This is a genomic window from Arthrobacter ginsengisoli (assembly GCF_031456935.1).
In the GTDB taxonomy this organism is placed as follows: Bacteria; Actinomycetota; Actinomycetes; order Actinomycetales; family Micrococcaceae; genus Arthrobacter; species Arthrobacter ginsengisoli.
In genome coordinates this window covers 1-115343 of the sequence record NZ_JAVDVQ010000002.1, presented here as the reverse complement: position 1 = coordinate 115343, position 115343 = coordinate 1, and the positions used below count along the sequence as shown (strand labels likewise).

Annotated in this window: 101 protein-coding genes, 1 tRNA gene, 1 pseudogene and 1 riboswitch (1 of these 104 running past the window's edge); of the genes and pseudogenes, 46 read left to right on the top strand and 57 right to left on the bottom strand. The window is 67.9% G+C overall.

Annotated features, from left to right (window positions below; genetic code table 11):
- From J2X01_RS02700 to J2X01_RS02690, 3 genes are all read left to right on the top strand, one after another.
- On the top strand, positions 1–1448 hold the 3' portion of the coding sequence (locus J2X01_RS02700; protein WP_310050377.1) for an LCP family protein. 187 nt of this gene lie to the left of the window's left edge; the window shows 1448 of its 1635 coding nt (coding positions 188–1635); its start codon lies beyond the left edge, outside the window; the stop codon is at positions 1446–1448.
- Between the two features lie 63 nt (positions 1449–1511).
- Positions 1512–2804, top strand: a complete 1293-nt coding sequence (gene manA / locus J2X01_RS02695; protein WP_310050376.1) for a mannose-6-phosphate isomerase, class I — start codon at positions 1512–1514, stop codon at positions 2802–2804.
- 3 nt (positions 2805–2807) lie between these two features.
- Complete coding sequence (locus J2X01_RS02690) at positions 2808–3800, top strand: lipid II:glycine glycyltransferase FemX (protein ID WP_310050375.1); 993 nt, start codon at positions 2808–2810, stop codon at positions 3798–3800.
- Positions 3801–4336: 536 nt separating this feature from the next.
- Here J2X01_RS02690 and galE read toward each other — a convergent pair.
- Together galE and glpX are read right to left on the bottom strand one after the other, a co-directional pair.
- The gene (gene galE / locus J2X01_RS02685) at positions 4337–5311 is read right to left on the bottom strand and encodes a UDP-glucose 4-epimerase GalE (RefSeq protein ID WP_310050374.1); all 975 of its coding nucleotides are present in this window, start codon (positions 5309–5311) and stop codon (positions 4337–4339) included.
- A gap of 113 nt (positions 5312–5424) precedes the next feature.
- On the bottom strand, positions 5425–6447 hold the full coding sequence (gene glpX, locus J2X01_RS02680) for a class II fructose-bisphosphatase (protein WP_310050903.1): 1023 nt from the start codon (positions 6445–6447) through the stop codon (positions 5425–5427).
- Between the two features lie 216 nt (positions 6448–6663).
- Here glpX and J2X01_RS02675 point away from each other — a divergent pair, with 216 nt between their 5' ends.
- The 3 genes from J2X01_RS02675 (at position 6664) to J2X01_RS02665 (ending at position 9544) form a co-directional block, all read left to right on the top strand.
- On the top strand, positions 6664–7410 hold the full coding sequence (locus J2X01_RS02675; protein ID WP_310050373.1) for a DUF4245 domain-containing protein: 747 nt from the start codon (positions 6664–6666) through the stop codon (positions 7408–7410).
- A gap of 10 nt (positions 7411–7420) precedes the next feature.
- Entirely contained in the window at positions 7421–8035 is a 615-nt protein-coding gene (locus J2X01_RS02670; RefSeq protein WP_310050372.1) for a carbonic anhydrase, read from the top strand.
- 72 nt (positions 8036–8107) lie between these two features.
- Positions 8108–9544 (top strand): class II fumarate hydratase, encoded by a 1437-nt coding sequence (locus J2X01_RS02665; protein ID WP_310050371.1) that lies wholly within the window; start codon positions 8108–8110, stop codon positions 9542–9544.
- A gap of 100 nt (positions 9545–9644) precedes the next feature.
- On the opposite strand, the gene J2X01_RS02660 is transcribed toward J2X01_RS02665, so the two are convergent.
- Both J2X01_RS02660 and J2X01_RS02655 read right to left on the bottom strand, forming a co-directional pair.
- Positions 9645–10313, bottom strand: coding sequence for a vWA domain-containing protein (locus J2X01_RS02660; RefSeq protein WP_310050370.1), 669 nt, complete (start codon positions 10311–10313; stop codon positions 9645–9647).
- 129 nt (positions 10314–10442) lie between these two features.
- Positions 10443–11003 (bottom strand): prepilin peptidase, encoded by a 561-nt coding sequence (locus J2X01_RS02655; RefSeq protein ID WP_310050369.1) that lies wholly within the window; start codon positions 11001–11003, stop codon positions 10443–10445.
- A gap of 59 nt (positions 11004–11062) precedes the next feature.
- Here J2X01_RS02655 and J2X01_RS02650 point away from each other — a divergent pair, with 59 nt between their 5' ends.
- Both J2X01_RS02650 and J2X01_RS02645 read left to right on the top strand, forming a co-directional pair.
- The gene (locus tag J2X01_RS02650; RefSeq protein WP_374724915.1) at positions 11063–11890 is read left to right on the top strand and encodes a hypothetical protein; all 828 of its coding nucleotides are present in this window, start codon (positions 11063–11065) and stop codon (positions 11888–11890) included.
- Between the two features lie 48 nt (positions 11891–11938).
- Positions 11939–12616, top strand: coding sequence for a GNAT family N-acetyltransferase (locus J2X01_RS02645; protein WP_310050368.1), 678 nt, complete (start codon positions 11939–11941; stop codon positions 12614–12616).
- 211 nt (positions 12617–12827) lie between these two features.
- Here the strand turns inward: J2X01_RS02645 and phoH2 are convergent, their stop codons facing one another.
- Positions 12828–14267 carry an RNA 5'-3' helicase PhoH2 gene (gene phoH2 / locus J2X01_RS02640; protein WP_310050367.1) on the bottom strand — a complete coding sequence of 480 codons (1440 nt, stop codon included), beginning with the start codon at positions 14265–14267 and terminating at the stop codon, positions 12828–12830.
- Between the two features lie 233 nt (positions 14268–14500).
- A complete protein-coding gene (locus J2X01_RS02635; protein ID WP_310050898.1) occupies positions 14501–15262 on the bottom strand; it encodes an isoprenyl transferase in 762 nt (253 codons plus the stop codon).
- 214 nt (positions 15263–15476) lie between these two features.
- Here J2X01_RS02635 and trhA point away from each other — a divergent pair, with 214 nt between their 5' ends.
- Together trhA and J2X01_RS02625 are read left to right on the top strand one after the other, a co-directional pair.
- On the top strand, positions 15477–16139 hold the full coding sequence (gene trhA, locus J2X01_RS02630; protein WP_310050896.1) for a PAQR family membrane homeostasis protein TrhA: 663 nt from the start codon (positions 15477–15479) through the stop codon (positions 16137–16139).
- Positions 16140–16416: 277 nt separating this feature from the next.
- Positions 16417–16959 carry a M15 family metallopeptidase gene (locus tag J2X01_RS02625; RefSeq protein WP_310050365.1) on the top strand — a complete coding sequence of 181 codons (543 nt, stop codon included), beginning with the start codon at positions 16417–16419 and terminating at the stop codon, positions 16957–16959.
- Positions 16960–17033: 74 nt separating this feature from the next.
- Here J2X01_RS02625 and J2X01_RS02620 read toward each other — a convergent pair whose 3' ends face one another.
- The 4 genes from J2X01_RS02620 to mca all read right to left on the bottom strand — a co-directional run bounded on the left by J2X01_RS02620 (position 17034) and on the right by mca (position 21309).
- On the bottom strand, positions 17034–17693 hold the full coding sequence (locus J2X01_RS02620; RefSeq protein WP_310050363.1) for an HAD family hydrolase: 660 nt from the start codon (positions 17691–17693) through the stop codon (positions 17034–17036).
- On the bottom strand, positions 17690–19975 hold the full coding sequence (locus J2X01_RS02615; RefSeq protein ID WP_310050361.1) for a thioredoxin domain-containing protein: 2286 nt from the start codon (positions 19973–19975) through the stop codon (positions 17690–17692). Before J2X01_RS02615 ends, J2X01_RS02620 begins: the two co-directional genes overlap by 4 nt.
- The gene (locus tag J2X01_RS02610) at positions 19953–20294 is read right to left on the bottom strand and encodes a hypothetical protein (RefSeq protein ID WP_310050359.1); all 342 of its coding nucleotides are present in this window, start codon (positions 20292–20294) and stop codon (positions 19953–19955) included. Before J2X01_RS02610 ends, J2X01_RS02615 begins: the two co-directional genes overlap by 23 nt.
- Positions 20295–20403: 109 nt before the next feature.
- On the bottom strand, positions 20404–21309 hold the full coding sequence (gene mca, locus J2X01_RS02605) for a mycothiol conjugate amidase Mca (RefSeq protein WP_310050358.1): 906 nt from the start codon (positions 21307–21309) through the stop codon (positions 20404–20406).
- Positions 21310–21415: 106 nt separating this feature from the next.
- Between mca and J2X01_RS02600 the strand changes: the two genes are divergently transcribed.
- Positions 21416–21874: a DUF4307 domain-containing protein gene (locus tag J2X01_RS02600; protein ID WP_310050357.1), complete on the top strand. Its 459-nt coding sequence runs from the start codon at positions 21416–21418 to the stop codon at positions 21872–21874.
- A 179-nt stretch (positions 21875–22053) separates the two neighbouring features.
- Positions 22054–22548, top strand: coding sequence for a transcription elongation factor GreA (gene greA / locus J2X01_RS02595; RefSeq protein ID WP_310050356.1), 495 nt, complete (start codon positions 22054–22056; stop codon positions 22546–22548).
- A 132-nt stretch (positions 22549–22680) separates the two neighbouring features.
- Here greA and J2X01_RS02590 read toward each other — a convergent pair whose 3' ends face one another.
- The 4 genes from J2X01_RS02590 to J2X01_RS02575 all read right to left on the bottom strand — a co-directional run bounded on the left by J2X01_RS02590 (position 22681) and on the right by J2X01_RS02575 (position 26990).
- On the bottom strand, positions 22681–23304 hold the full coding sequence (locus J2X01_RS02590) for a rhomboid family intramembrane serine protease (protein ID WP_374724929.1): 624 nt from the start codon (positions 23302–23304) through the stop codon (positions 22681–22683).
- Positions 23305–23311: 7 nt separating this feature from the next.
- Positions 23312–24550 (bottom strand): threonine ammonia-lyase, encoded by a 1239-nt coding sequence (gene ilvA, locus J2X01_RS02585; RefSeq protein WP_310050354.1) that lies wholly within the window; start codon positions 24548–24550, stop codon positions 23312–23314.
- A gap of 33 nt (positions 24551–24583) precedes the next feature.
- The gene (locus J2X01_RS02580; protein ID WP_310050353.1) at positions 24584–25912 is read right to left on the bottom strand and encodes an AI-2E family transporter; all 1329 of its coding nucleotides are present in this window, start codon (positions 25910–25912) and stop codon (positions 24584–24586) included.
- Between the two features lie 64 nt (positions 25913–25976).
- Positions 25977–26990, bottom strand: coding sequence for an aldose 1-epimerase family protein (locus J2X01_RS02575; RefSeq protein ID WP_310050352.1), 1014 nt, complete (start codon positions 26988–26990; stop codon positions 25977–25979).
- An 88-nt stretch (positions 26991–27078) separates the two neighbouring features.
- Here J2X01_RS02575 and galK point away from each other — a divergent pair, with 88 nt between their 5' ends.
- Positions 27079–28239, top strand: coding sequence for a galactokinase (gene galK / locus J2X01_RS02570; protein WP_310050350.1), 1161 nt, complete (start codon positions 27079–27081; stop codon positions 28237–28239).
- Positions 28240–28259: 20 nt separating this feature from the next.
- Positions 28260–29498, top strand: a complete 1239-nt coding sequence (locus J2X01_RS02565; protein ID WP_310050349.1) for an acetyl-CoA C-acetyltransferase — start codon at positions 28260–28262, stop codon at positions 29496–29498.
- A gap of 96 nt (positions 29499–29594) precedes the next feature.
- Here J2X01_RS02565 and J2X01_RS02560 read toward each other — a convergent pair whose 3' ends face one another.
- On the bottom strand, positions 29595–30503 hold the full coding sequence (locus J2X01_RS02560) for a Bax inhibitor-1/YccA family membrane protein (protein WP_310050348.1): 909 nt from the start codon (positions 30501–30503) through the stop codon (positions 29595–29597).
- 507 nt (positions 30504–31010) lie between these two features.
- Between J2X01_RS02560 and J2X01_RS02555 the strand changes: the two genes are divergently transcribed.
- The 4 genes from J2X01_RS02555 to J2X01_RS02540 are packed head-to-tail and all read left to right on the top strand — an operon-like array spanning position 31011 to position 35124.
- Entirely contained in the window at positions 31011–32294 is a 1284-nt protein-coding gene (locus J2X01_RS02555) for a branched-chain amino acid ABC transporter permease (protein WP_310050347.1), read from the top strand.
- A 9-nt stretch (positions 32295–32303) separates the two neighbouring features.
- Positions 32304–33272: a branched-chain amino acid ABC transporter permease gene (locus J2X01_RS02550; protein WP_310050346.1), complete on the top strand. Its 969-nt coding sequence runs from the start codon at positions 32304–32306 to the stop codon at positions 33270–33272.
- Positions 33269–34354 (top strand): ABC transporter ATP-binding protein, encoded by a 1086-nt coding sequence (locus tag J2X01_RS02545; RefSeq protein ID WP_310050344.1) that lies wholly within the window; start codon positions 33269–33271, stop codon positions 34352–34354. The genes J2X01_RS02550 and J2X01_RS02545 overlap by 4 nt, the downstream gene beginning before the upstream one ends.
- Entirely contained in the window at positions 34351–35124 is a 774-nt protein-coding gene (locus J2X01_RS02540; protein WP_310050343.1) for an ABC transporter ATP-binding protein, read from the top strand. The genes J2X01_RS02545 and J2X01_RS02540 overlap by 4 nt, the downstream gene beginning before the upstream one ends.
- Positions 35125–35448: 324 nt before the next feature.
- On the opposite strand, the gene J2X01_RS02535 is transcribed toward J2X01_RS02540, so the two are convergent.
- The 24 genes from J2X01_RS02535 to J2X01_RS02420 form a co-directional block, all read right to left on the bottom strand.
- On the bottom strand, positions 35449–36807 hold the full coding sequence (locus J2X01_RS02535) for an ABC transporter substrate-binding protein (protein ID WP_310050342.1): 1359 nt from the start codon (positions 36805–36807) through the stop codon (positions 35449–35451).
- Between the two features lie 177 nt (positions 36808–36984).
- Positions 36985–37058: transfer RNA gene (locus J2X01_RS02530), tRNA-Leu, on the bottom strand.
- 32 nt (positions 37059–37090) lie between these two features.
- Positions 37091–38038: an N-acetyltransferase gene (locus tag J2X01_RS02525; RefSeq protein WP_310050341.1), complete on the bottom strand. Its 948-nt coding sequence runs from the start codon at positions 38036–38038 to the stop codon at positions 37091–37093.
- Positions 38039–38123: 85 nt separating this feature from the next.
- The gene (locus J2X01_RS02520) at positions 38124–39608 is read right to left on the bottom strand and encodes an NAD(P)/FAD-dependent oxidoreductase (RefSeq protein ID WP_310050340.1); all 1485 of its coding nucleotides are present in this window, start codon (positions 39606–39608) and stop codon (positions 38124–38126) included.
- A 38-nt stretch (positions 39609–39646) separates the two neighbouring features.
- Positions 39647–41047: a S8 family serine peptidase gene (locus J2X01_RS02515; protein ID WP_310050339.1), complete on the bottom strand. Its 1401-nt coding sequence runs from the start codon at positions 41045–41047 to the stop codon at positions 39647–39649.
- A 137-nt stretch (positions 41048–41184) separates the two neighbouring features.
- Positions 41185–42132 (bottom strand): Ppx/GppA phosphatase family protein, encoded by a 948-nt coding sequence (locus J2X01_RS02510; RefSeq protein WP_310050337.1) that lies wholly within the window; start codon positions 42130–42132, stop codon positions 41185–41187.
- Positions 42129–42860, bottom strand: a complete 732-nt coding sequence (locus J2X01_RS02505) for a DUF501 domain-containing protein (RefSeq protein WP_374724914.1) — start codon at positions 42858–42860, stop codon at positions 42129–42131. Before J2X01_RS02505 ends, J2X01_RS02510 begins: the two co-directional genes overlap by 4 nt.
- Before the next feature lie 64 nt (positions 42861–42924).
- Complete coding sequence (locus J2X01_RS02500; RefSeq protein ID WP_310050335.1) at positions 42925–43608, bottom strand: FtsB family cell division protein; 684 nt, start codon at positions 43606–43608, stop codon at positions 42925–42927.
- A 190-nt stretch (positions 43609–43798) separates the two neighbouring features.
- Positions 43799–45079, bottom strand: a complete 1281-nt coding sequence (eno, locus tag J2X01_RS02495; protein ID WP_310050334.1) for a phosphopyruvate hydratase — start codon at positions 45077–45079, stop codon at positions 43799–43801.
- Between the two features lie 157 nt (positions 45080–45236).
- The gene (locus tag J2X01_RS02490) at positions 45237–45845 is read right to left on the bottom strand and encodes a MazG nucleotide pyrophosphohydrolase domain-containing protein (RefSeq protein WP_310050892.1); all 609 of its coding nucleotides are present in this window, start codon (positions 45843–45845) and stop codon (positions 45237–45239) included.
- A 76-nt stretch (positions 45846–45921) separates the two neighbouring features.
- The gene (locus J2X01_RS02485) at positions 45922–47073 is read right to left on the bottom strand and encodes an adenosine deaminase (protein ID WP_310050333.1); all 1152 of its coding nucleotides are present in this window, start codon (positions 47071–47073) and stop codon (positions 45922–45924) included.
- 40 nt (positions 47074–47113) lie between these two features.
- Positions 47114–47869, bottom strand: coding sequence for a DedA family protein (locus J2X01_RS02480; protein ID WP_310050331.1), 756 nt, complete (start codon positions 47867–47869; stop codon positions 47114–47116).
- Positions 47870–47979: 110 nt separating this feature from the next.
- Complete coding sequence (locus tag J2X01_RS02475; protein ID WP_310050329.1) at positions 47980–48615, bottom strand: DedA family protein; 636 nt, start codon at positions 48613–48615, stop codon at positions 47980–47982.
- Between the two features lie 137 nt (positions 48616–48752).
- Positions 48753–50075, bottom strand: a complete 1323-nt coding sequence (locus J2X01_RS02470; RefSeq protein ID WP_310050328.1) for a thymidine phosphorylase — start codon at positions 50073–50075, stop codon at positions 48753–48755.
- Complete coding sequence (locus J2X01_RS02465) at positions 50072–50476, bottom strand: cytidine deaminase (RefSeq protein ID WP_310050326.1); 405 nt, start codon at positions 50474–50476, stop codon at positions 50072–50074. Before J2X01_RS02465 ends, J2X01_RS02470 begins: the two co-directional genes overlap by 4 nt.
- Positions 50477–50478: 2 nt before the next feature.
- Entirely contained in the window at positions 50479–51795 is a 1317-nt protein-coding gene (locus tag J2X01_RS02460; RefSeq protein WP_310050324.1) for an ABC transporter permease, read from the bottom strand.
- Complete coding sequence (locus tag J2X01_RS02455; protein WP_310050323.1) at positions 51792–53192, bottom strand: ABC transporter permease; 1401 nt, start codon at positions 53190–53192, stop codon at positions 51792–51794. The genes J2X01_RS02460 and J2X01_RS02455 overlap by 4 nt, the downstream gene beginning before the upstream one ends.
- Positions 53185–54888: an ABC transporter ATP-binding protein gene (locus J2X01_RS02450; RefSeq protein ID WP_310050322.1), complete on the bottom strand. Its 1704-nt coding sequence runs from the start codon at positions 54886–54888 to the stop codon at positions 53185–53187. The genes J2X01_RS02455 and J2X01_RS02450 overlap by 8 nt, the downstream gene beginning before the upstream one ends.
- A gap of 160 nt (positions 54889–55048) precedes the next feature.
- Positions 55049–56155, bottom strand: a complete 1107-nt coding sequence (locus tag J2X01_RS02445; RefSeq protein ID WP_445344432.1) for a BMP family lipoprotein — start codon at positions 56153–56155, stop codon at positions 55049–55051.
- 270 nt (positions 56156–56425) lie between these two features.
- A complete protein-coding gene (locus J2X01_RS02440) occupies positions 56426–57457 on the bottom strand; it encodes an NADP-dependent oxidoreductase (protein WP_310050321.1) in 1032 nt (343 codons plus the stop codon).
- On the bottom strand, positions 57454–57885 hold the full coding sequence (locus tag J2X01_RS02435; protein WP_310050320.1) for an organic hydroperoxide resistance protein: 432 nt from the start codon (positions 57883–57885) through the stop codon (positions 57454–57456). The genes J2X01_RS02440 and J2X01_RS02435 overlap by 4 nt, the downstream gene beginning before the upstream one ends.
- Positions 57886–57945: 60 nt before the next feature.
- Entirely contained in the window at positions 57946–58380 is a 435-nt protein-coding gene (locus J2X01_RS02430; protein ID WP_310050319.1) for a MarR family winged helix-turn-helix transcriptional regulator, read from the bottom strand.
- Positions 58381–58470: 90 nt separating this feature from the next.
- Positions 58471–59670 (bottom strand): amidohydrolase, encoded by a 1200-nt coding sequence (locus J2X01_RS02425; protein WP_310050318.1) that lies wholly within the window; start codon positions 59668–59670, stop codon positions 58471–58473.
- Positions 59671–59762: 92 nt separating this feature from the next.
- The gene (locus tag J2X01_RS02420) at positions 59763–60908 is read right to left on the bottom strand and encodes a mannose-1-phosphate guanylyltransferase (RefSeq protein ID WP_310050317.1); all 1146 of its coding nucleotides are present in this window, start codon (positions 60906–60908) and stop codon (positions 59763–59765) included.
- Positions 60909–61219: 311 nt separating this feature from the next.
- Here J2X01_RS02420 and sdhC point away from each other — a divergent pair, with 311 nt between their 5' ends.
- The 5 genes from sdhC to J2X01_RS02395 all read left to right on the top strand — a co-directional run bounded on the left by sdhC (position 61220) and on the right by J2X01_RS02395 (position 65665).
- Entirely contained in the window at positions 61220–61600 is a 381-nt protein-coding gene (sdhC, locus tag J2X01_RS02415; protein ID WP_084507261.1) for a succinate dehydrogenase, cytochrome b556 subunit, read from the top strand.
- A 2-nt stretch (positions 61601–61602) separates the two neighbouring features.
- A complete protein-coding gene (locus tag J2X01_RS02410; protein WP_310050315.1) occupies positions 61603–62091 on the top strand; it encodes a succinate dehydrogenase hydrophobic membrane anchor subunit in 489 nt (162 codons plus the stop codon).
- A gap of 125 nt (positions 62092–62216) precedes the next feature.
- Positions 62217–64016 (top strand): succinate dehydrogenase flavoprotein subunit, encoded by a 1800-nt coding sequence (gene sdhA, locus J2X01_RS02405; protein ID WP_310050312.1) that lies wholly within the window; start codon positions 62217–62219, stop codon positions 64014–64016.
- A 1-nt stretch (position 64017) separates the two neighbouring features.
- A complete protein-coding gene (locus J2X01_RS02400; RefSeq protein WP_310050309.1) occupies positions 64018–64800 on the top strand; it encodes a succinate dehydrogenase iron-sulfur subunit in 783 nt (260 codons plus the stop codon).
- A gap of 100 nt (positions 64801–64900) precedes the next feature.
- Positions 64901–65665, top strand: coding sequence for an alpha/beta hydrolase family protein (locus J2X01_RS02395; RefSeq protein ID WP_310050306.1), 765 nt, complete (start codon positions 64901–64903; stop codon positions 65663–65665).
- On the opposite strand, the gene J2X01_RS02390 is transcribed toward J2X01_RS02395, so the two are convergent.
- From J2X01_RS02390 to glyA, 11 genes are all read right to left on the bottom strand, one after another.
- Entirely contained in the window at positions 65628–66794 is a 1167-nt protein-coding gene (locus J2X01_RS02390) for a YihY/virulence factor BrkB family protein (protein WP_310050888.1), read from the bottom strand. The genes J2X01_RS02395 and J2X01_RS02390 overlap by 38 nt on opposite strands.
- Positions 66739–67398 carry a 2'-5' RNA ligase family protein gene (locus J2X01_RS02385; RefSeq protein WP_310050304.1) on the bottom strand — a complete coding sequence of 220 codons (660 nt, stop codon included), beginning with the start codon at positions 67396–67398 and terminating at the stop codon, positions 66739–66741. The genes J2X01_RS02390 and J2X01_RS02385 overlap by 56 nt, the downstream gene beginning before the upstream one ends.
- Positions 67399–67402: 4 nt before the next feature.
- Positions 67403–68446: a tryptophan--tRNA ligase gene (gene trpS, locus J2X01_RS02380; RefSeq protein WP_310050302.1), complete on the bottom strand. Its 1044-nt coding sequence runs from the start codon at positions 68444–68446 to the stop codon at positions 67403–67405.
- A 19-nt stretch (positions 68447–68465) separates the two neighbouring features.
- Positions 68466–69299 carry an exodeoxyribonuclease III gene (locus tag J2X01_RS02375; protein WP_310050300.1) on the bottom strand — a complete coding sequence of 278 codons (834 nt, stop codon included), beginning with the start codon at positions 69297–69299 and terminating at the stop codon, positions 68466–68468.
- 10 nt (positions 69300–69309) lie between these two features.
- Entirely contained in the window at positions 69310–69885 is a 576-nt protein-coding gene (locus tag J2X01_RS02370) for a hypothetical protein (protein ID WP_310050298.1), read from the bottom strand.
- 147 nt (positions 69886–70032) lie between these two features.
- Positions 70033–70389 (bottom strand): VOC family protein, encoded by a 357-nt coding sequence (locus J2X01_RS02365; RefSeq protein WP_310050295.1) that lies wholly within the window; start codon positions 70387–70389, stop codon positions 70033–70035.
- 22 nt (positions 70390–70411) lie between these two features.
- On the bottom strand, positions 70412–71245 hold the full coding sequence (locus J2X01_RS02360) for an ABC transporter permease (RefSeq protein ID WP_310050293.1): 834 nt from the start codon (positions 71243–71245) through the stop codon (positions 70412–70414).
- Complete coding sequence (locus tag J2X01_RS02355) at positions 71242–72060, bottom strand: ABC transporter permease (RefSeq protein WP_310050885.1); 819 nt, start codon at positions 72058–72060, stop codon at positions 71242–71244. The genes J2X01_RS02360 and J2X01_RS02355 overlap by 4 nt, the downstream gene beginning before the upstream one ends.
- A gap of 88 nt (positions 72061–72148) precedes the next feature.
- The gene (locus tag J2X01_RS02350; RefSeq protein WP_310050882.1) at positions 72149–73099 is read right to left on the bottom strand and encodes an ABC transporter ATP-binding protein; all 951 of its coding nucleotides are present in this window, start codon (positions 73097–73099) and stop codon (positions 72149–72151) included.
- Positions 73100–73319: 220 nt separating this feature from the next.
- Positions 73320–74252 carry a bifunctional methylenetetrahydrofolate dehydrogenase/methenyltetrahydrofolate cyclohydrolase gene (locus J2X01_RS02345; RefSeq protein ID WP_310050291.1) on the bottom strand — a complete coding sequence of 311 codons (933 nt, stop codon included), beginning with the start codon at positions 74250–74252 and terminating at the stop codon, positions 73320–73322.
- Between the two features lie 3 nt (positions 74253–74255).
- Positions 74256–75557 carry a serine hydroxymethyltransferase gene (gene glyA / locus J2X01_RS02340; RefSeq protein WP_310050290.1) on the bottom strand — a complete coding sequence of 434 codons (1302 nt, stop codon included), beginning with the start codon at positions 75555–75557 and terminating at the stop codon, positions 74256–74258.
- A 170-nt stretch (positions 75558–75727) separates the two neighbouring features.
- Positions 75728–75813: riboswitch (ZMP/ZTP riboswitch) on the bottom strand.
- Between the two features lie 59 nt (positions 75814–75872).
- On the opposite strand from glyA, the gene purU reads away from it, so the two are divergent.
- From purU to J2X01_RS02280, 12 genes are all read left to right on the top strand, one after another.
- On the top strand, positions 75873–76733 hold the full coding sequence (gene purU / locus J2X01_RS02335) for a formyltetrahydrofolate deformylase (protein ID WP_310050287.1): 861 nt from the start codon (positions 75873–75875) through the stop codon (positions 76731–76733).
- A gap of 21 nt (positions 76734–76754) precedes the next feature.
- Positions 76755–77159, top strand: coding sequence for a class I SAM-dependent methyltransferase (locus J2X01_RS02330; RefSeq protein ID WP_310050284.1), 405 nt, complete (start codon positions 76755–76757; stop codon positions 77157–77159).
- 97 nt (positions 77160–77256) lie between these two features.
- Positions 77257–77775: a gamma carbonic anhydrase family protein gene (locus J2X01_RS02325; RefSeq protein WP_310050282.1), complete on the top strand. Its 519-nt coding sequence runs from the start codon at positions 77257–77259 to the stop codon at positions 77773–77775.
- 129 nt (positions 77776–77904) lie between these two features.
- Positions 77905–79095, top strand: a complete 1191-nt coding sequence (locus tag J2X01_RS02320) for an ROK family transcriptional regulator (RefSeq protein WP_310050279.1) — start codon at positions 77905–77907, stop codon at positions 79093–79095.
- Between the two features lie 130 nt (positions 79096–79225).
- A complete protein-coding gene (gene mmsA / locus J2X01_RS02315; protein WP_310050278.1) occupies positions 79226–80782 on the top strand; it encodes a multiple monosaccharide ABC transporter ATP-binding protein in 1557 nt (518 codons plus the stop codon).
- Positions 80783–80831: 49 nt separating this feature from the next.
- Positions 80832–82100: a multiple monosaccharide ABC transporter permease gene (gene mmsB / locus J2X01_RS02310; RefSeq protein WP_310050277.1), complete on the top strand. Its 1269-nt coding sequence runs from the start codon at positions 80832–80834 to the stop codon at positions 82098–82100.
- A gap of 64 nt (positions 82101–82164) precedes the next feature.
- The gene (locus J2X01_RS02305; protein ID WP_310050276.1) at positions 82165–83280 is read left to right on the top strand and encodes a substrate-binding domain-containing protein; all 1116 of its coding nucleotides are present in this window, start codon (positions 82165–82167) and stop codon (positions 83278–83280) included.
- Positions 83281–83473: 193 nt separating this feature from the next.
- The gene (locus J2X01_RS02300) at positions 83474–84883 is read left to right on the top strand and encodes an ABC transporter permease (protein WP_310050274.1); all 1410 of its coding nucleotides are present in this window, start codon (positions 83474–83476) and stop codon (positions 84881–84883) included.
- Between the two features lie 2 nt (positions 84884–84885).
- Positions 84886–85593 (top strand): ABC transporter ATP-binding protein, encoded by a 708-nt coding sequence (locus J2X01_RS02295; protein WP_310050270.1) that lies wholly within the window; start codon positions 84886–84888, stop codon positions 85591–85593.
- A gap of 136 nt (positions 85594–85729) precedes the next feature.
- Positions 85730–86800: a Gfo/Idh/MocA family protein gene (locus J2X01_RS02290; protein WP_310050266.1), complete on the top strand. Its 1071-nt coding sequence runs from the start codon at positions 85730–85732 to the stop codon at positions 86798–86800.
- A 2454-nt stretch (positions 86801–89254) separates the two neighbouring features.
- A complete protein-coding gene (locus tag J2X01_RS02285) occupies positions 89255–90436 on the top strand; it encodes a serine/threonine-protein kinase (protein WP_374724928.1) in 1182 nt (393 codons plus the stop codon).
- Positions 90433–90927, top strand: coding sequence for a mucin-associated surface protein (locus tag J2X01_RS02280; RefSeq protein ID WP_310050261.1), 495 nt, complete (start codon positions 90433–90435; stop codon positions 90925–90927). Before J2X01_RS02285 ends, J2X01_RS02280 begins: the two co-directional genes overlap by 4 nt.
- A 135-nt stretch (positions 90928–91062) precedes the next feature.
- On the opposite strand, the gene J2X01_RS02275 is transcribed toward J2X01_RS02280, so the two are convergent.
- Positions 91063–93282 carry an NADP-dependent isocitrate dehydrogenase gene (locus J2X01_RS02275; RefSeq protein WP_310050259.1) on the bottom strand — a complete coding sequence of 740 codons (2220 nt, stop codon included), beginning with the start codon at positions 93280–93282 and terminating at the stop codon, positions 91063–91065.
- A gap of 246 nt (positions 93283–93528) precedes the next feature.
- Here J2X01_RS02275 and J2X01_RS02270 point away from each other — a divergent pair, with 246 nt between their 5' ends.
- Positions 93529–94530, top strand: a complete 1002-nt coding sequence (locus tag J2X01_RS02270; protein WP_310050257.1) for a trypsin-like serine peptidase — start codon at positions 93529–93531, stop codon at positions 94528–94530.
- Between the two features lie 505 nt (positions 94531–95035).
- Here the strand turns inward: J2X01_RS02270 and purH are convergent.
- Complete coding sequence (gene purH / locus J2X01_RS02265; RefSeq protein ID WP_310050255.1) at positions 95036–96721, bottom strand: bifunctional phosphoribosylaminoimidazolecarboxamide formyltransferase/IMP cyclohydrolase; 1686 nt, start codon at positions 96719–96721, stop codon at positions 95036–95038.
- A gap of 151 nt (positions 96722–96872) precedes the next feature.
- On the opposite strand from purH, the gene J2X01_RS02260 reads away from it, so the two are divergent.
- Complete coding sequence (locus tag J2X01_RS02260; protein WP_310050252.1) at positions 96873–98225, top strand: MFS transporter; 1353 nt, start codon at positions 96873–96875, stop codon at positions 98223–98225.
- Between the two features lie 75 nt (positions 98226–98300).
- Here the strand turns inward: J2X01_RS02260 and J2X01_RS02255 are convergent, their stop codons facing one another.
- Together J2X01_RS02255 and purN are read right to left on the bottom strand one after the other, a co-directional pair.
- Entirely contained in the window at positions 98301–99047 is a 747-nt protein-coding gene (locus tag J2X01_RS02255; protein ID WP_310050249.1) for a hypothetical protein, read from the bottom strand.
- A 340-nt stretch (positions 99048–99387) separates the two neighbouring features.
- Positions 99388–99963 (bottom strand): phosphoribosylglycinamide formyltransferase, encoded by a 576-nt coding sequence (gene purN, locus J2X01_RS02250; protein ID WP_310050248.1) that lies wholly within the window; start codon positions 99961–99963, stop codon positions 99388–99390.
- 39 nt (positions 99964–100002) lie between these two features.
- Here purN and J2X01_RS02245 point away from each other — a divergent pair, with 39 nt between their 5' ends.
- Positions 100003–100440 (top strand): hypothetical protein, encoded by a 438-nt coding sequence (locus J2X01_RS02245; RefSeq protein ID WP_310050246.1) that lies wholly within the window; start codon positions 100003–100005, stop codon positions 100438–100440.
- A gap of 44 nt (positions 100441–100484) precedes the next feature.
- On the opposite strand, the gene J2X01_RS02240 is transcribed toward J2X01_RS02245, so the two are convergent.
- A complete protein-coding gene (locus J2X01_RS02240) occupies positions 100485–101801 on the bottom strand; it encodes a cell division protein PerM (protein WP_310050244.1) in 1317 nt (438 codons plus the stop codon).
- Between the two features lie 186 nt (positions 101802–101987).
- Here J2X01_RS02240 and J2X01_RS02235 point away from each other — a divergent pair, with 186 nt between their 5' ends.
- Positions 101988–102458: a DUF4383 domain-containing protein gene (locus J2X01_RS02235; RefSeq protein ID WP_310050242.1), complete on the top strand. Its 471-nt coding sequence runs from the start codon at positions 101988–101990 to the stop codon at positions 102456–102458.
- Between the two features lie 761 nt (positions 102459–103219).
- Positions 103220–103387, top strand: a pseudogene (locus J2X01_RS02230) (ferredoxin); the annotation flags it as partial.
- Positions 103388–103512: 125 nt separating this feature from the next.
- Here J2X01_RS02230 and J2X01_RS02225 read toward each other — a convergent pair.
- Complete coding sequence (locus J2X01_RS02225; protein ID WP_310050240.1) at positions 103513–103692, bottom strand: hypothetical protein; 180 nt, start codon at positions 103690–103692, stop codon at positions 103513–103515.
- Between J2X01_RS02225 and J2X01_RS02220 the strand changes: the two genes are divergently transcribed.
- The 6 genes from J2X01_RS02220 (at position 103691) to J2X01_RS02195 (ending at position 114284) form a co-directional block, all read left to right on the top strand.
- Positions 103691–104638, top strand: a complete 948-nt coding sequence (locus J2X01_RS02220) for an HNH endonuclease (RefSeq protein WP_310050238.1) — start codon at positions 103691–103693, stop codon at positions 104636–104638. The two genes, J2X01_RS02225 and J2X01_RS02220, sit on opposite strands and share 2 nt — an antisense overlap.
- A gap of 437 nt (positions 104639–105075) precedes the next feature.
- Positions 105076–106224 carry a glycosyltransferase family 4 protein gene (locus J2X01_RS02215; RefSeq protein ID WP_310050236.1) on the top strand — a complete coding sequence of 383 codons (1149 nt, stop codon included), beginning with the start codon at positions 105076–105078 and terminating at the stop codon, positions 106222–106224.
- Entirely contained in the window at positions 106221–107720 is a 1500-nt protein-coding gene (locus J2X01_RS02210; RefSeq protein WP_310050234.1) for a UDP-glucose dehydrogenase family protein, read from the top strand. Before J2X01_RS02215 ends, J2X01_RS02210 begins: the two co-directional genes overlap by 4 nt.
- 128 nt (positions 107721–107848) lie before the next feature.
- On the top strand, positions 107849–110044 hold the full coding sequence (locus J2X01_RS02205; RefSeq protein WP_374724927.1) for an EAL domain-containing protein: 2196 nt from the start codon (positions 107849–107851) through the stop codon (positions 110042–110044).
- A 48-nt stretch (positions 110045–110092) separates the two neighbouring features.
- A complete protein-coding gene (locus J2X01_RS02200; RefSeq protein ID WP_310050228.1) occupies positions 110093–112279 on the top strand; it encodes a putative bifunctional diguanylate cyclase/phosphodiesterase in 2187 nt (728 codons plus the stop codon).
- A gap of 157 nt (positions 112280–112436) precedes the next feature.
- Positions 112437–114284, top strand: coding sequence for a putative bifunctional diguanylate cyclase/phosphodiesterase (locus tag J2X01_RS02195; protein ID WP_310050227.1), 1848 nt, complete (start codon positions 112437–112439; stop codon positions 114282–114284).
- Positions 114285–114296: 12 nt separating this feature from the next.
- On the opposite strand, the gene J2X01_RS02190 is transcribed toward J2X01_RS02195, so the two are convergent.
- Positions 114297–115148 (bottom strand): SDR family NAD(P)-dependent oxidoreductase, encoded by an 852-nt coding sequence (locus J2X01_RS02190; RefSeq protein ID WP_310050225.1) that lies wholly within the window; start codon positions 115146–115148, stop codon positions 114297–114299.
- Positions 115149–115343 lie beyond the last annotated feature (195 nt).

Sequence of the window (115343 nt, the reverse complement as noted above, 5' to 3'; positions counted from 1 at the left end):
GGCTGGGACGGACCGCCCTGCGCGTCACCCTGACGGTCTGGGTCCTGGCGATCCTGGCCCTCGTGCTCCTCGTGGCATCCCGCTCGACGCTCATCAACCTGGCCACCGGCCCGGTGACCTCGCTGCTGCTGATCATCGGCCTGGCGGCGCTGGCCATCGGCTGGGCGGCACTCTTCATCAACACCCTGCGGCTGATCCGGCCGGTGCTACTGACGCCACGCGCGCGCCCCGCCGTCGTTGTCGCCCTGGTGCTGGCCATGGTCCTCAGCAGCGGGTCGCTCGGGTACGCCGCGTACGTGCTCAACGTCAGCCGCGACGCCATCGGCAACATCTTCTCCAACGGGCCCACGATTGAACCCTCGGAGGGCCGGTACAACTTCCTGATGATGGGCGGCGACGCGGGAGCGGACCGCACCGGCCGCCGCCCGGACAGCCTCTCCGTCATCAGCGTGGATGCCAAGACCGGGAAGACCGCCATCATCTCGGTACCCCGCAATCTGCAGAACGCGCAGTTCAGCGACGACTCCCCGATGCGCACGATCTACCCTGACGGCTACGACTGCGGCAACGAATGCCTCATCAACGCCATCAACACCGAGGTCACCAATGAACACCAGGACCTGTACCCCGGCGTCGCGGACCCGGGCGCGCAGGCCACCATGGAAGCCGTGTCCGGTACCTTGGGCATCAAAGTCCAGGCCTACGTCCTGGTGGACATGGAGGGCTTTTCCAAACTCATTGATGCCATGGGCGGCATCCGGATCAAGGCAGGCGGGTGGGTCCCGCTCAGCGGCGACATGGTGGACGAAGCCAATGGCATCCACGGCATGCCGATCGGCTGGATCCGCGCCGGCGAACAGACCCTCGACGGCTACCACGCGCTGTGGTACGGCCGCTCGCGCGAGTTCGTCGACGATTACGCCCGCATCCAGCGCCAGCAATGCGTCCAGCAGGCCATGCTGAAGCAACTGGATCCGGCCACCCTGCTGGCCAAGTTCGAGGACATCGCCAAGGCCGGCACCAAAGTCGTGGACTCCAATGTTTCCGCGGGCCAGCTCGGCAGCTTCGTGGATCTGGCGATGAAGGCGAAGGGCCAGGAAATGAGCCGGCTGACGATCGGGCCGCCCGACTTTGACGCATCCTTCTCGACGGTTCCGGACTTCGACCAGATCCACCAAAGGGTCGACGCCCTGCTGGGGCCCGCCCCCGCGGCCGGCGCCGCCGAGGACGGCATCCGGCAGCAGGCCGCGGCGCCCGGACCGCTCTCGGCGGCCGGCGGGCTGCCGCGCACCCAGCCGGCACCGCCGCCGTCGGACTTCACCCCGGTGACCACCACACCGGACGGCGAGCCGATCACGGTGGAGATGCTGAACCAGTTCAAGCGCAACGGCGATGAACAGTCCATCCGCGACCTGGTCGCCACCAACGGCCAGTGCGCGCCGCTGTAGCTCCAGAATCTTTCCGCACAGTTTCCGTAACAGGCTTCCGCAACAGACAGGGACACCCAGGCATTGTTTGAACTCGAGAACGTCCTCCGGCCGTATGCCTGGGGCTCCAGGACAGCCATCGCCGGGCTGCTCGGCAGGGCGGCTTCGGGCGGCCCCGAAGCGGAACTCTGGATCGGCGCGCACCCGGATTCCCCGTCGGTGGTGCCGGGCCGGGCCGGTGCCGGATCGACGGGCGCCCACGCGGCGGCCGCGGACGGCGGCGGCCGACGGGCCCTGGATGCGCTGATCGCGGAGGATCCCGAGCACCATCTGGGCAGTGACAGCGTGGCCGAATTCGGTCCCCGGCTGCCGTTCCTGCTCAAGGTCCTGGCCGCCGACAGCCCGCTGTCCCTCCAGGTGCATCCGACGCTTGAGCAGGCCCGGGCCGGATTCGCCCGCGAGGAGGCCGCCGGGGTCGACCGCGCGGCTGCGGAGCGGAACTACAAGGACGCCTTCCACAAGCCCGAGATGATCTTCGCGCTGACACCGTTCGAGGCGCTGTGCGGCTTCCGGCCCGCGGCGGACGCGCGTGCCGTCTTCCAGCTGCTGGTGGCGGATTTTGAGCTGGCCGGGCTGGAGCTCCCTCCGCTCGTTCCGCTGCTGCTGGAGGATCTGGCGCAGCCCGAGGAGCACACGGCCCTGCGCTCGGCCTTCGAGCGGCTGATCCTCGGCGGCGGGGACGTCGCCGAGGCGACCGCCGCGATTGTGGCTGCCCTGGTTTCCGGGGCACCGACGGCGCCGCACCAGGCGGAGCTCGCCACCGTCGTTACCCTCAACGCGCAGTACCCGGGCGATCCGGGCGTGCTGATTTCACTGCTGCTCAACCGGATTTCGCTCGCGCCCGGCGAGGCCGTGTACCTGCCGGCCGGCAATGTCCATGCCTATCTGCATGGCCTTGGCATCGAGGTGATGGCCTCCTCGGACAATGTGCTGCGCGGCGGCCTGACCCCGAAGTTCGTGGACGTGCCCGAACTGCTGCGAACCATCGCCTTTGAACCCGCGGACGTGCCGATGCTCCACCCCGAGACCACGATGCTGGGACAGGAGGTCTTCCGGCCCCCGTTCCGCGAATTCCAGCTGCAGCGCATCGAGCTTGCACCCGGCGCGGAGCCCGTCCCGGTGGCACAGTCGGGGGCCGCAGTCATCATCGTTGTGTCCGGATCCCTGCTCCTCGATTCGCCGAAGGGCGAGCTGCGGCTGGAGCGCGGTGCCAGCGCCTTCCTGCCCGCGGCCGATGCGCCGGTCAATGCCCACGCCCGCTCCGGTGCCACCGGGACAGCCCTGGCCTTTGCCGTTACCACCGCACTGAAAGCCTGACCCGTGGACCACTTCCTGCAGAGCCCCGCGTGGGCCACATTCCAGCGCAGCCTGGGCCGGACTGTCCACGAGCGCTCCGGCCCCGGCTGGAGTTTCCTGGCCATCGAGGAGAGCAACCCGGCCGGGAAACTGCTCTACGCACCCTACGGCCCGGTGGCCGCATCCCTCGCCGCGTTCGACGCCGCGCTGGCGGCTTTGACGGAACTGGCACGCAGCTGCGGGGCGGTGTTTGTCCGGATTGAACCCGTCGACGCCGGTTTCACGGCCGCGGACGCCAACGCGGTACTGCGCCCGCGCGGACTCCGGCCCGCCCCGGCCAACCAGCAGCCGGAACTGAGCTGGATCGTGGACCTGGACCGGGACTTCAAGGACGTCCTCGCGGACATGAAGCCGGTGAACCGGAACCTGTACCGGAACATCCACAAGAAGGGCGTGACGTTCCGCGCCAGCCAGGACCCGGCCGAGATCTCCGTGCTGCTGGGGTTCCTGCATCTGACAGCGGCGCGCAACGGGTTCAAACCGCAGAGCGACGAATACCTGACCCAGGTCGCCCGCTCGCTGATGCCCGCCGGTGCCGCGACGCTCTTCATCGCCGAGCTCGGCGGCGAGCCCATTGCCGCCGCCCTGGCCTACGACTCCGCCGACACCCGCACCTACGCCCACGCCGCGCTGGACGACGCGCACCGGAAACTCAGCGCCGGGATTCCGCTGCTGGTCACGCTGATGGCCGACGCCAGGGACAAGGGCCTGAAGCATGTGGACCTGTGGGGCGTGGCCCCCGCGGACCAGCCCGACCACAAGTGGGCAGGGTTTACGGCGTTCAAGAAGTCCTTCGGCGGCCGCGGGGTCTCCTACCCCGGAACCTGGGACCTGCCGGTGCGGACGGTGCGGTACGGCGCGTACCAGCTGGCCAGACAAGGCGCCCAGGCCGCCCGGCGCGGCGTCGTGACGGCCCGGAAGTTGCCCGTCCGGCTGCGGAGCGCCCTCCGGCGGTAGCCCTCCCCCGGCCGGACATGCCCCATCCTGGCACTGGCGGGTGGACATACCCCCACTATGTCCATCCGCTGGCCCGGCCACTGGACATGCCCTCCGGTGGCAGCACAATCCGCTGGCCCCGCCGCTGGGCATGTCCCACGGTCACGGCACATCCGCCGGGCGCCACTGGACATGCCCCGCCCCGGCACTGGCCGGTGGACATACCCTCACTATGTCCATCCGCTGACCCGGCCACTGGACATGCCCTCCGGTGGCAGGCACATCCGCCTGGCCCCGCCGCTGGGCATGTCCCACGGTCACGGCACATCCGCCGGGCGCCACTGGACATGCCCCGCCCCGGACCTGGGGATGGACATACCCCCAATATGTCCATCCCCAGGTCCGGCCACTGGGCATGTCCCCCGGTGGCAGGCACATCCGCCTGGCCCCGCCACTGGACATGCCCCGCTCCGGCACTGGCGGGTGGACATAAGCCCACCATGTCCATCCTTGGGCGCGGCCGCTGGGCATGTCCCTCGGGGGTGGCGGCGGGGCAGCTAGATCCGGGCGGCGGCTGCGCGCTTCTGTGCTTCGTAGGCGCTGGCGACCATGTCCTCGACGGAGTGCCGCATCTTCCAATCCAGGTCGCGGGCGGCGAGCGTGCCGTCGGCCACGATGCGGTCCGGGTCGCCCGCCCGGCGGGGTCCGATCTCCGGCTCGAAGTCGATGCCGGTGACCTTGGCCATGGCCGTCATGATCTGCCGGACCGAGAGCCCGTCGCCGGAGCCGAGGTTGTAGACGCGTTCCAGCGGCCGCCCGGCGGCGAGGGCGCGCGCCGCCGCGACATGCGAGGTGGCAAGGTCGGCCACATGCACGTAGTCGCGCACACAGGTGCCGTCGGCGGTGTTGTAGTCGGTACCGTTGATACGCGGGGTCTTGCCTGCGGTCAGGGCACGGAGCACAATCGGGAAGAGGTTGTGCGGGCTCGTGTCGTACAGCTCGGGCGAGCCGGAGCCGACGACGTTGAAATAGCGCAGCGAGGTGTGCTTCAGGCCCCGCGCCCGGCCCTGGTCCCGGATCAGCCATTCGCCAATCAGCTTGCTCTCCCCGTACGGGGATTCCGGCTGCGTCGGGGTGTCTTCCGTGACGATGTTCCCGGTGGGCGTGCCGTAGGTGGCGGCGGAGGAGGAGAAAACGAGATGGCCGACCTCGGCGAGCTCCATCGCCTTGAGCAGTTCCGCCGTGCCGGTGACGTTCTGCTGATAGGTGAGCAGCGGCTCCTGCACGGAAACGCCGGCGTATTTGAAGCCGGCGAGGTGGATCACCCCGGTGACGCCGTGGTCCAGCATGGTTCGCGCCACGAGCTCGGAGTCCAGGATCGTGCCGTGCACGAACGGCACGTCATCCGGGACGAACTCGCGGTGCCCGCTCGAGAGCGAGTCGATCACGACCGCCTGCATCCCGGCACCGCGCAAAGCGGAGACCACGTGAGAACCGATATATCCTGCGCCACCTGTTACGAGCCATGTCATGGTCCCACCCTACCCAATGCGGCCGCCCCGCAGCCTGCCCGGCCCGCCCGGAAACGACGGATCCCGGGGCGCGAAACGCGCCCCGGGATCCGGTTGTTCACTTTTGGCAGGTGCTAGCCCTTCCGGGCGTAGCCTTCCCACTTGCTGGCCTGGTGTTCGCCGTCGACGAACCGGATGGTTCCGGACTTGGAGCGCATCACGATGGACTGGGTGAGGACCTTGTCCTTGGAGTAGCGCACACCCTTGAGCAGGTCGCCGTCCGTGATGCCTGTGGCGGCGAAGTAGCAGTTGTCGCTGGAGACGAGGTCGTTGGTCGACAGCACCCGGTCCAGGTCGTGGCCGGCGTCGATGGCTTTCTGCTTCTCGTCGTCGCTGGTGGGCCACAGCCGGCCCTGGATCACGCCGCCGAGGGACTTGATGGCGCAGGCCGCGACGATGCCTTCCGGCGTCCCGCCGATGCCCATCAGGGCGTCCACGCCGGTACCGGAGCGGGCTGCGGCAATGGCGCCGGCAACGTCACCGTCCATGATGAACTTGGTCCGCGCACCGGCGTCGCGGATCTCCTGGACGAGCGGTCCGTGCCGGTCGCGGTCCAGGATCATCACGTTGAGCTGGTTGACCTTGACGCCCTTGGCCTTGGCGATCAGGTGCAGGTTCTGCTTGACGGGCAGGCGCAGGTCGACCATGTCGGCGGCTTCCGGGCCGGTGACGAGCTTTTCCATGTAGAACACGGCGGAAGGGTCGAACATGGTCCCGCGCTCGGCGACGGCCAGGACGGCCAGGGCGTTGTTGATACCCAGGGCGGTCAGCCGGGTTCCGTCGATCGGGTCGACGGCGACGTCACATTCGGGGCCGGTGCCGTCACCGACGCGCTCACCGTTGAAAAGCATCGGCGCTTCATCTTTTTCACCCTCGCCGATGACGACAACACCGTTGAAGTGGACCGTATGGAGGAAGGAACGCATGGCGTCGACGGCGGCGCCATCGGCCTTGTTCTTGTCCCCGAACCCGACCCAGTGGCCACCGGCGATGGCGGCTGCTTCGGTGACGCGGACCAGTTCCAGAGCAAGGTTGCGGTCCGGCTCGTCGACGCCGACGGCAAGCGACGGGGAAAGCGTGGAGTACTTCTGGGACATTGGCGCTGGTGTCACGTGAACCTCTTCTTCGAGTGGCGATCATTGAATCCGAACGGACAGGATAGATCCGCCGCGGTGATTCGTTGTTTGTGATCTCGTCTACAACTGATCATAGTCGCGGCGGAAAGCTGCGTCTTGAAATGACCAGTCCGTGAAACGAGCCGCCCCCGGCCGGGTCCCGCCGCCGGGCACCGCCGAATGTGAGATCGGCCCGGAATGGGCGACTATAGAGGGGTGAGTGAATTGCAGGAAACACCCCCCGCAGCCCCAGCATCCCCGGCCGGCGCCACCGGCCAGGAGGCGCCCGCCGCGGCCGGCCAGCCGCCCGTCAAGCCCGTCCTGACCGCCAAGGCAGCCAAGCGAGCCAACGCGTCCGTGATCGGCATGATCATCGCGCTGGTCGTCAGCATCGCCGCCTTCCTGCCGATCGTCCTAATGAACCCGGCGCCCAAGACGGATGGCTACCGGCCGGATATCAACGTCAGCGCCGTGGCGCAGAACGCCGCCGGTGTGGCGGGATTCACACCGGCGGCGCCTGATACCGGCGACACATTCCGCGCAAATTACGCCCGCTGGGAATCCGGAACCGGCAGCGGCGTACCGACCTGGGAGGTCGGCTACCTCACGCCCAGGGAATCCTTCATCGCCCTGTTGCAGACGCGGCAGTCCAATCCCACCTGGCTGCTGCAGCAGGTCAAGAGCGCGCCCGTCACCGGCACCCGCAGCGCCGGCGGACGGGACTGGGAACTGCGCGACACCGGCAAGGGCGAGAAAAGCATGGTGCTTCTGGACGCTGGCGGCTCCACGGTCATCCTGACCGGATCCGCGCAGCTGGACGAATTCACCGCGCTGGCGGCCGCTGTCGTCCGGGACCTCGAGAGCGGCGCTGGCGCCGCGGGCAGCGCGTCACCCGGGAGCACCGCCGAAGCAACAGTTTCACCCTCCCCCGCCCCGTCACCGTAAGGTAAAGGCCGTGGCCACCTATCTCACCCCCGCCCTTGCCTGGCGCCGACTGCGCGAAGGCAACGAACGCTTTGTCTCCGGCACCTCGTCCCATCCCAACCAGGACGCGTCCCGCCGCTCCTCCCTCGTGGAGAACCAGCACCCCTTTGCGGTGATCTTCGGCTGCTCGGATTCCCGGCTGGCCGCCGAAATCATCTTCGATCTCGGCCTCGGGGACGCCTTCGTGGTCCGCACCGCGGGCCAGGTGATCGACGACGCCGTGCTCGGCTCGCTCGAATACAGCGTCAGCATCCTCTCCGTGCCGCTGATAGTCGTCCTGGGGCACGACAGCTGCGGGGCCGTCACGGCCACCAAAAATGCGGTCGAGACCGGACAGATGCCCGTGGGCTTCATGCGCAGCCTCGTCGAGCGCATCACACCGTCCGTGTTGACCTCGCTGCGCAACAACCAGAATGATGTCAACGACATGGTGGTCGAAAACGTCAAACAGACGTCGCAGCGGCTCGTGGACAGCTCGCGGGTGATTTCCGACGCCGTCGGGAGCGGCCGCGCGGCAGTCATCGGTCTGGCCTACAGCCTGGCCGACGGCCGGGCGGACCTCGTTTCCGGAATCGGCGAGCTGTAGGTTCGCGCCGGGGCCGAGTAGCAAGCCCTTCACGGTTTTCGATGGAACGCCTCCGCCCAATAAGCTAGCCCCATGACCTCCACAGAAGAGTTGAACACCGAAGAGTTCCGCATTGAACACGACACGATGGGCGAAGTCCGCGTCCCCGTGAACGCCCTTTACCGTGCCCAGACGCAGCGCGCGGTCGAAAACTTCCCGATCTCAGGCAAAACCCTGGAACGCACGCACATCGAAGCCCTCGCCCGGGTCAAGAAGGCCGCAGCCCAGGCCAACGCAGAACTGGGAGTGCTCGACGGCGAGCTCGCCCAGGCGATTGCCGATGCCGCCGACGAGGTCGCCACCGGCAAGTACGACGGCGACTTCCCGATCGACGTCTTCCAGACCGGCTCGGGCACATCCTCCAACATGAACACCAACGAGGTCATTGCCGAGCTCGCCACCCGCGCCCTCAAAGCCGCCGGCAGCGACAAGGTGGTCCACCCGAACGACCACGTCAATGCCTCACAGTCCTCCAACGACGTCTTCCCGACCTCCGTCCACGTCGCCGCCACCTCCGCCCTGATCAACGACCTGATCCCCGCGCTGGGGTACCTTGCCGACTCGCTGGAACGCAAGGCAGTCGAGTTCAAGGACGTCGTGAAGTCCGGCCGCACCCACCTGATGGACGCCACACCGGTGACCCTGGGCCAGGAGTTCGGCGGCTACGCCGCCCAGGTCCGCTACGGCGTCGAGCGCATCAATGCCTCGCTCCCCCGCGTCGCCGAGGTTCCGCTCGGCGGCACCGCCGTGGGCACCGGCATCAACACCCCCGCCGGTTTCCCGGAACGGGTCATCGAACTGCTCGCCGCCGACACCGGGCTGCCGCTGACCGAGGCCCGCGACCACTTCGAGGCCCAGGCCAACCGTGACGGCCTGATCGAGGCCTCCAGCCAGCTGCGCAACATCGCGATCTCCTTCATGAAGATCAACAACGACCTGCGCTGGATGGGCTCCGGCCCCAACACCGGCCTCGGCGAAATCGCGATCCCCGACCTGCAGCCGGGCTCCTCGATCATGCCCGGCAAGGTCAACCCGGTGATCTGCGAAGCCTCGATCATGGTCTGCGCCCAGGTCATCGGCAACGACACGACCATCGCCTGGTCCGGCACCAACGGCGCGTTCGAACTCAACGTCGGCATCCCCGTCATGGCCGCCAACCTGCTCGAATCCGTGCGCCTGCTGGCCAACACCAGCCGCGTCATGGCCGACAAGATGATCGACGGCATCACGGCCAACGTCGAGCGTGCGCGCTTCCTCGCCGAGGCCTCGCCGTCGATTGTTACGCCCCTGAACAAGTTCATCGGCTACGAGAACGCCGCGAAGATCGCCAAGAAGGCCGTGGCCGAAGGCCTGACCATCCGCGAAACCGTCGTCGCCATGGGCTTCCTGGAGCGCGGGGAACTGACCGAGGAGCAGCTGGACACCGCCCTGGACGTTATGTCCATGACGCGTCCGCCGCACAAGGCCTAGCACCCGCACCGCGCCCAACCGGCACGGCAGCGTCCGACGGCGGCCGGCACCTTTCCAGCGAAAGGCGCCGGCCGCCGTTTTGTCTGCTGCCGGCGCCCGCTCAGCGCGGCGGCACGCCGCCCCCGGCGGCCCGGCGCTCCTCGGCGGTGTAGGCCGCAGCGGCGGCGGCCTCCACCATGCTGGCGCCGGCCAGGCGGGCTTCCCGCAGCCTGCGGGTCTTGGCCGATTGCCCGGAGAAGGCCGCGTCGACGTTGCCGGCCGCGTAGGTCAGCGCGTCTTCGGCCCGGATCCCGAGCCCGTGCGCCGTCAGCACCGCGTCCTGGTTGGCCCCCAGGTAGGTGAACTGCCAGCCCCACTCGCGCTGCTGGCGCTCCACCAGGGCCTTCACCATCGGGCGGGTCGCCTCCTGGGAGGAGTTCTCGTGGCCGTCGGTCAGCACTGCCACCAGGACCGTGCCGGGGCGCTTGTCCTCCGGCAGGGCGGACAGCCCCGCGCCGGCCTCCCCGATCAGGCGGACCATGGCATCGTGCAGGGCCGTGCTGCCCCGGGGCTGCAGGACCAGCGGAGGCACGTCCTGGATGTCCACCGCGGAATAGACCCGCTCGTAGCTGTCGTCGAACTGGGCCAGCGAGAGCCGGCAGCGGCCGGCCACGGACCGCTGGTCACGCACGAACGATGCGAACCCGCCCACCGTGTCGTCGGCAATGGAACTCATGGACCCCGATCGGTCCAGGAGGACGTAAACGTGTGTCAGTGCAGCGTCTGTCATGATTCCCCATTTCCGGTCCGGGCGCCCCGGACCAACGATGCCCACCGGCAGGCGGGACAGGAGCAGGCTATTGCGGGGCACCGACAGTATGAGCCCCGGGCTTCTTCGGTGGCACCGTTTTTCGCTGGGTCAGGCTGGCAGCAGCACCATGGCGGCGGCGGTTCCGGCGAGCATGAACGGCCCGAACGGGATGCTCGACTGCAGCGTGCCGCGCCGCGAGACCAGCATGGCCAGGCTCCACAGCCCGCCAAGGAGGAAGGCGGCGAAGGTCCCGGCAAAGACATGTGGCCAGCCGAGGAATCCCAGATACATACCCAGCACACCGGCGAGCTTGACATCGCCAAAGCCCATCCCGGGCGGATAGACGGCCCGGAGCAGGAAGTAGAAGAGCCACAGCGTCGCTCCCCCGGCCACGATGCGCAGCCCGGGCACCCCGAAAAGGCCGGCGCCGCCGTCGGGCGCGGCCGCGGCGGCTGGCGCACCCGACAGGGCGTGGACCGCCACGGCACCGAGCAGCAGCGCCGCGGCGACGGCGTAGGACGGAAAGACGATCCGGTCCGGCAGCAGATGGTGCCGGACGTCGATGACCGTGAGCCGCGCCGCCACGACCGCAAAATAGGCGCACGCCAGAAGAACCAGCCAGAAGGCCAGCGGGGTCGCTTCGCCCAGTGCGCCAAGTCGTTGGATCACCCTCGGATGCTACTGGAAATTCCGGCTGACAGGGCCGGGCCCGCGCGTAAACTGTGGATATGGCCGGATGGGACACCTCGAACCCACGCGGACGGCGCATGCCCGGGGACCCCGGGGAGCAGGCCGCCGCCTTCCGGAACCTGTGCCGTTCGTCGCCGTGGAAGTGGCAGTCCCTGCGTTTTGAGTACCTGGACCGGCCCCTCGCCGTGAGTCCCGGCACGGCCGGTACAGCCCCCGCGCCGGATCTGGTCCGCGCGTGGCTGCGCCGCCCCGGAGCCCTGCGGCTGGAGACCGCGGACGGCCTGGTCCTGCAAAGCACCACCGGCATCAACGATTCCCGTGACGTGTTCTACGTCCGCTCCACGAGGAAGACCTGGCTGCTGCCGCCCCGGCTGGTCACCCCGGTCTACGACGACCGCGGTCTGGTCCGGCGCCGCCCGGAAGCGGCCTACGGCGAGCCCGGGTTCGGCAACGCACGTTTCGCCGCCGCGCTGGACCCGGTGGAACTGGCGGGCAACGCCCCTGTGCCGCTCGAGTTCCCCAATTCCAATGCCGTCGAACTTGGTCCCATCACGGAAGTCAGCCATGAGGGCCGCCCCGCCCTGGAAGCCACCGTAACGCCAAACCCCGGTTACCGTCCCAGCGACCCCGGTGCACCGCTGTGCCGGCCGGGCCGCACCCTGGTGAGGATCGATGCCGGCACGGGCGTTTGCGTCGCGACCCGCTGGCTGGAGAGCGGACAGGAGGGGTACGGGCCGGAGGAATACGGGCACTGGATCCGGGTCCTGGGCGTGGACGAGTACATGCTGGATGACCTGTTCCTCGCCGAGTCGATGAACCTGACGGACGTCCGCCGGCACATCAGCTGGGAACTCCCGGCGGGCTGACGGCGGGTGTGACTGGCCGCCTGCCGGCTGCGCCGCTAGGCTTCCCGGATGACTGAGCTCGCCCGCTGCTGGCCGCCATTTGGCCTCACGCTGACCACACCCCGCCTGATCCTGCGCCCGATCCGCGACGAGGAGATCCCCGCAGCGGTGGAGGCGGCCCTGAGCGGCGTCCACGAACCGGGCCGCAGCCCCTTCAGCAATCCCTGGGCCGAGGCCCCGGCCGGGGAGCTCGGCCCCAACATGGCGCAGTGGTACTGGCGGTGCCGCGGCACCATGTCGCCCGGGCAATGGACGCTTCTGCTGGGCATCTGGCACGAGGGCCAGTTCGTCGGCTGCCAGGACATCGAGGGCAAGGACTTCGCCACCCTCAAGACCGTCGGCACGGGCTCCTGGCTCCGGCAGAGTGTGCAAGGCCGGGGACTTGGCAAGGAGATGCGCGCCGCCGTCGCCCTCTATGCCTTCGACTGGCTCGGTGCGGAAATCGCGGAGTCCGAGGCCGCCGCCTGGAACAAGCAGTCCCTCGGCGTCTCCCGTTCCCTCGGCTACGAACTCAACGGCGTCAGCCGCGTCAACTGGGGCGGCAAACTCCAGGAAGTCCAGCGGGTCCGCCTCACGCCCGCAACCTTTAACCGCCCGGACTGGCGACTGCGGGTAGAAGGCCACGACGCCACGGCAAACTATCTGGGGATCCAGCTGCCAAGCGCAACGCCCTCCCGCGGAAGCTGACCGGGCGAAGAAGGTGACGGAAGCACACGCCGGGACGCGGCCCTTCGCAAAGGAGCGCATCGCGGCGCAGCGGGCCCCGAAGGTCGCCCAGCGACCGTAGCGGGCCCGATGGGCCGTGTCTAAGCGACGGCGAGGGGCCGTGACCCGGCGAACCCGGCGACGGCGAGGGGCCGTGACCGGCGAACCGGACCACGGCCCCTGCCAAAAGCGACTAGATCTCCGCCCCCTCGAGCAGATCCGTCACCAGGGCCGCGATCGGCGAGCGCTCCGAGCGGGTGAGGGTGACGTGGCCGAAGAGCGGGTGGCCCTTGAGCGTCTCGACGACGGCGGCAACGCCGTCGTGCCGGCCGACCCGGAGATTGTCGCGCTGGGCGACGTCGTGGGTCAGGACGATCTTGGAGTTCTGCCCGATCCGGCTCATCACGGTCAGCAGCACGTTCTTTTCGAGCGACTGTGCCTCGTCCACGATCACGAACGCGTCGTGCAGCGAACGCCCGCGGATGTGGGTCAGCGGCATCACCTCGAGCATCCCGCGGTCCATCACTTCCTCCACCACCTCCTGGCTGACCAGGGCACCGAGCGTGTCGAAGACGGCCTGCGCCCACGGGTTCATTTTCTCCGCCTCGGAGCCGGGCAGGTAGCCCAGCTCCTGGCCGCCCACCGCGTAGAGCGGGCGGAAGACGATCACCTTGCGGTGCTCCCGGCGTTCCAGGACGGCTTCGAGGCCGGCGCACAGGGCCAGCGCGGACTTGCCGGTACCGGCACGCCCGCCCAGGGACACAATACCCACGGACGGGTCCATCAGCAGGTCGATCGCCAGCCGCTGTTCGGCCGACCGTCCGTGCAGCCCGAACACGTCGCGGTCGCCCTTCACGAGCCGGACCTGCTTGTCCGCCCCCACCCGGCCGAGGGCTGATCCCCGCTGCGAAAGCAGCACCAGTCCGGTGTTCGTCGGCAGCTCGGCTGCTTCCGGGATAAAGACCGGCTCGTGGCCGTACAGCGTGGATATTTCCTCCTCGCTCGCGTCGACTTCGGCGACGCCGGTCCAGCCCGAGTCCTTGACGAGTTCGTTGCGGTACTCATCGGCCTGCAGCCCCATGGCCGATGCCTTGACGCGCATCGGAAGGTCCTTGGACACCACCGTGACGTCCTTGCCTTCGTTGGCGAGGTTCTTGGCGACGGCGAGGATCCGGCTGTCGTTGTCACCGCCGCGGAAGCCGGCCGGGAGCACCTCGGCGGAGATGTGGTTCAGCTCGACCATCAGCGTCCCGCCGTCGTGGCCCAACGGGATGGGACGGTCCAGCCCGCCGTGCTCCACGCGCAGCTCATCGAGGAGCCGGAGCGCCTTGCGGGCGAAATAGCCGAGCTCGGGGTCGTGCCGCTTGCCTTCCAGTTCGGTGATGACGACGATCGGCAGGATGACCTCGTGCTCCGCGAAGCGCAGCAGGGCCCGCGGGTCCGAAAGCAGCACCGAGGTGTCGATCACGAAGCTCCGGGCCGGTTCCATGCGTGCTGTCCCTTCCCCGGAAACAGCAGGACCGGCCGCAGCGGAATCCGCTGCACCGGTCTTTGAGGTGGCTCGCTTGGCGCGAGAGGTAGCTTTCTGTCCCTGGTCGGTCACGACGGCGGGCAGTTGTTCAGAAATAGCCACATCGACTCCAGCCCCGGGCCGCATGCCCGGAATTATTATTGGTGAGGCGGTTCGGCCGGGAGGCCGGACGCGGCCCCCCATACACCCGGTGCGAACTTCCGCTCCATGTACTGGCCTCCCCCATCAGCCGGCGGTTTGCCTGCTGATGGGATTAACGTACGTCCGGGTCGCGGCGTTTCGGTGTCAATTTCTCGGCGATTCTTGTTGCCAACGTGTGAACACCGGATGACGGCTCAGGAGCCGTAGCGGCGCTGCCGGCCGGCGTAGTCGCGGAGGGCACGGAGGAAGTCCACTTTCCGGAACGCGGGCCAGAGCGCCTCGCAGAAATAGAACTCGCTGTACGCGCTCTGCCACATCAGGAAGCCGGAGAGCCGCTGCTCCCCGGAAGTGCGGATCACCAGGTCCGGATCCGGCTGGCCACGGGTGTAGAGGAAGCGTGAGATGTCGTCGACGCTCAGGTCGTCGGCCAGTTTCCCGATATCCGTGCCGCGGTCGACGGCGTCGTGCAGCAGTTCCCGGACGGCGTCGACGATTTCGCGGCGTCCGCCATAGCCGACGGCGACATTGACGTGGAGTTTCTCACGCGCCGGCGTGCGGGCCGTGAGCCTGTTGAGCCGGGCGGCGAGATAGTCAGGCAGCAGTTCCGGGGCCCCCATGGCGTGAACCGAAATTTCGGCGTCCTCGTCGAGCCGGTCCAGGGTGTTGGCGATGATGCCCATCAGCAGGTCGAGTTCCTCGCCCGAACGGCTCATGTTGTCGGTGGAGAGCATGTAGAGGGTCACCACTTTGATGCCGAGTTCCTGGCACCAGCCGAGGAACTCGTGGATCTTGTCGGCGCCGGCCTGGTGCCCCTGGCTGGTCGGGGCGTTGAATTGCCGGGCCCAACGGCGGTTGCCGTCCACCATCACACCGATGTGCCGGGGGATGCGTTCCGGGTCCAGGGACCGCTGCAGTTTGCGCTCGTAGAAGCCATAGAGGAACCCGGGCATTTCCATCCGGAGTTTCACCTGGCTTCCTTGAGGTACGACTGCTCTGCACAACCTAGGCTACCCGCCGGAGCGCAGGCCGGGGCGCACGGGCGTTACGACGTTGCCCACACCGCCCTGTTACCAGCGAGTAACTTACTGGGCCGTAGGTTATTATTGCGGCATGGAAAGCAACACCCCCGAGCCGCGGCCGAAGCAGCCTGCGGACGCTAAATCGGGCCCGATGGACGACGCCGCGGTCCGGCTGGCGGAACTCCTGATGATCAAGCCAAAATGGCGCGGCTGGATCCACACCGTGACGGCTCCGCTGGCGCTGGCCTCGGGGTTGGTGCTCGTGATTCTGGCCCCGACCCCGGACCTGAAGATCGCCTGCGCCATCTATGCCTTCACCGGGGTCCTGCTGTTCGGCATCAGCGCCATCTACCACCGCGGCAACTGGAGCCCGGGCGTCAAGATCGTGCTGAAGCGGCTGGACCACACGAACATCATGCTCGTGATCGCCGGTAGCTACACGCCGCTGGCCTGGGCCCTCCTGGACCGGCCCAAGGCCGAACTGCTGCTGTGGGTGATCTGGACCGGTGCCATCCTGGGGGTACTGTTCCGCCTGCTGTGGACCGATGCCCCGCGCTGGCTCTACGTACCGATCTATATTGCCCTGGGCTGCGGCGCGTTGTTCTACCTGCCGGATTTCTTCGCCGCCAATGTCGCCTCCGCCGTGCTGATCTGCGTCGGGGGTGCCCTCTACATCACCGGAGCCGTCTTCTACGCGCTGAAAAAGCCGAACATCAGCTACTCACACTTCGGTTTCCATGAGCTGTTCCACGCCCTCACGGTCTTTGCCTTCGCCGCGCACTACATCGCGATTGCCATCGCTGTCCTGAGCTGACGTCCCGGATGACCGAGGCGCGCCCCGGGGCCTTCGCCTTGAATACGCCTGAGCTTGTTACACACGGGTGCCAGTAACCCCTCGACTACGCCCCTGCCGGCCATTAGAGTTCCCGCATCTGTCCCGGACACTTCTTGGAGGCCATCGTGCTTAACAGAATCGGCAGAATGACAGGTGCTGTGGCGGGGCTGGTGCTTCGCTCGGCCTGATCGCCCCACCGGCGACGGCAGTTGCCCCGGAGGGCTACGACACCGCTTCCGCCTCCAGCCTGCAGGTGGTGGTCAACAAGCACCGGCCGCTGAACCCGGCCACGTATGTGCCGGCGAAGCTGGTCAGGGTCCAAGGCGAACGGTTGCGCGCCGAGGCCGCGGACGCCTACACGCAGTTGGCCAAAGCCGCCAAGGCGGCCGGCGTGAACATCATGCCGATCAGCGGCTACCGTTCGTACAGCCAGCAGGCCAGCCTCTATGACAGCTACGTGCGCCAGTATGGACAGTCGACGGCGGATACCATTGCCGCCAGGCCCGGCTACAGCGAACACCAGACCGGCCTGGCGATGGACATCGGCAATGCCAGTGGAATCTGTGCCCTGCAAGCCTGCTTCGCAACTACGCCGGCGGGAAAGTGGGCGGCTGAGAACTGCTGGAAGTACGGATTCATCATCCGATACCCGGCCGGGGCCGAGGCCACCACCGGCTACACGTACGAGCCATGGCATCTGCGCTATGTGGGCGGACAGGACCTCGCCAATGCTGTGAAAAGCAAAGGCACGCTGGAGGCATACTTCGGTCTGGAAGCGGCCCCGGATTACCTCCCCTAAGCGATTCGCTTCCCCGCGGCAGCGCCGGCCGGGCCGCGAAGGACCGAACGGCGACCCCGCTGGCTCCGGTTTCGTCACGGTCGGCCGGCCGCGATGAGCGCAGGCAGCCGCCGCATGTCGTGGAACACCGTGGTGCCGGGGCCGGCCAGCCGCTCGGCCCGCGTCACCCCACCGGCATAGGCGAAGACATGCATCCCGGCCGTGCGTGCTGCCCGGACGCCGCGGGCGCTGTCCTCGACGACGGCGCAGCGCTCCGGTGCCGTGCCGAGCGTCCCGGCGGCGTGCAGGAACAGGTCCGGGGCCGGTTTTCCGTTGGCGACTTCCGATGCGCTGAAGATCCGGCCCTCAAAGCGGTGCCAGAGTCCGGTCTGCCCGAGCGTGCGCCGCATCTTGGCGTGGCTTCCGCTGGAGGCCACGCACTGCGGGATCCGGATCCCGTCCAGCGCCTCGACCACGCCGTCGACCGCCGCGAGTTCGCGCTCGAACGCCGCCCGGTACCAGGGTTCGTACTTCCGGTCCCAGCCCTCGCCCAGTTCGATGCCCAGCTGCTCCTGGACCGCGGCAACGAAGTCTGCCTCGCTCCTGCCCACGAAGCGCTCCACAATCTCCTCCAGCGCCAGCTGCCAGCCGAGGTCCGCGAGCACCAGCTGGTCCACCCGGACGGCGATCACCTCGGAATCGACCAGGACGCCGTCGCAGTCAAAAACGACGAGCTCAAAACCGTGGAAAGTCATTCCGCCATGGTAGCCAGGCGCTCCCGCAGCTGGCCGGGAGAACGCACCGGAAGCCCGCAGACCATGCCGCGGCACAGGTAGACCTGCGGCGCCCCGTCGGGGGCCGCCCCGCGCCCGCGCAGCAGCGGCACCGCGGCGTCATCGTCGTCGTCCGGCATGGCATTGTCCTGCACCGCGCCGGCCGCCAGGGTGTCGTCCTGCAGTGCGATCACCATGCCGGGGCTCGGCGAGAGCAGGAGCTCGCGGTGCAGCGCGGCCCGCTCCGGCGTGTCCGGCCCGACGACGGCGGCCTCCACCGGGCCGGCGAGCGCGGCCTGCGCGGTTGCCAGCAGCCAGCCTGCCGCCCGCGGCGCGCGGGTGGCCAGCAGCGGCAGCAGCGAGAGGATACTGCCGGCGAGGGCGCGGTGTCCGGGGGCGCCGGAGAGCGCAGCGCAGGACAGCAGCGCACCTGCGAAGGCGGCCGCCCCGCTGGGCGTGGCGTCGTCGAAGAGTTCCAGCGACGCGCGTCCGCCCTGGGCGTTGGCGAGCTGGTAGGGCTCCCCCGCGGTGTCCCGGAGCGTGCCGCCGGCGGTAAACAGCGTGCTGGCTGCCGCGAGGAGGTCCTCGGCCAGCCGGTACCAGTGTGTCCGGCCGGAGACAGCGTAGAGCGCGATCAGGCCCTCGGCGCAGAACGCATAGTCCTCCAGCAGCCCGCCGATCCCCACTGCGCCGCCCTGGTGGGAGACCCGGCTCAGCGTGCCGGGTTCGCCCGCGGCACCGGGCCGCCAGTGCACCCGTTCCAGGTACGCGGCGATGCGTTCCGCGGCGGACACCAGCCGGGGTTGCCCCAGCACGGCACCGGCCTCGGCCAGGGCCGCGACGGCCAGCCCGTTCCAGCCGGCCACCACCTTGTCGTCGCGGGCGGGCTGCGGCCGGCGGGAACGCCCGGCGAGCAGCACCGGCCGGACCCGCCGCCACAGTTCGGCTTCGTCGGCGCTGAAGGCACGGCCGGGATGCAGCGGGGAGCCGTCCGCGGAGACGGTGCCGCGGGCGCGGACGTTCATCAGGAGCGCGACGGCGGCGCCGTCACCGGGACCCAGGACGGCTGCCAGCGCGGCAGGAGTCCAGAGGTAGCTGGCACCCTCGGCGTGGACACCGTCCACGACGGTGTCGGCGTCGAGAGAGGAGGCCAGCGCCTCGGGAAGGTCCCCGGGCAGTGCCCCGGAAGGCTCATTCAGCGTGTCCTGGCCGGTGTGGTCCGCGCCGAGTCCCAGCGATGCGAGCAGCCAGCCGGCGGTGCGGCCGGCGACGTCGGCCGCTTCCGCCGCCGGGTACCCGGCTGTGCCGCCCAGCCGGACCCAGTGCACGTAGACACGCAACAGCTGGGCATTGTCGTAGAGCATTTTCTCGAAGTGCGGCACGGACCAGTCCCGGGTCACGGAATAGCGGGCAAAGCCTCCGTCGAGCTGGTCGAACAGGGCCGAGCGGGACATCGCCGCGAGCGCCCGGCCCGCCAGGTCGCGGGCCTGGGCCGGGGTCCCGGACCCGACGGCCGCCGAGGCAGCGGCGGGCCCCGGGGCGGCGGCGTGCCGGATCAGGAATTCGAGCACCGCGGAGGGCGGGAACTTCGGCGCGGCGCCGAAGCCGCCGCCGGAAGGGTCTTCGGAGTCCGCGAGCGCCTGCACGGCCTCCCCGGGCAGTGCCGGGTCGATCGGCTCCGGCACTCCATCCAGCCGCACGGCGGCGGCGGACTGCGCAGCGGCGAGGCCGCGGGCCAGCGTGTCGGCGTTCTGTTCCACCGCGTCCCGGCGCTCCCGCCAGGCGTCGACCACGGCCTCCAGCACTTGGCGGAAGGACGGCCGGCCCGGCATTGGCCGGGGCGGATAGTATGTGCCGGCATAAAACGCCCGGCCGTCGGGCAGCAGGAAGACCGACATTGGCCAGCCGCCTTCGCCGCTGATCGCCTGGGTTGCGGCCAGGTAGACGGCGTCCACGTCGGGCCGCTCCTCACGGTCCACCTTCACTGCGACGAAGTTCGCGTTCAGGAAGTCCGCGGTGTCCCGGTCCTCAAAGGATTCCCCGGCCATGACGTGGCACCAGTGGCAGGCCGCGTAGCCGATCGAGAGGAAGACCGGCACGTCGCGGGCGGCGGCGAAGGCGAAGGCCTCGTCACCGAAGGGCCGCCAGTGCACGGGGTTGCCCGCGTGTTGCCGGAGGTAGGCAGAGGGCTCTCCGCCCAGGGCGTTGGCGGCCTCTGGGAAGCGCGGGGGCGTGCCGCCGTCAGCGGTTTCCCGGTCCTGCATCGCCGTTGACGTCCGGACGGTAGCCGGGCTGGCCGGCCGGGTCCTGCGCCGGCGTCCCCGGTCCGGCGTCATCGGCCGGCTGGGTGCCCTCGTTGGCGGCGGCCCCGGCGCGTTCCGCCTCGACCTGGGCGCGGTAGCGGACCCGGCGGATGCGCCGGACCATGTCCACAATCAGCAGGGCTGTCAGCACGACGATAAAGGCGGTCAGGAGGAAACCCAGCAGGCCGGGGGTCACCTGGTCCTGGGACAGGCCCGGGCGCAGCGACGGCGTGGGGGTGGGCGCCGGGGTTGTTGCCAGGACAATGAGCGAGGAATACACGGTGGGACCTTCTGTGGGGGCTGATGGCAACCCAACGCCTGGGCTGGCTGTCGGGCTGGGAACTGTTTCCACGACGTTTTCTACACGTCATAGAAAAGGCCTGATGGGTCTATCTTAGCCCTGCGAAGAAGTCCTTTTCAGGCAGATCGGCAGGGATCCTGGACTGGATCAGCGAGTAGTCCTCCCAGGGCCAGACGCGGCGCTGCATCGCCGGCGAGACGGCGAAGAAAAACCCCTCCGGGTCCACCTGGGTGCGGTGGGCGCGCAGGGCGTCATCCCGCGCCTCGAAGAAGTCGCCGCACTCGATCTGGGTGGTGGTGGAGTGGGTCGGGGCCGGCGGGGTGTGGCCCTCGGCGTCGGCTTCCAGCCAGGCGGCCAGCCGTTCGGCGTAGGGCGACCGGAGGCCCGATTCCTCCAGCGCGGAGTGCAGGGCCCGGAACCGTTCGGGGCTGAACGCGCGGTCGTAGTAGAGCTTGCTCGGGGCCCAGGCCTCGCCGGTGTCCGGGTAGCGGGCCGGGTCCCCGGCGGCGTCGAAAGCTTCGACGGCGACGCGGTGCGCCATGATGTGGTCCGGGTGCGGATATCCGCCGTTCTCGTCGTAGCTCAGGATTACCTGGGGTTTGAAGCGGCGGACCAGCCGGACGAGCGGGGCGGCCGCCCGTTCCAGCGGCAAGGTGGCAAAGGAGCCTGCCGGCAGCGGCGGCAGCGGATCGCCCTCCGGCAGCCCCGAATCAACGAAGCCGAGCCAGCGCTGGCGGACGCCGAGGACCTGGGCCGCCTGCTCCATCTCCCGCCGGCGCGCACCGGCCATGTCGCGTTTGGGGTGCGGTTCGCCCGCCACTGCCGGGTTCTGGATGTCACCGCGGGATCCGTCCGTGCAGGTGGCCACCAGGACGTCGATGCCGGCCGCGGCATACATGGCCATCGTGGCGGCGCCCTTGCTGGATTCGTCGTCGGGATGCGCATGGACAGCCAACAGTCGAAGCGGCGCTGACGGGCTGGTGGACGCTGTCATCGTGGGACGGTTCCTCTTTCATCTAAAAGGTCTGCTGATACGGCGCGCTTCCGGGGGTGGCCCGGAGGCGGACATTTCCCCGCCGGATCCACACTAAACTGGACTGGTGACTTCCCAGGATCAGCCTGCCGCGACTGCGCCGGCACCTCCCAGCCTAGCCAATCGCTACGGCGGCCAAAAGCGAACGCTCAGCGGCAAGGCGAAACGCACCATCCTGATCCTTGCGATCGCGGCCGGAATGGCCTTTATGGCCTGGATCTCGACGTCGAACGCCACCGCCACGGTCACCTTCAAGGACATCGGCTACAGCACGCCGGACGCCACCCTCACCGAGGTGGACTTCCAGGTCACCAAGGACCCTGCCACCGCCGCCAAATGCTCGGTCAAGGCGCTGGACTCCAAATTCGCCGTGGTGGGCTGGAAGGTCGTGGACATCGCCCCCAACGCCGCCGATGCCGGCTCCGACGGCGGGCGCACCACCGCCCACCGCGCGACGGTGCGCACCGAGTCCCCGGCCGTGTCCGGACTTATCGACAGCTGCTGGATTCCCGACGCCGGCAAGTAGACCGCTCCGCCGGGCACCGCGGCGGCGACTCGGTGTGATCCAGACCGCAGCGTTCTTTGGTATATCCACGGGATTGACTACAATGAATCAATACCTTTCCCCCGCTGAGCTGGTTGCTGAGTCCCATAAGTGGCCACCGTGGCGGGGTCTTTGTTTGTTTGACCATAAAGGAGAAGTCCGTGTCTACCACCAACAGCGCAACTGCAGCTTGGCTCACCCAGGAAGCTTTTGATCGCCTGAAGGCAGAGCTGGACCACCTCTCCGGCCCCGGCCGGGCGGAAATCGTCCAGAAGATCGAGGCGGCGCGCCAGGAGGGTGACCTCAAGGAGAACGGCGGCTACCACGCGGCCAAGGAGGAACAGGGCAAGATCGAAGCCCGCATCCGCCAGCTGACCGCGCTGCTCCGGGACGCCCATGTGGGCGAATCCCCGGCCGACGACGGAATTGTCGAGCCCGGCATGATCGTCGTTGCCAGGATCGCCGGCGATGAGGAAAGCTTCCTGCTCGGCTCCCGGGAAATCGCCGGCGACTCGGACCTGGACGTCTTCAGCGAGAAGTCCCCGCTGGGCGCGGCCATCGTCGGGCACAAGGAAGGCGACAAGCTCAGCTACACCGCCCCGAACGGCAAGGACATCACCGTGGAGATCATCTCCGCCAAGCCGTACGCCGGCTAAAGACGGCCATCCCCGGCTAAACTGCAGCGCCAGCGAACGACGCCGGCCCTCCCCCACATGGGGAGGGCCGGCGTCGTTTGTTAATGCTGCAGGGGTTGTTGCTGCCGCCGGCTTCTGGCCGCTGGCTTCTGGCTACCGGCCGGTGTGCGGCGTTCCCGTCCGCGGGACGCTCAGGAGCAGGGCCGACAGCACCCCGCCGATCGCCCCGCCGAGGTGCGCCTGCCAGGAAACGAAGCCCGCCACGGTGGGCAGCATGCCGAACAGGATCCCGCCGTACGTCAGGAACAGCACCACGGAGAGCAGGATCTGCCACCAGTTGCGGTTCACGAAGCCCCGCACCAGCAGGAACGCGAAGAGCCCGAAGACCAGGCCGGACGCCCCGACGGTGATGTTGAAGCCGCCGATCAGCCACACCACCACCCCCGAGGCCAGCCAGCTCAGGGCCAGGGTCGTGAAGAAGACCCGCCGCCCGGACAGCAGCACCAGGAAACCGAAGATGATCAGCGGAAGCGTGTTGGAGAACAGGTGCGCCAGGTTGGCGTGCAGCAGCGGGAACGTCAGGATGTCCAGGATCCCGTCGAGGCTGCGCGGCCGCAGCCCGAACGTGCCGTTGAGGGACCGGAACAGAAGGGTGTTGATGAACTCGATGACGTAGAGCAGCAGCACAAACGATCCCACCACGAGCAGCCCCGCGCGGGCGCGTCCCGCGGCGGTATTGCCGGCGCGCGGCCTGCCGTTGCGGGTGGAGTCCAGCATCATGGTCCTAGTGAACCACAATCGGCTGGAAGCCCTCAGCCCGGAGCGCCGCGAGGACCTGCTCGCAGTGCTCGTGGCCCTTCGTCTCCAGGTTCACCGTGATGGACACATCGCCCATGCTGATCGAGCCGCCCACCCGGGTGTGGTCCAGGCCGGTCACGTTGGCGTCGTTCTCCGCGATGATCCGGGCGATTGTTGCCAGCGAACCGGGACGGTCATCGAGCATCATCCGCACGGTCATGTACCGGCCCGCGGCGGAGAGGCCGCGCTGGATGACCTTGAGCATCAGCATCGGGTCGATGTTGCCGCCGGAGAGCACCACGGCCACGGTGCCGGGGTTCTCGATCTTGCCTTCCATCAGCGCCGCGACGCCGACCGCGCCGGCGGGCTCGACGACCATCTTGGTGCGTTCCAGCAGGAAGATCAGTGCCCGGGCCAGGGCGTCCTCGCTGACCGTGACGACGTCGTCGACGAGTTCCCGGATGATGCTGAACGGCAGCTGGCCGGGCCGGCCGACGGCGATGCCGTCAGCCATCGTGGAGACACGCTTGAGCGGCACGAGGGCGTCCGCGGCCAGCGAGGGCGGGTAGGCTGCGGCGTTTTCGGCCTGGACGCCGATGATCCGGATCTCCCGGCCCAGTTCCTTGGCCCTGGCCTTTACTGCCACGGCGACGCCGGCGAGGAGTCCGCCGCCGCCGACGCCCATCAGGATGGTGTCGACGTTGGGGATCTGTTCCAGGATTTCGAGTCCGACGGTCCCCTGCCCGGCGACGATGTCGACGTCGTCGAACGGGTGGACGAACACGGCGCCGGTCTCATCCGCGTAGCGCTTCGCCTCGGCGAGGGCCTCGTCGACGTTGTGGCCGTGCAGGACCACCTCGGCTCCGTGGCTGCGGGTGGCGGCGAGTTTGGGCAGGGCAACACCCAGCGGCATGTAGATCCGGGCCTTGATGCCCAGGCTCTTGGCGGCGACGGCCACACCCTGGGCGTGGTTGCCGGCCGAGGCGGCCACGACGCCGCGCTTCTTTTCCGCCGGGGAGAGCTTGGCCATCCGGACGTAGGCGCCCCGGACCTTGAAGGATCCGGCCCGCTGCAGGTTCTCGCATTTGAGGAAAACCTCGCCGCCGACCATGGCGCCGAGGGCACGGGAGGATTCAACCGGCGTCCGCGTAATAATCCCGTCGAGCAGCTTCTGCGCCTCCAGGACATCGTCCAGCATGACGGGCAGGCTCTCAAGGGTGTTCACGAACTAGTCTCCTTCTTCGGATCTGACGTCGGCTCAGTCTTCGGCCCGGGGTGTGGATCCGGCGCCGGTTCCCCGCCCGTGGTTACGGCCAGGGGAACCATTGTCGGGTGCGGCATCATCGCTGCGGCCGGAGGCGGCGCCCGGCAGCCGGGCGTCCCTCACAGTACTGTCGGCGCCGGACGCAGGGGCAGGGATGCCCTGCTGGCCCGCGGTTTCCAGCGCGCTTTCATGTTCCCACGTTCTGCCGGCAATATAGCGAATCGACGAGTTTGCTACGGCAAGGATGGGAACGGAGAACAGGGCGCCGGGAATTCCGGCGAGGTAGGAACCGGCGGCGACGGCCAGGATGACGGCCACCGGGTGCAGCGAGACGGCCTTGCCCATCACCAGCGGCTGGAGGATGTGGCTCTCCAGCTGCTGGACCAGCAGGACGATCCCCAGCATCACCAGGGCATTCACCCAGCCGTTGGCAACGAGGGCCAGCAGCACGGCGACGGCGCCGGTCACGAGCGCACCGACGATCGGGATGAAGGAGCCGAGGAACACCAGCACGGCCAGCGGCAGCGCCAGGGGCACACCGATGATCGCCGCCCCCACGCCGATCCCGACCGCGTCCACGAAGGCCACGAACATCTGGATCCGGGCATAGCTGACCATCGACTCCCAGCCCTTCCGGCCGGCCCCGTCGGTCGCGGCGCGCGCCCGCCGGGGCAGCAGCCGGACGAGGAACGACCAGATGCGGCCTCCTTCCAGCAGGAAGAAGATCAGGATGAACAACGCCAGGATCATTCCGGCCGCGAAATGCCCGGCCGTGCTGCCGAACGAGAGGGCTCCGCTGAGAATGCTGCTGCTGTTGTTCTGCAGCGCTTCGGTGCCGTCCCTGAGGTACTGGTCGATCTGGGCCGCGCTCAGGTGCAGCGGCCCTTCCGCGAGCCAGACCTGGATCTTCTGGACCCCGGTCAGGGCCTCGCTCCACAGCTCGGCGAAGCCGGACACGAGCTGCCTGCCCACGAGGGCCAGGGCCCCGCCAATCACGCCGATGAAGCCCACGACGGTGACGGCGACGGCGAGTCCGTTGGGGACGCCGTTCCTCCGGAGCCAGTTCTTGACCGGTGCCAGCAGGCCGGCCAGCAGCGCGGCAACCATCACGGGAATCAGCAGGAAGCTGACCCTGCTGAGCAGCCATACGAGGGCGCCGGCCATAAGAATGATCAGCCCGAGCCGCCAGGACCAGGACGCGGCGATCCGCACGCCGTAAGGGATGTCCTGGTCGATTTCCCGGTCCGTGACGACACGCACTGGTACGGCGGCGCTGGCGGTGGCGGGGTGGTCTCGCGGGGCGGAATCGTCAGCTGGCGTCATAGCCCCATAATTCACCAGCGCCGCCCGGAAGGGAAACCCGGCCGCAGCGAACCCCGCCCGCCGCTCACGGCTCCAGCGACGCGCTGATTCCCCAGGTCATGGCGAACCGCTCCCCCGGCGGCAGCCAGCGGAGCCCGTCGCCGCTGTTGAAGGCGTTGGCCGGGCCGGTCATCGGCTCGATCGCCACGGCCCTGGTCCGGCCCGGGAACTCGGTGGTGACGAAGACGTGGACGTAGCCGCAGTTCCGGTCCTGCCAGAGGCTCACGCTCCGGCCGTCCGGCGCGGTCAGCGTATGGCGGGCCACGCCGGCGTCGAACTCCAGATCCGTGTAGGCGGAATCAACGTCGAGTTCGGCAACCAGCCGCCCGCCGCGGAGGTCAAAGTCGCCGCCCACCGGTTCCGTGCGGCGCGGGATCAGCCGCTCGTCCGTCACGAGCCGCGTGGCGGCCCGGACAGTGACCGTCAGCTCCTCGCTGGGCAGCTCCCCCAGCCGGAGGTAGGGGTGGGCGCCGAGGACAAACGGGGCCGGTTCCGAGGAGTCGTTGATCAGCAGTTGCCGGACCACCAGGCCCAGGTCCTCGGCCAGTTCGTAGCGCACGCGGTGCCGCAGCAGGAAGGGGTAGCCGTGCTGCGGGAACACAGCCGCTTCGAGGGTCACCGAGAATTCCGACTCGTCGACAAGTTCATAGGAGGCGTTGCGCAGCAGCCCGTGGCTGGCGTTGTTGCGGGAGGCCTCGGTGACGTCCAGCTGCTGCTTTTTGCCGTTGAGGTACCAGATGCCGTCCTCCACGCGGTTTGCCCACGGCGCCAGGGTGATGCCGGCGGCACCCGGCGAAATCTCCGCGTCCCCATAGCTTTCGGTCAGCTGCGTGCCGCCGCGGCTGTACAGCCTCAGCCCGGCGGCAAGTTCGGTGACCACAGCGAGGGCGTCGCCGCGCCGCAGCTCATACTGCCGGCCCGTGGCGTAGCGCCGGGCGGACGCGTCTGGGCCGGGACCGTCGAGGCCGGGACCGTCGGGGCCGCCGCTGCGGCGGTCGGTGGCAGGGAAATCCGGGGATGCGGGTGGCAGCAGGTTCATGGTCACCACCGTACCCAGCCGCACGCCGCGGCGTATACCGTGGAGCCATGACCCGCATTTCCCGGCCGGCCATCGCCGGCGGCCCGGCATGACCCTCACCCTCGACGCCGGGCAACTGGCGGCCCGGTTCGGTTCCGTCTTCGGCTCGGCGCCGGACGGGGTGTGGCAGGCACCGGGGCGCGTCAACCTGATGGGCGAGCATACCGACTACAACGAGGGCTTCGTGCTGCCGTTTGCGATCGACCGGACCGCGCGGGTGGCGGTCCGCCTGCGTCCGGACTCCGCGGTCCGGCTGCTGTCCACCTTCGGCAACCAGGGTCTGACGACGGCGGACGCCGGATCCCTCGTGGGCGGCACGGCGAAGGGGTGGACCAAATACCCGCTGGGTGTCCTCTGGGCGCTTCAGCAGCGTGGCCTGCCCGTGCGCGGGCTGGACCTGCTGCTGGACTCCGATGTGCCCCGCGGCGCCGGACTGTCCTCGTCCCATGCGATCGAATGCGCGGTCATTTCAGCACTCAACGAGCTCACCGGGGCGGGGCTGGACACGCAGGAGATGGTCCTGGCCACGCAGCGTGCGGAGAATGACTTCGTCGGGGCCCCCACCGGCATCATGGACCAATCCGCGTCCCTGCGCGGCGCGGCCGGGCACGCCCTTTTCCTCGACTGCCGCGACCAGAGCGTCCGGCTGGTGCCGTTCGACGCCGAAAGCGCCGGACTGGTGATGCTCGTGATAGACACCAAGGTGTCGCATTCCCACGCCGCCGGCGGATATGCCGCCCGGCGTGCCTCCTGCGAACTGGGTGCCGCGGCCCTCGGCGTCCGGGCCCTGCGCGACGTCGGGCCCGGCGACCTGGAGGGGGCGGGCGGCCGGCTGGACCCGGTGACCTTCCGCCGTGTGCGGCACGTCGTGACGGAAAATGAGCGGGTCCGCCAGACCGTCGCACTCCTTGACAGCACCGGCCCGGGGGCAATCGGCCCGCTGCTGGACGCCTCCCATGCCTCGATGCGGGACGACTTCGAGATCTCCTGTCCGGAGCTGGACCTCGCCGTCGTGGCCGCCCGCTCAGCCGGGGCGGTCGGCGCCCGGATGACCGGCGGCGGTTTCGGCGGCTCCGCCATCGCGCTCATCCCGGCCACGGCCGAGCAGCCGGTGCGGGCCGCCGTCGAACGCGGCTTCGCGGCGGCGGGATACCCGGCGCCGGCCATCTTCCGCGTCCGCCCCGCGGCCGGGGCGGTGCGCCTGGCATAGCCGGAGCGTAGGCTGGCCCCATGCCAGAAGCCGTCATCGTTTCCACCGCCAGAAGCCCGATCGGCCGTGCCTTCAAAGGCTCGCTGAAGGACGAACGGCCCGACGATCTCGCCGCGGCCATGGTGGCCGCGGCGCTGGCCCGGATCCCGTCCTTCGACGCGGCGGACACGGCCGGCCGGGGCCTGGACGACCTGTACCTGGGCTGCGCCGAGCCCAGCGGCGAAGCGGGCTCCAACATGGCCAGGGTAGTGACCATCCTGGCCGGGCTGGACGACGTCCCGGGAGCCACCATCAACCGGTTCTGCGCGTCCAGCCTGCAAACCCTCCGGATGGCCTTCCACGCCATCAAAGCCGGCGAAGGGCACGCGTTTGTCGCGGCGGGTGTGGAGGCCGTGTCCCGCTACCGCGACTGGGCCGGCGCCGGCGAGACGGACGCCAGCACCCACAACCCGCTTTTCGACGCCGCCCGGCAGCGCACGGCAGCCCGGGCCGCGTCCAATACGCCGTGGACGGACCCGCGGCTGGGCGGCCGGATGCCGGACATCTACATCGCCATGGGCCAGACCGCGGAAAACGTCGCGACCAGCTTCGGTATCAGCCGGGCAGACCAGGACGCCTGGGCGGTGCTGAGCCAAAACCGCGCCGAAGCAGCCATCGCGTCCGGGTTTTACGCCCGCGAGATCACGCCCTACACCCGCCGGGACGGCACCGTGATCGATCGGGACGATTCCCCGCGGGCCGGGGTGACGCTCGAGTCGGTGGGCGCGCTGCAGCCGGTCTTCCGGGCCCGGGGCACCGTCACCGCCGGCAACGCCTGCCCGCTGAATGACGGGGCGGCCGCCGTCGTGGTGATGAGCGACGCGCGGGCCCGCGAACTCGGGCTGGAGCCGCTGGCGCGGATCGTCTCCACCGGCGTCAGCGCCCTCTCCCCCGAACTCATGGGCATGGGCCCCGTCGAGGCGAGCCGCCGGGCACTGGAGCTGGCGGGACTGGGGATCGGGGATATCGATCTGGTGGAACTCAATGAGGCCTTCGCAGTGCAGGTCGTCGCCAGCGCCAGGGAACTCGGAATCGACCCCGGCAGGCTCAACGTGCATGGCGGTGCCATCGCGCTGGGGCACCCCTTTGGCATGACCGGAGCCCGGCTGGTCACGACCCTGCTCAACGGCCTCCGGGAACACGATGCCAGCGTTGGCCTGGCGACGCTGTGCGTGGGCGGCGGCCAGGGCATGGCGGTGGTGCTCGAGCGGCTCAGCTGAGCCGCCCCGCGCCACGGCCGTCCATGCACAGACGCAGGAGGAGCCCCGCCGTTGCGGCGGGGCTCCTCGTTATTTCTTTCCCGGTAAGCGGCGGTGTTAGTCGCTGCCACGCAGGATGGCCAGCAGCCGGATGATCTCTACGTAGAGCCACACCAGCGTCACGGTCAGGCCGAACGCCGCGGTCCAGGAGAAGCGCTGCGGGGCGCCGGCCCGGACACCGGCTTCGATGCTGGTGAAGTCCATGATCAGGGAGAAGGCGGCGAGGCCGATCGCGAGCAGGCCGATGAAGACACCCAGCGGGATCCCGAAGATCTCCACGCTTGTGCGCAGGCCGAACGGGGAATCAACAGCGCCGGTCCACATCATGACCATGTTGATCAGCGCGAAGACGGCGTAGCCGATCATGGCGATCATGAAGAACCGCATGGCCTTCGGGGTGGCCCGGACCTTGCCGCTCTTGAAGAGCACGAGGGTCACGGCGAAGACAGACAGAGTGCCGATCACAGCCTGCAGGCCGACGCCCGGGTATATGGCGTCGAGGATCCGGGTGAGGCCGCCGAGGAAAAGACCCTCAAGCGCGGCGTAGGCCAGGATAAGAGCCGGCGAGGGCTGCTTCTTGAAGGTGTTGACGAGGGCGAGGACGAAGCCGCCCAGCGCGCCGACGATCATCAGCATGTACGCCAGGCCCTCTGCCACCACGAGGGTGACGGCGGCACCGGCGACAACGGCGACGAGGCAGGCCGCGGTCTTCATGATGACATCGTCAAAGGTCATGCGTCCGGTGTCGGCAGGTCCGGCAGCCGGCCGGTTGTACATGTCCTGAAGCTGGTTCTGGGTCATCCCCTGCTGGGCAGGGTTCCAGCCGGTCTGGGCCTGGCCGTACTGGGCCTGGCCGTACTGGGGCTGGCCGTAGCTGTTCTGGCCGTAAGCCTGCGGGGCAGGCGGTGCCTGGGTTGCTCCACGGAAGTTCTTTCCGTTGAAGACGGGGTTTCCGCCATGTGCCATTGCGGGTGTCCTCCAATAAAAGGGCGTGAGTGCTGAACGGTACGTGTCTGGTGACAACACGCTACCAATTTCAACACCTGACGGGCAGGGTTAGTTCCCCGCCCGCACCTGCCGCAACCCAACCGTGACCTCCCGGCCACGTTCCCGGGCCCCGCACCATGCGGCGCGGACCGACTGTTTAGGCATACTCAGGAACAACAAAAGTTTACTTTAGCTCCGGTAAATCACTAGCCTATCCGGGCTTCACGGTTGTTATCCGATCGCGACGTTCTCCCTGCTCGCGACAGCATTCATTGCCTCTGGCGGGCTGTAACATGGGCCAAACAGGGTGACGGATATCACAAGCTCCACAGCTCCACCGCATCGCCCGAGGCACGACGTCTCGTCACCCTGACCGTTCGCAGTGGTTGCAAGGGCGCACCCACACCACCCCCATGTGGAGGTTTCATTTTGAGAAGCACACCGAGAGGCCTGTCGCAGCGACGGCGCGGCAGATTGCTGAAAGCTGTGGGGGCTGTTTTTGCCGCCGTGGCCGCGCTACTGCTGATCCTCGCGCCGGCGTCACAGGCCACGAGCCCCTCGCCGACACCATCCCCGTCGGCCACCACGTTCCAGAACAGCATCAGCGGATTCCTGCGCGGCGATGACCGCGCGCCGATCCCTGACGTCACCATCACTGCCAAGAGCGGGGACTTCACCGGAACCACCAAGTCCGGCGCCAACGGCGCCTGGACCATCGGAGTGCCCACCCAGGGGACCTACGTGGTCGAGCTTGATGAGTCCACCCTTCCGGAGGGCATCAAACTCGCCGACGGCCAGGAAAACCCCCGCGAAGTCACCTTCAGCCAGACGTCCAACCTCTCGGTGATTTTCGCCTTCGGCGAAGGCATCGTCGTCCAGCAACAGGACTTCGGCCAGAACCTGATCAACCGGCTCGTAGCAGGCCTCAGCTTCGGCCTCCTGCTCGCCCTCGCCTCCGTCGGTTTGTCGCTGATCTTCGGCACCACCGGCCTGACCAACTTCGCCCACGGCGAGATGGTGACCCTCGGCGCAGTCCTGGTCTTTGCCTTCAACGCCATGAACCTCCCGTTCTGGCTGGCCATCCTGCTCGCCATAGTCGGCGGAGGATTGTTCGGCTATGTCCAGGACGCCGGCCTGTGGAAGCCGCTCCGGCGCCGCGGAACCGGCCTGGTGCCGATGATGATCGTCAGCATCGGCCTCGCACTGGCCGTCCGCTACATCATCCAGTTCTTCTTCGGCGGCGCCACCCAGCAGCTGCCGTTCGCCCAGAGCGTGGAAATCGTGATCGGCCCGATCTCTATCTCCCCGAACAACCTCTTGTCCCTGATCATCAGCGCCGTCGTCATCGCCCTCCTCGGCATCGTCCTGCTCAAGACCCGCCTCGGCAAGGCCACCCGCGCCGTGGCCGACAACCCGGCGCTGGCCGCAGCCTCCGGCATCGACGTCGACTCCGTCATCCGGATCGTCTGGGTGGTCGGCGGCATGCTCGCCGCCCTCGGCGGCATCCTCTGGGCCTACTACCGGCCCGGCGTCACCTTCGACATGGGCTCGCAGATCCTGCTGCTCATCTTCGCCAGCGTCACCCTCGGCGGCCTCGGCACAGTCTGGGGTGCCTTGATCGGATCCCTCATCGTCGGCATCTTCGTGGAGCTGACCACCGTGTTCGGCCTCGCCGCCGACCTCAAGTACGTGGGAGCACTGTTCATCATGATTATTGTCCTTCTGATTCGGCCCCAAGGTATCTTGGGCCGGCGCGAGCGCGTGGGATAGGAGACAGCCATGGACTTCGGATTCATATTTTCCAGCGCTGCCGGTGAACTGTTCAGCCCCACAACGGCGGCCTATGCCCTGGCCACCCTCGGCCTCGCGGTTCACTTCGGCTACACCGGCCTGCTGAACTTCGGCCAGGCCGGCTTTATGGCGGTGGGGGCCTACGGCTTCGCCATCTCCACCCTGACGTTCGGCGTTCCGTTCTTCGTCGGTCTGCTGATCGCGGTGGTCTGCTCGGCCATCTTCGCTTTGCTGCTGGGTATCCCCACCCTCCGGCTGCGGGCCGACTATCTGGCCATCGTCACGATCGCGGCGGCGGAAATCGTGCGCTACATCGTCACCACCAACCAGCTGACCGCCATCACAGGTTCGGCCAACGGCCTCGCCGCGTTCGAGGGTGACTTCTACGCCATGAATCCGTTCCCTCCGGGTTCCTACATGGGAATGAACAACCGCGACTTCTTCATCAGGGTCGTGGCCTGGGCTGTTGTGGCCCTGTTCTGCACCCTGGTGTGGCTGCTGATGCGCAGCCCGTGGGGCCGTGTCCTCAAGGGCATCCGAGAAGATGAGAACGCCGTCCGCTCGCTCGGCAAGAACGTGTACGCCTATAAGATGCAGGCCCTCATCATCGGTGGTGTGCTCGGCGCCCTGGCGGGCATGATCTTCACCCTCCCCCGCGGCGCGGTCCAGCCGGCGAACTACGGCACCGAGCTGACGTTCTTCCTCTACACCTGCCTGCTGCTCGGCGGCCTCGGCACGGTGCTGGGGCCCGTCGTCGGCGCCATGATCTTCTGGGTCGTGCTGTCCCTCACACAAGGCATCCTCTACGGCCTGATCGAATCCGGCGCCATCACCTGGCTGAACACTGTCCAGGCCGGCCAGCTGCGTTACATCCTGGTGGGTGTCGCGCTGATGCTGCTGATGATCTTCAGGCCCCAGGGTGTCCTCGGCAATAAGAAGGAGCTGGCGTTCGCATGAGCACGCAGAGCGAAGAACCCCGCACGTCCGAAGAAATTGACTACATGACGGACACACGGCCGATCGCCGTCGGCGAGGCCGTTCCCGGCTGCAAGAAGCGCGACCCGATCGTGGTGGCGGAAAACGTCACCCGCAGCTTCGGCGGCATCAACGCCGTCGACGTCGAGTACCTCGAGATCCCGCGGCACAAGATCACGGCACTGATCGGCCCCAACGGCGCCGGCAAGACCACGTTGTTCAACCTGCTCACGGGCTTCGACACCCCGAACTCGGGTACATGGCAGTTCGAGGGCAACAACATCGCCGGCGTCTCCTCGTACAAGGTTGCCCGGATGGGCATGGTGCGCACGTTCCAGCTCACCAAGGTCATGGGCAAGCTCACCGTTTTGGAGAACATGCGCCTCGGCGCCTCCAGTCAGTCCGGCGAACGGCTGTCCAAGGCCCTGTTCAAGGGCATCTGGGGCGGCCAGGAAAAGAAGATCACCGCAGAAGCCGACGTGCTGCTGGCGAAGTTCAAGCTGGACGCCAAGAAGGACGACTACGCGGCGTCGCTGTCCGGCGGGCAGCGCAAGCTGCTGGAAATGGCCCGCTCCCTTATGGTGCGGCCCAAGCTGGTCATGCTCGACGAGCCGATGGCCGGCGTCAACCCGGCGCTGACGCAGTCTCTGCTGGACCACATCAAGAACCTCAAGGCCGAGGGCATGACCGTCTTGTTCGTCGAGCACGACATGAACATGGTCCGCCACATCGCCGACTGGGTGGTCGTGATGGCAGAAGGCAAGATCGTGGCCGAAGGGCCTCCCGCCGACGTCATGAAGAACCCCGCCGTGATCGACGCCTACCTCGGCGCCCACCACGACGTGGATCTCGGCGACGCGGAGGGCATCAAGGAACTGGCCGCGGAGCTGGTCGCCGACGAGGAATCGATTGTCGGCACTGAAAACGCCGGCATCATCTCCGCCGACGTCCTCGCCACTGAGGCGGAGGAAGCGGCGACGAACGGGACGACGCGTGGCCGCCGCAGCGCCGGCGAGCCGAACCGCACCGAAGAGCCGAACCGCACAGAGAAGGATACAGAATGAGCGCCACCAGCGCGGCACGGGCCGCCCAGCCCGCCTTCGACGGCGACTCGGTCGTGAAGGTCACCGATCTGGTGGCCGGCTACATCCCCGGCGTCAATATCCTCAACGGCTGCAGCATCGAAGCCCGCAAGGGTGAGCTGATCGGCATCATCGGCCCCAACGGCGCCGGCAAGTCCACGCTGTTGAAGGCCATGTTCGGCCTGGTCAAAGTCCACTCCGGCTCGGTGGTGGTCCGCGGGCAGGACATCACCGGGCTCAAGGCCAACAAGCTCGTCAGCAAGGGTGTCGGCTTCGTGCCGCAGAACAACAACGTGTTCGCCGCCCTGACCATCGAGGAAAACCTGCAGATGGGCATGTTCCAGCGGCCCAAGGACTTCGCCGAACGGTTCGACTTCGTCACCGAACTGTTCCCGGAGCTCGGCAAGCGGCGCGCGCAGCGGGCCGGCTCGCTCTCCGGCGGCGAACGCCAGATGGTTGCGATGGGACGGGCCCTCATGATGGATCCGGCCGTGCTGCTGCTCGACGAGCCCTCCGCCGGCCTCTCCCCGGTCAAGCAGGATGAGACCTTCCTGCGGGTCCACGAGATCAACCGCGCAGGTGTCTCGGTCATCATGGTCGAGCAGAACGCCCGGCGTTGCCTGCAGATCTGTGACCGCGGCTACGTCCTGGACCAGGGCAAGGACGCGTACACCGGCACCGGCCGGGAGCTCATGAAGGACCCCAAGGTCATCCAGCTGTATCTGGGCACCCTGGCGGATACGGTCGAGTAGCTCCCCCGCACTACCGGAACAGCAGGGCCGTCACCAGCCGGTGGCGGCCCTGCTGCGTGCCCGGCCTGCTTCCATGGGGCATGCCCACCGGACTCCCCCGGCAGAACGACGACGGCGTCACCCGGCGCAGGGTTTTGGCCTGGCCACCGGGACGCGGGGCCGGATTCCCGTCGTCGGCCACCGGGGCGCGGCCCAATAGCCTGCCGCACGTGACGCCCAGACCCGACGCGGCGCCGCACATGACGCCCAGGCCCTGACGCGGCGCCGCACGCAAAAGACCCCCGTCCGGGGACGGGGGTCTCGTGTAGCTAGGGTGCTGCCGGCTTAGAGCTTGCCGAACTCTTCCTTGGATGCCTTGTAGGTGTTGTCATCCTGGAACTCGTAGATCCCGATGTAGGCTTCCGTCGGGTCACCGGCGTCGGAGAACGATACGGGGCCGGACTGGCCGTCGTAGTCGATGTCCTTGCCGTTGCGGAGCAGGGCGATGCAGGACGGGAAGTCGCTGCACTTTTCGCCGGATTCGGAGACTGCCTTGAGCTGGGTGGCGATGTCGACGCCCTTGGTGCTCTTGGCGGCTTCGGAGGCCAGCGCGATCAGGTTCACGGCGTCGTAGGACTCGCCTGCGTAGCTGTAGTCCTTCAGCGCGGGATCGATGGCGAGGAGCTTCTTCTTGAAGTCCTCCTTGGCGAAGGTACCCGGGATGGTGCCCTGGGCGCCCTTCAGCGTGCCTGCCTGGAAGTCCTTGCTGTAGTCGGACATGTTGCCGTCCACCATGAACATCTGGGTGGGCTTGACGCCCTTGCCGGTCATCAGCGGCACGATGCTCTTGGCCTGGTCGAAGGTGATCAGGGCGATGGCATCCGGCTTCGCGGCGATGACCTTGTCAACCTGGCTGCTGAACTGGGAATCGCCTTCGTTGAAGAGTTCCTCTGCAACGACCTTGCCGCCCGCTGCCTCAAACGCCGACTTCACGTTCTTCGCGAGGCCCGTTCCGTAGGCGTCGTTCAGTACGATCATGCCAACGGTCTGGGCGCCGCAGGTGGCCATGTAGTTGCCGAGGACTTTGCCCTGGAGCACGTCCGAGGGGGCGGTGCGCCAGTAGAGGCCCTTGTCGTCCCACGCGGTGAAGTCCGGCGAGGTGTTGGCCGGGGAGAACTGGACAACGCCTGCACCGGTGATCTGGTTGATCACGGTCTTGGAAACACCTGAGGATGCGGCACCGACAATGGCTCCGACACCCTGGCCCAGCAATGCCGTCGTGGACTGCGTGGCGATGTCGGTCTTGGTGTCACCGGAGTCGCGGTGGATGACCTCCACCGGCTTGCCGAGCACACCGCCGGCGTCGTTGATTTCCTTGATGCCGAGGTTGACACCGGCGATTTCGGGCGGGCCGAGGAAGGCCAGCGACCCGGTGGTCGGCAGCAGCGAGCCGATCTTCAGCGGGGTGTCAGTGGTGGTGCTGGAAGCCGGGATCGTACCGGCGTTGCTGGCGGCTGTGGTGCCCTGCCCGGCACCTGCGCTCGGCGCCGGGCAGGCGATGCCTGCGGCGTTGGCGGACGCGGATCCGGTTCCGGTCGTCGTCGGGGTGGACGAGCCACCACATGCCGTAGCCAGAAGGGCGACGCCGATGCTGAGCGCGGTCAGCTTAGCGACGCGGGGTGCCACCTGGGGGAGTGAAGTCATTTACAATCTCCTCGATCTAAAGGTGCGAACGGCCTTTGATGCGAAAGATCAGGTGTTCCTGATTTAACTTCAAGCTAGTGCAATTCCGGCCCGATCCAAAGTGACTACGGTCACATCCTTATAACACTCGTTGCATAGAGGAAATCTGCCCGCCGGGCCGGCGGACACCACGAAGTGTGCCCCAGGTGGGACTCGAACCCACAACACGCGGATTTTAAGTCCGCTGCCTCTGCCAATTGGGCTACTGGGGCGCCCGGTCCATGGTATCCCGTCGGGGCGCCGGCTACGCGCTGCCGAACGGCCCGGCGTACTGGAAGATTCCGCTCACGCCGCCCGGCCAGACGGCCAGGGGAAGCAGCTGGAAGTGCAGGCCCCAGGCCGGGTCAGGGGCCTCGACGCCGAGGGACGTCGATGCTACGAAGCCGAACCGCGAGTAGTACCCGGGATCCCCCAGCAGAGCGATGCCGCGTTCCCCCGCGGCGTTGGCGCGCGCAATCGTTTCCTTCATCAGCGCGCTGCCGATGCCGTGGCGCTGCAGGCGCGGCACCACACCGATGGGTCCGAGGCCCAGCAGCTCCAGCTCCCCCACCCGGCCGCGGGTGCTGATCACGTGCCCGACGATCTTCCCGTCCAGCTCCGCGACGATGCTGAAGTCCGGCAGGTATTCCTCGCAGTCAAAGAGCGCAGCCAGGAGCGGCACCTCTTCGGGCTCGCCCTCGACCGGCTGCCCGGTGACCGGGGAGACGGCAAAGGCCGCGGCGGTCAGGGCGAGGAGGGCGGGCCGGTCCGCGGGCTGTTCGCCGCGCAGCACCAGCTCCGGGGCGGGCTTGTGGTCCCCGTGCTCCGCGGCCAGCTCGTGCAGCACCTCGAGCGCCCGGTCGGCGTCCGCGACCGGGACCAGGAGGTGGTCGTGGTGGAACCCTGCGAGGACATTGCAGCTGATTTTGGCCTCAGTGAGGGCGGCGCTGACGGCTGCGGTCAGGCCGACAGCTTCGAGCGGAGAGTGCACCTGGAGGGTGATCCAGGCGCCGACAAAGTCGTATCTCAGGCCAAGGCTGTCCGCTTCAGTCCGCGGCAACACGACCGTCAGCCCCTCGGCTTCGCGGACGGCGGCCGCGATGGCCCCGGCGAGGGGCCGGCCGTGCGGCCAGAGCACGTAGACGAACTCGCCGGCCCGGATTTCCGGGTGCAGTGTGGCCAGCAGGGTGTGGAGGTCCTTTTCAGCGGTCATTGTGCCAGTCTAGGCTCGGCGGCTTAACGCCGACGGCGGCCGCTCCCCCGGCAGGGGAACAGCCGCCGTCGAAGACTGCTGCGGGCTACTTGGAGTCAGCCGGGACTGCTTGCCTGGCTGCCGCCGTGCTGGACTCCGCTGCCGGCTTCGAAGCCGGAGCCGCGGGCGCCGCGGGAGCTGCCGGAGCCGCAGCCGGCTTCGGGGCCGGCGCCGCGGCGGCCACGAAGGCGCCGCGCGGGTTGTCCAGGTCGATCAGCTGCGTGGTGTCGCGGCCCATGAAGAAGGCCAGGATCCAGCCGAAGATGACCCGGATCTTGCGTTCCACGGTCGGCATGGCCAGGCCGTGGTAGCCGCGGTGTGCCAGCCAGGCCAGCGGGCCCTTGAGGCCGATGCGGCCCAGCAGGTTGATGTTGGCCACACCCTTCCACTCGCCGAAACCGGCGACGGCGCCAAGGTTCTTGTGCTTGTAGTCCTTGAGCGGCTTGTCCCAGCGGGAGGCCCACAGGTTCTTGGCGAGGAGCTTGGCCTGGCGCAGCGCATGCTGGGCGTTCGGGACGCAGGTGCCGTCCGGCAGGCCGTTGCCCGTGAGGTCCGGAACCGCCGCAACGTCGCCGGCAGACCAGGCGTTGTCGATGATGCCTTCGTCGCCGGCGATGCGCAGGTCCGCGAGGACACGGACGCGGCCGCGCGGCTCGAGCGGGAAGTCGGTGGAGCGGACCATCGGGTTGGCCTGCACACCGGCAGTCCAGACCAGGGTGTCGGCCTGGAATTCCTGGGCCGGGGTCTTGTCCGGCAGGTTGATCAGCTTCAGGGAGCCTTCGGCGCTGTCCAGCGAGGTGTTGAGCAGGACCTCGATGCCGCGGCTGCGCAGGTGCTCCACGACCCATTCGGCCTGGCTGGCGGTGACCTCGGGCATGATGCGGCCCATGGCCTCAACCAGGACGAAGCGGACTTCCTCCTGCTTGACGCGGGGGTTGTTCTTGACCGCAGCGCGGGCGAGGTCTTCCATTTCGGTGATGCACTCGATGCCGGCGAAGCCGCCGCCGACCACCACGAAGGTCAGGGCGCGGGCGCGCTCGGCCGGATCAGTCATGAGCGACCCGGCTTCGATCCGGTCGAGGACCTTGTTGCGCAGGGCAACGGCCTCCTCGATGGTCTTGAGTCCAATGCCCTTGTCCGCGAGTCCCTTGATCGGGAACGTCCGGGTGATCGCGCCCGCGGCCACCACGACGTCGAAGTAGGGGAGCTCGAAGTTCTCGCCGCCGTCGGCCGGGGCAACGACGGCTGTGCGGTTTACGTGGTCGATCGAGGTGACGCGGCCCTGGATCAGTTCGGTCTGCTTGAGGTGCTGGCGGTGCGAGACGACGGCGTGGCGTGCCTCGATGTTGCCGCCGGCAACTTCGGGAAGGAAGGGCTGGTAGGTCATGTAGGGCAGGGGATCAACGACCGTGACGATGCCACCGGCATTCGCGATCTTCTTCTGCAGTTTGAGGGCTACGTACAGGCCGACGTACCCGCCGCCGACGACGAGTACCCGGGGACGGTCCTGGAGCTGAGGGGAGGATGCCATTCCCCAAGAATACAGTACTTTGTGAAAAACTTCACTAACTAGGGTTTTCCGCCGGAATTCACCGAATCCCGCACTCCGGCGTCCGGATTCCGGGGGCCGTCGGGGCCTTCCGCTGAGGCCAGGCGGGCCGCACGGCGGAGCTGGAAGACGGCGGCGCCGAGGATGCACAGGAACAATCCGCCGAAGCCCAGCACCACCAGGGCCGGCACGGCCCCGTCCAGCTCTGACGGGGGCTCCGCGACCGGGACGGTGGCCTCGGGCAGGGTGGGTGCCGCGCTGGAGGGGGTCGCCGCGGCGGCGGCCGGCGACGTGGCCAGGTTTCCCCGCCGGTGCACCCGGATCCAGTCAGAAATCGACCCCAGCGGATTGGTCCGGGTTTCGGCCACGTCCGCTTTGAGTGCGGCCTCGGCGTCGAGCACCCCGAAACCGTAGAGTGGGTCCTTCCCCGGGGCGCCGGCGTCCTTCGCGGTGCTGACGATCCTGTTGACGACCTGGCTGGCCGTCATTTCCGGCCATTTGGAACGGATCAGGGCAGCGACGCCGGCCACAATCGGCGTGGCGCCCGAGGTGCCTGCCCAGTCCGCGTAGCCGCCGCCGGGCATCCCGCCGATCAGGTTTTCGGCCGGGGCCGCGACGCCGATGCTGATGCCCTGGGAGGAGGAATCGATGCTGGCGGTTCCGTTGCGGTCCAGCCCGGCGACGGTCAGCACGCCGGGGATGGTGGCCGGGGCTCCGACCTGGATGTTGCCTCCCCCGCGGTTGCCCGCGGCGGCGACGATCACCACGTCCTTCTGCTCGGCGTAGAGGAAGGCAGCGTCCCAGCTCTGCGGCCATTCCGGTGAGGTGCTGCCGAGGGAGATGTTGATGACGCGGGCGCCGTTGTCGACGGCCCAGCGGACGGCCTGGGGTATCTGGTCCTGGTCGCTCTTGCCGCCGGGGTTGGCCGAGCCGAGCCAGGTGGAGACGGACAGCAGCTGGGCCTCCGGTGCCACCCCGACGATCCCGTCCGGGCCGGCGCCCGGGCCGGCGGAGGGCCCGGCACTGGGACTGGGCGTTGCCGTCGCATCGGCGGGCTGGTGGCCGCGGCCGGCCAGCATGGTGGCGACGAGGGTTCCGTGCTCGGGCTTCGCTCCGATGCTTTTCTGGCCGTCCGGGCTGCCGGCGCCGGAGACGTCGACGCCGCCGGCCAGCACTCCGGCGAGGTCAGGGTGCTGGCCGTCCACGCCGCTGTCGATCACGGCGACCTTGACGTTGGCGCCCTTGGATACTTCCCAGGCTTTGGTGATGCCGGATTCGGCGAGCCAGTATTCCTTGTCGCGCCATGCGTCGGCGTGCGCCGCCGGGGCGGCGGTCACGCCGGCGGCCAGGGTGCCGCCTGCCAGGGCCAAGGCCATCAACGCGGAGGCGGTCCGGCGGCGCCGGGCTGTTGCTCTGGTCATTTTAGGTCCTATCGGCGGGACAGCTGGGGTGCTGCGGATCGGTGGCGCTGCGGAACGCCGGGAGGGATCCGGGCGGGAATTTCGGGGCGCCGGCCGGCGGGGCGTCCGGCGGCCACCCGGTCCGGGCGGCCTGCGGCCTAGCTGATACTCAGGGCAATTCCGTCAAGAATATCGTGTTCGCTCGTGACGGCCGTCGTGACCCTGAGGCCGGTGTCCCGGGCCAGCCGGTCCAGGACCCGCCGCCAGACCAGGGCCCCCGCCCCGATCACATCCACCCGGCCCGGGTGCATGTACGGCAGGGCGGCCCGTTCCGCGTGGGACATCGCCAGCAGCTCGGAGCAGGCCCGGCGCACGTCCTCCAGAGGCAGTTCGGTGCCGTGGATCGCCGCGGCGGAGTACTCCGGCAAGTGGAGCGCGTGGGCGGTGATGGTGGTGATGGAACCGGCCACCCCGACGACGGCGGTACTGCGCTCCAGCGGGACGGTCCGGGCCGCGGCGTCGATGGCCGCATCGACGTCCGCCTCGGCGGCGGCGATCTGTTCGGCTGTCGGCGGGTCGCTGCGCAGGTGGCGTTCGGTCATCCGGACACAGCCGATGTCGACGGATTTGGCGGCGATGACGCCGTCGGCGTTGCCCAGGACGAACTCGGTGCTGCCGCCGCCGAGGTCGACCACGAGGACCGGGTCCGCACCGCGGGAGGGCAGCACACTGCTCGCCCCGGCGAAGGACAGTGCGGCTTCCTCGTCCCCCGTGATGACTTCGGGTTCGACGCCGAGGAGCTCGCGGATACCGTCGACAAAGTCCTGCCGGTTGCGGGCGTCACGGGTGGCGGAGGTCGCGACGAAGCGGACCTTGGTGGCCCCGTGCCGGCGGATCTGGCCGGCGTAGTCCGCGGCGGCGGCGAAGGTCCGGTCCAGCGCCTCCTGGGCGAGTTCGCCGGTGGCGTCCACCCCCTGGCCGAGCCGGACCACGCGCATTTCGCGCACGACGTCGGCGAGCCGGGGGGCGGCGCCGTCCGCGGCCACATCGGCGATGAGCAGGCGGATCGAGTTGGTGCCGCAGTCGACGGCGGCCACGCGGGTCACTGGCCGGCTCCGCTGGTGTGGCCGGGATCGTCGGTGTGCGTCTTCCGGACCGGGGCCGGCCGGCCCACGATCTCCGGAAGTCCCTGCGGGCCGTGCCGGCTGAGGTCCTTCGACGGGGCCTCGCCGCCGGTGTCCCAGGCGCCGTCGCAGTAGCAGCGGTCCTTCGTCCACCATTCGCCGATGGCCGCGAGGGCCGCGTCGCCGAGCGGGTTCACTCCCGGTCCGGCGGCGAGCGAATGGCCCACCAGGACGTGCAGGCATTTGACGCGGGTGGGCATGCCGCCCGCGGAGATCCCGGCAATTTCCGGTACCGCTCCGATGCCGGATCTGGCCCCGATCTCCGCACGGGAGGCCAGGTAGGCCTCGTGCGCGGCGCGGTATTCTGCCGCCAGTGCCGGGTCGGCTCCGAGCCGTTCGTTCATCTCGGTCATCAGGCCCGCCGCTTCCAGCCGCGACACCGCCGAGGTGATGACCGGGTGCGTCAGGTAGAAGGTCGTGGGGAAAGGTGTGCCGTTGCTCAGCCGCGGCGACGTGGCCGCGACCAGCGGGTTACCGCAGACGCAGCGGGCGGGGATTTCGACGACGTCGCGCACCGGGCGTCCCAGCTGCCGGCTCAGGACATCGAGGTCGCGGGGCGAGGGCCGGCGGGATTCCTCCGCGGAGCGGGCCGTCTCCGGGGTGCCCGGGTTCACTGCCGTCAGGTTCTCGTCCACTCGGTTCTCGTCCACGGGGCGGCACCTTCCTGCCCTGTCTGGCTTGTCCGGCGGACAATCCTGCGGCGGGCGCCGCGTCTTAGTCTGTTGCCGAGCGACGGATGGACTCCCAGAGGGAGTCCACCCAGGGCAGCTCGGCCGGGTCTTGTTGTGATCCTGCACCGGCCGCGCCACCGGAGGCTCCGGCCGGCAGATCGCTGCCGAAGACCCAGTAGCCCGTCTCGCCGGGCATAACCATGTTAATGCGGTCGCGGGCCTGCTGCTTCACGTAGTTGGGATCCTGCCACCGGGAGACCTGGCGGCGCAGATCGTCCTGCTGGGACTCTTTGGCCGAGATGTCGGCCTCCAGCGCGGCGATTTCGGCGCGCTTTTCGAAGAAAATCTTGACCGTGGGAGCCAGCATGATGGTGATGGCAATCATGACAACGAACAATGCCAGCATGCGGCCGGAGAACGCCTTGGCGGGAACCGGGTCGATGTGCCCGTCCGCCGCCGCGGTGTGGCCCATGGACGGTTTGGCCGTGCCGGACGCCCCAGTGCCGGACGCCGGAGTGCCTGACGCCGGAGTGTTCTTGCCGGCAGCGGCCGGTGCTGTTGCGGCCTTGCCGCCGTGGGACGGGGCCGTGTGGGACGGCGCCGCGTGGGGCGGGGCATCCCGGGAAGCGCCGAAATCAGCCCGGATGACGTCGCCGCCGTCGCCGGTGTCCGGAGACTTCGGGGCCGCAGGCGTGGCCCGGGGAACCTTGGGTCGGCGGGTAGCCATGTCACTCCTGTAATGCCAGGTTCGCACCCGGCTGGCTTGCTGCGTTCAGTGCTGATCCCCGTGGCCGGGGCAGGGCACCGGCACGGAGCCGCCTGGGCGGCCTCGGCACGCGCCAAAAAGGAGGTGCCAAAAAGGAACCGGTGGCCATGGTCTTTCCACCATAGCCACCGGTTCGCGGTTCCTGCTGTTACTAGCCGTTGAAACGCGGGAAGGCGCTGCGGCCGGCGTAGCGTGCGGCGTCGTCGAGTTCCTCTTCGATGCGCAGCAGCTGGTTGTACTTGGCAACGCGCTCGGAACGGGCCGGGGCACCGGTCTTGATCTGGCCCGCGTTGGTGGCAACGGAGATGTCAGCGATCGTGGTGTCCTCGGTCTCGCCGGAGCGGTGTGAGGTGATGGTCGTGTAACCCGCGCGCTGGGCGAGGGAGACGGCATCCAGGGTTTCGGTCAGGGAACCGATCTGGTTGACCTTCACGAGCAGCGAGTTGGCGGTCTTCGACTCGATGCCGGTCTGCAGGCGCTCCGGGTTCGTGACGAAGAGATCATCGCCAACAATCTGGACCTTGTCGCCGATGGCGTCGGTGAGGGTCTTCCAGCCCTCCCAGTCGTTTTCGTCCAGCGGGTCCTCGATGGACACCAGCGGGTAGTCGGCCACGAGCTCGGCGTAGTAGGCGCTCATCTCGGAGGAGCTGAGCGACTTGCCTTCGAACTGGTAGGCGCCGTCCTTGAAGAACTCGGAGGAGGCGACGTCCAGGGCGAGGGCGATGTCCTGGCCCGGGGTGTAGCCGGCGTTCCGGATGGCTTCCTGGATGAGGTCCAGGGCCGCGCGGTTGGACGGCAGGTTCGGCGCGAAGCCGCCTTCGTCGCCGAGGCCGGTGGACAGGCCCTTGGCCTGCAGGACGGCCTTGAGCGCGTGGTAGACCTCGACGCCCCAGCGCAGGCCTTCGGAAAAGGTCTCTGCGCCCAGCGGGACAACCATGAATTCCTGGATGTCGACGTCGGAGTCCGCGTGCGAGCCGCCGTTGAGGATGTTCATCAGCGGTACGGGCAGGACGTGGGCGTTCGGTCCGCCGAGGTACTTGTAGAGCGGCAGGTCGGCGGAGGCAGCGGCCGCGTTGGCGACGGCCAGGGACACGCCCAGGATGGCGTTGGCGCCGAGCTTGCTCTTGTTGGCGGTTCCGTCCAGGTCGATCATCGACTGGTCGATGCTGCGCTGGTCCGTGGCGTCGAAACCGATCAGGGCCGGGGCGATCTGGTCGATGACCGCGTCGACGGCCTTCTGGACGCCTTTGCCCAGGTAACGGCCCTTGTCGCCGTCGCGGAGTTCAACGGCTTCGTGCTCGCCGGTGGAGGCTCCGGAGGGAACAGCCGCGCGGCCGATCTGGCCGTCCGAGAGCAGGACTTCAACTTCTACGGTGGGGTTGCCACGGGAATCGAGGATCTCGCGGGCGTGGATGGCATCGATAAGCGCCATGGATAGGCTCCTTTGGGTGAAGCGATTTGCTGGGAATCTGATGGGAAATCAGGCTGGGATCATGCTGACAAACCGACGTCCCCGTCGCGACCCAGCCTAGTCCAGAGTGGGACAGGTTACAGAAACCTATCCCGTACCGGACGTCATTTTTGGCGGATCACGGGGACGACGCCGGCGCCTGGCTCGACTGGAAGCGGCGGTTGGCGCCGCGCAGGGCGCGTTCGGCATCGAGCCCCCGGGCCCGGGCGGCAGCGGCGACCGCGAAAAGCAGGTCCCCGAGGTCCTCTTCCGAGGACGGGACGTCGACCGGCACGGTGGACGCCGGAAGTCCTGCGCGTTCGGCGCGGTCCAGGAGCTTTTGGGCCCGCGCCAGCGCCGGCAGCGCGGCGGGGACGCCCGCGAGGGGACCCTGGTGGCCGGTGGGCGGGAGCCCGGAGTGCAGGACCTGCTCCGAGCGCTTGACGGCGTCCCATTTCTGCACGATTTCCTCCACCGTCGCCGGAAAGGACTCCTGCAGTGACCCGTCGGGTCGGAACACGTGCGGGTTGCGCCGGATCATCTTGGCGGTGAGGCCGCGGGCGACGTCGTCGAGGTCGAAGGCGCTGCGCTCCTGGGCGAGCCGGGCATGGAGGACCACCTGGAGCAGGACGTCGCCCAGTTCGGCTTTCAAATCCGCGTCGCCGCCGGCCGTTTCAATGGTCTCCGCCACCTCGTAGGCCTCCTCCAGGAGGTACTCCACGAGGGATTCGTGGGTGAGGGCACCCATCCAGGGGCAGTGGGCGCGCAGCTCAGCGATGCAGCTGACCAGCGCGCCCAGCGCGCCCGCCGCATTGGAGTCCTCGTTAGCCAAGGTCGGCGTAGGCCTCGTTGATGTATTCGACGAGGGCTTCCTTTTCCTCCAGCGGCAGGAAGGCGGCCTCGGCGGCGTTCAGCGTCAGCTCCAGCAGGTCGTCGAGGTCGTAGTCGAAGGTCTCGACCAGCAGTTCGAACTCGTCCGTGAGGGTTACGCCGCTCATCAGCCGGTTGTCCGTGTTGATCGTGACGTTGAAGCCGAGCTGGTAGAGCATGTCCAGCGGGTGGCTTTCGATTCCCTCGCCGAAGCCGGCGACGGCTCCGGTCTGCAGGTTGGAGGAGGGGCAGATCTCCAGGGCGATGCCGCGGTCGCGGACCCAGCTGGCCAGCTCCCCGAGGGTCACCATGCCAATGTTGTCGTCGTCCTCGTCACCCTCGGCATCGTCGTGATCCTCAAATTCAACGGTGACGTCCTCGGCGATCCGGACGCCGTGGCCCAGGCGCAGGGCACGGCCGTCGACCAGGGCGGACTGGATGCTTTCGAGCCCGGCGGCTTCGCCGGCGTGGACCGTGGCGGGGAAATTGTGCTGGGCCAGGTACGTGAAGGCGTCCTTGAACCGGGACGGCAGGAAGCCGTCCTCGGCACCGGCAATGTCGAAGCCGACGGCGCCGTTGTTGCGGTGCCGGACCGCCAGTTCGGCGATTTCCTGGCCGCGGTCAGCATGGCGCATCGCGGTGATCAGCTGGCCGACCTGGATGTCGCGGCCGGTCTCGGCGACGGCGTCGACACCGGCTTCAAGGCCGGCCTGCACCGCGTCGACGGCCTCGTCCAGGCTCAGGCCCTGCTGGAGGTGCTGTTCGGGGGCCCAGCGCACCTCACCGTAAACCACACCGTCGTCGGCGAGGTCCTCGACGAATTCCTTGGCGACGCGGAACAGGCCTTCCTTGGTCTGCATCACGGCGATCGTGTGGTCGAAGGTCTCGAGGTAGCGGACCAGCGAGCCTGAGTCGGCGGATTCGCGGAACCACTCCCCCAGCGCGACGGGATCGGTGGAGGGCAGCGTGTGGCCGGCGGTCTCCGCAAGTTCAATGATGGTGGCCGGGCGGAGCCCGCCATCCAGGTGGTCGTGAAGGGAAACCTTGGGGAGGCCCTTCAGGTCGAATTCGAGGTCAGGGGCAGCGTCAAGAATTATCTCAGTCACGTTCCAACCTTAGGGTCGGCCGCCCGGCAATGCCAGCCGGTCAGCCGCCGGACGCGGCGGACCCCGGAGCGGCGGGAGCGGCCTCGGACAACGACACGTTGGCGGCCGTTGATTTGGCGGGCACGGACGTGGTGGGCGCGGTCCGGGCTTCGGCCGCCATGGCCGCGGCCCGGCTGGCCGCGGCGGCGGCGCCCCTGGTGTCGCGCCAGCGGTGCAGCCAGGTCAGCAGGTGGTCGATCACGATGCCCAGCACGATGGCGAACGCAATGGCGATGCCGACGCCGAGCAGCGGGTGTTCGTGGACCCAGTTGCCGGCGACAATGCCGACTCCGGCCGAGTACGCCACCCAGGTGATGGAGGCGAAGATGTCCAGAATGACGAAGCGGCGGCGCGGGTAGGCGGTGGTGCCGGCGATCCAGTTGACGGCCACGCGCCCCACCGGGATGTAGCGGGCGGTGAAGATCAGCATGGCGCCGCGTTTGTCGAGTTCATAGCGCGCCCAGTTGAGCGCGCGGTGGACCTTGGGTTTGCGCATCCAGCGGAAGCGTTCGACGCCGATATGACGGCCCAGCAGGTAGGCCATGTTGTCGCCGGCGATGGCACCCACGGCGGCCGCGGCCATAACGAACCACATGTTCGGCTGGCCGGAGGTCACGGACAGGGCACCCAGTGCGACGATCAGGGTTTCGCTGGGCAGAATCGGCACGAAACCGTCGATGAAGCAGAAGATGGTGAGGATCGGATAAATCCACCATTGACCCGCGGCATGGAGTATAGCCTCATTGATAAATTCCACGCGGGAGTTGCTCCTTGGAAAGTGACGAAAGCGCTCTTCAGTGTCCCATGGCCGGAGTGGATGCGCCACGTTTCGTGCGGACAATTCTCCCGCTGTTCGGGGCTGCCGTTCTACGGCTCCGCAGGCGGAACGGGCTGTTTGGCGTCCTCGGGAAGTGTCCCTCGCAGCCTGCTGATCGCAAGGTCCACCAGGATGCCCAGGCCGATCGCGCAGATCACGGCGACGATGACGCCCAGCAGGTGGTTCTCTTCAAACCATTGGCCGAAGAAGAGTCCGATCGCGACGGAATAGCTCGCCCACATGAGCGCCGAGAGAACCGTCAGCCCGACGAAGCGTGGCCGCGGGAAGTGCGTGGCGCCGGCCGTCAGGTTGACCGCCACCCGGCCGATCGGCACGAACCGCGCGACGAGGATCAGGGAGGCCGGACGCTTTCGCAGTTCGGCGCCCGCCCAGCGGAAAGCCCGCTGCATGCGGGCACGCCGCATCCAGGCCCAGCGCTGCGTTCCGGTGCGGCGGCCGATGAGGTAGGCGATGTTGTCGCCGAGGAAGGCGCCCGCAGCGGCGGCCGCGGCCAGGAGCACCGGGTTGGGGACGTCGGCGGTGGCGGCCACCGCGGCGAGTCCGACGACGACGGATTCGCTCGGAATCGGCGGGAAGAAACCGTCAATCACGCAGCACGCAAACACGAGGATGAGCACCCAGGGTTGCCCTGCGGCGGCCAGGATGAAGTCGTTGATTGCCTGCACGGTTTCCTATCAAACAACGGGAGATCGGCTGTCGTGCCAGTGTACTGCGGGGCCGCGCCGCAGCTTGCCCTGTCACTTGTGGCGGCTAACCGGGACGGTTGGGGACCATAAGTGACAGGGCAAGCGGAGCGCGGGGGCTACGCGATCCGGTCGATCATGAGCCGCTGCGCCGGGCGGGAGCCTTCCGGGGCAATCACGACGGCGTGTTCGAGGGCATCCCTGGCCCGCTCGAACTTCTCCGGAGTGTCCGTCAGGAGCGTCATCAGCGGCTCGCCGGCCCTGACCAGGGCTCCGGGCTTGGCGTGCATCCGCACGCCGGCGCCGGCCTGGACCTGGTCCTCCTTGCGCGCCCGCCCGGCGCCGAGGCGCCAGGCTGCGACGCCGACGGCCATCGCGTCGAGTTCCACCAGCACGCCGTCGGCCGGCGCGTAGATCACGTCCGATTCCCGGGCGACCGGCAGCGCGGCCCGCGGATCCCCGCCCTGCGCCTCGATCATCCGGTTCCAGACGTCCATCGCCCGGCCGTCGCGGAGCGCCGCGCGGGGGTCGGCGTCGCGGACGCCCGCGCAGGCGAGCATTTCCTCCGCGAGCCGGACCGTGAGCTCGACGACGTCGTCCGGGCCGCCGCCCGCGAGGACCTCCACCGATTCCTCAACCTCGATCGCGTTGCCCGCGGTGAGGCCCAGCGGCGTGTTCATGTTGGTGAGCAGGGCGACGGTGTTGACGCCGGCGTCCTTGCCCAGGGCCACCATGGTCTCGGCGAGTTCGCGGGCGCGGGCCTCGTCCTTCATGAAGGCGCCGCTGCCGACCTTGACGTCCAGCACCAGTGAACCGGTGCCTTCGGCGATCTTCTTGCTCATGATCGAGGAAGCGATCAGCGGAATGGCCTCAACCGTGCCGGTGACGTCCCGCAGTGCGTAGAGCTTCTTGTCGGCCGGGGCCAGTCCGGCGCCGGCGGCGCAGATGACCGCACCGACGTCCTGGAGCTGGGCCAGCATTTCCTCGTTGCTGAGCGCGGCGCGCCAGCCCGGGATCGCCTCGAGCTTGTCCAGGGTGCCGCCGGTGTGGCCGAGGCCGCGGCCGGAGAGCTGCGGTACGGCAACGCCGAAGACCGCCACCAGGGGTGCCAGCGGCAGGGTGATCTTATCCCCGACGCCGCCGGTGGAGTGCTTGTCGGACGTGGGCTTCACACTGCCGTCGGGCCGGCGCAGGCTGGAGAAGTCCATCCGCTCGCCGGAGGCGATCATCGCCGCCGTCCAGCGCGAGATCTCGGCACGGTCCATGCCGTTGAGCAGGATCGCCATGTTCAGGGCGGCCATCTGCTCGTCGGCGATCGCGCCGCGGGTGTACGCGTCGATCGTCCAGTCGATTTGGGCGGGGCTTAGCACGCCTTTGTCCCGCTTGATGCGGATGATGTCCACGGCGTCGAACGCTTCGGTCAGGTTGGGTGTTGCTGTCACCGGGGTTCCTCCAGGTGTTCGGGACCAAAGGCATCGGGAAGGACCTGGTCCATGGTCTTGATTCCCTGGGTGGTCATGAGCTCCAGGTCGGGAGCCCTGAATTCGTACAACAGTTGCCGGCAGCGTCCGCACGGCATCAGGACGTTGCCGCCGGCGTCAACGCAGTAGAAGGCGCGGAGCAGGCCTCCCCCGGTCATGTGCAGGTTGCCGACCAGGGTGCATTCGGCGCACAGGGTCAGCCCGTAGCTGGCGTTTTCGACATTGCAGCCGCTCACGATCCGGCCGTCCGCGGTGAGGGCTGCTGCCCCCACCGCGAACTTCGAATACGGTGCGTAGGCGTTGGCCATGGCGGCGACCGCAGCGGCTTCGAGCGCTGCCCAGTCGACGTCGATGCTGTCCATTCTCAGCCCTTGACGTACGGTATGCCGTCGGCGGCCGGCGGCCGGGAGCGGCCGACGAGCCCGGCCACGGCAAACACGGTCACGACGTACGGCAGCATGGCCATGAACTGGCTCGGCACGGGGGTGCCGATGATCGTCACGATGCTTTGCAGGTTGTCGGCGAAGCCGAACAACAACGCGGCGAAGAACGCCCCGATCGGATTCCAGCGGCCCAGGATCATGGCGGCAAGGGCAATGAAGCCGCGGCCACCGGAGATCTCCTTGGTGAAGCTGTCGATCGCCACGAGGGTAAAGAACGATCCGCCGATTCCGGCGACGGCGCCGCCGATCGTGACGTTCCAGAAGCGGGTCGCGTTGACCTTGATGCCCAGCGTGTCAGCCGCCTGCGGGTGCTCGCCCACAGCGCGGACACGCAGGCCCCACTTCGTCTTGAACAGTCCGATCCAGATCACTATCACGGCCACATACATCAGGTAGCCCACCACGGACTGTTTGAACAGGATGGGCCCGATCACCGGGATGCCGGACAAGACGGGGATTTCGACGTTGGGGAGCTCGCCGGGCGAGTTGTACTTCTCCGGGTCGGACTGCATAACGGTGCTGAACAGGAAGCCGGTGAGCCCGGAAACCAGCACGTTGAGCACGACGCCGACGATGATCTGGTTAACCACGTACTTGATGCTGAACAGCGCCAGCACCATCGAGACCAGGGCGCCCGCCACGGCCGCCGCAAGCAGGCCCAGGTAGGGGTTGTGCGTCAGGCTGGCGACGAGCGCAGCCGTGAAGGCCCCGCCCAGGAGCTGGCCTTCGATGGCGATGTTAACGACGCCGGCGCGTTCGCACAGCACACCTGAGAGGGAGCCGAAGACGATCGGCACGGCGAGTGTCACGGACCCGGCGATGAGGCCGGCCAGCGAAATGCTGGGGCTCCGGGCGCCACCCACCACCCAGATCAGGAAGGCGACCACGAACACGACGGTGAACACGGCAGGCAGCCAGCGCGGGGGCCGGACGTTCTTTCTGGCCTTCAGGACCAAGGCGTAGCCCGCGAGGCCCAGCAGGATCATGGAGAGCACGATGCCGGACAGGAAAGCGGGGACTTCGATCGCCGGGAGCTGGAAGAAGTCTCCGCCGGAGGAAACGCCGAACTTGGCATTCCCCTGCGGACCCAGCAGTCCGAAGAAGATGAAGGCGAGGGTGGCCAGCACCGACAGCGTCACCGGCAACTTCCAGGTCACGGGCTTGGCGGACACCGCCGGCCTGCCGTTCTTCTCCGGCTGGGGCTTTCCCTGGACGGGCGAGGTTGCTGTTGTGCTCATGCGGCACCTCCGGTGGTTGCGGCCTGCTTGGTTTTGCCGGCGGTCGCGGCCTTCTTCTTGCGCGGGTTGAGTCCGAAGATCGCCCGGACCAGGGGCGGCGCCGCGATGAACAGCACGATGAGCGACTGGACCACGAGGACGATGTCGATCGGAGTTCCGGTCTGGATCTGCATCTGGACGGCGCCCGCGCGGAAGGCTCCGAACAGCACGCCGGCGGCAAAGGTGCCCCACGGCGACGAACGTCCCAGCAGCGCCACGGTGATTGCGTCGAAGCCGTAGGTTGCCGCGACACCATCGGTCAGGACCTTTTCGGTGCCGGCCACCTGCGCCACGCCGGCCAGGCCGGCCAGGCCACCGGCAATGGTCATCACCAGGATCGTGGCCCGGGAGACGTTAATGCCGGCAGTCAGGGCTGCCTTGGGGTTGGCCCCGACGGCCCGGAACTCGAAACCGAGCGTGGAGCGGTTCAGCAGCCACGAAACAAACACGGTGGCCGCAATGGCCAGCAGGAATCCCAGGTGCAGCCGGTACTGGCTGCCAAAGAGCAGCGGGTACGCGGCGCTGGGATCCAGGATCGGCGATATCGGTGTGTTCGCCCCCGGACGCTGGAACAAGTCCGTGTCCAGCAGGTAGCGCAGGAAATAGAGGGCGATGTAGTTGAACATGATGGTGACAATGACCTCGTGTGCGCCCGTCCTGGCTTTGAGCACACCGACGATGCCGCCCCAGACGGCGCCGCCGACGACGCCGGCCACCAGGACCAGCAGCAGGTGCAGGCCCAGCGGCAGGTGCAGCGCGAAGCCGACCCACGAGGCAAGGATGCCGGCCATGATGATCTGGCCCTGCGCGCCGATGTTGAACAGGCCGGCGCGGAAGGCCAGCGCGACGCCGAGGCCCGCCGTTATCAGCGGGGTGGCGATGGTCAACGTCTCCATGAGCGGGGCGAACTGTCCGGCCGCTCCGGTCCCGCGGGGGTTGAAGACCGCGCCCTGGAAGAGGGCGACGTAAGACTCGGTGGCGGCGGACCAGACGGCGACGAGGAAGTCGCTGGGGCGGGCAAAGAAATAGCCGGCCGTGGTACCGACCACCTTGTCCGTCATGGCGATCAGCAGACCGCCCAGGATCAGGGCCAGCAGCACCGCCAGGATGGTCACGATGCCGTTGCCGGTGAAGATCTTGCGCAGCACCGACTCTTCCTCCGGGGCGCCGGGAAGGGATCCGCTCTGGCTCGAGACCGGAACGGCCGACGGCTGGTGGGCACCGCCCGCGGTGTCCAGCGAGGTGACGAAGGCTTCATCGTCCTCGACCTGCTCCGGCTCCACTGCGGTGGCCTGGGCTGCCGGAAGCCGGTCCGGGTCCGGCGCGGACGCGGGCCGCGGCTCGGTGTTCTCACTCATTGTGGTCTCCTACGGCGCTGGAGCCGGGCTCCTGCACGGACGGGGCGGCGGGCGCCGGGTTCGTTGCGGGGTTGCCGGCCGGGGTGCCGGCCGGGTTTTCCGCTGCGCTGCCGGCCGGGTTTTCTGCTGCGCTCGGTGCTGGGTTGTCAGAGAGCGGTGGCGCCGTGTGCTTGCCTGCGGCGTCGGCGTGGGCTTCGTCCGGGGAAACTCCGGCCATCATCAGGCCCAGGACGTCGCGCGCGGTGCCGGCCGGGACAATCCCGACCAGCCTGCCCTTGTACAGCACGGCGATCCGGTCGGCGAGTTCAATCACCTCGTCCAGTTCGGTGGAGACGATCATGACGGGCGTGCCGTGGTCCCGCTCCGCGACGATCCGTTTGTGCAGGAACTCGATGGAGCCCACGTCCACGCCGCGGGTGGGCTGGGAGGCGATGAAGAGCCGCAGCGGCCGGGAGAGCTCCCGGGCCATGACGACCTTCTGCTGGTTGCCGCCGGACAAGGTGCCGGCTGCGAGCGAGCCGGACGGGGTGCGGACATCGAATTCTTCGATCCGGGTCTTGGCGTTCTCCAGGACCTTGGCCGGGCTCATGCTGATGCCCTTGGCGAACGGCGCCTGGTCGTAGCGGTCCAGGATCAGGTTCTCGGCGATGGAGAACGTGCCGATCAGCCCGTCGAGGGAACGGTCTTCCGGCACGAATCCGACGCCGGCGTTGAGGACGTCCTTGACGCTGCGGCCCAGGAGTTCGTCGCCGTCGAGGGTGATCGAGCCGTGGACCCTCTCCTGCAGGCCGAGGATGGCCTCGGTCAGTTCGGTCTGCCCGTTGCCCTGGACACCGGCGAGGGCGAGGATCTCGCCGCGGGCGATCCCGAAGCTGATGCCGTCCACCACGTGCTGGCCGCTGGGTGCGATGACGGTGAGGTCCTTGACCTCGAAGGTGGTCTCCTGCGGCTGGGCGGGAGCCTTGTCCAGGGTCAGGCTCACGGCGCGGCCCACCATCATGGACGCCAGTTCGGTGGTGGAGGCGCCGGGGCTGGCCGTGCCGACGACCTTGCCGCGCCGGATGACGGTGATGGTGTCCGAAACGGCTTTCACCTCGCGGAGCTTGTGGGAAATGAAGACGATGGAGGTTCCGTGGCTCTTGAGCTGGCGCATGATGTCCAGCAGCTCATCGGTGTCCTGCGGAGTCAGCACGGCCGTGGGCTCATCGAGGATGAGCACCTTGGCGTCGCGGACGAGTGCCTTGATGATTTCGACGCGCTGCTGAACGCCCACGGGGAGGTCTTCGATCAGCGCGTCGGGGTCGACGTCGAAGCCGTAGCGGTCGGAAATCTCCCGGATCTTCCGGCGCGTGTCCTCGAGGTCCAGGAATCCACCGGTCTTGGTGGTCTCCGCTCCCAGCGCGACGTTCTCCGCGACAGTAAAGACCGGGACCAGCATGAAGTGCTGGTGCACCATGCCGATACCGGCAGCCATGGCGTCGCCGGGGCCGCGGAACCTGACCGGTTTGTCGTCGATCAGGATTTCGCCCTCTGTGGGCTCGTACAGTCCGTAGAGGACGTTCATCAGGGTGGACTTGCCAGCGCCGTTCTCGCCGAGCAGACAGTGAATCTGCCCGGGTTCAACAACCACATCGATGTGATCGTTGGCTACCAGGGAGCCGAAGCGTTTTGTAATGCCCTTGAGTTCAAGTTTCAAAACTCTGACCAATCTCGAGGGTCCGGCAGGCTTGGCCCGGACGCGTATGGGGGCTGCAGCACCAGCTTAGTGCCTGCGGTGTGAGGCGCAGCGGCCGCAACGAAAAGCGCCACAGCCCGTGCGGTGGTGACCGACGGGCCGTGGCGCTTAGCGGAGGAAGTTAGGCCTTCGGGCTGGCTGCGGACTCAACCTTCAGCTTGCCGTCTGCGATGTCCTTCTTGATCTGGTCCAGCTCGGACTTCAGTTCGGCCGAAACGGCGGATTCCTGGTCGTGGAACGGAGCCAGCTGCACGCCGTCGTTCGCGAGGGTGCCGATGTACGGCGCGTTGGTGAACTGGCCGTCCTTGTCCTGCTTGACGACCGCCTCGACGGCCTCGCCCATCTGCTTCATGACGGAGGAGAGCATGATGTCCTTGTAATCCGGTGCCGTAAGGAAGCCGTCGGAGTCAACCCAGATGAGCTTGACGTCCTTGCCTGCTGCCTTGGCTTCCTGCAGGGCCGCGCCGGCACCCTTGCCGACCGGACCGGCGACGGGCATGACGATGTCAGCGCCCTGGTCCAGGAAGTTCTGGGTGAACTGCTTGCCCTTGTCCTGCTTTTCGAAGTCGCCGGTGAAGGAGCCGTCCTGCTTGGCCTTGTCCCAGCCAAGGACCTTGACGTCCGTGCCCTTCTTCTCGTTGTAGTACTTCACGCCGTCAGCGAAGCCGTCCATGAAGATGGTAACCGTGGGGATCTTGATGCCGCCGAAGGTGGCGACCGTTCCGGTCTTGGTGGTGCCTGCTGCGAGGTAGCCGGCCAGGAACGCGGCCTGGGCCGTGTCGTAGATGATCGGCTTGACGTTGGTGACCGGGGTTTCGTAGCCGAAGTCGATGATGGCGAAGTGGCTGTTCGGGTTGGCTGTGGCCTGTGCTTTGGTCGCGTCGCCGAGCAGGAAGCCGACCGTGATGGTCAGGTTGCAGCCGGCGGAGACCATAGCGCGCAGGTTGGGCTCGAAGTCGTTGTTGGTCTTGGACTCGGCCTCGGCCGTCTGGATGCCAAGATCCGTCTTGGCCTTCTGCAGTCCCTCGTAGGAAGACTGGTTGAACGACTGGTCATCGAACCCACCCGAGTCGGACACGATGCAGCCCTTGAAGTTGCTGGCGGTGTTGGTGGCGGTGCTGGCCTCCGGGGCAGCCCCGCAGCCGGTCAGCAGGAGGGCAGCCGCGCCCGCGGTGGCGACCCCGGTCATTGATCCGCGCTTGAAGGTGGCACGCAGAGAGTTCTTCAATTTTCCTCCAGGAAGAAAGAGTAGGCGCTACGACGGAAGTTCAATGAGTGTCTGTCTGCGGGTGGTCCGCTGAACGCTGTTTTCACTGATGGATTTCGCAGCATTGCGCCGAGGCGCACTGATGGAAGCTACTTTAGTGTCCTGCGCCACGTCCAAGTAGCACAGTCCGCAGCAATTCCACAGATTGTTGAGAACTTGTTACCAAGCGGTAGGGACCGCAAATCCCCGCACCGGTTCCTCCGGTGCGGGGCTTTCAGCCGGCGGAAGGACCTACAGCCGGACCAGCATCTTGCCGGTGTTGGCGCCGTCCAGAAGGTCCATAAAGGCCTGCGGCGCGTTTTCCAGTCCGTCCACGATGGTCTCGTCGTAGCGCACGGCGCCGTCGGCTAGCCAACCGGACATGGCCTGCACGAACTCGGCCCGGTGCTGACCGTAGCCGCTGACCAGGAAGCCTTTGAGGGTCAGCTGTTTGCCGATGGCCAGCGCGAGATTGCGCGGAGCGGCGGCGGGCGCCGTGGAGTTGTACTGCGAAATGGCACCGCACATGGCCACCCGGCCTCCGACGGTGAGCGCCGACAGCGCCGCTTCGAGGTGGTCCCCGCCGACGTTGTCGAAGTACACGTCGATCCCGCGTTCGCCGGCGGCCGCGGCGAGCTGCCCGGCGACCGGGCCGTCGTGATAGTTGAACGCCGCGTCGAAGCCGAGTTCCAGCAGCCGCGCCACTTTCTCCGGCGAGCCCGCACTGCCGATGACACGGGACGCACCCAGGGCCTTGGCGATCTGACCCACCATCGAGCCGACGGCGCCTGCGGCTCCGGAGACGAAGACGACCTCTCCGGACGTGAAGCCGGCAACCTTGAGCAGGCCCGCGTAGGCTGTCAGGCCGGTCATGCCCAGGGCACCCAGGAAAGCCGGCGCCGGGGCCAGGTCGGTGCGGGCGGGGGCGGTGGCACCGGCGTCGAGCACGGCATATTCGCGCCAACCGAGGGAGTGGACGACGGCGTCGCCCACCGCGCGGTCAGCGGACCGGGAGGCGATCACCTCACCGACTGCGCCGCCGTCGAGCGCGGCGTCCAGGGCAAACGGCGGCGAGTAGGACTTCACGTCGTTCATCCGGCCGCGCATGTAGGGGTCCACGGAGATAAAGAGGTTGCGGACCAGGACCTGGCCGTCCTTCAGCCCAGGCAACGCCGTCTCCGCCAGGCGGAAGTTTTCCGGCACCGGGCGTCCGTGCGGACGGGACGCCAGTTGGATCTCGCGGGTCGTGGCGGGCAACGTGGACGCTTCAGTGGCGGGGCTCATGCGGCGACCTCGACGATGCTGATGTCGACGGTGATGTTGCCGCGCGTGGCGTTGGAGTATGGGCAGACCTCGTGCGCCCTGGCCACGAGGGCCTCGGCCGATTGCCGGTCCACGGCGGGCAGGGCGACCTCGAGTTCCGCGGCGATGCCGTAGCCCGGTCCGTCGCTGCGGGCACCCAGGTGGATCCTCGCGGCGACGGCGGAATCCGTCAGGTCGGCCTTCGCCTGCCGGCCGACCAGCCGCAGGGCGGAGTGGAAACAGGCGGCATAGCCGGCCGCGAAAAGCTGCTCGGGGTTGGTGCCCTCGCCGTTGCCGCCAAGTTCCACGGGGCTGGCCAGGGTCACGTTCAGCTTGCCGTCCTTGGTGACGGTGGTGCCGTCCCGGCCTTCGCCGGAGGCCAGCGCTTCAGCGGTGTAAAGAGTCTTCATGGGGATCCGATCTGTTGCGTTTGCGTGGAAGTCGGTGGGATTCAGTGCGGGCCGCGCAGCTCAGTGCAAGTCGTGCAGCGCGGCGGTCAGTCGGCTCAGGGTCTCGCGGAGCTGGTCGAGCTCAGCGGGCGGGAGCCCGGCGGCGTCGGCGAGCCGCTGCGGGATGGCGGCGGCCCGGGCGCTCAGCGCGGTGCCCTCGTCGGTCAGGAAGACCTCCACCCGGCGTTCGTCCCCGGCTGCCCGACGCCGGTCCACGAGGCCGAGGGATTCGAGCCGCTTCAGCAGCGGGGAGAGCGTGCCGGAGTCGAGCCCCAGCTCCTCCCCCAGTTCGCGGACGCTGCGCGGCTGCTCTTCCCAGAGCACCAGCATCACGAGGTACTGCGGGTAGGTCAGGCCGAGGTCATCGAGCAGCGGCCGGTACGCCTTCGTGGCGGCCCGCGAGGCCGAGTACATGGCGAAGCACAGCTGCCGGTTCAGGCGGGGGGCGTTGGACATGCCTATACGATAGTCCACAATTAAATTGTGCACAACTCAATTGCGCCCAAGGCTCACCCCGGCGGCTGGGCGGGCGCCGGGCGGGGGTGCTTAGAGGTCGCGGAGCGTGCGCAGGGCCGCCGCGGTGAGGACCTGGATGCCCAGGCCCAGGGCGCGTTCGTCCAGGATGTAGTCGCCGCGGTGCAGGTCGTATTCCTCGCCGCCGGGCGTCTTGGTGCCGAGGCGCATCATGGCGCCCGGGAGGTCCGCGAGGAACCAGGCGAAGTCCTCGCCGCCCATCGACTGCGGGGTCAAAACCACAGCCCCTTCGCCGATCTCGGCGCGGGCTGCGGCTTCGATCAGTGCGGTCTCGTGCTCGGAGTTCACCACGGGAGGCACGCCGCGGGTGTGTTCCAGATGGACATCGACGCCGTACGGAGCGGCGACCTGCTGGATGACCTCGTCGAGGATGTTCCCGGCGTCGTGCCAGGCGTCGCGGTCCAGGCAGCGCATGGTGCCGGCCATGTAGCCGCTGGCCGGGATCGCATTGGGGGCGGAACCGGCGGAGATCTGGCCCCAGACCACGGAGACGCCGCTGCGGACGTCCACCCGGCGCGAGAGCACAGCCGGTACGTTGATGGCGATCTGCGCCAGCGCAAAGACCAGCTCTTCGGTCAGGTGCGGGCGTGAGGTGTGGCCGCCGCGGCCGGCCAGTTCGATCTTGATCGTGTCCGAGGCGGAGGTGATGGCGCCGATCCGGGTGCCGATCTTGCCCACCTCGATCCGTGGGTCGCAGTGCAGCGCGAAAATCCGGGGAACACCTTCGAGGACACCCTGTTCGATGCAGCTCTGCGCGCCACCGGGCATGGTCTCCTCGGCCGGCTGGAAGATGATCCGCACGGTGCCGCGCAGCGGCGACTCTTCATGCATCCGCTGCAGCACCAGGGCTGCGCCGAGCATCGCGACGGTATGCACATCGTGCCCGCAGGCGTGCGTGACGCCGTGGTTCTTTGAGGCGAACGGAAGACCCGTCTCCTCGATGATGGGCAGGGCGTCGATGTCGCCGCGGAGCGCGGTGGCGATCGGACCGTCGCCGATGTCCACCGTCAGGCCCGTGCCTTCGAGGAGCCGGGGTTTGAGGCCGGCTTCCTCGAGACGCGCCGCGAGCCTGTTCGTGGTGCGGAACTCCTTGAAGGAGAGCTCCGGGTGCGCGTGCAGGTCCCGGCGGAAAGCGATCAGTTCCGGCAGCAGGGGCTCGAGCCACGGCCCCACCAAGGTGGTGGGCTCAGCTTCAGTAGAGTAGTTGCGCACGGCATAACTCTAGCGAGCGGACAACGAATAGCGGCATCGCGTACGGCGCGTTACGGATCGGGAAACACTTGGTAGCGTCCACGGCCCGGCTACTACAGGACGTCCGTGTCGCCGCTGGCCTTGAGGGCATCGACGGCCTGCTTGACACGCTGGGAGTGTTCCTTGTGCATCACCAGCAGGGCATCGGGGGTGTCCACCACTACGACATCCTTGATTCCGATCAGCGCGATTACGCGTTTGGTGTCGGAGACCACCACGCCGCTGGCGTCCTCGGTGAAGACACGGGCGCCCTCGCCGATCACGGTGACGTCCTTGACTTCCTTCGCGCTGTGGAGCCGGCCCACCGAGGCGAAGTCGCCGACATCATCCCAGCGGAAGGTTCCGGGGACGACGGCGACGTCGCCGGCGGCGGCTGCGGGTTCGGCCACGGCATAGTCAATTGCGATCTTGGGCAGGGTGGGCCAGACGCGGGCCTTGACCTCGTCGCGCTGCGGCGTGTCCCAGGCCTTGGCGATTTCCTGCACGCCGGCGAAAAGCTCCGGCTGGTTGGCTTCGAGGTGCTTGAGCATCAGCGAGACGGGGGCCACGAACATCCCGGCGTTCCAGACGTAGTCGCCGCTGTCGAGATACTCCTGGGCGACGTCTTCGCTGGGCTTCTCCACGAACTCGACGACGGCCTGGGCGCTGGGGGCCCCGGCAACGCCGAGGTTTTTCCCGGCCCGGATGTAGCCGAAGCCGGTGGAGGGGTGCGTGGGCTTGATGCCGATCGTGACGATCTTGCCGGCTGCCGCAGCATGGATGGCCTCCCTGACGGCTTCATGGAACAGACCGTCGGGGCTGATCACCTGGTCGGCCGCGAAGGACCCCATGATGGTGTCCGGATCGCGTTCGTGCAGGATCGCCGCGGCCAGGCCGATCGCGGCGCCGGAGTCCTTGGGCTCGCTCTCCAGCACCAGGTCCGCGTCGTCAATCTCCGGGATCTGGCGGCAGACCGCGTCACGGTGGGCCATGCCGGTCACCACGAGGATGTGCTTGCCGGCCAGCGGCCCCAGCCGGTCGTAGGTCGACCTCAGCAGGGTACTGCCCGAGCCCGTGAGGTCGTGCAGGAACTTGGGGGCTGCTGCCCGCGACAGAGGCCAGAGGCGGGTCCCCACACCGCCGGCCGGAATCACGGCAATAAATCGGCCCAGGGCCGAACCCTGTAGTGAGTCCTGGCTTGTCACATCGTCTGTATTCATCACCGCTACTTTAGCCGAACGAGCAGGGACGGTCCTTGATCCGGCGCCGGACACGGCATGGCACAGCCCTCCCCGGGCCCTCCCGGGGCGGCCGCGAAACCGTGCGGGCGCTCCGGCCGGCAGGGAAATGTGGCGTTCGTCTCAAAAGCGGGCGGAAACCGCGCCGGGCGCCGTCACCAACGGGCGGCTAAATTGAATAAGCTGTGAGCGAAGCCTAGATTTAGGCTTGAGTTTATGAGTGCTCTCGCAGCAGGCGTTCCCCCCGCGTGGATCCCATGCCAGCGCCGCTGTGTTGCAGGGAGGTTTATTCAGTGCCGACAAAACCAGCTGGCACCTTGTACCGCGGCCGTGAAGGCATGTGGTCCTGGGTTGGACACCGCATTACCGGTGTAGTGATCTTTTTCTTCTTGTTGGTCCATGTGTTGGACACCTCATTGGTGCGTGTGTCCCCCGAGGCCTACACCGCCGTGATTGGTGCGTACAAGAACCCCCTGATGGCCCTGGGTGAAACGGGCCTTGTTGCAGCGATCGTATTCCACGCCTTCAACGGCCTGCGGATCATCGCCGTCGACTTCTGGAAGAAGGGCGCGAAGTACCAGCGCCAGATGCTGTGGACGGTGCTCATTCTCTGGGTAGTCGTCATGGTGGGCTTCTCCATTCGCCACCTTTCCCTCGCCCTTGGAGGTCACTAGCCATGAGTGCAACTGAGATTAAGAGCCCGCGCAGTGCCGTGGCAAAGGTCGGCAGCAACCGGATTGCACCGCAGTACCGCCGCAACGGCAGTTCCAAAGGCAACTTCGAAATGCTCGCGTGGCTCTTCATGCGGCTTTCCGGCGTGGTCCTGGTTGTCCTGATCTTTGGACACCTGTTCGTCAACCTGCTGGTCGGCGACGGCATCCACGCCATCGACTTCGGCTTTGTGGCCGGCAAGTGGGCCGACCCGTTCTGGCAGATCTGGGACCTGGCCATGCTGTGGCTGGCGATGCTGCACGGCACCAACGGCGTGCGCACCATCATCAACGACTACGCCGAAAAGGACGCCACGCGTCTGTGGCTGAAGATCGTGCTCTACGCGGCCACCACCGTCATCATCATCCTCGGCACCCTGGTCATCTTCACCTTTGACCCGTGCCCCGTGGTCAACGGTGTCCAGCTGCCCGGCGGCTTCTGCCCCGTGCCGTAGCGGCGCAGCCCCACCGGCACCCGATCACTGCCTGCCGGTGCAGGCACGGGATTTCCACGAGGTTTCACCGGGCCGGCTCCGCCGGCCGGTGTTGTTAGCGAATTTTTAGAGAAAGAGCGTCTGGTATGCAGGTCCATAAGTACGACGTCGTGATCGTCGGTGCCGGTGGCGCCGGGATGCGCGCGGCGATCGAATCAGGTCAGCGCGCCCGAACAGCAGTATTGACCAAGCTGTACCCCACCCGGTCCCACACCGGAGCGGCGCAGGGCGGCATGTGCGCGGCCCTGGCCAACGTCGAGGAGGACAACTGGGAGTGGCACACCTTCGACACCATCAAGGGCGGCGACTACCTGGTTGACCAGGACGCCGCCGAGGTTATGGCGAAGGAAGCGATCGACGCCGTCCTGGACCTGGAAAAGATGGGCCTGCCGTTCAACCGCACACCCGAGGGCCGGATTGACCAGCGCCGTTTCGGTGGCCACACCCGCGACCACGGCAAGGCTCCGGTCCGCCGCGCCTGCTACGCCGCTGACCGCACCGGCCACATGATCCTGCAGACCCTGTACCAAAACTGCGTCAAGCACAACGTCGAGTTCTACAACGAGTACTACGTGCTGGACCTGCTGACCGTCGAGGAGGACGCGGTCCGCGAGGACGGCACGCCGTACAAGCAGAAGCGCGTCGCCGGCGTCGTGTCCTACGACCTCGCCTCCGGCGAGCTGCACGTGTTCCAGGCCAAGTCAGTGATCTTCGCCTCCGGCGGCGCCGGCAAGGTCTTCAAGACCACGTCCAACGCCCACACCCTGACCGGTGACGGCATGGGCATCGCGTTCCGCCGCGGCATCCCGCTGGAGGACATGGAGTTCTTCCAGTTCCACCCGACAGGCCTCGCCGGCCTGGGCATCCTGCTCTCCGAGGCGGCCCGCGGCGAAGGCGCGATCCTGCGCAATTCCGAGGGTGAGCGCTTCATGGAGCGCTACGCCCCGACCATCAAGGACCTCGCCCCGCGCGACATCGTGGCCCGCTCCATGGCCAACGAAGTCCGTGAGGGACGCGGCTGCGGCCCGAACAAGGACTATGTCCTCCTCGACCTGACGCACCTTGAGCCGGCGCACATTGACGCCAAGTTGCCGGATATCACCGAGTTCGCCCGTACCTACCTGGGTGTCGAGCCGTACACGGAGCCGGTTCCGGTCTTCCCGACGGCGCACTACGCCATGGGCGGCATCCCCACCAACATCACCGCCGAGGTGCTCCAGGACAACGACACCGTCATCCCGGGCCTCTACGCCGCCGGCGAGGTGGCGTGTGTCTCGGTGCACGGATCCAACCGGCTGGGCACCAACTCGCTGCTGGACATCAACGTCTTCGGCAAGCGCGCCGGCATTGCCGCTGCGGAATACGCGAAGACCGCCGATTTCGTGGAGCTCCCCGTTGACCCGGAGGCCTACACCCTGGACCTGCTGGACCACGTCCGCACCTCTGACGGCTCCGAGAAGGTCGCGGCGATCCGCAAGGAACTGCAGGACACCATGGATGCCAACATGCAGGTGTTCCGCACGGCCGAAACGCTGAACCAGGTCCTGACTGACATCGCGTCCTTCGAGGAGCGTTACCAGCGCATCAGCGTCCAGGACAAGGGCAAGCGCTTCAACCTGGACCTCCTGGAGGCCGTGGAGCTGGGCTTCCTGCTGGAACTAGCCAAGGTCATGACCGTGGCGGCCCTGCACCGCGAGGAATCCCGCGGCGGCCACTTCCGCGAGGACTTCCCCGAGCGCGACGACGAAAAATTCATGAAGCACTCCATGGCGTACAAGGATGAGCATGCTCCGGCGGATGGTTCCGCGGAGGCCATTGCAGGCATCCGCCTTGCCACCAAACCGGTGGTCTTTACGCGTTACGAGCCGATGGTGAGGAAGTACTAAGATGACCGCTGAACTCGCTGAGCCAGCCTCCAAGATCGAACTGCCCGCCCACATCGGAGGCGGCGGGGAAATCCCCTCCTTCGACGTGACCCTGCGCGTGCGCCGCTACAACCCGGAGGTCTCCGAGGACGCCACCTGGGATGATTTCAAGGTCACCATGTATGGCACCGACCGTGTCCTGGACGCCCTGCACAAGATCAAGTGGGAGATGGACGGCAGCGTCTCCTTCCGCCGTTCCTGCGCGCACGGCGTCTGTGGCTCGGATGCCATGCGCATCAACGGCCGCAACCGGCTTGCCTGCAAGACCCTGCTGAAGGACCTGGACACGTCCAAACCCATCACGGTCGAGCCGATCAAGGGCCTCCCGGTGGAGAAGGACCTGATCGTGGACATGGAACCGTTCTTCCAGTCCTTCCGCGAGGTCATGCCGTTCCTGATCAACCGGGGGCACGAGCCCACGAAGGAACGCCTGCAGTCCGCCGAGGACCGCGAGCGGTTCGACGACACCACCAAGTGCATCCTCTGCGCCGCGTGCACCTCGTCCTGCCCGGTGTTCTGGACCGACGGCCAGTACTTCGGCCCGGCTGCCATCGTCAACGCGCACCGCTTCATCTTCGATTCCCGCGATGACGCCGGCGACATGCGCTTGGAGATCCTCAACGACAAGGAAGGCGTGTGGCGCTGCCGCACCACCTTCAACTGCACCGAGGCGTGCCCGCGCGGCATCCAGGTCACGCAGGCGATTGCCGAGGTCAAGCAGGCCATCCTGTCCCGCAGGATCTAGCAGCTGCTCCACAAAAACCACACGAACGACGACGACGGCGCCTCTCACCTCACGGGTGGGGGCGCCGTCGTCGTCTCCCCACTCGGCGAAAGGGGACACCATGTCCCGTTCTGAAAAGGTCTCCTTCCAGGGTTCCACCGGCGAAGTCCTCTCCGGCATTGTCGATGTCCCGGAGGGGCCGGTGAAAGGCTGGGGCGTGTTCTCGCACGGCTTCACGCTGGGCAAGGACAGCCCGTCGGCGTCGCGGATGTGCAAGGCGCTGGCGGACAGCGGGGTGGGCATGCTCCGCTTCGACAACCTGGGCCTCGGCGAATCCGCCGGGCTCTGGTCCGAAGGTTCCTTCAGCCACAAGGTCGCGGACACCGTGAAGGCGGGCGAATTCATGCGTGAGTCGGGCCGGCCGGTCTCGCTGCTGGTGGGCCATTCCTTTGGCGGGGCTGCGGTGCTGGCGGCCGCGCGGCAGATCCCGGAACTCGACGCCGTCGCCACCGTGGGCGCCCCGTTCTCGCCCAAGCATGTGGCACACGTCTTTGACACCGCCCTGGACCGGATCCTCAGCGAGGGCAGCGCTGAAGTGGACCTGGGCGGCAAACGGGTGGAGATCCGCCGGCACTTCGTGGAGGACCTGGAGAATGCCGACCTGACGGACTGCATCCGGCAGCTGCACAAGCCGCTCATGGTGCTGCACTCCCCCACCGACAACACGGTCGGCATCGAAAATGCCAGCACGATCTTCCAGACGGCACGCCACCCGCGCAGTTTCGTCTCGCTGGAGGGCAGCGACCATCTCCTGACGGGCAAGGGCCAGGCGGCCCGTGCCGCGAGGATTATCGCGGCGTGGGCCGATCAGTACCTCGACGCCTGAACGCGGCGGACAGCGGCCGCCGGCGCCCCGTGGGCTCGACCGGCGTTTTGCCCGGCTGGACGCGCCGGGCGCCCCAGCCGGTGGTCGTGGCGGCGGGCCCGGCCTTGAGGTCCTCCTCACGGATCGCCAGCCACGAGGCGCAGACCACGTACACCTGGCTGACCAGGTTGAACCAGATCAGCAGGCCGATGATGATGGCGAACGGCGCCAGAATCGGGTTCTTGCCCGCGCTGGCCAGCAGCTGGGTGCTGAAGATCTGGAGCACGGTGGTGCCCACCGCGGCGAGGGTGGCCGCTTCCAGCAGTGAGCGCCGGGCAGGTTTCAGCCCTGCGGCCACCCGGTACATGATCAGGGCAGTACCCCAGCCGAGCAGCAGCGGCACGAGGATCGTGACAGAGGTCGTCAGTGGCCCGGCTACCAGCGGATCGAGGTTCAGCTGTTCGGTCACCCATCCCGCGGCCGTACCGAAAAGCAGTGAGGCCGCGGAGCTGATCACCAGGGCCACACCCAGCAGGATCAGCGTGCCGACGTCCTTGAGGATCTGCAGGATCGGATTCATCACCAGGGGGCCGAGCTGCATCATGCTCCGCATACCGTCGCGGATGCCGCTGATCCAGCCCAGGGAGGTGAACACTGTCACCACGGCGGCGATCAGGGCGGCCCAGCCAAGGCTGGTGGGGTTCAGCAGCTCATAGGGATCAACCAGCCCCTCGCTGCCGTCCACCTTCAAGAGGCCGGGCGCAGTCACGGCCACGCTCCGGATTATTTGGTCCAGCAGGGCCGGATATCCGCTGAGGAAGAGGCCGGCCAGGGATAATCCGGTGGCCAACAGGCCCGTGATGGCGAAAAACATCCTGAACCCGATGCCCGCACTCAGCAGCGGGCCGCGATGGCGGAGGTAGTGCAGGTACGCCCGCATAGGCAGCAGCATGTTGACCCGCGCCAGCTGCCACGCCAGCATCGCCATCAGGGACGCCACTGCCCCGCCGCCGGAGCGCCGAACCCTGCCCCACTCGACCCGCTTGCGGATGACTTCGAGTTTCAGCCCGGCCAAATCGCTGGGCAGCGGCGGCTCAGCGGGCGCCTGCGCTGCCGTCCGGACCTCTGTCGTGCTCTGGTTTGGTCCCAAAGTCAAGCTCTTCCCGTAGCTGCCAGATGCCGTTGTCGTCGTGCTCGTAGAGTCCCATGCTAGCCACCGGGAACGTGGCGCTGTAATCCTTGAGGACCGTTTCGGCCTCATCGAGGCTTTCCGGAGCGACGTCGTGCGCGACCGTAACGTGCGGGTGGTAGTCGAACGGCAGCTCCCGCTCCAGCGGGCCGGACTGCAGTTGGCGGTGCAGGTTAACGCAGTCCCCGAAGCCGTCCTCGACGTTCAGGAAGACCACCGGGGACACCGGCCGGAAGGACCCGGTCCCTGCGATGGTCACGTTGAACGGTTCCTGCTTGCGGGCGACGTCACGGACATGGCTGCGGGTCGCTTCCCAGTCCTGGGTCATGGTGGTCGTCACGAGCGTGATGTGGGCGGGGATGACGGTCGCCATGGGGTCGCCGAAGGAAGCACGCCAGCGCTTGAGCTCCTCGGCGACCTCCGCCGGAAAACCCAGGATCACGCCGATGCTGATGCCTTCGCTGCGCTGTCCGTTGCTCGGAGGGGATTCCGGAGCGGCGCTGCTGCCGGCGCGCGGGGTGGCGCGTTTCGGCTCGTTAGCGGTGACTTTGCTGACGGAGGACATCGGCCTAGCGGACTCCGGCCAGGCTGAGGGACGGCAGGAAACCCATGCGCTCGTACACCCGGGCAAGCGTGACCGAGGCAATCTCACGGGCACGCTCCGCACCCTGGGCAAGCAGCCTGTCCAGCTCTGCCGGATCTGCCATCAACTCGTTGGTGCGGTTCCGCAGCGGCGTGAGGAAGTCGACCATCACCTCGGCCAGGTCAACTTTGAGGTGGCCGTACATCTTGCCCTGGTACTCGGTTTCCAGCTCTGCCACGGTCTTGCCCGTCAGCGTCGAATAGATGGTCAGCAGGTTCGAAACGCCCGGCTTTCCTTCCGGATCGAAACGGATCTCCGTCCCGGCATCCGTCACGGCGGACTTGATCCGTTTGACCGCGATCTTGGGGTCTTCGAGCAGCTGGATGGATCCGTTGGGAGACTCGCCCGTCTTGGACATCTTGGCGGCGGGGTTCTGGAGATCGTAGATCTTCGCAGTGGCTTTCAGGATGGTCGCCTCGGGCACTGTGAACGTCTGCCCATAGCGGGTGTTGAAGCGCTGCGCCAGATTGCGCGTCAGCTCAAGGTGTTGACGCTGGTCCTCGCCCACCGGCACCAGGTCCGTCTGGTACAGCAGGATGTCGGCGGCCATCAGGGTCGGATACGCGAAGAGGCCCAGGGTCGCAGCGTCCGCTCCGAACTTCTGCGTCTTGTCCTTGAACTGCGTCATGCGCGAAGCTTCGCCGAAACCCGTGATGCAGTTCAACGCCCAGGCCAGCTGCGCGTGTTCGGGAACATGCGACTGCACGAAGAAGATGGACTTGTCCGGATCGATCCCGGCCGCAATGTACTGGGCCGCCACCACCCGGGTCCGTTTGGCCAACTCGGACGGCTCAAAGTCGACGGTAATGGCGTGCAGGTCCGGGATGAAGAACACGGCGTCGTATTCGGCCTGCATGTCCACCCAGTTGCGCACGGCACCGATGTAGTTGCCCAGGTGCAGGGAATCCGCGGTGGGCTTGGCGCCGGAGAGGATGCGCTTCTTTGCGGCGGCAACGGTTGAACTAGTCATGTTGATAAAACCTTCGGACTTAGAGCCGGTAGTCCACTACCAGCGGGGCGTGGTCGGAAAAGCGTGTATCCCAGGACGATGCCCGGTCAACAACGGCCGACACTGCGGCAGCAGCGAGGGCGGGCGTGGCCATGTGGTAATCAATGCGCCAGCCGGTGTCGTTGTCGAAGGCCTGTCCTCGTTGGGACCACCAGGTGTAGGGGCCGTCGACCTTGCCCGCCAGGTCCCGGTGAACATCCTTCCAGCCGATGTCCTCGCCAAAGAAGCGGTCGAAGTAGGCGCGCTCCTCCGGGAGGAAGCCGGCACGCTTGACGTTGCCCTTCCAGTTCCGGATGTCCAGTTCCGTGTGGCCGACGTTGAGGTCGCCAACCACGAGGGCGTGGTCGCTGTGTTTGGCCAGTTCGGGCAGCCTGGTGCTCATAACGTCCAGGAAGCGGAACTTGTCGTCCTGCTTCGGGGTGCCGGCCTCACCGGAGTGCACATAGGCGCTGGCGACGGTCAGCTGCGCGGCGTCGCCCTCCGCGTTGCGGACGGTGTAGTCGGCCTCGACCCAGCGGCCGGCGGTGGCGAAGTAGTCCTCGCCGATGCCCACCCGGGTCTGCAGCGGTTCGGTGCGGGATGCGATGGCTACGCCGGCGCGGCCCTTGGCTTCGGCTTCGGCGTGCAGGATGTACCAGCCCTCGCCGAGCAGCTCCTGGACGATGGCGTCCGGCGCGCGGACTTCCTGCAGGCAGAGAATGTCCACTTCGCGGGGCTCAAGCCACTCCGCCATGCCCTTCTTATAGGCAGCGCGAAGGCCGTTGACGTTGACTGATGCGATGCGAAGGTTGTCCTTCTTCAATGCCGAACTCACCCGATCCACTCTAGTCGACAATGGTTCCGGAGACGGGCTCGTCGCTGCCGCCGGAGGACTTGATCATGTCGCGGGCGTTGGTGGCGGTGATCTCGATGGTTTCGAGCGCGCGCCGGATCGTGTCCTGGTCCGACGCGGCGCCTTTCGCCCGCTCCTGTTCGACGACGCCGACCTGGACCTGGACGATCTTGAACGAGTGGTCGAGTTTCAGGTCCCGGACCTCGTCCGCTTCGTTGCGGACTTCCACCAGACGGGTGCTGCCGTGGTCAACACTGCCCGACGACGGCGCCCGCCCGGCCGCTGCGTTGAAAGCGTTCTGCGCTTCCGTGAGCTTGGCGCCGGCCTTCTTGGCCGCCTTCTGGATGCTGAAGACCACGAACGAGGCCAGGGCGAGCCAGAAGCCGGCAATGATCGCCACGACCCAGCCGACGACGTCGTTCTGGTTCGCCGCGAAGATGACCGCGACGACGAAGGCGATGATGAAGACCATCATCCCGGGTCCGCTGATGCGGAGCAGGGAGAACTTGCCCGTGGCGGCGTTGTACGCGGACGGCTTGGAAGACTCGGTGTTGCCCAGAGATTGCATGAGCCTATTATCGCAAACCCCCGCCGCGCCCCGGCCCGCTTCCACCCGGGGCGAACGCAATGCAGCGCCCTCGGAGCCGGACCTCCGGGCGGGCCCCCGCGACACGGCGGGCATTACGTCAGTATGGGCATTACGTCAGGACGGGCATTACGTCAGGACCAGGCAGAACGGGTGGCCGCTGGGGTCAGTGTAGACGCGGAACGTCCCGGTGCCGGCGTCGAGGCTGGTGGCGCCGAGCCGGAGCACCTCCGCTTCGGCGGCGTCGAGGTCATCCACCAGCACGTCCACGTGCATCTGCTGCGGGTGGTCGGCGTCGGGCCACCGGGGGCGGACCAGCCGCTCCACGCGCTGGAAGTCGATCCCCGGGCGGCCGGCGGCGTCGCCAATCGAGATGAAGTCCTCATTCTCCTGGACCCGGGTCATTCCGAGCAGCTCTGCATAGAAGCCGGCGAGAGCGTCCGGGTCCTCGCAGTCGATGACGAGCGACTGCCATTTTCCGATCATGCGGTTCTCCGTCCCAGGGACATCATTTGAGGAACAGCCGGCGCAGCCGGCCGGTAGTCAGCAGCACACCGAGGGCGATCATGACGAGGTAGTAGCCGATGTGGACGGCCGTCGCCGGGCTGAAGACGCCGACGCTGATCTGCCGGAGCAGCTCCACGCCATGCCACAGCGGCATGGCCTGGATGAGCCACTGGATGTACTGCGGGTACACGCTGAGCGGGTAGAACGTGGCACTGAACAGGAACATCGGCAGCATCACGAAGTTGATCCAGTCCATCTGCTGGAAGGTCTTCATGAAGCTCGTGATGCCCATGCCGAAGCTTGCGAAGCCGAAGGCGATCAGCACCGCGGCCGGGATCATCAGGATGGCCCACGGTGTGGTGATCAGCCCCATCACACCCATCACGGCGGTGAACCCGGTGGCATACATCAGGCCGCGGAGCAGCGCCAGGAAGATCTCCCCCATGGCAACGTCGAGCGGGCCCAGCGAGGTGTAGAGCATGCCCTGGTACAGCTTGGCGAAGTTCATCTTGAAAAAGACATTCCACGTCGAGTCGTAGACTGCGCCGTTCATCGCGGACACGGCCAGCAGCGCCGGGGCGATGTAGGCGGCGTAACTGATCTCCCCGCCGCCGGGCCCCTGCACCGGGCCGACGACCGCGCCCAGGCCCACGCCCATTGAGATCAGGAACAGCACCGGCTCGAAGAAGCCGGAGAGCATGACCATCCAGTTGCTGCTCTTGGTGGCCATCAGCCCGCGGGCGACGACGGCGCGGACGTTCCGGGAGTACAGCGGCCCGAACTTCCGGTTGCGGGCCGTCTCGGTGTCGCTGTGGCTCGTGCTGAGTGCGCTCATCCGCCCATCCTTTTGATGAACTGGCGCTTGGCCAGGACCCAGCCGCCGGCGGTGAGGGCCAGCAGGAAAACAAAGTGGACGATCGTCAGCAGCGGCTCCTCCTCGTAGCCGTACGTGAACACCCGGCTGAGCTCGGTGCCGTGCCAGATCGGTGAGATCCAGCCGATCCAGCGCACCGCCAGCGGCAGGGTGTCCAGCGGGAAGAAGGTTCCGGAAAACAGGAACAGCGGCATCACGATGAAACGCATCACCATGGCGAACTGGCCTTTGTCCTCCGTGATCGAGGCGGCGTAGGCCATCAGCGGCAGCCCGAAGGCCAGCCCGGCGAGGCAGGCGACCGGGATCGAGACCCAGCCCCAGCCGCTCGGTGACGCCCCGAACAGCGCCACCACAGCAAAGTAGATTGCGGACTGCAGCAGGAAACGGGCCGTGACGGCGATGACCTGCCCGAACGCGATCTGCTGGGGTGTCAGCGGCGAGGCGTGCGGACCGTAGTAGATCCGGCGCCATTTGAAGCCGTCCATGATCGGGAAGGTGAACTCGTTCGCCGCTGTCATGACGGCGGCCGACACCAGCAGCGCCGGCGCGATGAAGGTCAGGTAGCTGACCCCGCCGAAGCCGGCCTCGCTGTTGGTGTCGACCAGCGTCGCCAGTCCCACACCCATGGCGAAGAGGTAGGCGACGGGCTGCCCGACGCCGTACATCACGATGGTCCAGCCGTAGCTCTTCATCACCCGGAGCACATGTTCGGCGAAGTAGAGGGACCCCCAGCGGCGGGCCCGGGCGGCCGAAACCGCTGGGGAATGGGCGCGCAGCGCGGCGGCCGCCGGTGCGCCCGGTGCGCCCGGTGCCGAGTCGGCGGCTGCCCCGGCCGATGCCGCCTGCCCCGGCTGCCCGGCTTTCCTAGTCAACGAGGCTCCTGCCGGTCAGGCGCAGGAAGACGTCCTCAAGCGAGGAGCGGCGCACCAGCGACGTCACCGGGCGCAGCCCGCGCGCGGAGACTTCCTCCAGCGCGGCCTCGCCGTCGTGCGCGTAGATGAGGACGCGGTCGGGAAGGGTTTCCACCCGTTCGCCGATGCCCTCCAGCTCGGCACCGACGGTGGCGTTGCGTTCCGAGCCGAAGCGCAGCTCGAGGACTTCGCGGGTGGAGTACTCGCGGATCAGGCTGGCGGGCGAGCCTTCGGCCATGATTTTGCCCTTGTCCACCACGATCAGGCGGTCGCAGAGCTGCTCCGCCTCGTCCATGTAGTGGGTCGTGAGGATCAGCGTGACGCCCTGCTCCTTGAGCCGGAACAGCCGGTCCCAGAGGATGTGCCGGGCCTGCGGGTCAAGTCCGGTGGTGGGTTCGTCCAGGAGCAGGATCCGCGGTTCGTTGATCAGCGAGCGGGCAATCGTGAGCCGGCGCTTCATCCCGCCGGAGAGCGCATCGACCTTGGACTTGGCCTTGTCGGTGAGCTGCGCGAACTCCAGCAGCTCGTCGGCCTTGGGCTTGAGGTAGCTCATCGGCAGGCCGAAGTAGCGGCCGTAGACCAGCAGGTTGTCCCGGACTTTGAGTTCTTCGTCCAGGTTGTCCTGCTGCGGGACGACGCCCAGGTGCGCGCGCACTTCCGGACCGTTCCGGTCCGGGTCCAGGCCCATGATGCTCAGGCTCCCGGAGGTCCGCTGCGACACCCCGCCGATCATCTTCATCGTCGTGGACTTGCCGGCGCCGTTGGGGCCGAGCAGGCCGAACGCCTCGCCCGCGGGGACGGAGAAGGAGATCCCGTCGACGGCGATGACGTCGCCGTAGCGCTTCGTGAGGTTCTCGGCCGTGATCACGTACTGCGGCGGGCCGGCTTCGGCGGGGCTGCTCACGTGGGCTTCCTTGGGGGAGGATTCTTTGGAGACGAGTTCAGGCACCCGAATCACGGTAGTGGATCCCGCCGGACTATGAAAGGGTCTCTTCGTAAAAAATCCAGACGTTTGCTGTTCCGTGCTGTCCGGGGCCTGGTCCAGCTGTCCGGGCTTAAACGGCCCGGGGCGCCGCCTCCCGAAGGAGGGGCGCCCCGGTGTCCTGGACTGTCAGGCTCCGGGACTAGACGATGCCCGAAGTGGCCGCCTCGGCCAGGTGGCGTTCCGCGGTCTCCACGACATTGGCGAGCAGCATGGCGCGGGTCATCGGGCCCACTCCCCCGGGGTTCGGGGACAGCCAGGCGGCGACGTCGGCCGCTGCCGGGTCCACGTCTCCGGTGACCACCGCTTTGCCGGAGCCGTCGTCGACGCGGCTGACGCCGACGTCGAGCACGATGGCGCCCGGTTTGAGGTCCGCCGCCTTGATCATGTGCGGCTGGCCGGCCGCGGCGATCACAACGTCGGCCTGCCGGAGTTCGGCGGGCAGGTCAACCGTGCCGGTGTGGGCCAGGATGACCGTGGCGTTGACGTCCTTGCGGGTGAGCAGCAGGCCCACCGGACGGCCGATCGTGACCCCGCGGCCGACCACCAGCACCCGCTTTCCCTTGAGGCTGATGCCGTGCCGGGTGAGCAGCTCCACACAGCCCTTGGGTGTGCACGGCAGCGGGGACTTCATGGGACCGCCGACGTTGGCCACGAGCCGGCCGAGGTTCATCGGGTGCAGTCCGTCGGCATCCTTGTCGGGGTCCATGGCCTCCAGGATGGCGTCCTGGTCGATCTGCCTGGGGAGCGGGAGCTGGACGATGTAGCCGGTGCATTCCGGGTTCTCGTTGAGCTCCCGGACCACGGCCAGGAGCTCCTCCTGCGTGGTGTCCTCCGGCAGGTCGCGCCGGATCGACGTAATGCCCACCTCGGCGCAGTCCTTGTGCTTCCCGGCAACGTACCAGGTGCTCCCGGGGTCGGAACCGACCAGGATCGTGCCGAGGCCCGGGACGATCCCGCGGGTCTTGAGCACGGCGACGCGTTCGGTCAGTTCGGCCTTGATCGTCGCGGCGGTGGCCCGGCCGTCGAGGATCTGAGCGGTTTCAGCCGTGGGTGCAGTCTCTGCAGAAGTCATTGACTACCACTGCTCGTGCTGCGGGTACAGCGGGAAGTCCGCGGCGAGCTTGTCCACCCGGGACTGGAGCGCCTCGATGTCCGTCGCGGCGCCGGACTTCAGCGCGGTCGCGATGATCTCGGCGACCTCGGTGAACTCCGCCGCGCCGAAGCCGCGGGTCGCCAGCGCCGGGGTGCCAATGCGCAGCCCGGAGGTGACCATCGGCGGGCGCGGGTCGAAGGGCACGGCGTTGCGGTTGACCGTGATGCCCACCGAGTGCAGGAGGTCTTCCGCCTGCTGGCCGTCGAGCTGGGAGTTGCGCAGGTCCACCAGGACCAGGTGCACGTCGGTGCCGCCGGTGAGGACGGAGACGCCGGCGGCGGAGACATCGGCCTGGTTCAGGCGGTCGGCGATGATCCGGGCGCCTTCCAGGACGCGCTCCTGGCGTTCCTTGAATTCCTCCGTGCCGGCGATCTTGAAGGCCACCGCCTTGGCGGCGATGACGTGCATCAGCGGTCCGCCCTGCTGGCCCGGGAAGACGTTGGAGTTGATCTTCCTGGCCCACTCCTGCTTGGCCAGGATCACACCGGAGCGGGGTCCGGCGAGGGTCTTGTGCACGGTGGAGGTGACGACGTCGGAGTGCGGGACCGGGCTGGGGTGCAGTCCGGCGGCCACGAGGCCGGCGAAGTGCGCCATGTCCGTCCAGAGCAGCGCGCCGACCTCGTCGGCGATCGAACGGAAGGCCGCGAAGTCCAGGTGCCGCGGGTAGGCGGACCAGCCGGCGATGATGACCTGGGGCTTCTCGGCGATGGCCTGCGCGCGGAGCTTGTCCATGTCGATGCGGAAGTTGTCCTCCTCGACCTGGTACGCGGCGACGTTGTAGAGCTTGCCGGAGAAGTTGAGCTTCATGCCGTGGGTCAGGTGGCCGCCGTGGGCCAGGGACAGGCCGAGGATCTTGTCCCCCGGGGTGATCATCGCGGAGAGTGCCGCGGCGTTGGCCTGGGCGCCGGAGTGCGGCTGGACGTTGGCGTACTCGGCGCCGAAGAGCGCCTTGACCCGGTCGATCGCGAGCTGCTCGGCGATGTCGACGTATTCGCAGCCGCCGTAGTAGCGGCGGCCCGGGTAACCCTCGGCGTACTTGTTGGTCAGGACCGAGCCCTGGGCCTCCATCACGGCGCGGGGGGCGAAATTTTCGGACGCAATCATTTCCAGGGTGCCGCGCTGGCGGCCCAGCTCCTGGGCGAGGACGGCGGCGATTTCGGGGTCAAGCTCGGCCAGCGGCTGGTTGCTCACGGCGGCGGAAGAAAGGCTAAGAGAGGTGGTCACGGGGAACTCCTGGCTAGGCAACGGGCACTGCTTAAGGTCAGGTTACCGGCTGGCCCGCGCGGCGTCCCTAAATTACGGCCCCGGAAAGGCGGGCGTGGCAAAGGGACCGGCACCCCTGGCGGGGTGCCGCTGCGGGCCGGCAGCGGGGCGCTGCCAACCGGACAAACGTGACCCTCGGCCCAGGCGTACGATCCGTGGTCTTCGTGAATGCCGCTCCCTGGTGGTTAGCCACCCAACGCCAGTTGCGACGGATCCAGACTACCCCAGACCGCGGCAGCGCCCCAGCCGGCGCCTACCCGCGGGTAGGCTGTCTGGGTGACTGACGACCAGCTGACTGCCTCCTATATTCTGACTTTCTCCTGCCCGGACCGCCCCGGAATCGTGCACGCCGTCGCGGGCGCCCTGCTCGTGGCCGGCTGCAACATTACGGACTCGCAGCAGTACGGCAGCCAGAACACCGGGACGTTCTTTATGCGCGTCGAGGCCACGACGGCGGCCTCCCCCGCCGGCCTCCGGGCCGCCCTGGAGCCGGTGGCCCGGGCCTTCGGCATGGAGTGGAGCCTCAACCCGGCCGGCCGGAAGGTCCGGACGCTGCTGATGGCCAGCACCTCCGCGCACTGCCTCAATGACCTGCTGTTCCTGCAGCGCTCCGGCACCCTGCCGATCGAGATCCCGGCCATCGTGTCCAACCACCGGGACCTGGCCGGCCTGGCCGAGTTCTACGGCATCCCCTTCCACCACATCCCGGTCACCCCGGACACCAAGGTCCAGGCCGAAGACGAGCTCCGCGCGCTGATGGCCGAGCACGACGTCGAGCTGACGGTGCTGGCACGCTACATGCAGATCATCTCCAACGAACTGTGCCAGGAGCTGACCGGCAAGGCCATCAACATCCACCACTCCTTCCTGCCGTCCTTCAAAGGCGCCAAGCCCTACCACCAGGCCCACGCCCGAGGCGTGAAGCTCATCGGCGCGACCGCGCACTACGTGACGGCCGCGCTGGACGAGGGGCCGATCATCGAGCAGGAAGTCATCCGGGTGGACCACCGGCGCACGGCCGAGCAGTTCGTCCAGATGGGCCGCGACGTGGAGGGCCGCACCCTGGCCCAGGCGGTGCAGTGGCATGCCGAGCACCGGGTCCTGCTGGACGGGAACCGGACGGTTGTATTCAACTGACGCCGGTCATTGAATAGGAGTATGGCACTTTCCGGGGAAGACCCGCTGACCCTTTTCGTGGCCCTGCTCAAGTCCGAGGGACGCAGGGGCGTGCTCGGCCTTGACTGCGGCCAGGGCACGGACGGACTGCGCTTTGTCCAGGCCGGCATCCATTTCACCGGCGTGGACCAGTCCGAGGAAAACATCCACGCCGCCCGGGCGCGGGGCCTGGAGGCCTCCGTCGCCGCAGCCGGTTCGCTGCCGTTCGCCGACTCGGCGTTCCCGTCCGTGTGGGCGGTGGACGCCCTGGCGGGACTGCCGCCGGAGGAATGGGACGACGTCGTCCGCGAACTCGGGAGGGTGGCGGCGCCCGGTGCCCCGATCGCCGTCGTACTGCCGGAAGCCGACCTCCCCGACGCCTTCACCGTATTCCGCTCCCCCGCCTGAAAACCCCCGTTGCGCTATCACTTGTGGTTGTTCCCAGCGCTGGGAACGACCACAAGTGATAGGGCAACGGGCCGGGGATGTGTCCTAGGCTGGGGGCATGGCTCCCATTTACGCATTCGCCGGCGACACTCCGGCCGTCCACGAATCCGCCTTCATCGCACCGACCGCCTCCGTGATCGGCAAGGCAACGCTCGCCGAGAACTCCAGCGCCTTCTACGGCGTGTCCGTCCGGGCCGATACTGCCGCGATCTCCGTGGGTGCCGGCAGCAACCTGCAGGACAACGTGGTGCTGCACGCGGACCCAGGCTTTCCGTGCACCGTGGGCGACCGGGTCAGCGTCGGCCACAGCGCCGTTGTGCACGGCTGCACGGTCGAGGATGACTGCCTGATCGGGATGAGCGCCACCATCCTCAACGGCGCGGTGATCGGGGCCGGCTCCCTCATCGCCGCCGGCGCCGTGGTGCTGGAAGGAACTGTGGTCCCGCCGCGCTCGCTCGTTGCCGGTGTCCCGGCCAAGGTCCGGCGCGAACTCAGCGACGAGGAGTTCGCGGGCGTCCAGCAGAACGCGGCGCACTACCAGGAACTGGCACGCGCCCACCGCGAACTGCACGCCTGACGTCCGCGGGGACGTCTCCGGCGCCCGACGGCGGCGCCGGACGCGTCCCGCCGGCGCAGGGCCGACACCTGGCCGGTTTATTGCGTTAACTTCTTGACTACAAGACGCGGATGCGGCAACCTTCATAGCATGCCCTCACCAACGCGCTCAACGAGGAGCCGAACCAAAAACCCCGGGTCGCAGTCCGCCCTCCGGCACCTGAACCAGCAGCGGATCATTGAATGCCTGCTCGCCGGGCCCTCCACGCAGGCGGAACTCGCCCGGCAGACCGGCCTCTCCACGGCCACAGTCTCGAACATCGTGAAGATCATGCAGGACGCCGGGCTTGCCTCGACCGAACCGATCACCAGCTCCGGCCGGCGGGCGCTGAACGTCCGGCTCAACAGCAATGGGGCCGTCGCCGTCGGCATTGACTTCGGCCGCCGGCACCTGCGCGTTGTCCTCGCCTCCCTGAGCTACCACGTCATCGCCGAGGAATCGGTCCTGCTCCCCCTGGGCCACCACGCCGAAGAGGGCATCAGCGCCGCCGTCGGGCTGCTGGACCGGCTCCTGGCCGGCAGCGGCGTGGAACGCAGCGCCGTCGTCGGAGCCGGCGTCGGCATCCCGGGCCCCATCGACCGGCGCACCGGAACCGTGGCGCAGGGCGCCATCCTGCCCGAGTGGGTGGGCATCAACATCCTGCAGCGCCTCGAGGAAGCCCTCGATCTCCCGGTTTTCCTGGACAACGACGCCAATCTGGGCGCCCTGTCGGAGGTCACCTGGGGGCCGCACAACGGCATCAGCAACCTGATGTTCCTCAAGATCGGATCCGGCATCGGCGCCGGGCTGATCCTGAACGGGATGCCCTACTACGGCAACGTGGGAATCACCGGCGAAATCGGCCACGCGACCATCCATGAGCACGGCCTGGTCTGCCGCTGCGGCAACCGCGGCTGCCTGGAAACCATCGCTTCCACCACCACCATGATCGAACTCCTGGGCCGCGGCGAGGACAAGCCGCTCGCTCCGGAGGACATCGTCCGCAAGGCCCTCGCCCGGGACTCCGCGACCCTGCGCGTGGTGGACGACGCCGGACTCGCCGTCGGCCGCGCCCTCGGCAATGTGGCCAACCTGATCAACCCCGAAGTGATCGTGGTGGGCGGGCCGCTGGCGGGACTGGGAGAGCTGCTGCTGGACCCGATCCGGCGCGGCCTCATCCGGCACGCGGTGCCGGTGATCGGCGAGACGACGACCCTCACGATGTCCTCCCTGGGGAACCGCGCCGAGGCCCTCGGAGCGACTGCCCTGGTCTTCCAGCACGCCGGAATCCGGCGGAACTGAGTTATTCGTTATCGGCCCGTTGCGTTAAAGACTTGACGACAACGCTGTGATCAAGTTTACTTTTCCATCAGACGGCCCTGCGGTTTGCAGGGGCGGACAACGAAGTCATGCATTGGAGGCGTAAGGGCAGATGACGTCCCTCAACACGCACAGCGATCCGATAATTCTTGAGATGCGCTCCATCACCAAAGAGTTTCCCGGCGTTAAAGCCTTGTCCGAGGTAAACCTGCGGGTGAAGGTCGGAGAGATCCACGCGATTTGCGGTGAGAACGGCGCCGGCAAGTCCACCCTCATGAAGGTGCTCTCCGGGGTCTACCCCTTCGGCACGTACACCGGGGACATCGTCTACCAGGCCGAAGTCCAGGAATTCAAGGACATCAGGGCCAGCGAACACGCCGGCATCGTGATCATCCACCAGGAACTAGCGCTGATCCCCGAACTGTCCATCATGGAGAACATCTTCCTCGGCAACGAGCCCACCAAGCGCGGGGTGATCGACTGGGCCGAGGCGCGGACCCGCTCCACCGAACTGCTGGCACGGGTCGGGCTCCGGGAGGACCCGGAAACCCCGATCAAGGAAATCGGCGTCGGCAAGCAGCAGCTCGTCGAAATCGCCAAGGCGCTGAACAAGTCGGTGAAGCTCCTGATCCTGGACGAGCCCACCGCGGCCCTGAACGAATCCGACTCCCAGCACCTGCTGGATCTGATGCTGGGCCTGAAGGGCCGCGGCATCACCTCGATCATCATTTCGCACAAGCTGAACGAGATCGAGCAGATCGCGGATGAGATCACGATCATCCGCGACGGCAAGTCGATCGAGACCCTCAACGTCAGGGACGACGGCGTCGATGAGGACCGCATTATCAAGGGCATGGTGGGCCGGACCCTGGAGTCCCGCTTCCCGGAGCACGAGCCGAAGATCGGCGAGGTCTTCTTCGAGGTCAAGAACTGGAATGTGGGCCACCCGCAGGTCCAGGACCGCATGGTCTGCAAGAACTCCAATTTCTTTGTCCGGCGCGGCGAGATCGTCGGCTTCGCCGGGCTGATGGGCGCTGGACGCACCGAGCTGGCCCGCTCCGTCTTTGGCCGGTCCTATGGCCGTTTCCTCTCCGGCCAGATCCATCTGGACGGCAAGGAGGTCGAGCTCAAGAGCGTCAGGCAGGCGATCGATGCCGGACTGGGCTACGTCACGGAGGACCGCAAGTCCCTGGGGCTGAACCTGCTGGACGACATCAAAGCAACCACGGTCTCGGCCAACCTGCGCAAAGTCAGCAAACACAACGTGATTGACGCGAACAAGGTCTTCACGGTCGCCGAGCAGTACCGCAAATCGCTGCGGACCAAGGCGCCGTCCGTGGAGGAGGGTGTCGCCAAACTTTCCGGCGGCAACCAGCAAAAGGTGGTGCTGGCAAAGTGGATGTTCACCGACCCTGAGCTGCTGATCCTGGACGAACCCACGCGAGGGATCGACGTCGGCGCCAAGTACGAGATTTACGGCATCATCCAGCAGCTGGCCAACCAGGGCAAGGGCGTCATCGTGATCTCCTCGGAACTGCCCGAGCTGCTGGGCCTTTCGGACCGCATCTACACCATCTTCGAAGGCGCCATCACCGGCGTGCTCAACAAGGACGAAGCCAGTCAGGAAAGCCTCATGAAACTTATGACCTCCGCCCGCAAGACCGCCTGACCCGCTGGGGCCATCCACTCCTTACACTCCGGAAACAAGGACTGAAACAATGAACGCGCTCAAGAAGCTCTTTGGCGGCAACACCCGCCAATTCGGCATGATCTTCGCCCTGGTGGCCCTGATCATCTTCTTCCAGATTGCCACCGACGGGCGGACGCTCACCCCCGGCAACGTCATCAACCTCTTCAACGGCAACTCCTACATCCTGATTCTTGCCATCGGCATGGTCCTGGTGATCATTGCCGGCCACATCGACCTCTCAGTTGGCTCGGTTGCGGCGTTCGTGGGCGTCTGCGTGGCCCTTTTCATCCGTGACTGGGGAATGCCTTGGTATATCGGCATCCTGATGGGTCTGGGGCTGGGCGTCCTGATCGGGGCCTGGCAGGGATTCTGGGTGGCCTACGTCGGTATCCCGGCCTTCATTGTCACCCTTTCCGGCATGCTCATCTTCCGCGGCGCCAACCAGTATGTCGGTAAATCCAACACCATCCCGGTGCCCTCGGACTTCCAGAAGATCGGTTCCGGCTACCTGCCCGAGATCGGGCCAGACACCGGGTACAACAACCTCACCGTGCTGCTGGGCCTGCTCGCCGTCGCCTTCGTGGTCTTCAGCGAGATCCGCTCCCGCCGGAACGCCAAGGCCCTCGGCGCCGAGGTGCCCGAAGCCTGGGTCAGCATCATCAAGCTGGTCCTCATCTGCGGCGCCATCCTTTACGCGACCTACCTCTTCGCCACCGGCCGGCCGGGCACTTCCTTCCCGATTCCGGGCCTGATCCTGGCAGCGCTCGTGATCATTTACGGCTTCATCGCCTCCAAGACCGTCATCGGCCGCCACATCTACGCGGTCGGCGGCAACCGGCACGCCGCCGAGCTTTCCGGCGTCCAGTCCAAGAAGGTCAACTTCCTGGTCATGATGAACATGTCCGTCCTGGCCGGCCTCGCCGGCATGATCTTCGTCGGCCGTTCCACCGCGTCCGGCCCCTTCGACGGCGTCGGCTGGGAACTGGACGCCATTGCGGCCGTCTTCATCGGTGGCGCCGCCGTGACCGGCGGTGTCGGCACCGTGATCGGCTCGATCGTCGGTGGCCTGGTGATGGCCGTGCTGAACAACGGCCTGCAGCTCCTCGGCGTTGGTGCCGACCTGACCCAGATCATCAAGGGCCTGGTGCTCCTGATCGCCGTCGCGTTCGACGTCTACAACAAGAACCAGGGCAAGAAATCCGTCATCGGCATGCTGATGAAGAACTTCGGCCGCAGCAGCGAAATCAAGGCCGACGAAACCACCCAAACCAAAGAGGTCATCTCAAGGGGCATCTGATCCGCTCAGCTGTACTCATTTTCACCGAGTTTCCTGAACCCATCTAAAGAAAGTGAACCAAGCAATGCGAATGTTTCGTAAAGCAGGAAAGGCAGCAGGCAAGGCAGCAGCAATCGCTGCTATTGCAGCACTGGCGCTGACAGCCTGCGGCCGCACCGACAGCGGGACGACCGGAGGTTCCACCACCGGCGGGGAAGCTTTCCCGAAGGGCTCCACGATCGGCGTCGCGCTCCCGCAGAAGACCTCGGAAAACTGGGTCCTGGCGGAACAGCTGTTCAACGACGGCCTCACGGCTGCCGGCTTCAAGCCGGATGTGCAGTTCGCCAACGGCGGCGTTTCGGAGCAGCAGAACCAGATCAGCGCCATGATCACGAAGGGCGCCAAGGTCATCATCGTCGGCGCCATCGACGGTGCGCAGCTGGGTACCCAGCTCCAGCAGGCCAAGGAGGCCGGCGCCACGATCATCGCGTATGACCGTCTGCTCCTGAACACCGAGAACGTGGACTACTACGTGGCCTACGACAACTTCAAGGTCGGTGAACTCCAGGGCCAGGCGCTGCTGGAAGGCATGAAGGCCAAGAAGCCGGAGGGTCCGTACAACATCGAACTCTTCGCCGGATCCCCGGATGACGCCAACGCGAAGGTCTTCTTCGACGGCGCCATGAGCGTCCTGAAGCCGAAGATGGATGACGGCACCCTGAAGGTCCTCTCCGGCCAGACCACCTTCGAGCAGGCCGTTACCCAGGGCTGGAAGGCAGAAAACGCCCAGAAGCGCATGGACACGCTGCTCGCCGGCACCTACGCCACCGCCCCGCTTGACGGCGTACTGTCCCCGAACGACACGCTGGCCCGGGCAATCATTACCTCCGTCAAGGCCGCCGGCAAGCCGATTCCGGTGGTCACGGGCCAGGACTCCGAGGTTGAGTCCGTCAAGTCCATCATGGCGGGCGAGCAGTACTCCACCATCAACAAGGACACCCGCGCGCTGGTTGAGCACTCGATCGTCATGGTCAACGACATCCAGGCTGGTAAGAAGCCCGAGATCAACGACGACAAGTCCTACAACAACTCGGTCAAGGTTGTTCCCGCGTACCTGCTGGAGCCGGTCATCGTGACCCAGGCCAACGTCCACACGGCCTACGTCAACGATCCGGTACTCGGACCGATCACCAAGCAGTAGTTCCTGTCTGAACGCCATCCCAAAGGGCCCCGGTTCCGCCTCGTCGCGGAACCGGGGCTTTTTGCTGCCCATCTGCCCGGGTGCCCCTTTCACAGCGGATCCATAGCTCCGGACTGCGATCCGCACAGCGGCCCGTACCAGTGTGGGATCAGCCGCCGGCCCTTCCGGCCGGCCTGAGATCCCTAGGAGTCACGTGAGCGTCCTTGCCCGCAGTGTAGGCAACGCCTTCAGAAACAAGGTCCGAACAGCGGCCGTGGTGGCCGTGCTGGCGGTTGCCATCGGTCTCGCGCTGGCCATGCTGGTGGCCAATCAGGCTGTCGCCGGGAAGGTCGCGGAACTGAACGCCTCGGTGGGCACGGTGCTCACGGTCAACCCCGCCGGCGGGCAGGGCTTCGAGGGCGGCGGCGAGCCGCTGACCGCTGACCAGGCCGCGACGGCGGCCGCCGTGCCCAATGTGAGCACCGTCGTCGGCACCAAGGCCCTCCGGCTGCGCAACGCCGATGCTGCCGCCGCCCAGGCCGGGGCCGGCGGTCCCGGCGGGCAGTCGGCCACCGCCGTGACCACCAGCCTCACGGCCGCCGTCGACGCCGGCACGCTCGGCGCCCGCAACCAGGCCGCGGACGGCAGCACCGGGGCCTCCGGCACCGCCGCACCGGCACCGGCGTTCTCCGTGCCAATCACGGCCACCGGGATCGGCGCCGAGGTGGACACCACCGGCAAGGCCCTGGAACTGACCCAGGGCACGGGCCTGGGCGACTACACGGCCGCGTCCACCGGCGCCCTGCTGGGCACCACCCTGGCCGAGAAGAACGGCCTGGCCGTCGGCTCGACGTTCACCATCAACGATCAGAGCTTCACCGTGGCGGGCCTGTTCGACGCCGGCACCGCCTTCGGCAACAACGCCCTGTACCTCACGCTCCCCGCGGCTCAGACGCTCGCGGAACTGCCCGGGGAACTGTCCACCATGATCGTCACGGTCAATTCCATGGAGAACGTCGACGCCGCCAAGACGGCGCTGCAGAACGCGCTCGGCACCGGCAGCGCCGATGTCAGCCAGGGCCAGCGCAACCTTGAAACCGCGGTCAGCTCGCTCGGCAGCGTCAAGAACATCTCCTTTATTGCCTTCGTGGCGGCGCTGGCCACCGCGGGCCTGATCATCCTGCTGATCATGGTCATGCTGGTCCGCGAGCGCCGCCGCGAAATCGGTGTGCTGAAGGCGATCGGCGCGCCGAACCGCACCATCGGGCTGCAGTTCGTGCTGGAGGCCCTCGTCCTCGTGGCCCTGGGCAGTGTGGTGGGAGCCGCCGTCGCGTCCTTCGCCAGCGGCAGCATTGCGTCCACGCTGATCAGCTCCAACACGGCCACCGCCACCGCCACGACCGTTGCCGGCCAGCGCGGAGGCCCGGGCTTTCCCGGCGGCGCTCCCGGCGGGAACCCCCTCGGCGGGGCCAGCCAGCTGCTGACGTCCGTGACCGCGAGCGCCTCCCCTGGCGTGATCGCCGCCGGGATTGCCGCGGTGTTTGGTGTCGCCATCATCGGCGCGCTGGTCCCGGCCCTCCTCACCGCCCGCATCCGTCCCATCGAAGTCCTCCGAGGAGAGTAGCCATGATCGAAGTCAAGAACCTCGTCCGCACGTTCAAATCCGGCGACCGCACCATCAAGCCGGTCAACGATGTCAGCTTCGAGCTCGAGCAGGGCACCCTGGCCTCGATCGTGGGCAAAAGCGGCAGCGGCAAGAGCACCCTTTTGTCCCTCCTCGGCGCCCTCGACAAGCCCACCAGCGGTGATGTCCTCGTCAACGGCGTGAGCCTGGCCGGCATGCCGGACAGCAAACTCACCCACTACCGCCGGCGCGACATCGGCTTCGTGTTCCAGCAGTTCAACCTGATCCCCAACCTCTCCGCCGTGGACAACGTGATGCTGCCGATGGAGTTTGCGGGGATCCGGAAGGCTGCCCGGCTGGAGCGTGCCCGGGAGTTGCTGAAGCAGGTTCAGCTCGATCCGGACAAGCATGTGCGGCGTATCAACCGGCTCTCCGGCGGCGAGCAGCAGCGGGTGGCGATCGCCCGCGCGCTTTCCAACTCCCCGAAGCTGATCCTCGCGGACGAGCCCACCGGCAACCTGGACGAACAGACGGGCGAGCACATCATTGAGCTCCTCAGTTCGCTGAGCCGGGACCACAACACGACCATCCTCGTGGTCACGCATGACCGCTCGCTGGCCAACAAGACCGACCGGCGGTTTCGGCTGCAGCAGGGCAGGCTGACTGAAGAGACGGCGCGCGCCCGGGTCACGGCAGGATCCCCCGCCTAGCGGATCCCCACAGACGCCGCGGAAGCCGGGGCTCCCCCTCAACCGGCCCCCAGCTTCCGCGGTCCTATCCCCGCCGCCCGTCCGGCGTTCGGCGTGCACCTCCGGGACCGCCCCGCCCGGGTGAGAGGATGACTCCATGACCGCACACATCGCCGCGCCCTGGTTATTCAGCCAGCCGGACCCCGATCCCCGCACTGCTACCGGCGCCAGGCTGCGCTGGGGCGTTATCGCTACGGGAGGCATCGCCGCAGCGGTGACCCGCGATCTGGAACTCCTGGCCGACGCCGAACTTTACGCCGTCAGTTCCCGCAGCCAGGCGGCGGCGGATGCCTTCGCCGCCGATTTCGGCTTCGCCCGGTCCTACGGGGACCAGAACGGGCAGACCGGCTATGAAAGGCTGCTCGCCAACGACGCGGTCGACGTCGTGTACGTCGCCACCCCGCACGCCCACCACCATGAAATCGCCCTGGCGGCCCTGACCGCCGGCAAGCACGTGCTCTGCGAAAAGTCATTTACCGTCAATGCGCGGGAAGCCGCCGAACTGGTGTCCCTGGCGCGGGCCAACGGCCTGTTCCTGATGGAGGCCATGTGGAGCCGCTTCCTGCCCAGCATGCAGCGGGCCTTCAAGATCGCCGGCTCCGGCGAGATCGGGGAGGTCAAGTGGGTAGGAGCGGACCTGGGCTTTCCGGCGCCGTATTCACCCGCCTCGCGCCTCTGGGCGCCGAAGGATGGCGGCGGCGCCCTGCTGGACCTCACCGTGTACCCGCTGCTCTGGGCCCTCGGCACCTTGGGCTTCCCGCAGACTGTCAGTGCCACCGGCTGGCTGAACGACGACGGCGTGGACGCCCAGAACGCGCTGACGCTCGGCTACCACCACGGCGCCCAGGCCCAGCTGACCTCATCCCTGCTGGCGCACGGCCCCCGGACCGCCACCGTGGCCGGCAGCGAGGGGTTCCTGCAGTCCATCGGGTCGATCAACAACCCTAAGGAACTCCTGGTCCGGGCCGGCTTCGACGAGCCCCGCAGCGAAACTTTCGACGTCGTCGGACGGGGCTACAGCTACGAACTGCGCGAGGTGACCCGCTGCATCCAGCAAGGACTCACCGAGAGCCCCGTGATGCCGCTCGAGGACTCCCTGAACACCATGAGGCTGTTCGACGGGGTGCGTGCCCAGCTGGGCGTGAGCTACCCGAACGACGTCCGGTGAGGGCGGTTTTAGGCGGCTGAACGGGCCAAGTTTACGGCACACTCTGGACTCGCCCCCGCGCGCGGACTTACCCTATAGGCAACCATCGAGCGTTCGGGGAAATGGGGTGTGCGCGTGGACCCAGGATCAGCCCGGTTGCGCGCGCGCCGCGCGCTCCGGCGGTTGATTCTGGGCGGCGTCTCCGGGATTGTCTGGTTGGCGCTCTCCGCGGCGGTTGCCGGTGCTGACGACACCGCCACTCCCACCCCGACGGCTGACGGCACGGTCGCAGCGATCGCGACAGTTCCTGCGGGAACCGTACCGGCAACAGCAGTTCCAGCGCCGGCTGCCTCGGCGGTCGAGGAAGGCGCTGTCGTCGCCCTGCCGGTGACCGGGGTAACGCAACGGGCAGCTGTTCCAGTCCCGCCCCCCAGCGCCGAACCAGCCCCGCCGCCTAATACCCCCGCGCCCCCGGCACTGCCGCCCGCCCCCGCTGTTCCCGCGCCGGCTCCGGCACCCGCCCCCGAACCAACCCCGCCTGCCGCGGTTCCCGCGCCCGCGCCGGTCACCGCCCCGGCGCCGGCCCTGATACCGACGCCAACTGGTTCCGGCCGCCCCGCGCCCTCGCCGGTTCTGGACCCGGACATTACGTACCCCAGCCCCGCACCGGATCCCGCCACGCCCGTTGCAGTTCCCAAGCCAAAGACTCCCGTGACCAGCCCCGCAGTGGGTCCCGGCAAGTCCGTCAAACACCCCGGCGCAGACCGCACCAAGCCCGTCGCCGGTCCAGGTTCCGATCCCACCAAGCCCGTCAAACACCCCGGCGCCGACCGCACCAAGCCCGTCAAACACCCAGGTGCCAATCCCAGCAAGCCCGTAAAGCAGCCAGGCTCCGATCCCACCAAGCCTGTCGCCGACCCAGGTGCCGATCCCACCAAGCCCGTAAAGCAGCCAGGCTCCGATCCGACCACGCCCGTCGCCGACCCAGGTGCCGATCCCACCAAGCCCATAAAGCAGCCAGGTTCCGATCCCACCAAACTTGTAAAGCAGCCAGGTTCCGATCCCACCAAACCTGTAAAGCAGCCAGGTTCCGATCCCACCAAACCTGTAAAGCGGCCAGGTGCCGATCCCACGAAGCCCGTCACGGATCCAGCCCTCCCGGCTCCTACGCCTGCCGACCCCGTAGTAACGGCCCCCTCGCCGGTTGGGCACCAGGTGCCGGCTGGGCCCGTTGATCCGACGGTTCCAGACTTGGCCCCCCTTAAAGTGGTGCTCGCTGCGCCGGTTCCCCCGGACCCGGTCGTCGCCGCAGATTGCCAGGCCAAAGACAAAGCCCTGTCCGCGGTGCCGGTGGCCACGCCGGCGCCCGGCACTGTAGTCTTCCGAAGCGCCTTGTACCTCGCGCCCCAGGACGCAGCTCTTCGCCTGACAGGGGACGGGCACCAGAATGGCAGCGCGCCCCCGGAAGGCTCCGCCCCGGGCGGCACCGCACCGCCAGCACCCAGCGGCAAAGACCATCCGAGCCCCTTCCCCAATGGGACAGGTCTGCCCGCTCCCAACGCGCTGCCCGCTGCTCCGGGCTCCGGGTCCGGAAATACGCTCTCGTCCGGTGGCACCGGAAGTGCGGCCGCCTGGCTTCCCAGCCAGTACCTGGTCATGCCCACAGCCGGCGCGGAACCAATCCGTGGCCCGCTTCAGCACGTACACTCAGCCGTCGCCGCTGACCCCGGTTCATCTCCTGACTAGTTAGCCGTCTCTGCCCTCCACAGAGCACGGCCAATCGGGCTGCCTTGAGCGCCCGCCAACAGTCATTCAGGAGATCCCCGATGGACGCCACCGTCCACTGCCCTAATGCCGGCAACCCTCTTTCCGCTGTCGTCTCCCCCACCACGGTCCTGACGCCTCCACCGGCCCGCCCCGCCCGACTGCCGGCGCGCAGGAAACCCTCCCCGCCCTTTGAGGCACGCCCGCCCTAGGGCGCGCCGCCGCTGCCAAGGTCTCGTGCGGCCGGAGCGCGCCGTCGTTGGGTCCGCTGGGGGATCCAACGGCCCGGCTCCGGCAAGGCTTTCCGTCGTTGGGTCCGCTGGGGGATCCAACGGCCACCGGCTCCGGCAAGGCTTTCCGTCGTTGGGTCCGCTGGGGGACTCAACGGCCACAGGCTCCGGAAAGGCTTTCCGTCGTTGGGTCCGTTGGGGGACTCAACGGCCACCGGCTCCGGCAAGGCATTCCGTCGTTGGGTCCGCTGGGGGACTCAACGGCATCGCAGGATGCGGCAGCATCCACCCGCACGGCGGCCGTCGGTCCGCGGCCGCCGTGCGCGGAGCCGATACCCGTCCCGGTATCATTCTTCAGGTGCACCGCCGCGGCGCACGGGGAAGGACGGGGACCAGCGTGGACAGCAGTTCAACCGATAGCTGCACCGGCGAGCTCCTGAGCAGCCGCTACCGGCTCGGGGAAGTGATCGGCCGAGGCGGCATGGCGTCCGTCTATAGCGCCAGGGACCTGAACCTCGGCCGCGACGTGGCCCTCAAGCTCTTCGCACCGCAGTCCGCCGATCCGGACGAACTCAGGCGTCAGGAAACCGAAATTGAACTGCTCGCCACCTTGAACCATCCGAGCCTGGTGACACTCTTCGACGCCGGCACGGACACCCGCATTCTCGACGAACCCCGGCCGTTCCTGACCATGGAGCTGGTGGACGGGCAAGACCTCCGCACCAGGATCCGGCACAGCCCGCTGCCGCTGGATGAAATCGCGGTCATCGGCGCCGGCGTGTCGGACGCCCTGGCCTATGTGCACTCGCTCGGCATCATCCACCGCGACATCAAGCCGGCCAACATCCTGCTCGTTCCGGTCCGGCCCGGCGAGCCGCTGCGGCCTAAACTCACCGATTTCGGGATCGCCCGCATGATGGACGGGGCCCGGCTGACTGCCACCGGCACCATGGTGGGTACCGCCGCGTATTTGAGCCCGGAACAGTCCCGGGGCGCCGATCTGGGTCCGGCCAGCGACATTTACTCGCTCGGGCTGGTCCTGCTCGAATGCATCAAAGGCGAGATCGAGTACCCCGGCAGCGCCGTGGAATCCGCCGTCGCCAGACTGCACCGGGCCCCGGCCATCCCCGATTCCGTGCCCGCCGAATGGGCCCAACTGATCCGGTCCATGACAGCCCTGGACCCGCTGGACCGCCCCTCCGCCGCGGACCTCGAAAGGTCGCTGCGTCAAGCCCTGGTCTCCCCCGGGTCCCTCCCCGGTCTGCTCGCCGAAGAGCGCACCCGGGTGCTGCCCGCCCCGCCGGGCCGGCCCCCTGGGCTGTCCCAGGCCGGGCCTGGTGCGGGCCTCGGCACCGTTGCCCCCACGGACGGTGGCGGCAACATCGCCGGGACGCGGACCCTGCGCGTGCTGGACCCGGACGCGGTCAGCACCTCCCCGCCGCAACACGGCTCCGTCCTGTCCCGGACCGCCACCCGCTTCCGTCGGGCCCGCCGCCGCAGCCAGATCCTGCTGACCCTCGTGCTCATGGCGGTCGCGGCCGGTACCGTCGCTGCCGCCGTCGCACTTGCAGCCCCTGGACCTCCCGACGTCGTACCCTATCCGGCTGTGCCGGGCGAGCTAGGGCAGCACCTGCAGGAGCTGCAGAAGCGGGTGGAACCATGAACCTGACAACCCTCCAGGCCTCCGGAGCCCGGCCCGGTGGCTCCCGTGCGATCCTCGCCGGCTGGCTCCTCGGCACGGCCCTGCTTACCGGCACCCTGGCGGGCTGCGCGGCGGCTCCGGAGCTGGACCGCGATGCCGCCCGGCAACTTCAAGCGCAGGTCCTTGCCGTGACCGAGGCGGCGGCCGCCGATGATCCGGCTGCATCACTGCAGCGCCTCGACGAGCTCGTGCTGAATTTGGATGAGGCGGCGGCCCGCGGCGAGGTGTCGTTCAAAAGGCACCAGAGCATCCGGGCGTCCGTTGACGCCGTTCGTGCGGATCTCAGCGCCCGGCAAGCCGCTGCCGAAGCCGCCCGGGTCGCCGCTGAACAGGAATTGGCAGCGCAAGCGGCGGCCGCAGCCGCCGCGTCGGCTCCCCCGCCCGCCATCGTTGCGCCCGCGCCGCCGGCCAACAATGGCAAGGCAAACGGCAAAGGCAAGGGCAACGGCTGACGTCGTCGAGTGATCCGGCCCGGCGCGGCCGGGTTGACGGCGGCGGCACGGGCGCCGGTGGCGCCGTCGCCAGAACAACAAAAACGCCCCGCCCCCTTTCGGGAGGCGGGGCGTTTGTGTTGCACTGGCAAGATGTCAGCCAAGCATGGACAACACTTCGCTGAACTTCGCCGAGGGGCGCATCGCCGCGGTGACCTTGGCCTCGTCCGGGCGGTAGTACCCGCCGAGGTCCACCGGGGAGCCCTGGACGGCGAGGAGCTCGCCGACGATGGTGTCCTCGCCGGAATCCAGTGCGCCGGAGACGGCGGCGAACGCCGCGGCCAGCTCGGCGTCGTCCGCCTGGCGGGACAGCTCCTGGGCCCAGAACTTAGCCAGGTAGAAGTGGCTGCCACGGTTGTCGAGCTCGCCAGCCTTGCGCTTCGGGGACTTGTTCTCGAGCAGGAAGGTGCCGGTGGCGCGGTCCAGGGTGTCGGCGAGGATCTGTGCGCGGGCGTTGCCCGTGGACGTGGCCAGGTGCTCAAAACTGACGGCGAGGGCGAGGAACTCACCCAAGCTGTCCCAGCGCAGGTGGTTTTCCTTGAGCAACTGCTGGACGTGCTTCGGGGCGGAGCCGCCGGCGCCGGTTTCGAAGAGGCCGCCGCCGTTGATCAGCGGAACCACGGAGAGCATCTTGGCGCTCGTGCCCAGTTCCAGGATCGGGAACAGGTCCGTGAGGTAGTCGCGCAGCACATTGCCGGTCACCGAGATGGTGTCCTCGCCCTTGCGGATGCGCTCCAGCGTGAAGGCCGTCGCGTCCTCCGGGGTCATGATGGCGATCTGCAGGCCCTCGGTGTCGTACTCCTTGAGGTATTCCTCCACCTTGGCGATCATCTGGGCGTCGTGGGCGCGGCCCTTGTCCAGCCAGAAGATGGCCGGCATGGCGGAGGCGCGGGCGCGGGTGACGGCCAGCTTGACCCAGTCGCGGATCGGCACGTCCTTGGTCTGGCAGGCGCGCCAGATGTCGCCCGGGGCGACCTGGTGCTCGATCAGTACGGTGCCGGCGTCGTCGATCAGCTGAACGGTGCCGGCGGACTGGATCTCGAAGGTCTTGTCGTGGCTGCCGTATTCCTCGGCTGCCTGCGCCATGAGGCCGACGTTCGGGACGGTGCCCATGGTGGTCGGGTCGAAGGCGCCATGGGCGCGGCAGTCGTCGATGACGACCTGGTAGATGCCCGCGTAGCTGCTGTCCGGCAGGACTGCGAGCGTGTCGGCCTCCTGTCCGTCGCGGCCCCACATGTGCCCGGAGCTGCGGATCATGGCCGGCATGGAGGCGTCCACGATCACGTCGGAGGGGACGTGCAGGTTGGTGATGCCCTTGTCGGAATCGACCATGGCCAGTTCGGGGCCGTCGTTCAGGCCCTTGGTGATGGCCGCCTCGACGTCGCCGCGGATCTCCTCGGGGAGATCCTCGAGGCCGTTGAGGATGGAGGCCAGGCCGTTGTTCGGGCTCAGGCCGGCGGCGGCGATCTGGGCGCCGTAGGTGTCGAAGAGTTCGGCGAAGTACGCCTTGACGACGTGGCCGAAGATGATCGGGTCCGAGACCTTCATCATGGTCGCCTTGAGGTGGGCGGAGAACAGCACGCCCTCTTCCTTGGCGCGGGCAACCTGGGCGGCGAGGAAGGCGTCCAGGGCGGCGGCGCGCATCACGGTGCCGTCGATGACCTCGCCGGCGAGGACGGGGAAGGCCCGCTTGAGGACCTTGACCGTGCCGTCTTCCTTGACCAGCTGGATCTTGATGTTGGTGTCGGCCTCGATCACAACGGACTTCTCATTGGAGCGGAAGTCCTCGGCGCCCATCGTCGCGACGTTGGTCTTGGACTCGGAGGTCCAGGCGCCCATGCTGTGCGGGTTCTGGCGGGCGTACGCCTTGACCGAAAGCGGTGCGCGGCGGTCCGAGTTGCCTTCACGCAGCACCGGGTTGACGGCGGAGCCCTTGATCTTGTCGAAGCGGGAGCGGATGTCCGTCTCCTCGTCCGAGGAGGGGTTGTCCGGGTAGTCCGGCAGGGCGTAGCCCTGGCTCTGGAGTTCCGCGATGGCGGCCTTCAACTGCGGCGTCGAGGCGCTGATGTTGGGCAGCTTGATGATGTTGGCTTCGGGCTGCTTAACGAGGGCGCCAAGTTCGGCCAAAGCGTCACCGACGCGCTGCTCCTCGGTGAGGTAGTCGCCAAACGCGGCGATGATACGGCCGGCCAGCGAAATGTCGCGGGTCTCCACTTCCACACCGGCCGTCGAAGCGAAGGCTTCGACAATCGGCAAGAACGAATAGGTTGCCAGCATCGGCGCTTCGTCGGTGTGGGTATAGATAATCTTTGCCATTGCTCGGGCGTCTCCCTGAAGGTCTGGGTATTTCCGGAATTTTGTGCTATTTCGACATGTCTAACTTACCCGAGGGAGCCGGGTTGCCGCCCACCGGCGTCGTTGGCCCGGGCTCCATGACGACGGAGGCGCGCCGTGACAAGAGTTGACAATGTGCTTTACAGAATAGTCAAAGTCCCGTAGCTTCGTTCCCATCACAGCGGCCACCACCGGCGGCCGCCCCGATTTCCACCGGTTAGGAAAACCATGAGAACACCCAAAACTCTGGCCACCAGCCTTCTCAGCCTCTCGGCCGCGGCACTGTTGGCACTGAGCGCTGCCGGCGCGGCGAGCGCAGCCCCGGCACCCGGCAAGGCACCGACGGAGACGTCGACGGTCAGCAGCCAGGCCGTCGTCGATACCGGCGGAGCTGAGTACTGGACGGCGGAGCGGATGCGCAACGCTATCCCCGGTGACGTGCTGGCCGAAAGGGCCAACCAGCGGAGCGCCAACCCCAAGGCCGCCCTGAACCGCGCGGCGGAAGCGGGAACGCCCACCACCGTCGAGGCCCAGGCCCCGAGGCTGCAGGCGAAGGGAGCCCGGACCAAGGTGAAGGCGAGCGAATCCCCGGTCAAGCACATCGGCAAGGTCTTCTTCAGCCTGGGCGGCGCCAACTATGTCTGCTCGGGCAACTCGGTCTCCTCTGCGAACAAGAGCACCGTCGCCACTGCCGGCCATTGCGTCAACGAGGGTCCGGGCGCCTTCGCCACCAAGTTCACCTTCGTCCCGGCCTACCTCGACGGCTCCGCACCCTACGGCATGTGGACCGCCAATGCCCTCTACGCCCCGACCCAGTGGACCTCCGGCGGCGACATGACGTACGACACCGGCTTCGCGGTCATGGATCCCCTGAACGGCGAGAGTCTTGCCGACGTTGTCGGTGCCTCCGGCCTGGAGTTCAACGCTGAACGCGGCTTGGACTACAAGGCCTTCGGGTACCCCGCGGCACCACCGTTCAACGGCGAGTCCCTCAAGAGCTGCAGCGGCACCGCCACCGACGACCCGTACAACCCTGACTTCAACACCCAGGGCATCCCGTGCAACATGACCGGCGGTTCCTCCGGCGGCCCGTGGTTCATCGGTTCCAGCGCCACCGGCTACCAGAACTCGATCAACAGCTACGGTTACGGCAGCAACTCCACCACGATGTACGGCCCGTACTGGGGCTCCGTCGTCCAGGAGACCTACATCACCGCGGCAGAATCCTGAGCTGACAACCAGCCCACCCACCAGCGCGGGGCCACGCGGTCCCATCTCCAGCAGCGGGGATGGGACCGCGTGGCCCCGCGTTTGCGTGCCACCGCGGGTGCCGGGCACGGGCCACGCCGTCACCACGGGACATGCCCACCGCATCAACCTGGGACATGCCCACCGAATCAACCTGGGACATGTCCAGCCCACAGACCCAGCACTGGCCATAATCCCACTATGCCCAGTCCCCGGCCCGCACACTGAGCATGTCCCCCGGCCAGGTCGCCACGCCGAGCCTGCTCCGCACCAGGCACCGCCGGACATGCCCTCCCCGGCCACAGGACATGTCCCCCGCGAATGTCAGGGCCTGGACATATTCCCGATATGCCCACCCGTAGGCACAAAAAATGGACATGCCCTCCGAAAGGGAGGGCATGTCCATTCCTGGCTAGTCCAGGTGGGCTCAGGCGAGTTCCGCATCCTCGGCAACCCCTACGCGGGCCGACCCAGTGGCGGTAGCGGCCTAGTGGAAGAAGTGCCGGGCGCCGGTGAAGTACATCGTGATGCCCGCGGCGTTGGCGGCGGCGATGACTTCCTCGTCGCGGACCGAGCCACCGGGCTGGACGACGGCGCGGACGCCGGCGTCGATCAGGATCTGCAGCCCGTCGGCGAACGGGAAGAACGCGTCCGACGCCGCCACGGCGCCGCGGGCCCGTTCCGGCGCCCCGCTGGCGTCGGCGTTGGAGGCACCGCCGGCGCCCTCCACGTCGGAGTCCACGCTCACGCCCAGCGAGTTGGCCCGCTCGACGGCGAGCTTGCAGGAATCGAGCCGGTTGACCTGGCCCATCCCGATGCCCACGGCGGCACCGTGGTCGGCCAGCAGGATCGCGTTGGACTTGGCGGCGCGGCAGGCGGTCCAGGCGAACGCGAGGTCGGCCAGGGTCTCGGCGTCGGCGGCCGCACCGGCGGCGAGGGTCCAGTTGGCCGGGTTGTCGCCCTCGGCGTCGACCCGGTCCGACATCTGCACCAGCACACCGCCGGACACCTGGCGGATTTCGGAGGGGTAGCGGCCGTAGCCCTCGGGCAGGGCGAGGAGGCGGATGTTCTTCTTCTTGGACAGGATTTCCACGGCCTCGTCCTCGAAGCCCGGGGCAATCACGACCTCGGTGAAGATGCCCGCGACGGTCCGGGCCATGCCGGCGGTGACCGTGCGGTTGGCCGCGATCACGCCGCCGAACGCGGAGACCGGGTCGCAGGCGTGCGCCTTGGCGTGCGCGTCCGCAATCGGGTCGGCGGCATCGGCGGAGCCCACGGCCACACCGCAGGGGTTGGCGTGCTTGATGATCGCGACGGCGGGCCCGGCGAAGTCGAACGCGGCGCGCAGGGCGGCGTCGGCGTCGACGAAGTTGTTGTAGCTCATGGCCTTGCCGTGCAGCTGGTCGGCCTGCGCGATACCGGCCGGAGCGGCCTTGTCCACGTACAGGGCGGCCTGCTGGTGCGGGTTTTCGCCGTAGCGCAGGACCTCGGAGCGCTCGAGCGCCAGCCCGGCGTAGGCGGGCCAGTCGATCACGCCGTCGCCGTCCTCGTCGAGGAACTGGCTCGCGGTCCAGCTGGCCACGGCGGTGTCGTAGGTGGCGGTGTGCGCGAAGGCTTTCGCGGCGAGCCGGCGTCGGGTCTTCAGGTCAAAGCCGCCGGAGGCAGCGGCAGCAACGACGTCGTGGTACGAGGACGGGTCCACCACAATGGCGACGGCGGCGTGGTTCTTCGCGGCGGAGCGCACCATCGCGGGTCCGCCGATGTCGATCTGCTCGACGACGTCGTCCAGCGCGGCGCCCGACTTCACCGTTTCCACGAAGGGGTAGAGGTTCACGACGACGAGGTCGAACGGCTCGATGTGCATCGACGCGAGCGTGTCCATGTGGGCCGGGACGCGGCGGTCGGCGAGGATGCCGCCGTGGACGCGCGGGTGCAGGGTCTTGACCCGGCCGTCCAGCATTTCCGGGGAGCCGGTGACTTCCTCGACTTCCTGCACCGGGATGCCGGCGGCGGCGATCTTCTTGGCGGTCGAACCGGTGGAGACGATCTTGACGCCGGCTTCGTGCAGGCCCCGCGCGAGCTCCTCCAGACCGGTCTTGTCGTAGACCGAAATCAGCGCCCGGCGGATGGGAACACGGTCGATGGATACACGGTCAAGCTGCGTGAAGCTCACAAAAGTCTCCGTCTTATAACGCGGCGGGGCCGCGGGTGGTGGGGATGGGGTCAGTTTATCGCGTCGGCGCGGCGGGCCTTCCCGCGTGCCGGAGTATGAAGCGCACCGCACCGGCGGACGGAGCCACGTAGAGTTTTCCCAGGAGGCTGAGATGAATACATACACCACTGTGCCCAGCGGCGAACAGGTGGTCCAGGAACTGCCGTGGCGCTGGAAAGTGCAGGGCCGGATCTTCCTGATCGGCGGCCTGGGCTTTATGTTCGACGCCTGGGACGTCACGCTCAACGGCATCCTGATTCCGCTGCTGTCCACGCACTGGTCCCTCACCCCGGGCGAGGCCGCCTGGATCGGCGCCGCGAACCTGATCGGCATGGCCCTGGGCGCCTTCGTCTGGGGCACCATCGCCGACACCATCGGGCGCAAAAAGGCCTTCACCGCCACCCTGCTGATCTTCTCGCTCTTCACCGTGCTCGGGGCGTTCTCCCCAGACTTCCTCTGGTTCGTCGCGTTCCGCTTCATGGCCGGCTTCGGCCTGGGCGGCTGCATCCCGGTGGACTACGCGCTGGTGGGCGAATTCACGCCCCGCAAGCAGCGCGGCAAGGTCCTGACCGCAATGGACGGCTGGTGGCCGATCGGGGCCGCCCTGTGCGGGTTCGTGTCCGCCGGGCTGGTGGCCCTGTACGGGGACTGGCGGCTGACCATGCTCGTGATGGTCCTGCCGGCGCTGCTGGTGTTCTGGGTCCGCCGCAGCGTCCCCGAATCCCCGCTGTTCCTCATCCGCAAGGGCCGGCGGGACGAGGCCGCCAAGGTGATCGACGACCTCGTCGCGGCGACCGGGGCCGAGCCCCGCGCCTACAGCCTGCCCGAGGCGCAGGACGCCCCGCGGCTTTCCGCCGGCAGCGCCTGGACCCAGCTGCGCGCGCTCTGGCAGTACGACTGGAAGATCACGACGGCGGCCTGGTCACTGTTCTTCAGCATCCTGCTGATCTACTACCTGTCGCTGACCTGGATGCCGCGGATCCTGATCGGCGCCGGCTTCGAGGAGTACAAGGCGTTCCTCACCACCGCCTCGATGGCTGCCGTCGGGCTCCTGGGCGTGGTGCTCGCCGCGCTGCTGGTGGAACGGGTGGGCCGGAAGTGGATCCTGGCGATCACCGGCCCGCTGTCCGCGCTGACCCTGGTGATCGTGGCAATTGTGGTGGACATCCCGACGGCGGCCGTGTTCTGGCTGCTGGTCTTCGGCTTTGTGGTGCAGGTGGCCATCCCGGTGCTCTACGCCTATGTCTCCGAGCTGTATCCGACGGAGCTGCGCGGCTCGGGCTTCGGCTGGGCCTCCACCTTTTCCCGGCTCGGCGCGGGTTTCGGCCCGTTGGTGTTCGCCGCGTTCCTCTGGCCGGAGCTGGGACTTGCGACGTCGTTCGCCCTCGCCGGCGGGCTGGTGCTGCTCAGTGTGCTGTGGATGGCGTTCTTCGCCCCCGAAACGAAGCAGCGCCAGCTCGAATAGCCCCCTCCCCCGCGTATACCCAACTGACTCGCAGCAGGGGCCGTTCTCAGTGTTCAGAACGGCCCCTGCTGCGAGTCAGTTGGGTTGCCACCCGCGGCTGGCGAGAGCGGCGCTGACCTTGGCGACGGCGGCCCGCGCGTCGTTCTCCATGTGCCGTTTCGAGATACGAACCAGGATCCAGCCAGCACCGCTGAAGTCCTCTTCCCTGGCGATGTCGCGGATGACCTGGGCGGCCTCGGAATGCCCGGCGCCCTCGTACTCCACAGCAACCTGGTGCTCCGAATAGGCCAGATCCGGTTGACGCACGACGCCGTTGCGCAGGACCGCGCCCACGTTGAGTTCAGGCTCCGGCAGTCCCGCACGACACAGCGCGAGCCGAAGCCTCGTCTCGGGGGCCGAATCCGCACCGATCCGCGCCTGCTCCAAGGCGAGCCGCGCCTTGCGGATGCCTGGCGTCCCTTTGTGCCTGTCGAGCATCTCGGCGAGTTGCGCGGGACTGGCATAAGGCTCGGTCCGGCTTTCAAACGCTGGCCGAGGATGACGCAACAAGTGGTCCGCCACCACGGTCAGCTCGTCAATGCTCATCTTCCGGGCGCAGTCCAGCCATGTCCTGGTCCGAGTGGTGACCAGCACGCCGTCGATCCTGGTGATTTCGTCGTCGAAGAATTGCCCGACATGGCCAATCACTCCCCTGCGCCGCGCTATCGCCATCGTGTCCGGACGGGAAATGTGGATGCCGGGCGAATGCGAGCCCGGGAGGAAGCCCGGAAAGTCCCAGATCAGGAAGGCTGTCGCGTGGGAGGCAGCAGAGAATTGCGTCACAAGGGTGAGGGGCCGGGCATGGAGCTTCAATTCAACGGAGTGTTCAGATGGCAGCCGGATCCCGCGGCTCGGAACCTGCAGGGAACGATGTTTGAGTCGGCGGCGACTGACCCCGGCGTCCACTGCCTCCTGCACTGTAAACGGCGCCGAGCCTAGCGGCGCCGGAAGCGGCTGGGGTATCCTCATCGACCCATCGTCGCAAAGCAGAGGACGGCTTCGGAGAGTTATCCACAGGCCGAGGCCAGGGTGCCCAACTGACTCGCAGCAGGGGCCGTTCTGAGCCCTCAAAACGGCCCGTGCTGCCAGTCAGTTGGGTTGGAGTGCTACTTGGGCGGGGTGGTCAGGCCGGGGTGTGGGCAGCGGCGAGGGAAGCCAGCGTGGAGACCAGGAGCCGGCGCTCCACGACCTTGATCCGTTCGTGCAGGGACTCCTCGGTCTCGCCCTCGCCGACGGCCACGGCTTCCTGCGCAATGATCGGCCCGGTGTCCACGCCGGCGTCGGCCCAGTGCACCGTGCAGCCGGTGACCTTCACCCCGTAGGCCAGCGCGTCGCGGACCCCGTGGGCGCCGGGGAACGCCGGCAGCAGTGCCGGGTGGGTGTTCAGGTATTTGCCGCCGAACGCGTTGATGAAGTCCGCGCTGACGATCCGCATAAAGCCCGAGGACACCACGACGTCGGGCGAATACGTGGCCACGGCGTCGGTCAGCGCGGCGTTCCAGGCGGCCCGGTCCGGGTACGCTTTGAAGTCCACCACGAAGGTCGGGATTCCGGCGGCGGCCGAGCGCTCCACCCCGTGGGTTCCGGGCCGGTCCGCGCCGACGGCGGCGATCTCGACGTCGAGCCTGCCCGCCTGCACGGCGTCGATGACGGCCTGGAGGTTGGAGCCGGTGCCGGAGACGAGGACTACGATGCGCATGGTCCTAGCTTATGGGGCCGCTCGCGTAGGCTGGAAAACATGAATCCCCCGAACGACTCCGGCAGCCCGGGCAGCCAACCGCAAGGCCAGCATCCGCTCAGCGACGCGGCCAAGGCCTCGCAGGCGAAAACCCACATTCTGTTCCGCAGCTTCGTTGTGGCGGTGCTGGGGTCGTTCTTCGTTTACCAGCTGGACATCGGCTACCTCTGGCTCAGCGCGCTCCTGACGGTGACCGGGATCGTGCTGGGGATCATGGTGCTGGTCCGGTACGCCAAACTCAAGGAATCCAAGTTCGTGCTGTTCGGGACGATTTCCGGGCTGGTGGTCCTGGCCGTGCAGGTGCTGCTGCTAGTGACCTCGGCGCTGTTCTTCAACCAGGTCCGCGACTACCAGCAGTGCAGCCGCCAGGCCCTCACCCAGCAGGCCGCCTCGATGTGCCAGACCCAGCTGGAAAAGTCGTTGCCGCGGTTCCGCTAAACCGGAGTTCCGCTAGAACCAGCTTCGCTGCACACCGAGCCGGGTCACAGGGACGCCGGCTCCAGGTCCGCTTCGCGCAGCTTCTGCTGGCGTTCCAGCCACGGTCCCGCCGCGTAACCGATCACGACGCCGATCCCCACCTCCGCGGCCACGAACAGGGCCGTCCGGAGCGGGTCGGGGCCGATCTCCGTGAGCCGGCCGATGCCGGCGGAGCCGCGGGCCAGCCAGGCCAGGCCCGCAGCCAGCAGTCCGGCGACACAGCCGATCATCACGCCAAGCGCCAGCGTGGAGACCGCGGCGGTGAACCAGCGGGCGCGGATTTTGATCGAGAGCCACTCGTCGAAGTGGTTTTCCCCCTCGCGCAGGAACCACCAGCCGGCCAGGGTTCCGGCGAGGACGGGGACCACCAGCGCGACCATGCCGTAGTCCAGCGACCCGGCCGGCAGCGCCGCGAACACCGGGATCGACGGCAGCGGACCGACGGCGGTGCCGAGTGCCCCGGCCTGCGATCCGACGCCGAGGGCGAACCCCGCACCGGAGGTCCAGGCCAGCGCGAACACCGCCAGGTTGGGCAGGAAGCCGAGCTGCGCGATGGTGAGCACGGCACCCCCCAGGGGTCCGGCGTCGAGGGCTTCATAGACCGCGATCACGAGGTTCCAGTGGATGAACAAAGTGGCGGCGAGGAGCACGCAGGACATCGCCAGGCCGGCCATCAGCGCCACGAAGCCGGCTTTGATCGCGGACCCCAGGTAGGAGCCGGCCCAGCGCGAATGCTGGCTGGTGCGGGCAAGCCAGTCCACGGCGTCGACGCCGATCAGGCGGCTCCAGGAGCCGGCCTCGCGCCGGGCACCGATCACCATGCCGAGCCCGAACGGGACCAGCGGGACAAGGGCGGCGGACCAGAGGCCCACGCCGACGTCGTCCGTGCGGCAGACGAAGCCGGTGGTCAGGCCGAAGGCCGCGTACATCAGCCACGAACCGAGCAGTGCCTGCCAGAGCTGGTCCGTGTACGAGGCCCGGGCCAGCCGGCGGCCGGCACGCCAGGCGAGCAGGAACGGGATCAGGGTCAGGCCGAGTGGGGCGAGCGACAGCACGCCGGATTGCGGCTGGGCCGCGGAGCCGATACCGGCGGTGTCCAGCAGCAGCGGAACGCCGTGGATCAGCAGCCAGGCCTGGCCCGCGAGGCGTGCCAGCACGTCGGGCGCGCCGTTCAGGAAACCGGCGGTGGCCCAGACGGCGCAAATCGGAACGGCCACCACCAGGGCGGAGATGAGAGCTGCCTGCGCGGACTCCAGGGCTCCCTGCAGCCACAAGGGCATTGGAAGTCCACGTTCCCCGGTCTGATCAGCGCGCAGTTTCATCGTGTTCCATGGTGCCACGTGACGGCGTTCCGGCCCGTTCCGACAGGCACAACCAGCCCATTTCGCAGGAATTTTGCCCGCTTCCCGGGGGCCGGGAGTGGATTCAACTGCTGTCTTTTCCAGCGCTTTTTTCCCTACTCCGCCGTAAAATTGGAATGTCCGCAATCATTGGTTGGAGGCAGAAAAATGACTACCGCATCTCCACATGCACACGGCGTTCACTTCGGACGGACAGATGTCCAGAACGTCGGCATGGGTGTAGGTATCGTCCTTATCGTCGTGGGCATCCTGGGGTTCATCCCGGGCATCACCACGCAGTACGACTCATTGGCGATCGTTGGACCGAATTCCACGGCCCTGTTCCTGGGCGTGTTCCAGGTATCGATGCTGCTGAACATCATTCAGGCCCTCATCGGCACCATCGGCGTGGTGATGTCCCGGAACAACCCCATGGGCGCCCGGAACTTCCTGATGGGCTTTGGCCTGCTGTACATCGTCCTGAGCGTCTACGGGCTCATTGTCGGTGTGGGGTCGGCGGCCAATTTCCTGTCGCTGAATGTCATGGGTGCGTGGGGTTTTATGATCTTGGGCGTAGCAATGGTAGTCGCCGGCTGGCTGATGTCGAGGCATCTGGCTGACGACGCACAAACCCGGTAAGCAACAACCGGGACAAAGGGAGCCGCGAATGAGTACCGTTTCATAGCAATCCGAAAATTCGTACTACCTGCTGGTGCAGTCGCCTTGCGGAAACGCAGTGACTGCACCAGCTTTTTGTGTCCGGGGGCCTGGGTGGGGTTTGGGGCGTGAGGGTGGTGGGCTCGGGCGTTGGGGTGGCCGGGCTGGGGCTGGGGCGCCACCCATTCACCACGACTGGCCGCTATGACCCCACCAATAGCGGCCACTTGCGTCCAATTGCGGTTCGCGCGTCGCGGGACCCCGACTTACGACCACCCGTTAGCCACAAGTGGCCGCCATGAACCGCCGCACGCGCCCATTCAGCACGACTGGCCGCTATGAACCCACCAATAGCGGCCACTTGCGTCCAATTGCGGTTCGCAGGTCGCGGGACTCCGGCTTACGACCACCCATTCGCCATATGTGGCCGCCATGAACCGCCGCACGCGCCCATTCACCACGACTGGCCGCTATGAACCCACCAATAGCGGCCACTTGCGTCCAATTGCGGTTCGCGCGTCGCGGGACCCCGACTTACGACCACCCGTTAGCCACAAGTGGCCGCTATGAACCGCCCCGCCCCCGCCCGTTCGCCACAAGTGGCCGCCACGAACCGCCGCACGCGCCCATTCACCACGACTGGCCGCTATGAACCCACCAATAGCGGCCACTTGCGTCCAACTGCGGTTCCCGCGACGCGGGAACCCGACTTACGACCACCCGTTAGCCACAAGTGGCCGCTGGTGGAGGCCATCTACTACTCAGACGATGTTCCGGATGAGTGGGCCGACTACGTCCGGGCAAACGTGGAGTTCTTCAAGGGGCTCGGGTCACCGCAGGGCGGCTCGGCCCTCGGGAACCTCTGCCGCGACCATCCGGTGGTCGCGGCCGGGCCGGTGGCGGCCCGCTGACTTGTGGCCGCCCGGCTTACCATTCGCCATTAATGGCCGCTAAGCACCATCCACTCGCCACGAATGGCTGCCAAGCACCATCGCTTAGCGGCCATTCGCGTCCAACCGTTCACATGAGGCTGTGGCTAAAAGCGGACCAGGGAGTACGGCAGGCTCGGCAGGGTGCCCGCGGTCCAGGGTCGGTCCGACTTTTCCACCGGAACGTGCCCGCGGCCGTCGCGAACCACCAGCACCACGGTGCCAACAATGGCGATCACAGCCACTGCAGCCAGGATAATCAGCAGAACCACAACGGACCCGGACATGACCAACACCTCTAAGGTCAATCCTACTGCGGTCCGCTCCTGCGAGAATGGCCAGATGACCGCCATCATCCTGGGCTGGAACCCGGACCGCTGGAATGACTGGAACTACGCCAGCGTCGTTGACCGTGTCGCCGCGTCCGGGCTGCACGTCGAGCCGTGGAGCGTCGGGCACCGGAATATCAGCGCGGGCACGGACGTCTGGCTGTTGCTGCAGGGAGGTCACGGCCGGGGACTCATCGGCCATGGCGTCGTGGTTTCGCGGCAGCCCGGAGCCGGCCCGCACTCGATCGCCACAGACGAAGCTGCGCCGGACCAGACCATGCCGGACGAGACCCCGACGTACGTCCAGCTCGTCTTCGACGCCCTCCTGCCGGCCGGCGAGCAGATCGCCGTCGCCGTCCTCAAGGATGCGCTTCCCGGGATCCCGTGGGACAGCGATGATGCCCCCGTGCTGGGTGTTGAACCGGGCGAGGAAGCGCCGATCAGGGCCCTCTGGCACGACTTCGGCCCCCCGCCGGGCCCGGACCCCACCCGGCCCGGTCCCGGCACCTACCCGCAGGACGCGGTCACCCGGGTCGTGGTGAACCGTTACGAACAGGACCCCGATGCGCGGCGGGCCTGCATTGCGCACTTTGGCAGCAGTTGCGCGGCCTGCGGGTTTTCGTTCGAGCAAAAATACGGCGAGATCGGCATCGACTTCATCCCGGTGCACCACATCGTCCCGGCCTCCCAGCTCGGCGGCAGCTACGAACTTGATCCCATCACCGACCTCATCCCGCTCTGCGCCAACTGCCACGCGATGGCGCACCAGGGGGTGGGCACGCCACGGACCGTCGCCGAGCTGCGCCGGATCATCGGCAAAGCCGGTTTCCTCCGCGGATCCACCGTCACCGACGAACAGCTTGAGGCCCAGCGGCAGGCCCGGGAACTCCTGGGTCCGCAGTAGCACTTGGGTCCGCAAGTAGCCCTTGGCGGCGGCCCCTCTGTGCACCCGCCAGACACTCCACACGGAGGGACATGCCCATCCCTCGCGGCCGCGAAGGGACATATGGGGACTCTGTCCAGTCCTTGGCCCGGCCGGAGGGCATGTCCACGCGACGCTGAGGCCTACGCGGGCGCACTGGAGGGCATGTCCACGCGACGCTGAGGCCTACGCGGGCGCACTGGAGGGCATGTCCACGCGTCGGGGAGGCCCACGCGGGCGCACCGGAGGGCATGTCCACGCGTCGGGATAGCCTCCGCAGGCGCAGCGGAGGGCATGTCCACCGGACGACCCCGCAACGAAGTCCGGCCCAGCACCTCACCCGTCCTGTTAACCCACTCTTCCTCCCTCCGCCATACGCCTAACACCGCGCCGAAAGCCTGCCACCGCACCGTGGAGGGGTGAGGATCGCAATTGTTGCCGAGTCATTCCTGCCGCTGATGAATGGGGTAACCCACTCAATTCTTCGGGTCCTGGAGCATCTGCAGGAGCGCGGAGATGAGGTGCTGGTGATCGCGCCGTCCACGCAGGACGCGGGGGCCCCCGACGAGGTCTACGGGGCGCATGTCCACCGGCTGCCCTCGGTCCCGCTGGCCGGCTACGCGAACGTCCGGGTGGCGATGGGCGGTGTCTATCGGGTCAAGCGAATCCTTGCCGATTATGCACCGGACGTGGTCCACCTGGCCTCGCCGTTCGTGCTCGGCTGGCGCGCGGCACAGGCCGCACACCAGCTGGGGATCCCCACCATAGCCATCTACCAGACCGAGGTCCCGGGCTACGCCGGGCGTTATGGCGTCCCCTTCCTGGAGAACTGGGCCTGGACCCGGGTGGAGAACATCCACCTGCTTGCGTCCCGGACCCTCGCCCCCTCCAGTTTCGCGCTCAACCAGCTCCGCGGCCGCGGCATTCCGCGCGTCGAGATGTGGCGGCGTGGAGTGGACACCCAGCGGTTCTCCCCCGGCAAGCGCGACGCCGGATGGCGGGCCGCCGTCGCCCCGGCCGGCGAGCGCCTCATCGGCTACGTGGGCCGGCTCGCGGCCGAAAAACAGGTGCAGGACCTCGCGGTGCTGGCCGACGTCCCCGGCACCCGGCTGGTGATTGTGGGCGACGGCCCGCAGCGGCAGGCCCTTGAGGACGCCCTGCCGGACGCCGTGTTCACCGGTTTCCTCGGCGGCGAGGAGCTGGCCCGCGCGGTGGCGTCCTTCGACCTCTTCGTGCACCCCGGCGAGTTCGAGACGTTCTGCCAGACCATCCAGGAGGCGATGGCCTCGGGCGTGCCCGTGGTCGCCACGGGCCGCGGCGGCCCGCTGGACCTGGTCGAAAACTCCCGCACCGGCTGGCTGTATGAGCCCGGCGACCTGGCCGCGCTGCGGAACCACGTCGTGGACCTGATGGGCGACGACGCCAAACGCCGCGCGTTCGCGGCGGCGGCCCACGCTTCGGTCCAGGGCCGGACGTGGTCCGCCCTGGGCGCCGAGCTGGTCCAGCACTACGAGTCGGTCCTCGCCGCCCACGTCCCCGGTACAACCCCTCAAGGAGTCGCCCTGTGAGAATTTCCGTGATCGGCTGCGGTTACCTGGGGGCTGTGCACGCGGCCACCCTCGCCTCGATGGGCCACCGCGTGGTGGGGATCGACGTCGACGCCGCCAAGGTCGAGCAGCTCGGCCGTGGTGCGGCGCCCTTCTTTGAGCCGGGGTTGGACGAACTCCTGCGCGACGGCATCGCCACCGGCAGGCTCAGCTTCTCCACGGAATTCGCCGACGCCGCCCGCGCCCAGCTGCATTTCCTCTGCGTGGGCACACCGCAGTCCAAGACCTCCGACGGCGCCGACCTCAGTCACCTCGTCGCCGCCACGGAGGCGCTGCTCCCCCATCTGGCCGCACGCGCCGCCGTCGTGGGCAAGTCCACCGTCCCGGTCGGAACGGTGGACATGCTCAGCGGTCTCCTGTCGCCGCGGCCGGACGTGCTGCTGGGCTGGAACCCCGAATTCCTGCGCCAGGGCACTGCGGTCAAGGACTCCCTGGTCCCGGACCGGCTGGTCTACGGCGTCCCGGAGGACGGCGCCCCCGGAGACGGCCTCCCGGAAGGACCAGTCCCCGACGGCGGCTCCGCCACCACGAGCGCAACGAACACGAGCGCAACGATCACCACCACAACGAAAGCCGGCGCAGCGATCACCGCCGCCCTCGATGCCGTCTACGAGCCCTTGCTCGCCGCCGGGATTCCGCGCCTGGTCTGCAACTTCGCGACGGCGGAACTGATCAAGTCGGCGTCGAACGCGTACCTGGCCACGAAACTCAGTTTCATCAACGCCATGGCCGAGCTCTGCGACGCCACGGGCGCCGATGTGAAACAGCTGGGCGCGGCCATGGGCTTTGATCCCCGCATCGGCAGCCGGTACCTCCACGCCGGACTGGGGTTCGGCGGAGGCTGCCTGCCCAAGGACATCCGCTCCCTCCGGGTTCAGGCGGCGGGCCTGGGCGTGAATTCGGTGGATCAGTGGATGGCGGTGGTGGATTCCATCAACCAGGACCAGCGTTCCCGCACCGTCGGCCTGGCCCGGGAACTGTGCGGCGGCCAGCTCGGCGGCCGCCGGGTCACGGTGCTCGGCGCCGCCTTCAAACCGGACACGGACGACATCCGGGACTCCCCTGCCCTCGCCGTTGCCCTCCAGCTCGCGTCGGCCGGCGCCCATGTCACGGTGACGGACCCCGCCGCGATCAACAACGCCTGGCTCCGCTACCCGCAGCTGCGCTTCGAGCCGTCCACTTCCGTGGCCCTGGAAGGGGCGGAACTCGTGCTCCTGCTGACCGAGTGGGACGAGTACGCCTCGCTCCAGCCGGCCGTCGCCGGTGCGCTGGTCCGGCGCCGCACCCTGCTGGACGCCCGGAACGCTGTCGACGCTGCTGTCTGGGAAGCGGAAGGCTGGACGGTCCGCGGCCTGGGCCGGGGGCGCGCGACCGGCCCGCGCGGAGCCGCAGGACACCAGCTGGTTCCGGCCACACCTGCCACGGCTGAGGGAACCCGCCAACACGCCGGGCGCTGAAACCCGGCCGCTGAAACGCCGGGCGCAGGTGGCCAGATCCCCGCCGGGCACCCCTATGATTTCCCGCAGGGGAGGTCTCGAAAAAAAATGAACAACCGGTGGTCTCAAATTCGAACGGCAGTGGCACCGTGACGTCGCCCGCGCACCCGGCGCCCGGCGTCGAGGCGGTGCTGGAATCCAGCCCCGACGCCCTCCTCGTGATCGCCGGGGACGGCACCATCCGCCTGGTCAACGCCGCCGCGGAGCAGATGTTCGGCTATACCCGCGGGGAGCTCGTGGGCCAGGACCACCGCGTGCTGCTCGCCGAAGGGTTCCGCAGCGGCTTCCACCGCCTCTTCTTCGCCCTCCGCAGGGACCCCGACGCCGAATCCGGCACCGCCTCCGCTTCCCCGTCGGCCAGCCCTGCCCGCCCTCCTACCCCGGGGCTCCCGCCGGTCGAGGCCTACGGCCTGCGGCGCGACGGCACCGAGTTCCAGGCCGAGGTGGCGTGCTCGCTGCTGGTCGGGGACACCGCTGATGCGCCGGTCAGCATGGCCGCGGCCGTCCGCGACACCTCGCACCGGCTCGCCGCGGACGCGGGGCTCCGCGAGGCGCTGTCCCTGCTCAGCGCCACGCTGGAATCCACGGCCGACGGCATTCTCGTCGTCGCCGGCGACGGCCGGATCGCCAGCGTCAACAACCGGTTCACCTCCATGTGGGGCATCCCGCGGCAGCTGCTGGCCACCCAGGACGACGAGGCCGTGATGGGCTTCGTCCTGGACCAGCTGGTGGACCCCGCGCAGTTCGTCGAAAAAATCACCGCGCTCTACGCCGATCCGGCCGCGGAAAGCCACGACGTCCTGGCCTTCCGTGACGGCCGGACCTTCGAACGCTATTCCCGCCCGCAGAAGGTCGCGGACCGGGTCGTCGGGCGCGTTTGGAGTTTCCGCGACGTGACCCCGGCCCGGATCGCGCAGGACCGGATCACCCAGGCGATGGCCGATCTTGCCGAGCAGGCCGCCCAGCTCAAGGCCCTCGCGTTCCAGGACCCGCTGACCGGGCTGTCCAACCGGCAGCTCTTCAGTGACCACCTCGAGGCGGCCCTGCGCGGGCCCTGCGGCACCGCCGTCGACGTCCTGCTCCTGGACCTTGACGACTTCAAGGAAGTCAACGACATCCTGGGCCACCACGCCGGGGACCAGCTGCTGATCGAGGTCGGCCGGCGGCTGCGTGATTGTGTCCGCCCGAACGACGTCGTAGCACGCCTGGGCGGTGACGAATTCGTCGTGCTTCTGGTCGGCTCGCTGGATCCCGGCTCGGTTGCCGAGCGGATCGTCGCGTCCTTGAAGGTGCCCCTCTGGATCGACGGGACGATGCTCCGCCCGAGCCTCAGCCTGGGCCTGGCGTCCATCAACGAGGACGCTGTGGACGCCTCGGAGCTGATGCGCCGGGCCGACGTCGCGATGTACGCGGCGAAGGCTGCCGGGAAGAACCGGTACCTGCGGTTCCGGCCGGAGATGATGAAGAGCCTGGTCGAGCGGACGGAGCTGGAGGCCGGGCTGCGGCTGGCCGTGGACGCCGGCCAGATCACCGTGCACTACCAACCCATCGTCTCGACCCGGAGCGGCGTCGTCGTGACGGTTGAGGCGCTGGCCCGCTGGGAGCGCGACGGCGAAGTCGTCCCTCCCGCGCAGTTCATTCCGGCGGCGGAACGCAGCGGCCTGATCGTCGAAATGGGCACCGAGGTGCTGCTGAAGGGCTGCACCGAGCTGGAACCGTGGCTGGCGGAGGACCCCGCGAGGGCCCTCGCCGTCAACGTCTCCGGCGTGCAGCTGCAGCACGGAGACTTCGCCGAGCTGCTGCTGGCCGTCGCCCAGAACACCGGGGTGGACCCGCGGCAGCTGGTGGTGGAGGTCACCGAAAGTGTCTTCTTCGACGACGACTGCCACGTGATCCAGCAGCTCACCGCCCTCCGGAACGCCGGCGTGCGGGTCGCACTCGATGACTTCGGCACCGGGTTCTCGTCGCTGGGGCGGCTGCAGGGGCTCCCCGTTGACACCTTGAAAATCGACCAGTCGTTCACGTCCATGATCCACGCCGGCGACGAGAACTTGCCGATCCTCAGCTGCATGGTCGCCATGGCCCACGGCCTGGGCCTGAGCGTCACGGCCGAAGGCGTCGAGACGGCAGTGCAGGCCGAATACCTGATGAAACTGGGCTGCGATTCGCTGCAGGGCTTCCTGTTCTCCCGCCCGACAGCCGGGCCCGGGCTGCGGTCCGGCATTGCGCTGTCCAACGACGCGTTCGCCGCGCTGCGGGGAGAGCGGGTGTCCGGGCCGCGGTGACCCGGCACAGTCCGTTGCGGGGGTACTCACCCGGGGCCCGCGGACCCTATGATTCAGGGAACGCAGTGTGTCCGCGGCGCCGCCCGGACAGTCATCAACACATCAACCGTTGCTTTGGGGGCCGGTATCGCCGTGGGACCAGGGATTGAAGAGAGCCTGCTGGAGCAGGGTCCCGATGCGTTCTTGCTGCTGGCCGCGGACGGAACCATCGTCTTCGTCAACGCGGCCGCCGAGCGCCTCTTTGGCTACCCGCGCGAACAGCTGCTCGGCGCGGAGCACACCATTCTGCTTTCGGAGGACGAGCGGGGCGGCTTCCTGCGGGTCTTCGGCCGGCTGGGCCGCGGCAGCCTGGCCGGCGGCCGGCCGTTCGCGGCGGCAGGCCGCCGTCGTGACGGCAGCGAACTGTCGCTGGAGGTCACCTGCTCGCTGGTCACGGTCGGCGCCGGCCCCGCCATGGCGGTGGCCATCAGGGACGGCAGCCACCGGGAGGACACGGATTCGGGCCGGCGCCTGGCCGTCTCGCTCCTGGATGCCACCCTGGAATCCACCGGCGACGGGATTCTGGTCATCTCCAATGAAGGACTCATCACCGGGATCAACGACCAGTACCTGAAGTTGTGGGGCATGCCGCCCGAGCTGATCGCGGCAGAGGACCCGACGGCGCTGGTCACCTTCATCTCCCGGCAGCTGCTGGATCCGGACAACTTCCTGCAGAAAGTCACGGAGCTCTACTTTCGCAATGACCGGCAGAGCCTCGACGTGCTGGAATTCAAGGACGGCCGCACGGTGGAGCTCAACTCCCGGCCGCAGAAGGTCGCCGACACGACCGTGGGGAGGATCTGGAACTTCCGCGACATCACCCCGACGCAGCGCGCCCGCGACCAGGCCCGCCGCGCCCTGGCGGAACTCGCCGAGCAGGCGGACAAACTCAAGGAACTCGCGTTCCAGGACCCGCTGACCGGACTGGCCAACCGGATACTCTTCACGGAACGCGTCGCGGCCGCGCTGCTGACCCGCGATCCGGTGCATGTGCTGCTGCTGGATCTGGATGACTTCAAGGAAGTCAACGACATTCTGGGCCACCACGCCGGGGACGAGATGCTGGTGGAGATTGCGGGCCGGCTGCAGCGGTGCGTCGGGCCGCACGGCACCGTGGCCAGGCTCGGCGGGGATGAGTTTGTGGTTCTGCTGGTGGGCTGCAACGATTCCGACGCCGTGGCCCAGCGGATCGTGGCCACCCTGAACGCCCCGTTCTCCATCGAGGGCACCCTGCTGCGGCCGGGCCTCAGCCTGGGGGTAGCCTCACGCAGCGCCGGGGCCATAACGTCCTCGGAGCTGTTGCGGCAGGCGGACCTGGCCATGTATGCCGCCAAGGAAGCCGGCAAGAACTGCTATCTGCACTTCCGGCCGCAGATGCTGGCCGAGCTGCTGGCGCGGACCCAGCTGACGGCCGGGCTGAGGCGGGCCGTGGAACTGGGGCAGATCATGGTGCATTACCAGCCCGTGGTGTCCACCGAACTGCTGGAGGTGGTGCAGTTCGAGGCCCTGGCCCGCTGGCAGTTCGAGGGGAAACTGATTCCCCCGGACGAGTTCATCAGGATTGCGGAGCGCAGCGGCCTGATCCGGGACATCGGCGCGGAGGTGCTCCGCCGCAGCTGCGCCGAGCTGCAGCCCTGGCTTGCGGAGGACCCGGCCCGGACCCTGGCGGTGAACGTTTCCGGCGTGCAGCTGCTGCACCGGGACTTCGCCGAACGCGTCCTGGACATTGCGGCGTGCGGCGACGTGGATCCGCACCAGCTGGTGCTGGAAGTGACGGAAAGTGTGTTCTTCGACCCCCGTTCCCACGTCATCGCCCAGCTCGAGGGCCTGCGCGCGGCCGGGGTCCGGGTGGCCCTGGACGACTTCGGCACCGGGTACTCCTCGCTGGGCCGTTTGCAGGAGCTCCCGGTGGATATCGTCAAGATCGACAAGTCCTTCGTGTCGCTGCTGCACACCGGGGCGGAGAAGCTGCCGATCCTGACCTCGATGATCCACATGGCCCGCAGCCTGGGCCTGAAGGTCACGGCCGAGGGCATTGAAACCCCGGAGCAGGCCCACTACCTGATCGCCCACGGCTGCGACGCCCTGCAGGGTTTCCTCTTTTCCCGTCCGGAGCCGGACGACCGCCGGGAGCTGGGCATCCGCCACACGGCCGCCGCCGTGGCGGCGCTGGCCGGCGCTTCCCGTCCGGGATAGCCGCAGCCCACGGCTGACGCGATTTTTTGGGCGCGGCATGATGCACATCACACGGCACGCGGCAACTGGGCCTATGCTTCAGGGAGTGCAGCCCGCCTTGTTCTCCGCAGCGGCGGCTGCCTTTTCGTATCCATCGGCGTGGGGGCTGGCAGAAATCATGGACTCAGGACTCGCAGAAGTGCTGCTGGAGCACGGCCCGGACCCGTTGCTGCTGCTCGATCCGGACGGGTCGATTTCCTTCCTGAACACCGCCGCGGAGGAACTCTTCGGCTCCTCCCGGTCACAGCTGCTGGGCACCGACCCCGGACTGCTCGTGGCCGAGGCCTGCCGTGCGGACTTCCGCTCCCTGCTCGCCGCGCTCCTCACCGGGCCGGGCAGCCCGACGCCCCGCCCCGGACAGCCCCGCCCCGCCCGGTCCTTCGCCGGGCCCTTCGCCGGTTCGGGCCGACGCGCTGACGGCACCGAAATCCCGGTGGACATCACCTGTTGGACGCTGCCGGCCAGCGCCGTGCCTGGCCGGTCCGCGCCTTCCGTCGCGCTCTCCGTCCGCAACGCCGGCCGCTGCCGGGAACCGTCTGGAACCCGCCCGTACGACGCCGGCACAACAGCGGGCGGGGCGGCGCCCCGCCGTCGTACCCCGGCTGCGCCCGAAGCCGTTCCCGAGTCCGTTCCCGGCGCCGTTACCGAACACGACGACGAACTCCGGGCCGGGGTCCTGCGGGATGCCTTGACCGGGCTGCCCAACGGCACGCTGTTTAACGAGCGCCTGGCCGCGGCGCTCCGCCGTCCGGACCCGGTAGATGTGCTGCTGCTGAGCCTGGACGACTTCACGCACCTGAGCGGGAGGCTGGGCCGGTCCGCCACGGACGAGCTGCTGGTGGAGCTGGCGCGCCGGCTGCGCAACTGCGTGCGGCCGCATGACACCGTGGCCCGCCTCGGCGGCAACGAATTCGTGGTGCTGCTGACCGAATGCCTCAACGCAGATGTGGTGGCCACGCGGATCACCGCATCACTGCAGGAGCCGCTGCGCGTCGGCGGCTCCGTGGTCCGGCCCGGCCTGAGCATGGGGCTCGCCTCGCGGACCGGCGGGACGCTCGACGGCGCGGAGCTGCTGCGGCAGGCCGATGCGGCCATGACCGCGGCGACGACGGCGGCCGGCGCAACCGGCAGGTGGCAACGCTTCCGCCCGGAAATGCTGGGCCCGCACGCCGCTGGAGCCGACGGCGGGACCGGGCTCCGGCGGGCGGTGGAACTGGGGCAGATTTCGGTGCACTACCAGCCCGTGGTGTCCACCGGGCCCGGGGCCGTCGTGCAGTTCGAGGCGTTTGCACGCTGGGAAGACCACGGCCGGACGGCGCGGCCCCAGGAATTCCTGCCGGCCGCCGAGCAGGGTGGCCTGATCCCCGAGATCGGCGACGAGGTCCTGCGCCGTGCCTGCACGGAAATGCGGCCCTGGCTGGCCGGCAGCCCCGCGTGCAGCGTCGCGGTGAACGTGTCGGCCCTGCAGTTGCGGCAACGGGACTTCGCCGCCGGTGTGCTGGCGATCGTGGCGTCCGCCGGCGTGGATCCACGCCAGCTGGTGCTGGATCTGACCGCGAGTGTTTTCTTCGACGCCGGCTCGGACGTGTTGCGCCAGTTGCGCAGTGTGCGGGAGGCCGGGGTGCGGATCGCGATGGACTGCTTCGGCCCTGCCTACTCCGCCCTGGACCGGCTGGCGGGCCTGCCGCTAGACAAGGTCAAGATCGACAGCTCCCTGGTGGCGCTGATTCAGACTGGCGAGGAACAGCTGCCGTACTTCGGCACCGTGATCAACGCCGCCCATGCCCTGGGCCTGAAGGTCACGGCCGAGGGCATCGAGACACCGGCCCAGGCCCGCTACCTGCTGCACCGCGGCTGCGACTCCCTGCAGGGCTACCTGTTCGCCAGGCCGGCCCCGGCCGGCGAGCTGGCCGGGATGATGGAAAGCGCGCTGGCCGCGATCGGCACACTCGACGCCGGCCGGTAGCACCGTTTCCGGTTACTGCCGGGGATCGAGCTCGCCGAGCTCCGCGCCCACCATGGCGGCGCTGCGCTCCCACAACCCACGCGCCAGTTCCGGGTCGTACGCCTGCTTGTTCGCCTTCGCCAGGGCCCGCTTGGCGTAGTAGGCGCCGGAGATCCAGTCCCGCCCCGGGGTGGCGGTGGCGAGCCAGACCAGGGTGTCCGCGCCCTGTTCGGGGCTCAGCATGAACCTGCTGAGGAAACTGCGGTAGAGGAACCGGAACGGACTGGTGGTGTCCGCGGCGAAATTGGTGGCCACGACGCCGGGATGGAATGCGGCCGTGGAGATCCCCGCCGCCTGGTAGCGGTTGTTCAGCTCCGCGGTGAAGAGGATGTTCTCGAGTTTGGCGTTGCCGTATGCCAGGTTGGCAGAGTACTTGGTGGCCGTCTCGAGGTCGTTGAGGTCCAGCTTGCCATACAGCGAGTTCGCCGCGCTGGAGGTGTTGATGACGGTCGCACGGCTGGCGGCGAGGACGTCCAGCAGCTCGGTGGTGAGCAGGAACGGGGCCAGGTGGTTGATCTGGAAGGTCGACTCGTGCCCGTCCACGGTGAGCCGGCGCTGGCCCATGATGCCGCCGGCGTTATTGGCCAGGACATCGATCCGCGGGTACTTCTCCCGCAGCTGTGCGGCGAGTTGGCGCACCTGTGCCAGTTCCGCAAAGTCGCTGACGAAGTAGTCCGCGCCGATCTCTTCCGCGACCTTCGCGGTCTTCTCGGCCGAACGCCCGACGACGACGACGACCCGCTCCCCCAGCTTGCTGAGCGTCCGCGCGGCAGACGCACCGATGCCGTCGCTGGCCCCGGTGATAACGATGGTCCGTGCGGTCATGAACGTGTCCTTTGGGGGAAGCGGTTACTGGGCTTGTCGAAATTGAGCCTACCGAACCTCAACGCCGCCGGGACGGCCAACGTTCCGTATGTGGATTTCGGGTTAAATGCGGGAGGACCCCCAACGTGGTTGGGGGTCCTCGACCGTGTAATGATGTTCCGGCGGTGACCTACTCTCCCACACCCTCCCGGGTGC

Coding starts and splice junctions, on each gene's coding strand:
- galE (WP_310050374.1), bottom strand. CDS start 5,311: ATGACATGGCTCGTAACAGGTGGCGCAGGATATATCGGTTCTCACGTG.
- glpX (WP_310050903.1), bottom strand. CDS start 6,447: ATGTCCCAGAAGTACTCCACGCTTTCCCCGTCGCTTGCCGTCGGCGTC.
- J2X01_RS02675 (WP_310050373.1), top strand. CDS start 6,664: ATGGGCGACTATAGAGGGGTGAGTGAATTGCAGGAAACACCCCCCGCA.
- J2X01_RS02665 (WP_310050371.1), top strand. CDS start 8,108: ATGACCTCCACAGAAGAGTTGAACACCGAAGAGTTCCGCATTGAACAC.
- J2X01_RS02660 (WP_310050370.1), bottom strand. CDS start 10,313: ATGACAGACGCTGCACTGACACACGTTTACGTCCTCCTGGACCGATCG.
- J2X01_RS02650 (WP_374724915.1), top strand. CDS start 11,063: ATGGCCGGATGGGACACCTCGAACCCACGCGGACGGCGCATGCCCGGG.
- J2X01_RS02645 (WP_310050368.1), top strand. CDS start 11,939: ATGACTGAGCTCGCCCGCTGCTGGCCGCCATTTGGCCTCACGCTGACC.
- J2X01_RS02635 (WP_310050898.1), bottom strand. CDS start 15,262: ATGGAAATGCCCGGGTTCCTCTATGGCTTCTACGAGCGCAAACTGCAG.
- trhA (WP_310050896.1), top strand. CDS start 15,477: ATGGACGACGCCGCGGTCCGGCTGGCGGAACTCCTGATGATCAAGCCA.
- J2X01_RS02620 (WP_310050363.1), bottom strand. CDS start 17,693: ATGACTTTCCACGGTTTTGAGCTCGTCGTTTTTGACTGCGACGGCGTC.
- J2X01_RS02615 (WP_310050361.1), bottom strand. CDS start 19,975: ATGCAGGACCGGGAAACCGCTGACGGCGGCACGCCCCCGCGCTTCCCA.
- mca (WP_310050358.1), bottom strand. CDS start 21,309: ATGACAGCGTCCACCAGCCCGTCAGCGCCGCTTCGACTGTTGGCTGTC.
- J2X01_RS02590 (WP_374724929.1), bottom strand. CDS start 23,304: ATGCTGGACTCCACCCGCAACGGCAGGCCGCGCGCCGGCAATACCGCC.
- J2X01_RS02580 (WP_310050353.1), bottom strand. CDS start 25,912: ATGACGCCAGCTGACGATTCCGCCCCGCGAGACCACCCCGCCACCGCC.
- J2X01_RS02575 (WP_310050352.1), bottom strand. CDS start 26,990: ATGAACCTGCTGCCACCCGCATCCCCGGATTTCCCTGCCACCGACCGC.
- galK (WP_310050350.1), top strand. CDS start 27,079: ATGACCCTCACCCTCGACGCCGGGCAACTGGCGGCCCGGTTCGGTTCC.
- J2X01_RS02565 (WP_310050349.1), top strand. CDS start 28,260: ATGCCAGAAGCCGTCATCGTTTCCACCGCCAGAAGCCCGATCGGCCGT.
- J2X01_RS02560 (WP_310050348.1), bottom strand. CDS start 30,503: ATGGCACATGGCGGAAACCCCGTCTTCAACGGAAAGAACTTCCGTGGA.
- J2X01_RS02550 (WP_310050346.1), top strand. CDS start 32,304: ATGGACTTCGGATTCATATTTTCCAGCGCTGCCGGTGAACTGTTCAGC.
- J2X01_RS02545 (WP_310050344.1), top strand. CDS start 33,269: ATGAGCACGCAGAGCGAAGAACCCCGCACGTCCGAAGAAATTGACTAC.
- J2X01_RS02540 (WP_310050343.1), top strand. CDS start 34,351: ATGAGCGCCACCAGCGCGGCACGGGCCGCCCAGCCCGCCTTCGACGGC.
- J2X01_RS02535 (WP_310050342.1), bottom strand. CDS start 36,807: ATGACTTCACTCCCCCAGGTGGCACCCCGCGTCGCTAAGCTGACCGCG.
- J2X01_RS02525 (WP_310050341.1), bottom strand. CDS start 38,038: ATGACCGCTGAAAAGGACCTCCACACCCTGCTGGCCACACTGCACCCG.
- J2X01_RS02520 (WP_310050340.1), bottom strand. CDS start 39,608: ATGGCATCCTCCCCTCAGCTCCAGGACCGTCCCCGGGTACTCGTCGTC.
- J2X01_RS02515 (WP_310050339.1), bottom strand. CDS start 41,047: ATGACCAGAGCAACAGCCCGGCGCCGCCGGACCGCCTCCGCGTTGATG.
- J2X01_RS02500 (WP_310050335.1), bottom strand. CDS start 43,608: ATGGCTACCCGCCGACCCAAGGTTCCCCGGGCCACGCCTGCGGCCCCG.
- eno (WP_310050334.1), bottom strand. CDS start 45,079: ATGGCGCTTATCGATGCCATCCACGCCCGCGAGATCCTCGATTCCCGT.
- J2X01_RS02490 (WP_310050892.1), bottom strand. CDS start 45,845: ATGGGTGCCCTCACCCACGAATCCCTCGTGGAGTACCTCCTGGAGGAG.
- J2X01_RS02465 (WP_310050326.1), bottom strand. CDS start 50,476: ATGGACAGCATCGACGTCGACTGGGCAGCGCTCGAAGCCGCTGCGGTC.
- J2X01_RS02460 (WP_310050324.1), bottom strand. CDS start 51,795: ATGAGCACAACAGCAACCTCGCCCGTCCAGGGAAAGCCCCAGCCGGAG.
- J2X01_RS02455 (WP_310050323.1), bottom strand. CDS start 53,192: ATGAGTGAGAACACCGAGCCGCGGCCCGCGTCCGCGCCGGACCCGGAC.
- J2X01_RS02440 (WP_310050321.1), bottom strand. CDS start 57,457: ATGAGCCCCGCCACTGAAGCGTCCACGTTGCCCGCCACGACCCGCGAG.
- J2X01_RS02435 (WP_310050320.1), bottom strand. CDS start 57,885: ATGAAGACTCTTTACACCGCTGAAGCGCTGGCCTCCGGCGAAGGCCGG.
- J2X01_RS02430 (WP_310050319.1), bottom strand. CDS start 58,380: ATGTCCAACGCCCCCCGCCTGAACCGGCAGCTGTGCTTCGCCATGTAC.
- J2X01_RS02420 (WP_310050317.1), bottom strand. CDS start 60,908: ATGAATACAGACGATGTGACAAGCCAGGACTCACTACAGGGTTCGGCC.
- J2X01_RS02410 (WP_310050315.1), top strand. CDS start 61,603: ATGAGTGCAACTGAGATTAAGAGCCCGCGCAGTGCCGTGGCAAAGGTC.
- sdhA (WP_310050312.1), top strand. CDS start 62,217: ATGCAGGTCCATAAGTACGACGTCGTGATCGTCGGTGCCGGTGGCGCC.
- J2X01_RS02400 (WP_310050309.1), top strand. CDS start 64,018: ATGACCGCTGAACTCGCTGAGCCAGCCTCCAAGATCGAACTGCCCGCC.
- J2X01_RS02395 (WP_310050306.1), top strand. CDS start 64,901: ATGTCCCGTTCTGAAAAGGTCTCCTTCCAGGGTTCCACCGGCGAAGTC.
- J2X01_RS02385 (WP_310050304.1), bottom strand. CDS start 67,398: ATGTCCTCCGTCAGCAAAGTCACCGCTAACGAGCCGAAACGCGCCACC.
- trpS (WP_310050302.1), bottom strand. CDS start 68,446: ATGACTAGTTCAACCGTTGCCGCCGCAAAGAAGCGCATCCTCTCCGGC.
- J2X01_RS02370 (WP_310050298.1), bottom strand. CDS start 69,885: ATGCAATCTCTGGGCAACACCGAGTCTTCCAAGCCGTCCGCGTACAAC.
- J2X01_RS02365 (WP_310050295.1), bottom strand. CDS start 70,389: ATGATCGGAAAATGGCAGTCGCTCGTCATCGACTGCGAGGACCCGGAC.
- J2X01_RS02360 (WP_310050293.1), bottom strand. CDS start 71,245: ATGAGCGCACTCAGCACGAGCCACAGCGACACCGAGACGGCCCGCAAC.
- J2X01_RS02345 (WP_310050291.1), bottom strand. CDS start 74,252: ATGACTTCTGCAGAGACTGCACCCACGGCTGAAACCGCTCAGATCCTC.
- J2X01_RS02330 (WP_310050284.1), top strand. CDS start 76,755: ATGGCACTTTCCGGGGAAGACCCGCTGACCCTTTTCGTGGCCCTGCTC.
- J2X01_RS02325 (WP_310050282.1), top strand. CDS start 77,257: ATGGCTCCCATTTACGCATTCGCCGGCGACACTCCGGCCGTCCACGAA.
- J2X01_RS02320 (WP_310050279.1), top strand. CDS start 77,905: ATGCCCTCACCAACGCGCTCAACGAGGAGCCGAACCAAAAACCCCGGG.
- mmsA (WP_310050278.1), top strand. CDS start 79,226: ATGACGTCCCTCAACACGCACAGCGATCCGATAATTCTTGAGATGCGC.
- mmsB (WP_310050277.1), top strand. CDS start 80,832: ATGAACGCGCTCAAGAAGCTCTTTGGCGGCAACACCCGCCAATTCGGC.
- J2X01_RS02305 (WP_310050276.1), top strand. CDS start 82,165: ATGCGAATGTTTCGTAAAGCAGGAAAGGCAGCAGGCAAGGCAGCAGCA.
- J2X01_RS02295 (WP_310050270.1), top strand. CDS start 84,886: ATGATCGAAGTCAAGAACCTCGTCCGCACGTTCAAATCCGGCGACCGC.
- J2X01_RS02290 (WP_310050266.1), top strand. CDS start 85,730: ATGACCGCACACATCGCCGCGCCCTGGTTATTCAGCCAGCCGGACCCC.
- J2X01_RS02285 (WP_374724928.1), top strand. CDS start 89,255: ATGGCGTCCGTCTATAGCGCCAGGGACCTGAACCTCGGCCGCGACGTG.
- J2X01_RS02280 (WP_310050261.1), top strand. CDS start 90,433: ATGAACCTGACAACCCTCCAGGCCTCCGGAGCCCGGCCCGGTGGCTCC.
- J2X01_RS02275 (WP_310050259.1), bottom strand. CDS start 93,282: ATGGCAAAGATTATCTATACCCACACCGACGAAGCGCCGATGCTGGCA.
- J2X01_RS02270 (WP_310050257.1), top strand. CDS start 93,529: ATGAGAACACCCAAAACTCTGGCCACCAGCCTTCTCAGCCTCTCGGCC.
- J2X01_RS02260 (WP_310050252.1), top strand. CDS start 96,873: ATGAATACATACACCACTGTGCCCAGCGGCGAACAGGTGGTCCAGGAA.
- purN (WP_310050248.1), bottom strand. CDS start 99,963: ATGCGCATCGTAGTCCTCGTCTCCGGCACCGGCTCCAACCTCCAGGCC.
- J2X01_RS02245 (WP_310050246.1), top strand. CDS start 100,003: ATGAATCCCCCGAACGACTCCGGCAGCCCGGGCAGCCAACCGCAAGGC.
- J2X01_RS02240 (WP_310050244.1), bottom strand. CDS start 101,801: ATGAAACTGCGCGCTGATCAGACCGGGGAACGTGGACTTCCAATGCCC.
- J2X01_RS02235 (WP_310050242.1), top strand. CDS start 101,988: ATGACTACCGCATCTCCACATGCACACGGCGTTCACTTCGGACGGACA.
- J2X01_RS02220 (WP_310050238.1), top strand. CDS start 103,691: ATGACCAACACCTCTAAGGTCAATCCTACTGCGGTCCGCTCCTGCGAG.
- J2X01_RS02225 (WP_310050240.1), bottom strand. CDS start 103,692: ATGTCCGGGTCCGTTGTGGTTCTGCTGATTATCCTGGCTGCAGTGGCT.
- J2X01_RS02200 (WP_310050228.1), top strand. CDS start 110,093: ATGATTCAGGGAACGCAGTGTGTCCGCGGCGCCGCCCGGACAGTCATC.
- J2X01_RS02195 (WP_310050227.1), top strand. CDS start 112,437: ATGGACTCAGGACTCGCAGAAGTGCTGCTGGAGCACGGCCCGGACCCG.
- J2X01_RS02190 (WP_310050225.1), bottom strand. CDS start 115,148: ATGACCGCACGGACCATCGTTATCACCGGGGCCAGCGACGGCATCGGT.